The 115,343-nt window shown below is 71.9% G+C and carries 94 protein-coding genes, 3 pseudogenes and 1 riboswitch (2 of these 98 cut by a window edge); of the genes and pseudogenes, 68 read left to right on the forward strand and 29 right to left on the reverse strand.

Annotation, left to right across the window (positions count from 1 at the left end; genetic code table 11):
• Nucleotides 1–651 carry the 3' portion of an ArsR/SmtB family transcription factor gene (locus tag ACTMTJ_RS20665; protein WP_441218950.1) on the forward strand. The gene continues 372 nt to the left of window position 1, outside the view, so the window shows 651 of its 1,023 coding nt (coding positions 373–1,023); its start codon lies off the left edge, out of view; the stop codon is at nt 649–651.
• 77 nt (nt 652–728) lie between these two features.
• Here the strand turns inward: ACTMTJ_RS20665 and ACTMTJ_RS20670 are convergent, their stop codons facing one another.
• Nucleotides 729–1,433: a peptidoglycan-binding domain-containing protein gene (locus tag ACTMTJ_RS20670; protein ID WP_441218952.1), complete on the reverse strand. Its 705-nt coding sequence runs from the start codon at nt 1,431–1,433 to the stop codon at nt 729–731.
• Nucleotide 1,434: 1 nt separating this feature from the next.
• Nucleotides 1,435–1,722, reverse strand: coding sequence for a hypothetical protein (locus tag ACTMTJ_RS20675; protein ID WP_441218954.1), 288 nt, complete (start codon nt 1,720–1,722; stop codon nt 1,435–1,437).
• Between the two features lie 242 nt (nt 1,723–1,964).
• On the opposite strand from ACTMTJ_RS20675, the gene ACTMTJ_RS20680 reads away from it, so the two are divergent.
• Nucleotides 1,965–2,381 (forward strand): DUF1801 domain-containing protein, encoded by a 417-nt coding sequence (locus ACTMTJ_RS20680; protein WP_441218956.1) that lies wholly within the window; start codon nt 1,965–1,967, stop codon nt 2,379–2,381.
• Between the two features lie 91 nt (nt 2,382–2,472).
• Nucleotides 2,473–3,276 carry an alpha/beta hydrolase gene (locus ACTMTJ_RS20685; protein WP_441218958.1) on the forward strand — a complete coding sequence of 268 codons (804 nt, stop codon included), beginning with the start codon at nt 2,473–2,475 and terminating at the stop codon, nt 3,274–3,276.
• Between the two features lie 56 nt (nt 3,277–3,332).
• Here the strand turns inward: ACTMTJ_RS20685 and ACTMTJ_RS20690 are convergent, their stop codons facing one another.
• The 3 genes from ACTMTJ_RS20690 to ACTMTJ_RS20700 form a co-directional block, all read right to left on the reverse strand.
• On the reverse strand, nt 3,333–4,424 hold the full coding sequence (locus tag ACTMTJ_RS20690) for a ScyD/ScyE family protein (RefSeq protein ID WP_441218960.1): 1,092 nt from the start codon (nt 4,422–4,424) through the stop codon (nt 3,333–3,335).
• Between the two features lie 190 nt (nt 4,425–4,614).
• On the reverse strand, nt 4,615–6,057 hold the full coding sequence (locus ACTMTJ_RS20695; protein ID WP_441218962.1) for a WD40 repeat domain-containing protein: 1,443 nt from the start codon (nt 6,055–6,057) through the stop codon (nt 4,615–4,617).
• On the reverse strand, nt 6,054–6,602 hold the full coding sequence (locus ACTMTJ_RS20700) for a SigE family RNA polymerase sigma factor (RefSeq protein WP_441218964.1): 549 nt from the start codon (nt 6,600–6,602) through the stop codon (nt 6,054–6,056). Before ACTMTJ_RS20700 ends, ACTMTJ_RS20695 begins: the two co-directional genes overlap by 4 nt.
• 181 nt (nt 6,603–6,783) lie before the next feature.
• Here ACTMTJ_RS20700 and ACTMTJ_RS20705 point away from each other — a divergent pair, with 181 nt between their 5' ends.
• Nucleotides 6,784–9,951 (forward strand): FG-GAP repeat domain-containing protein, encoded by a 3,168-nt coding sequence (locus ACTMTJ_RS20705; RefSeq protein ID WP_441218966.1) that lies wholly within the window; start codon nt 6,784–6,786, stop codon nt 9,949–9,951.
• A 57-nt stretch (nt 9,952–10,008) separates the two neighbouring features.
• Here the strand turns inward: ACTMTJ_RS20705 and ACTMTJ_RS20710 are convergent, their stop codons facing one another.
• Together ACTMTJ_RS20710 and ACTMTJ_RS20715 are read right to left on the reverse strand one after the other, a co-directional pair.
• Nucleotides 10,009–10,557, reverse strand: a complete 549-nt coding sequence (locus ACTMTJ_RS20710; protein WP_441218968.1) for a hypothetical protein — start codon at nt 10,555–10,557, stop codon at nt 10,009–10,011.
• A 9-nt stretch (nt 10,558–10,566) separates the two neighbouring features.
• Nucleotides 10,567–11,571, reverse strand: a complete 1,005-nt coding sequence (locus ACTMTJ_RS20715; protein WP_441218970.1) for a LuxR C-terminal-related transcriptional regulator — start codon at nt 11,569–11,571, stop codon at nt 10,567–10,569.
• A gap of 288 nt (nt 11,572–11,859) precedes the next feature.
• Between ACTMTJ_RS20715 and ACTMTJ_RS20720 the strand changes: the two genes are divergently transcribed.
• The 6 genes from ACTMTJ_RS20720 to ACTMTJ_RS20745 all read left to right on the forward strand — a co-directional run bounded on the left by ACTMTJ_RS20720 (nt 11,860) and on the right by ACTMTJ_RS20745 (nt 25,261).
• A complete protein-coding gene (locus ACTMTJ_RS20720; protein ID WP_441218972.1) occupies nt 11,860–16,311 on the forward strand; it encodes a LamG domain-containing protein in 4,452 nt (1,483 codons plus the stop codon).
• A 14-nt stretch (nt 16,312–16,325) separates the two neighbouring features.
• Nucleotides 16,326–22,493 (forward strand): RHS repeat-associated core domain-containing protein, encoded by a 6,168-nt coding sequence (locus ACTMTJ_RS20725; protein WP_441218974.1) that lies wholly within the window; start codon nt 16,326–16,328, stop codon nt 22,491–22,493.
• A gap of 137 nt (nt 22,494–22,630) precedes the next feature.
• Nucleotides 22,631–23,263, forward strand: coding sequence for a hypothetical protein (locus tag ACTMTJ_RS20730; RefSeq protein WP_441218975.1), 633 nt, complete (start codon nt 22,631–22,633; stop codon nt 23,261–23,263).
• 19 nt (nt 23,264–23,282) lie between these two features.
• Nucleotides 23,283–23,846 carry an SdpA family antimicrobial peptide system protein gene (locus ACTMTJ_RS20735; RefSeq protein ID WP_441218977.1) on the forward strand — a complete coding sequence of 188 codons (564 nt, stop codon included), beginning with the start codon at nt 23,283–23,285 and terminating at the stop codon, nt 23,844–23,846.
• A complete protein-coding gene (locus tag ACTMTJ_RS20740) occupies nt 23,786–24,760 on the forward strand; it encodes a sporulation-delaying protein SdpB family protein (protein ID WP_441218979.1) in 975 nt (324 codons plus the stop codon). The genes ACTMTJ_RS20735 and ACTMTJ_RS20740 overlap by 61 nt, the downstream gene beginning before the upstream one ends.
• Nucleotides 24,761–24,784: 24 nt before the next feature.
• The gene (locus tag ACTMTJ_RS20745) at nt 24,785–25,261 is read left to right on the forward strand and encodes a Calx-beta domain-containing protein (RefSeq protein WP_441218981.1); all 477 of its coding nucleotides are present in this window, start codon (nt 24,785–24,787) and stop codon (nt 25,259–25,261) included.
• On the opposite strand, the gene ACTMTJ_RS20750 is transcribed toward ACTMTJ_RS20745, so the two are convergent.
• Nucleotides 25,227–28,292 carry a BTAD domain-containing putative transcriptional regulator gene (locus ACTMTJ_RS20750; protein WP_441218983.1) on the reverse strand — a complete coding sequence of 1,022 codons (3,066 nt, stop codon included), beginning with the start codon at nt 28,290–28,292 and terminating at the stop codon, nt 25,227–25,229. The genes ACTMTJ_RS20745 and ACTMTJ_RS20750 overlap by 35 nt on opposite strands.
• Before the next feature lie 73 nt (nt 28,293–28,365).
• Between ACTMTJ_RS20750 and ACTMTJ_RS20755 the strand changes: the two genes are divergently transcribed.
• Nucleotides 28,366–29,727 carry a PLP-dependent aminotransferase family protein gene (locus ACTMTJ_RS20755; protein WP_441218985.1) on the forward strand — a complete coding sequence of 454 codons (1,362 nt, stop codon included), beginning with the start codon at nt 28,366–28,368 and terminating at the stop codon, nt 29,725–29,727.
• 6 nt (nt 29,728–29,733) lie between these two features.
• Here ACTMTJ_RS20755 and ACTMTJ_RS20760 read toward each other — a convergent pair whose 3' ends face one another.
• The gene (locus ACTMTJ_RS20760) at nt 29,734–31,722 is read right to left on the reverse strand and encodes a LuxR C-terminal-related transcriptional regulator (protein WP_441218987.1); all 1,989 of its coding nucleotides are present in this window, start codon (nt 31,720–31,722) and stop codon (nt 29,734–29,736) included.
• A gap of 133 nt (nt 31,723–31,855) precedes the next feature.
• Here ACTMTJ_RS20760 and ACTMTJ_RS20765 point away from each other — a divergent pair, with 133 nt between their 5' ends.
• Nucleotides 31,856–33,577, forward strand: coding sequence for a hypothetical protein (locus ACTMTJ_RS20765; protein WP_441218989.1), 1,722 nt, complete (start codon nt 31,856–31,858; stop codon nt 33,575–33,577).
• A 145-nt stretch (nt 33,578–33,722) separates the two neighbouring features.
• A complete protein-coding gene (locus ACTMTJ_RS20770) occupies nt 33,723–36,020 on the forward strand; it encodes a hypothetical protein (RefSeq protein WP_441218990.1) in 2,298 nt (765 codons plus the stop codon).
• A 25-nt stretch (nt 36,021–36,045) separates the two neighbouring features.
• Here the strand turns inward: ACTMTJ_RS20770 and ACTMTJ_RS20775 are convergent, their stop codons facing one another.
• From ACTMTJ_RS20775 to ACTMTJ_RS20785, 3 genes are all read right to left on the reverse strand, one after another.
• On the reverse strand, nt 36,046–36,828 hold the full coding sequence (locus ACTMTJ_RS20775; protein ID WP_441218992.1) for an ATP-binding cassette domain-containing protein: 783 nt from the start codon (nt 36,826–36,828) through the stop codon (nt 36,046–36,048).
• Nucleotides 36,825–37,856 carry an ABC transporter permease gene (locus tag ACTMTJ_RS20780; protein ID WP_441218994.1) on the reverse strand — a complete coding sequence of 344 codons (1,032 nt, stop codon included), beginning with the start codon at nt 37,854–37,856 and terminating at the stop codon, nt 36,825–36,827. The genes ACTMTJ_RS20775 and ACTMTJ_RS20780 overlap by 4 nt, the downstream gene beginning before the upstream one ends.
• Before the next feature lie 106 nt (nt 37,857–37,962).
• Complete coding sequence (locus ACTMTJ_RS20785; protein WP_441218996.1) at nt 37,963–39,033, reverse strand: substrate-binding domain-containing protein; 1,071 nt, start codon at nt 39,031–39,033, stop codon at nt 37,963–37,965.
• A 197-nt stretch (nt 39,034–39,230) separates the two neighbouring features.
• On the opposite strand from ACTMTJ_RS20785, the gene ACTMTJ_RS20790 reads away from it, so the two are divergent.
• Both ACTMTJ_RS20790 and ACTMTJ_RS20795 read left to right on the forward strand, forming a co-directional pair.
• Entirely contained in the window at nt 39,231–40,313 is a 1,083-nt protein-coding gene (locus ACTMTJ_RS20790; RefSeq protein WP_441218998.1) for a LacI family DNA-binding transcriptional regulator, read from the forward strand.
• Between the two features lie 66 nt (nt 40,314–40,379).
• Complete coding sequence (locus ACTMTJ_RS20795; protein ID WP_441219000.1) at nt 40,380–41,141, forward strand: PIG-L deacetylase family protein; 762 nt, start codon at nt 40,380–40,382, stop codon at nt 41,139–41,141.
• Between the two features lie 36 nt (nt 41,142–41,177).
• Here ACTMTJ_RS20795 and ACTMTJ_RS20800 read toward each other — a convergent pair whose 3' ends face one another.
• Nucleotides 41,178–41,639: a DUF6098 family protein gene (locus ACTMTJ_RS20800; protein WP_441219002.1), complete on the reverse strand. Its 462-nt coding sequence runs from the start codon at nt 41,637–41,639 to the stop codon at nt 41,178–41,180.
• Between the two features lie 186 nt (nt 41,640–41,825).
• Here ACTMTJ_RS20800 and ACTMTJ_RS20805 point away from each other — a divergent pair, with 186 nt between their 5' ends.
• On the forward strand, nt 41,826–42,350 hold the full coding sequence (locus ACTMTJ_RS20805) for a response regulator (RefSeq protein WP_441219003.1): 525 nt from the start codon (nt 41,826–41,828) through the stop codon (nt 42,348–42,350).
• Nucleotides 42,351–42,370: 20 nt separating this feature from the next.
• Here ACTMTJ_RS20805 and ACTMTJ_RS20810 read toward each other — a convergent pair whose 3' ends face one another.
• On the reverse strand, nt 42,371–43,264 hold the full coding sequence (locus ACTMTJ_RS20810) for a YihY/virulence factor BrkB family protein (protein WP_441219005.1): 894 nt from the start codon (nt 43,262–43,264) through the stop codon (nt 42,371–42,373).
• A gap of 294 nt (nt 43,265–43,558) precedes the next feature.
• Between ACTMTJ_RS20810 and ACTMTJ_RS20815 the strand changes: the two genes are divergently transcribed.
• Together ACTMTJ_RS20815 and ACTMTJ_RS20820 are read left to right on the forward strand one after the other, a co-directional pair.
• Entirely contained in the window at nt 43,559–43,942 is a 384-nt protein-coding gene (locus tag ACTMTJ_RS20815) for a MerR family transcriptional regulator (protein WP_441219007.1), read from the forward strand.
• Nucleotides 43,943–43,977: 35 nt separating this feature from the next.
• A complete protein-coding gene (locus tag ACTMTJ_RS20820) occupies nt 43,978–44,970 on the forward strand; it encodes an NADPH:quinone oxidoreductase family protein (RefSeq protein ID WP_441219009.1) in 993 nt (330 codons plus the stop codon).
• Nucleotides 44,971–44,984: 14 nt separating this feature from the next.
• On the opposite strand, the gene ACTMTJ_RS20825 is transcribed toward ACTMTJ_RS20820, so the two are convergent.
• The 3 genes from ACTMTJ_RS20825 to ACTMTJ_RS20835 all read right to left on the reverse strand — a co-directional run bounded on the left by ACTMTJ_RS20825 (nt 44,985) and on the right by ACTMTJ_RS20835 (nt 47,860).
• Nucleotides 44,985–45,182 (reverse strand): hypothetical protein, encoded by a 198-nt coding sequence (locus ACTMTJ_RS20825; protein ID WP_441219011.1) that lies wholly within the window; start codon nt 45,180–45,182, stop codon nt 44,985–44,987.
• Between the two features lie 844 nt (nt 45,183–46,026).
• Entirely contained in the window at nt 46,027–47,313 is a 1,287-nt protein-coding gene (locus ACTMTJ_RS20830; RefSeq protein WP_441219013.1) for a right-handed parallel beta-helix repeat-containing protein, read from the reverse strand.
• A 97-nt stretch (nt 47,314–47,410) separates the two neighbouring features.
• Nucleotides 47,411–47,860 (reverse strand): hypothetical protein, encoded by a 450-nt coding sequence (locus ACTMTJ_RS20835; RefSeq protein WP_441219015.1) that lies wholly within the window; start codon nt 47,858–47,860, stop codon nt 47,411–47,413.
• Between the two features lie 153 nt (nt 47,861–48,013).
• Here ACTMTJ_RS20835 and ACTMTJ_RS20840 point away from each other — a divergent pair, with 153 nt between their 5' ends.
• From ACTMTJ_RS20840 to ACTMTJ_RS20960, 25 genes and pseudogenes are all read left to right on the forward strand, one after another.
• Entirely contained in the window at nt 48,014–48,514 is a 501-nt protein-coding gene (locus ACTMTJ_RS20840; protein WP_441219017.1) for a SigE family RNA polymerase sigma factor, read from the forward strand.
• Nucleotides 48,504–49,409, forward strand: coding sequence for a hypothetical protein (locus ACTMTJ_RS20845; protein ID WP_441219019.1), 906 nt, complete (start codon nt 48,504–48,506; stop codon nt 49,407–49,409). The genes ACTMTJ_RS20840 and ACTMTJ_RS20845 overlap by 11 nt, the downstream gene beginning before the upstream one ends.
• A gap of 215 nt (nt 49,410–49,624) precedes the next feature.
• Nucleotides 49,625–49,849, forward strand: coding sequence for a hypothetical protein (locus ACTMTJ_RS20850; protein ID WP_441219021.1), 225 nt, complete (start codon nt 49,625–49,627; stop codon nt 49,847–49,849).
• A 3-nt stretch (nt 49,850–49,852) separates the two neighbouring features.
• Nucleotides 49,853–51,046 carry a cytochrome P450 gene (locus tag ACTMTJ_RS20855; RefSeq protein WP_441219023.1) on the forward strand — a complete coding sequence of 398 codons (1,194 nt, stop codon included), beginning with the start codon at nt 49,853–49,855 and terminating at the stop codon, nt 51,044–51,046.
• Complete coding sequence (locus ACTMTJ_RS20860) at nt 51,043–51,735, forward strand: biotin/lipoyl-containing protein (RefSeq protein WP_441219025.1); 693 nt, start codon at nt 51,043–51,045, stop codon at nt 51,733–51,735. The genes ACTMTJ_RS20855 and ACTMTJ_RS20860 overlap by 4 nt, the downstream gene beginning before the upstream one ends.
• Nucleotides 51,736–51,839: 104 nt before the next feature.
• Nucleotides 51,840–52,202: pseudogene (locus ACTMTJ_RS20865) on the forward strand (cysteine peptidase family C39 domain-containing protein); the annotation flags it as partial.
• Nucleotides 52,203–52,259: 57 nt separating this feature from the next.
• A pseudogene (locus ACTMTJ_RS20870) lies at nt 52,260–53,090 on the forward strand (ABC transporter transmembrane domain-containing protein); the annotation flags it as partial.
• A 234-nt stretch (nt 53,091–53,324) separates the two neighbouring features.
• A pseudogene (locus tag ACTMTJ_RS20875) lies at nt 53,325–53,975 on the forward strand (ATP-binding cassette domain-containing protein); the annotation flags it as partial.
• Nucleotides 53,972–56,041 carry an ATP-binding cassette domain-containing protein gene (locus ACTMTJ_RS20880; RefSeq protein WP_441219027.1) on the forward strand — a complete coding sequence of 690 codons (2,070 nt, stop codon included), beginning with the start codon at nt 53,972–53,974 and terminating at the stop codon, nt 56,039–56,041. The pseudogene ACTMTJ_RS20875 and the gene ACTMTJ_RS20880, both read left to right, overlap by 4 nt.
• Nucleotides 56,041–59,202 (forward strand): type 2 lanthipeptide synthetase LanM, encoded by a 3,162-nt coding sequence (gene lanM / locus ACTMTJ_RS20885; RefSeq protein WP_441219029.1) that lies wholly within the window; start codon nt 56,041–56,043, stop codon nt 59,200–59,202. Before ACTMTJ_RS20880 ends, lanM begins: the two co-directional genes overlap by 1 nt.
• Nucleotides 59,203–59,213: 11 nt before the next feature.
• Nucleotides 59,214–61,454, forward strand: a complete 2,241-nt coding sequence (locus ACTMTJ_RS20890; protein WP_441219031.1) for a TOMM precursor leader peptide-binding protein — start codon at nt 59,214–59,216, stop codon at nt 61,452–61,454.
• Between the two features lie 8 nt (nt 61,455–61,462).
• Nucleotides 61,463–62,998: a SagB family peptide dehydrogenase gene (locus tag ACTMTJ_RS20895; protein WP_441219033.1), complete on the forward strand. Its 1,536-nt coding sequence runs from the start codon at nt 61,463–61,465 to the stop codon at nt 62,996–62,998.
• Nucleotides 62,999–63,038: 40 nt separating this feature from the next.
• Nucleotides 63,039–64,199 carry a sensor histidine kinase gene (locus ACTMTJ_RS20900; RefSeq protein ID WP_441219035.1) on the forward strand — a complete coding sequence of 387 codons (1,161 nt, stop codon included), beginning with the start codon at nt 63,039–63,041 and terminating at the stop codon, nt 64,197–64,199.
• Nucleotides 64,196–64,807, forward strand: a complete 612-nt coding sequence (locus ACTMTJ_RS20905) for a response regulator transcription factor (RefSeq protein WP_441219037.1) — start codon at nt 64,196–64,198, stop codon at nt 64,805–64,807. Before ACTMTJ_RS20900 ends, ACTMTJ_RS20905 begins: the two co-directional genes overlap by 4 nt.
• Nucleotides 64,808–65,026: 219 nt before the next feature.
• Complete coding sequence (locus tag ACTMTJ_RS20910) at nt 65,027–65,362, forward strand: thiocillin family RiPP (protein ID WP_441219039.1); 336 nt, start codon at nt 65,027–65,029, stop codon at nt 65,360–65,362.
• Between the two features lie 76 nt (nt 65,363–65,438).
• Complete coding sequence (locus ACTMTJ_RS20915) at nt 65,439–65,708, forward strand: TIGR04351 family putative TOMM peptide (protein WP_441219041.1); 270 nt, start codon at nt 65,439–65,441, stop codon at nt 65,706–65,708.
• 2 nt (nt 65,709–65,710) lie between these two features.
• The gene (locus tag ACTMTJ_RS20920) at nt 65,711–66,907 is read left to right on the forward strand and encodes a sensor histidine kinase (RefSeq protein WP_441219043.1); all 1,197 of its coding nucleotides are present in this window, start codon (nt 65,711–65,713) and stop codon (nt 66,905–66,907) included.
• Nucleotides 66,904–67,536, forward strand: coding sequence for a response regulator (locus tag ACTMTJ_RS20925; protein WP_441219045.1), 633 nt, complete (start codon nt 66,904–66,906; stop codon nt 67,534–67,536). The genes ACTMTJ_RS20920 and ACTMTJ_RS20925 overlap by 4 nt, the downstream gene beginning before the upstream one ends.
• 289 nt (nt 67,537–67,825) lie before the next feature.
• On the forward strand, nt 67,826–72,025 hold the full coding sequence (locus tag ACTMTJ_RS20930) for a hypothetical protein (RefSeq protein WP_441219047.1): 4,200 nt from the start codon (nt 67,826–67,828) through the stop codon (nt 72,023–72,025).
• A gap of 5 nt (nt 72,026–72,030) precedes the next feature.
• Entirely contained in the window at nt 72,031–72,843 is an 813-nt protein-coding gene (locus ACTMTJ_RS20935; protein WP_441219049.1) for a hypothetical protein, read from the forward strand.
• A gap of 147 nt (nt 72,844–72,990) precedes the next feature.
• Nucleotides 72,991–74,067, forward strand: a complete 1,077-nt coding sequence (locus ACTMTJ_RS20940; RefSeq protein ID WP_441219051.1) for a cellulose binding domain-containing protein — start codon at nt 72,991–72,993, stop codon at nt 74,065–74,067.
• A 101-nt stretch (nt 74,068–74,168) separates the two neighbouring features.
• Nucleotides 74,169–74,759 carry a matrixin family metalloprotease gene (locus ACTMTJ_RS20945; RefSeq protein WP_441219053.1) on the forward strand — a complete coding sequence of 197 codons (591 nt, stop codon included), beginning with the start codon at nt 74,169–74,171 and terminating at the stop codon, nt 74,757–74,759.
• Between the two features lie 15 nt (nt 74,760–74,774).
• Nucleotides 74,775–75,446, forward strand: a complete 672-nt coding sequence (locus tag ACTMTJ_RS20950; RefSeq protein ID WP_441219055.1) for a hypothetical protein — start codon at nt 74,775–74,777, stop codon at nt 75,444–75,446.
• Nucleotides 75,447–75,524: 78 nt separating this feature from the next.
• Complete coding sequence (locus ACTMTJ_RS20955) at nt 75,525–76,385, forward strand: SDR family NAD(P)-dependent oxidoreductase (protein WP_441219057.1); 861 nt, start codon at nt 75,525–75,527, stop codon at nt 76,383–76,385.
• A gap of 10 nt (nt 76,386–76,395) precedes the next feature.
• Nucleotides 76,396–76,590, forward strand: coding sequence for a hypothetical protein (locus tag ACTMTJ_RS20960; protein ID WP_441219059.1), 195 nt, complete (start codon nt 76,396–76,398; stop codon nt 76,588–76,590).
• Nucleotides 76,591–77,246: 656 nt separating this feature from the next.
• Here ACTMTJ_RS20960 and ACTMTJ_RS20965 read toward each other — a convergent pair.
• Nucleotides 77,247–78,701: an alkaline phosphatase PhoX gene (locus ACTMTJ_RS20965; RefSeq protein ID WP_441219061.1), complete on the reverse strand. Its 1,455-nt coding sequence runs from the start codon at nt 78,699–78,701 to the stop codon at nt 77,247–77,249.
• A gap of 114 nt (nt 78,702–78,815) precedes the next feature.
• Here ACTMTJ_RS20965 and ACTMTJ_RS20970 point away from each other — a divergent pair, with 114 nt between their 5' ends.
• Complete coding sequence (locus ACTMTJ_RS20970; RefSeq protein ID WP_441219063.1) at nt 78,816–79,412, forward strand: GNAT family N-acetyltransferase; 597 nt, start codon at nt 78,816–78,818, stop codon at nt 79,410–79,412.
• A 4-nt stretch (nt 79,413–79,416) separates the two neighbouring features.
• On the opposite strand, the gene ACTMTJ_RS20975 is transcribed toward ACTMTJ_RS20970, so the two are convergent.
• A complete protein-coding gene (locus ACTMTJ_RS20975) occupies nt 79,417–80,349 on the reverse strand; it encodes a M15 family metallopeptidase (protein WP_441219065.1) in 933 nt (310 codons plus the stop codon).
• A gap of 41 nt (nt 80,350–80,390) precedes the next feature.
• A riboswitch (SAM riboswitch) is annotated at nt 80,391–80,509 on the forward strand.
• Between the two features lie 15 nt (nt 80,510–80,524).
• Here ACTMTJ_RS20975 and ACTMTJ_RS20980 point away from each other — a divergent pair.
• Nucleotides 80,525–81,781, forward strand: a complete 1,257-nt coding sequence (locus tag ACTMTJ_RS20980) for an aminotransferase class V-fold PLP-dependent enzyme (RefSeq protein WP_441219066.1) — start codon at nt 80,525–80,527, stop codon at nt 81,779–81,781.
• Here ACTMTJ_RS20980 and ACTMTJ_RS20985 read toward each other — a convergent pair.
• Together ACTMTJ_RS20985 and ACTMTJ_RS20990 are read right to left on the reverse strand one after the other, a co-directional pair.
• Entirely contained in the window at nt 81,774–82,412 is a 639-nt protein-coding gene (locus ACTMTJ_RS20985; RefSeq protein ID WP_441219068.1) for a hypothetical protein, read from the reverse strand. The genes ACTMTJ_RS20980 and ACTMTJ_RS20985 overlap by 8 nt on opposite strands.
• A 64-nt stretch (nt 82,413–82,476) precedes the next feature.
• Nucleotides 82,477–83,085: a hypothetical protein gene (locus ACTMTJ_RS20990; protein ID WP_441219070.1), complete on the reverse strand. Its 609-nt coding sequence runs from the start codon at nt 83,083–83,085 to the stop codon at nt 82,477–82,479.
• A 379-nt stretch (nt 83,086–83,464) separates the two neighbouring features.
• On the opposite strand from ACTMTJ_RS20990, the gene ACTMTJ_RS20995 reads away from it, so the two are divergent.
• The 19 genes from ACTMTJ_RS20995 to ACTMTJ_RS21085 all read left to right on the forward strand — a co-directional run bounded on the left by ACTMTJ_RS20995 (nt 83,465) and on the right by ACTMTJ_RS21085 (nt 104,002).
• The gene (locus ACTMTJ_RS20995; RefSeq protein WP_441219072.1) at nt 83,465–84,964 is read left to right on the forward strand and encodes a non-reducing end alpha-L-arabinofuranosidase family hydrolase; all 1,500 of its coding nucleotides are present in this window, start codon (nt 83,465–83,467) and stop codon (nt 84,962–84,964) included.
• A gap of 206 nt (nt 84,965–85,170) precedes the next feature.
• Nucleotides 85,171–86,715 (forward strand): L-piperidine-6-carboxylate dehydrogenase, encoded by a 1,545-nt coding sequence (amaB, locus tag ACTMTJ_RS21000; RefSeq protein ID WP_441219074.1) that lies wholly within the window; start codon nt 85,171–85,173, stop codon nt 86,713–86,715.
• Between the two features lie 66 nt (nt 86,716–86,781).
• The gene (locus tag ACTMTJ_RS21005; RefSeq protein ID WP_441219076.1) at nt 86,782–87,540 is read left to right on the forward strand and encodes an ABC transporter permease; all 759 of its coding nucleotides are present in this window, start codon (nt 86,782–86,784) and stop codon (nt 87,538–87,540) included.
• A gap of 22 nt (nt 87,541–87,562) precedes the next feature.
• A complete protein-coding gene (locus ACTMTJ_RS21010; RefSeq protein ID WP_441219078.1) occupies nt 87,563–87,901 on the forward strand; it encodes a hypothetical protein in 339 nt (112 codons plus the stop codon).
• Between the two features lie 155 nt (nt 87,902–88,056).
• Nucleotides 88,057–89,844, forward strand: coding sequence for a BTAD domain-containing putative transcriptional regulator (locus tag ACTMTJ_RS21015; protein WP_441219080.1), 1,788 nt, complete (start codon nt 88,057–88,059; stop codon nt 89,842–89,844).
• Nucleotides 89,845–89,891: 47 nt separating this feature from the next.
• Complete coding sequence (locus tag ACTMTJ_RS21020) at nt 89,892–90,734, forward strand: enoyl-CoA hydratase-related protein (RefSeq protein WP_441219082.1); 843 nt, start codon at nt 89,892–89,894, stop codon at nt 90,732–90,734.
• A gap of 7 nt (nt 90,735–90,741) precedes the next feature.
• Entirely contained in the window at nt 90,742–91,722 is a 981-nt protein-coding gene (locus ACTMTJ_RS21025) for a hypothetical protein (RefSeq protein WP_441219084.1), read from the forward strand.
• Nucleotides 91,719–93,221 carry an amino acid adenylation domain-containing protein gene (locus ACTMTJ_RS21030; protein WP_441219086.1) on the forward strand — a complete coding sequence of 501 codons (1,503 nt, stop codon included), beginning with the start codon at nt 91,719–91,721 and terminating at the stop codon, nt 93,219–93,221. Before ACTMTJ_RS21025 ends, ACTMTJ_RS21030 begins: the two co-directional genes overlap by 4 nt.
• Nucleotides 93,218–93,502: a phosphopantetheine-binding protein gene (locus tag ACTMTJ_RS21035; protein ID WP_441219088.1), complete on the forward strand. Its 285-nt coding sequence runs from the start codon at nt 93,218–93,220 to the stop codon at nt 93,500–93,502. Before ACTMTJ_RS21030 ends, ACTMTJ_RS21035 begins: the two co-directional genes overlap by 4 nt.
• A 2-nt stretch (nt 93,503–93,504) precedes the next feature.
• The gene (locus ACTMTJ_RS21040; RefSeq protein WP_441219089.1) at nt 93,505–94,995 is read left to right on the forward strand and encodes a class I adenylate-forming enzyme family protein; all 1,491 of its coding nucleotides are present in this window, start codon (nt 93,505–93,507) and stop codon (nt 94,993–94,995) included.
• On the forward strand, nt 94,995–96,212 hold the full coding sequence (locus tag ACTMTJ_RS21045; protein ID WP_441219091.1) for a type III PLP-dependent enzyme: 1,218 nt from the start codon (nt 94,995–94,997) through the stop codon (nt 96,210–96,212). Before ACTMTJ_RS21040 ends, ACTMTJ_RS21045 begins: the two co-directional genes overlap by 1 nt.
• Nucleotides 96,209–96,472, forward strand: a complete 264-nt coding sequence (locus tag ACTMTJ_RS21050) for a phosphopantetheine-binding protein (RefSeq protein WP_441219093.1) — start codon at nt 96,209–96,211, stop codon at nt 96,470–96,472. Before ACTMTJ_RS21045 ends, ACTMTJ_RS21050 begins: the two co-directional genes overlap by 4 nt.
• Complete coding sequence (locus tag ACTMTJ_RS21055; protein WP_441219095.1) at nt 96,469–97,674, forward strand: acyl-CoA dehydrogenase family protein; 1,206 nt, start codon at nt 96,469–96,471, stop codon at nt 97,672–97,674. The genes ACTMTJ_RS21050 and ACTMTJ_RS21055 overlap by 4 nt, the downstream gene beginning before the upstream one ends.
• Entirely contained in the window at nt 97,671–98,390 is a 720-nt protein-coding gene (locus ACTMTJ_RS21060; protein ID WP_441219097.1) for a 4'-phosphopantetheinyl transferase family protein, read from the forward strand. The genes ACTMTJ_RS21055 and ACTMTJ_RS21060 overlap by 4 nt, the downstream gene beginning before the upstream one ends.
• Nucleotides 98,371–98,850, forward strand: coding sequence for a flavin reductase family protein (locus ACTMTJ_RS21065; RefSeq protein WP_441219098.1), 480 nt, complete (start codon nt 98,371–98,373; stop codon nt 98,848–98,850). The genes ACTMTJ_RS21060 and ACTMTJ_RS21065 overlap by 20 nt, the downstream gene beginning before the upstream one ends.
• A gap of 42 nt (nt 98,851–98,892) precedes the next feature.
• Nucleotides 98,893–99,906, forward strand: coding sequence for an NAD-dependent epimerase/dehydratase family protein (locus tag ACTMTJ_RS21070; protein WP_441219100.1), 1,014 nt, complete (start codon nt 98,893–98,895; stop codon nt 99,904–99,906).
• A gap of 33 nt (nt 99,907–99,939) precedes the next feature.
• On the forward strand, nt 99,940–101,214 hold the full coding sequence (locus ACTMTJ_RS21075) for a DegT/DnrJ/EryC1/StrS family aminotransferase (RefSeq protein ID WP_441219102.1): 1,275 nt from the start codon (nt 99,940–99,942) through the stop codon (nt 101,212–101,214).
• Nucleotides 101,211–102,632, forward strand: a complete 1,422-nt coding sequence (locus ACTMTJ_RS21080; protein WP_441219104.1) for a serine hydrolase domain-containing protein — start codon at nt 101,211–101,213, stop codon at nt 102,630–102,632. Before ACTMTJ_RS21075 ends, ACTMTJ_RS21080 begins: the two co-directional genes overlap by 4 nt.
• Complete coding sequence (locus ACTMTJ_RS21085; RefSeq protein ID WP_441219106.1) at nt 102,629–104,002, forward strand: MFS transporter; 1,374 nt, start codon at nt 102,629–102,631, stop codon at nt 104,000–104,002. Before ACTMTJ_RS21080 ends, ACTMTJ_RS21085 begins: the two co-directional genes overlap by 4 nt.
• Nucleotide 104,003: 1 nt before the next feature.
• Here ACTMTJ_RS21085 and ACTMTJ_RS21090 read toward each other — a convergent pair whose 3' ends face one another.
• Nucleotides 104,004–104,576: a helix-turn-helix domain-containing protein gene (locus ACTMTJ_RS21090; RefSeq protein WP_441219108.1), complete on the reverse strand. Its 573-nt coding sequence runs from the start codon at nt 104,574–104,576 to the stop codon at nt 104,004–104,006.
• Nucleotides 104,577–104,625: 49 nt separating this feature from the next.
• Here ACTMTJ_RS21090 and ACTMTJ_RS21095 point away from each other — a divergent pair, with 49 nt between their 5' ends.
• The gene (locus ACTMTJ_RS21095; RefSeq protein ID WP_441219110.1) at nt 104,626–105,132 is read left to right on the forward strand and encodes an N-acetyltransferase family protein; all 507 of its coding nucleotides are present in this window, start codon (nt 104,626–104,628) and stop codon (nt 105,130–105,132) included.
• Between the two features lie 74 nt (nt 105,133–105,206).
• On the forward strand, nt 105,207–105,812 hold the full coding sequence (locus tag ACTMTJ_RS21100; protein WP_441219112.1) for a hypothetical protein: 606 nt from the start codon (nt 105,207–105,209) through the stop codon (nt 105,810–105,812).
• Nucleotides 105,813–105,820: 8 nt separating this feature from the next.
• Here ACTMTJ_RS21100 and ACTMTJ_RS21105 read toward each other — a convergent pair whose 3' ends face one another.
• The 5 genes from ACTMTJ_RS21105 to vanH form a co-directional block, all read right to left on the reverse strand.
• Nucleotides 105,821–107,746, reverse strand: a complete 1,926-nt coding sequence (locus ACTMTJ_RS21105) for a S9 family peptidase (protein WP_441219114.1) — start codon at nt 107,744–107,746, stop codon at nt 105,821–105,823.
• A gap of 16 nt (nt 107,747–107,762) precedes the next feature.
• Nucleotides 107,763–108,236, reverse strand: coding sequence for a M15 family metallopeptidase (locus tag ACTMTJ_RS21110; protein ID WP_441219116.1), 474 nt, complete (start codon nt 108,234–108,236; stop codon nt 107,763–107,765).
• Between the two features lie 75 nt (nt 108,237–108,311).
• Complete coding sequence (gene vanX, locus ACTMTJ_RS21115) at nt 108,312–108,920, reverse strand: D-Ala-D-Ala dipeptidase VanX (RefSeq protein ID WP_441219118.1); 609 nt, start codon at nt 108,918–108,920, stop codon at nt 108,312–108,314.
• Entirely contained in the window at nt 108,917–109,957 is a 1,041-nt protein-coding gene (gene vanA-Sc, locus ACTMTJ_RS21120) for a D-alanine--(R)-lactate ligase VanA-Sc (RefSeq protein ID WP_441219120.1), read from the reverse strand. Before vanA-Sc ends, vanX begins: the two co-directional genes overlap by 4 nt.
• A complete protein-coding gene (gene vanH / locus ACTMTJ_RS21125; protein WP_441219121.1) occupies nt 109,950–110,990 on the reverse strand; it encodes a D-lactate dehydrogenase VanH in 1,041 nt (346 codons plus the stop codon). The genes vanA-Sc and vanH overlap by 8 nt, the downstream gene beginning before the upstream one ends.
• A 192-nt stretch (nt 110,991–111,182) precedes the next feature.
• Here vanH and ACTMTJ_RS21130 point away from each other — a divergent pair, with 192 nt between their 5' ends.
• Together ACTMTJ_RS21130 and ACTMTJ_RS21135 are read left to right on the forward strand one after the other, a co-directional pair.
• Complete coding sequence (locus ACTMTJ_RS21130) at nt 111,183–111,761, forward strand: RNA polymerase sigma factor (RefSeq protein WP_441219123.1); 579 nt, start codon at nt 111,183–111,185, stop codon at nt 111,759–111,761.
• A complete protein-coding gene (locus tag ACTMTJ_RS21135) occupies nt 111,758–112,300 on the forward strand; it encodes a hypothetical protein (protein WP_441219125.1) in 543 nt (180 codons plus the stop codon). Before ACTMTJ_RS21130 ends, ACTMTJ_RS21135 begins: the two co-directional genes overlap by 4 nt.
• On the opposite strand, the gene ACTMTJ_RS21140 is transcribed toward ACTMTJ_RS21135, so the two are convergent.
• Together ACTMTJ_RS21140 and ACTMTJ_RS21145 are read right to left on the reverse strand one after the other, a co-directional pair.
• Entirely contained in the window at nt 112,288–114,858 is a 2,571-nt protein-coding gene (locus ACTMTJ_RS21140) for an exo-rhamnogalacturonan lyase family protein (RefSeq protein WP_441219127.1), read from the reverse strand. The two genes, ACTMTJ_RS21135 and ACTMTJ_RS21140, sit on opposite strands and share 13 nt — an antisense overlap.
• A protein-coding gene (locus tag ACTMTJ_RS21145) for a carbohydrate ABC transporter permease (protein ID WP_441219129.1) crosses the window boundary here: on the reverse strand, nt 114,855–115,343 show its 3' portion. It continues 435 nt past the right edge of the window; 489 of the gene's 924 nt are visible here — the last part of the coding sequence; its start codon lies beyond the right edge, outside the window; it ends in the stop codon at nt 114,855–114,857. Before ACTMTJ_RS21145 ends, ACTMTJ_RS21140 begins: the two co-directional genes overlap by 4 nt.

Below are 115,343 nucleotides of genomic sequence, written 5' to 3' on the forward strand. Positions count from 1 at the left end.
CACCTCGCTGCGGTGCTCCGCGCGGGTCACCAGGTGGCGATCAAACCGTTCTGGCGAGAGCTGGAATCCGCGCTGGAGATCGAGCGGACCCGATGTGCGCGGCTGCTCCTGGAGGGTGGCGTCGACATGTTGATGGCCGGTCTCCATCCATCGATCCGATGGCGGGACGGCGTTCTGGAGCTTACCGAGTATCGGCCGCATGTCGATTCGGCCATCCACCTATCCGGTCGCGGTGTGATTCTCGCGCCGTCGTTCTTCTGCCAGCCCGGGCCGATGGTATTCACTTCGTGCGCCGACGCCGGCGACTCCCCGACACTGATTTATCCCATCGATCGGGACCTCCGGAGAGTCGCGAGAATCTGGGCGCCGACTGGCCAAGGCGGCCAAAGGGCTCTGCGAGCGCTGCTGGGCCGCGCCAGAGCGACGGTACTGGAGGTGATCGCGTCGGGCTCGGTCACCACCACGGAAATCGCCCGTCGGGCGGGAATCTCGCCTTCCAGCGCCAGCGAGCATGCCACGGTCCTCCGCGACGCCGGCCTCGTCGCCAGCCGCCGAGACCAAAACCGAGTCCTACATACGATCACGTCGGCTGGAGCCGCCATCCTGAACGGCACAAGCAAGTCTGTGGCCGCAGACCCGCAGAGGCGTTGAGGGCGGCCTGATGACTTCTGCCTCCGCCACCCTCGTCTGCTACCGCCGAATCGGGAAGGTCCAACTAAGACGCTCTCTTAGTGGACGGCGAGGAGCTTGCGCCAGGTGAGCCTGCCGACTCTGCCGTCGTCGTCGAGCGAGTGCCGCCGCTGGAAGCCCTTGACCGCCTTCAGCGTGTCGTTGCCGAACAGGCCGTCCTCGTCGAGGCGGCGGCCGCCCAGCTCCGGGTGCTTGTTGCGGACAGCGCAGTTCAGCCGTGCCTGTACCCAGCGGACGTTGTCGCTGCGGCGGCTCTCGTCCTTCACCAGATCCCGGCCGGGGAACGGCCGGTCGGGCCGCCCGATCGCGCTGATCGGTGCCACGGCGACCCCGCCACCCAGGCCCTTGCGGAAGCCGATGTCCCCGTCGTCGAACCGTCTCAACCACGTCGCGGTGCTGAACAGCCGCTTGATCGGCTTGCCCCGCGCCGCGCAGATGATGCCCGAGACGTAGCCCGAGCAGTCCCCGCCCCTGTTTCTCGACGGGACTCCGCCCAGCACGTAACGCTGGCCCACGCAGGCGTCCGCGTACCGCTTGGCCTCCGCCGCGGCGGCATCGGACAGCACGAGGTGGAACGTGTGCCGGAACAGCCGGTGCGTCGCACCCCGCGCGGCCGACCCGCGCAGGCACCCCTTGCCACCCCGCGACTCGTAGTTGACGCCGCCGAGCGTGCAGGCGATGTGCCCGAACCTGTGGTCGAGCTCGTCGGCCGTGCTCATGCCGACCTGAAGCAGCTTGGTCATCTCAGCTCACATCCTCGGGCGCGGTCGACACCTGCTCGCCGGCTCCCCGGCCGCGGTTGGCAGTCTCGATCTCCTGGACCTGGGCGGCGATGTCCGCGACCTCCTCGCCGGACAACCTCTCGCCCTCCGACGCCCGCGCCTCCGGCGTCACGCCCTCTTCCACGTCGACGTCCTCGAACGGCGTCACGTCGGCATCCGCCGCTGGCGGCTGCCCGCCCGTCTGCGCGTCACCCGGAACGGCGGCGGCCGGATCTTCTGGTTCACCCATCGCTTGCATCTCCTCGCTCATCGATGCCTGCGGCGTGGACGCGACCCCGGCTCCGGCGGATCACGCCGACACAGCCCAGGACCACTGCTGCGACCCAGTATCGGCCCGTCCGAGCCGGACGAATGTCGGCCACCCACCCACGCGACTGTCCACATGACGACACCGGGTCGCCCGAGGCAAAGCACTACAACGGCAGGTCTGAACTGGTCGGCGGGGCGGGTTGGCTGAAGGCGCCACCTTGCGGGCGGCCTAGGATGTGGGGTATGACCGCGCCGACCGGGCAGCCGGTGGAGGAGTTTCTCGCCGCCGTGCCGAGTGAGAGCCGGCGGGCCGACGCCGGTCAGCTCATCGCGCTCATGCGCGAGATCACCGGCGAGGAGCCGGTGATGTGGGGGCCGAGCATCGTCGGCTTCGGCCGGTATCACTACCGGTACGACAGCGGCCGTGAGGGTGACAGCGCGTTGGCCGGGTTCTCGCCACGCAAGCAGCACCTCGTGGTCTACCTCGTCGGCGGGTTCGAGGATCGGCACGCCTCGACGCTCGCGCGGCTCGGGCCACACAAGACCGGCAAGGGCTGCCTCTACCTGAAGAGCCTCGACGGCGTCGACCTGGGCGTGTTGCGCGAGCTGGTCGACCGCTCGGTGCGGGTGCACAAAGGTGTCGACCGCGCGAGTTCCTGACCGGGCGGCGGGCCGCGACTTCATCCCCGCGGGGTGAGGCGCTCCTGTCCGAGGGTTGCGACGATCGTTGCAGCCCATCGGAAGGAGCACCATGAGTGAGCCGATCGTGCTGATCCACGGGCTCTGGATGACCGCCCGCAGCTGGGATCGCTGGGTGGAGTACTACCGGGCGAAGGGGCACGAGGTCATCGCGCCGACGTACCCGGGATTCGAGATCGAGGTCGAGGCGCTGCGGGAAAAGCCCGACGTCATCGCCGAGGCGTCCGTCGCCGCGACGGTCGACCACCTCAGCGAGGTGATCGAGAGCCTGGACCGTCCGCCGATCATCATGGGCCACTCCTTCGGCGGCACCTTCACCCAGATCCTGGTGAACCGGGGGCTTGGCGCCGCCGCGGTGGTCATCGACTCGGCGCCGCCCGAGGGTGTGCGGGTCAACCCGCCGTCGCAGATCAAATCCCTGTTTCCGGTCCTCAAGAACCCGGCCAACCGCCACCGCGCGGTGGGTTTCACCAAGGAGCAGTTCCACTACGCCTTCGCGAACACGGTCAGCCGGGAGGAGTCCGACGCGGCGTACGACCTCCTCCACATCCCGGCGCCCGGCAGCTGGGTGTGGGCCTACGGTCTGATAGCCAACTGGAAGCCGGGCCACCAGGAGACCTGGGTCGACTACGACCTGGACGACCGTGCCCCGCTGCTGTTCATCATCGGGGGCAAGGACCACCTGATGCCGCCGTCGGTGATCCGGTCGAACGCGAAGAAGTACCGCAACTCCACGGCGACAACCGACACCCACGAGTTTCCGGACCGCTCACACTTCACCGGTGTCGAGCCTGGCTGGGAGCAGGTGGCCGACTACGCGCTCGATTGGGCGACTCGCCACGTGCGAGCCGCCTGACCGGTCGGGCAGGCCAGCCGCGCCTGGGGGTGAACCCGTCACCCCCAGGCGGTTCGCTAGCGGAACGCGCGGGGATTCACCTGTACGAGCTGCCCGGCGTGCGGTATGCCGAGGAACGCGGCGATGCTCCACGACGTGGCGTAGAGGCGTCCACCGATGTACTCCAGGCCGGTCGGCATCGTGACCTGGGCGTGAGTGATCCTGCCACGCTCGATCCTGGTGATCCGGCCCACTGTGGACGGATCGAATCCGGGCGGCGGCTCACCCGGCGGGGCTCCATGGAGCACCTCGGAGGCGTAGACGGTGCCGGTCGGCGCCACCGCGATGCCGGTCAGCGACGTGAATCCGTGCCAGACCTTGAGCACCTTGCCGGTCCGGCCGTCGAGCTTCCAGATGGCCGCGGCACCGGGTTGTTCCGCGCCCAGCGTCGATACGTACACGTATTTGCCATGCACCGCGACGCCGGTCGGTACCGAGTCGCAGCCGATCGTGCCGGGGTTGGCCTGCGCGCCGGGCGCGAGGCATTCCGGTGTCTTGGCGTTCGGCGGGACGAAGTAGGTGGAGATCTTGCCGGTGCGCGGATCCACCCGCAGGACGTCGTTGGCTCCACCGTCGGCGATCAGCAGACCCCATCGGGTGTACGTCATGCTGAACGGGTTGGACAGGGCGTCGTAGGGCTGACCTGACGGATCGAACTGGACCTGTCCATCCGGGTTGTGCTTCAGCTCGTAGGCCATCAGGTCGGCCAGGACGCGGACACCCGTTCCATCCTTGTTGGCCACCAGCAGCGACGCCGGCGGGTACCCGGTCGGTGGCGGAGGACCTTCCGGACCCCCGCCGCCCAACACGACGAAGATCTTGTTGGCGTACGTCGCCACGCCTGACGGGCTCGGCAGTCCCGAAATGACGGTGCGCTGCGCGCCTGTCTTGAGGTTGACCGCCGTGATCTCGCCGGTGTCCGACTCGGCGACGACCGCACGCGTGGACGACACGATGTCCAAGCCGTACGGTCCGTCCAGTCCACTCGTGATGGTCTTGACCGGCGGTCCAGGACGCCCGGTCGACGCGGCCGCCGGGGACGCCGCCAGCACGCTCAGCGCGCTCGCGCCGATCGCGGCGAACGCTCTCAGCGCATAGGAACTTTTCATCCTCTCCCTTTCCCTGGGGGTAGGGGCTCGGCGGGCGATGGATAGGTGAGTCGCCGCCATTCAGCGCGGCAGCGTGTCCGTCGCGCTCCAGTGCGTAGTGTGCGTCGTGCCGCGGATCCCACGAGCCGATACCGCTGAACACGTTTGTCGGATAGCCGACCACCGCGCGCGCCTGAAGGGGTAGGTGAAGTCAGCGAAGGTTTTGTTCGGTGGTGGGCGGTGTAGATCGCCGGTGGCGGCGTACCACGAGCACGATGGTGACCAGGACCGCGGCGAGTGTGGCTTGGAGCCCTAGCCAGGCCGCTTGCCAGCCGGTCCGGATGGGGCGTATTGGCGGGTTCGCGCCGGGTCGGACGGCTCCGCTGGCGATGCTTTCGTCCGCGATGTCGAGGGATCCGACGTCGCCCTTCGGTGTCAAGAGCGTGCGGGTGCGGCCGTCGGGACTCAGCGCCAGCACGGCGTTCCTGACGACGGCGAAGTATTGGTTCGGGTAGCCCCACGCGTCGTTGTTCGGGTCAGCCTTGGCCGGGTCCCAGTCGGATGACATGCGGGAGCCCGGGTAGTTCACGACGACGATCGCGTCGCCGGATGGCCACCAGCCCAGCAGGCGTACCGCGCCCACGTTGGTGATCTGCGGGAAGGTAAGGCCGCGCTGTTCCGCACCGGACATGGGGTCCAGGACCCGCAGGCTCCACCGGCTGGTGAACCCGCGCCGGCCCGGATCGTCCGCGCAGCAGGCCGCCCGGCTGACCACGACAAGGCCGTTGCCGTCGGGGGTGTAGGCGCCCTTGCCGGCCAGCTGGCTGTCGTGCCGCAGCGTGAATCCGCCGAGTCTGGTTGCCTGCCGGTCGAACACCGTCACCTGGTCACCCACCTGTACCGCCAGGCGGGAGCCGTCCGGGGTGAACGCCACCATGTGCCCCGGCATGGTGCCTACCGCCTTCGCGCTGACGTCGACAAGGCGGGCGAACCGTCCCGTCTCCAGGTCGAGCAGGCCGGCGGTCGCCGCGTCGGCGATGAAGGCGCCCCCCTCCTGGTGCCCGGTTTGCCGGATCACCGCGAGGGTGTCGCCGTCCGGTGCCCAGCCGAGCGGCCGGTACTGAGTGGTCGAGTCGGTACCGGGCAGGTCGTCCGAGCGGCCGGTCACCAGGTCGTACAGCGCCGACCATACGACGAACCGGGTGCCGTCCGGCGACAGCATGGCGTCCAAACCGGCCGGAGCATCGCCGTCGTAGTCCCATGTCCGGTACGTGTTGTCGGTGGCGCCGACCGCCACCATCGTCGTTTCTGGAAACGCCAGGCTCGGCGGCGGGCTTGTCTTCCCCGACAGCAGCAGCGCCGCCGGGCCCGCGGGCGCCTGCTTCGCGGTGGCCGTCCAGGCGTGGGCCATGCTCACCCGGTCGGGCAGCGACGCCGGCTTGGCGACGGCGCCCGGCGCGGGCGGGTCGCCCGTTTCGGTAAGCAGGACCGGCGTCGCTATCACCAATGCCGCGACGGCCGCCAAGGCCGAGGTGATGCGCAAGCGCCGGTTTCTGCGCAGGCGCCGGCCTCGGGCCAGCGCCGCCTCGTACACGTCGAAGGGGGGCACCGTGCTGCCGGCGTCGCTCAGGGCCTGCCGGAGGCGTTCACTCACCGCGTCACATCCTTGCTCAGCGTCGGCGCGTCATCGTCCACCAGCTGAGGGGCGATGGCGCGCAGCCGTTGGAGGGCGTCGTGCTTGGCCCGCTTGACGGTGCCGACGGTCACCTGGAGTACATCGGCCACCTGCGTTTCGGTCAGGTCCTCGTAGAACCGGAGCACGATGACGGCGCGTTGCCGCGGCGGCAGCTGCGCCAGTGCGCGCAACACGGTTATCCGCAGCGCCGTATCCGCCGTGGTGTCCACTCCCGACCAGTGCGGCGGCTCCTCGGCGAGGGCCTCGTCGACCCGCTTGCGCCGCCAGCGCGACACCTGCTCGTTGTAGAGCACCCGGCGTACGTACGCGTCCGGGTCGCCGTCGCGGACGCGCGGCCAGTGTGCGGCGGTCTTGGCCAGCGCCGACTGCACCAGATCCTCCGCCAGGTGGTAGTCGCCGGTCAGCAGGAACGCCGCGCGCGACAGCGCCCCCGACCGGCTCACCACGAACTCCCGGAAACCCGCGTAGCGGTCCACCGCACCTCCGTCGTGATCGTCACCCATATTCAAACGCGAGATACCACACGGACGGTTGAGCCCGTGGCGCGCGAGCTTCCCACGTCAGCGTCGCGCAAGTGGGGTGTAAGCGTGCGTCCTTACGCTGCTGGCAAATCGAGCGACGATTAGGGATGTAACAATGACGGGGCTTTTCCGCTATGTGCACACACGCGGGCGACCATTGTTCGTGTTGGTGCTCATGGCCGTGCTGTTGTCGGCGGTGGGAGTGGTGGTCCGGCCCGCGCCGGCGGCGGCCGACGACTGGTATCGGGATCCGTGTTTCAACGCCCGGCAGGAAAACACTGTGCTGTCGTGGGCCGAGACCGAGCTGGAGGCGGCGCCTGATGCGGTCTGGCGGCGGTACGGTAACCGCGACAGGGCTACTGAGCAGACATACGCCGTGGCCTGGTCGACGACGAGATCGGCCTCGATCACGGTTGAGGGTTCGCTGGACCTGGCGAAGATCCTGGAGCTGAGTGGGACCTATCAGTCGCAGATTAGCGTGCAGCAGTCGGTGACGGACACCGAGGTCGTGCGGACCGTGCCGGGTGAGTTCGTGACGATGAAACCGTACATTCTGTACCGGTTCATTAAGGTGATCACGGCGTGGATCAAGGCCGATGGCAGCGGCCATTGCGGGCTTTCGGCGTCGGTGGCGCGGGTGCCCACGTCCTGGGGCCGATGCCTGGTGCGCGACAACGTGACGTTAGAGGAGCAATGCGGGGCTGGTGTCATCCGTTCGGGTCAGGGGCCGGGTACCGGTGGGACGGCACCGCCGACGCCGCCGGTGCCGCAGCCGGTGACGGACGTGCGGCACGTGGCCGACGGCACGGTGCTGGCAACGACGGATACCAAGCGGATTTACAAGATGGTGGGTGGGGCGCCGGTGTGGCAGGCGACCTGCGACAACGGGATTTGTGAGCCGCAGTCCCGGCCGACGACGCAGGCGGTGATCAACGCTGGTCCGGCCACGCCGCGTAATGGTTCGTCGGCGATCGACCAGCGCGGCCGGGTATACATCTTCGTGGGTGGTTCCCCGTTGTGGCAGGACTCGTGCGCCGCCCCGGTCAACTGCGGTACGCCGGTGAAGGTGTCCGACTGGTCGATCGATGCCCGCGATCACATGAACCGGCTGCCCGCGGACGGCAACCTGGTGCAGGCGGTGTCGAACGGCACTGATCTGCCGGTGGCCGCGACGTTGGGTGGGGCGCTGGTGCCGTTCGCGAACCAGCAGGAGGTCATCGAGACCGGTCACGGCACGGACTGGGCTCGGAAGGTGACCGCGATCAGTGGGAACAGCTATCACGCGTTGGGGTTGGACCCGGCCAACGGCACCCTGGTCCAGGGGGTGGCCGGTGGGGTTTCCACCGCGGTGGCCGCGATCGCCGGTAAGGCGGTCATCCCGTTCGCCAGCCCGCAGGAGGTCATCGATTCCGGGCACGGCACCAACTGGGCCAGCAAGGTCCGGGCTGTCCCGGCCCGGTTCTTCCACTCAAGGGCCCGGGTGCCTACCGACAACACGCTGATCCAGGGTGCTGGTGGGGGTGTGTCCACGCCGGTGGCGACCATGGTCGGTGGGGCGCGGATCAACTTCGGCAGCCCGCAGGAGGTCATCGACGCCGGGTACGGCACGGACTGGCCGAGCAAGGTCCAGATCATCCCGATCCGGGCGTTCAACGAACTCCGCGCCGACGTGCCGGCCGACGGCACCCTGATCCAGGGCATCAACGGCAGCACCCCGGTCGCCAAAATCGTCGGCGGCGCCGTAGTCCCCTTCGCCAACCCACAGGAAGTCGTCGACCTCGGCTACGGCGCCGAATGGGCCCTGCACGTACGCGCGGTACCACCACGCGCATACCACGCACTGCCGACCACGCCGCCGACGAAGACCCTGGTGCAGGGGAAGTCGGGCGACACGTTGACGGCGGTCGCGCAGGTCGTCGGCGGCGCACGCATCCCGTTCAGCAGCGGCGCCGACGCCACCGCGGTGTTCGGCCCGGAGTGGTCCGAGCGCGTCCAGCGGATCCCGACCCGCGCCTACACCGCCATGCCACTCACGCCGGCGGACGGCACCCTCATGGTCAACGAGGGCAGCGTCCTCTACCACGCGCTTCAAGGCAACGTCGAACGGGCGGCGAGCTGTCCGGAGTCGCCAGCGTGTTCGTCCAGCCTGCCGATGGTGCTGGACAAGCAGTTGGCGGGGATACGCGAGTACGGGCCGGCGGGCTTGGCCTGGGCCGACGTCGACGGCGACGGCAAGGCCGACTACTGCCGCCGCCTCGGCACGGTCAACCACCAGGACAGCAAGGTCTCCTGCACGCTGTCGACCGGCACCGGCTACGGCGCGACGGTCACGTCGGGCGTCACCGACTGGGGATGGCTCATCGGTCGGCAGTGGACAGACGTCAACGGGGACAAGAAGGCCGACTACTGCCGGATCGGCGGTGCCGACAACCGCGCCAACGCCAACGCGGTCTGCACGCCGTCGACCGGCACCGGCTTCGGCCCCACCTTCGTCTCCGCGAAGCTCGACGCCGGGCACTCCGTCGGCCGGGCCTGGGCGGACGTCAACGGAGACGGCCGGGCGGACTACTGCCGGGTGCGCGGGACCACCAACCACACCAACGCGTTCGTGTCCTGTACCCCCTCGACCGGGACCGGTTTCGGGGCCGACATCAACTCGTCCAGTTTGGACTGGGGCTTCCCCGCCGGGCGGGCGTTCACCGACTTCAACGGCGACGGCAAGGCCGACTACTGCCGGGTCGTCGGCACAGCCAACCACACGGCGGCGCACGTGGCCTGCACCGTCTCCAACGGAGGTGACTTCGGGGCCACGTACGTGTCTCCGGCGACCGACTGGGGATTCAGCTCCGACCGGGTGTGGGCGGACGTCAACGGTGACAAGAAGTCCGACTACTGCCGCCGTGTCGGCTCGATGGCCGAGCCGCGGATGGCGTGCACGCCCTCGACCGGCACCGGTTTCGGCCCGACCTTCGTCTCCGGCCTGGCCGACTGGGGCCAGCCCGGCAGCCGCACCTGGAACGACGTGAACGGTGACGGCAAGGCGGACTTCTGCCGGGTCCGCGGCACGGCCAACCACACCGACTCGTTGGTGTCCTGCCTGCTGTCGACCGGCACCGGCTTCGGCGCCGAGGTCAACTCGGCGACGACCCTCGACTGGGGCTTCCACACCGGTCGCGGCTGGGCGGACGTCAACGGCGACGGTCGGACCGACTACTGCCGGCGGGTCGGCGGCAGTGTCAACGACACCCGGGTGTCCTGCTCCGCCTCCACCGGCGGCGGGTTCGCCAGCAGTGTCGTGTCCGGCGTCCTGGAGTGGGGACTCGCAGACTAACCACCCCCGAGGGTCGACCGCGCGCGCCGTACCTGTGCGGCGCGCGCGGTCGGCTGACTACTGTGGCTTTTCCAAGCAGCTGCCGCAGAACCCGCCGGGCCCTGGCGGGCAGTCCGGATCGTCCTCGTACCAGACGGTCGCCGCGACCAGGGGGTCGGTGGTCGCGATCGGCTCGAGCGTGGCCGGGCCGTCCGGCGGCCACGTCACCCGCGCGCAGGCGATCCGGTCGGTGAGGGTCCGCATGGCGCAGACTCCGACCTGCTGTGCCGTCGGTATCGTGCCGGCGAATGGGGTCGGCCCGCTGGGTTGGTAGCGCACCAGCGATTCCGGATACACGAACGCGACCGCGAACGGGTCGCCCGTCTTGAAGACAGCCACGGCGAAGGCTGAGTTGGCCCGGTACGGCTCGCAACCGGTGACCTGGCCGTGCAGAGCCGTGTATCCGGCGCGGGCGGCGCCGACCGCGGTGAACTGACCGGAGGCGCAGGATGCCGGGCTCCACGTGCCGGCCGCCTGGGCCTGCGCGGCGGTGCCGAGCGTGAGCGCCAGCGCGCTCGCCAGTACAGCGGCGGCGCGGGCGACCGGCCGCGCGAGCGGGTGTGACAAGGGGTCTCCTCAGGTGGTGGTGGAGCCTGGGCTGCCGTAGCGCGGTGGCCGGGGTGCGGCGCCGGCGGCGCCGAGCAGCAGCGCGAGCTGGAAGCGGTTTTCCACGCCCAGGCGGTCCATCAGGTGCCGCATGGTGTAGGCGACGGTGCGGACGCTGAGCCGCAGCTCCAGTGCCGCGGCCTGGTCGGTGTATCCCATGGCGAGCAGGCGCACCAGTGCCTGCTCGCGTTTGCTCAGCTCGATGGGCGGTACCCCCTGCTCCCGTGGGTCGGTGCCGTCGTCCCACAGCCGGTCGAACATGCTCGCCAGGGCCTGGACGACCGCGGGGTCGGCGACCTCGATGTAGCCCTTTTCAAGGTCCACCGGGTCGCTCGGCACCATCGCGGCGCGCCGGTCGAAGATCATCACCTTGAGCGGCAGGGCCGACAGCTCGCGGTACATCCCGCCGGCGTGGCCGAGGGCGGTGGCGTAGGCGCTGTACCGGTCGCCGTCGCCGGGCGGCAGGCCGAGCACCCGAAGCCGGATGCCACGCGCCAGGATGCTGCGGTCCAGCGGCAGGGCGGCCGTGGTCGCCTCGGCGTCGAAGACCTCTTCGGTGTTGATGGCCAGGTGCTCGTGACGTTCGGCGGCGATGAGGCCGGCCGCCCGCTGCCGGGCGGCGGCGCGGGTGGGCCAGCGGCGCACCGAGGCGCGCGCGAGTGCGGCCAGGCCCACCTCGGTGGTGGTCGTGACGTGCCGGCGCCACCGGTCGAGCGCCGAGGCGGGCACACGGTGGTGCCGCAGCGTGTCGAGCACCCGCTCCACCTCCACCGCCTCCCACACGAGGGCGTCCGGAGACCGGTACCCGGCATCGGTGGCCGAAGGAACGGGGCGTACCGCCGCCGCGGCCACCAGCTCGTCGAGCGCCCGACTCACCCGGCTCTGGGACATGCCCAGCTCCCGGGCGAGCCGCGCGACCGTGCGGGGGCCGAGCATCAGCAACGCCCGATAGCCGAGATCGGCATCGGGCGTCACCCCCCACCTGGTCAGCCTGGGAACGACCTCGGTTGACAACGCCAACGGAACCCCCCGTCTCGAACCCAGTACAGCTCCCGCGGGGACAGGAGATCACCTCTGGGTACCGCTGTGAAGACCGGGTCTCGAGGCTTGCAGGATCATGCAAATGGCCTCGTTGCAGGGGCCTGCAAAGAATTCGGGACATTTGCCGCCCCGGGCGTTGTGCGTCTTGTGGCCTCGATGAATTGACGGCTATACGTTCCCAGCCCAGCCAGACCCCTGGCTCCGCGATGGAGAAGGTGCGCCGTGACCCTCTTTTCGAAACGCCGACTGGGATCGGCGCTGTGCGCGATCCTGGCCGGCGGGTTCCTTTTCGCCGCACCGGCCTCGGCGCGCGAGCCGGCCGCGACCGCCTGCACCGTTCCCGGCGGCGGTCTCGTCGCCGAGACCGAGGACGTGGCCCTCGCGCTGGCCGCCGAATGCGGTGCCGAGGTGCGGATCGCCGCGTACCAGGACTACGCGGTGCGGTGGTTCGCCGAGCCCGACGGGCGGGTGCGGACCGAGGCGTACGCGGCGGCGCAGTGGGCGCGGGACGCGTCGGGGCAGTGGGTGGACGCCGACCCGACGCTCGTACCGGCCGGCGACGGCGGGTTCCGCACCGCCGCGACCGTCTCGACGCTGCGGATCGCCGGTGGCGACGGCGCGTTCGTCACCGCGACCGCGCCGACCGGTCAACAGGTGGGCCTGGACTGGCCGGGCACGCTGCCGCAGCCGCGGGTCAGCGGCAGCACCGCCGTCTTCGACGACGTGATGCCCGACGTGGACCTCGAGGTCTACGCCGACGTCGACGGGTTCTCGTACGCGCTTGTGGTGTACACCGCCGCGGCGGCCGCCAACCCGGCCCTCAAGCGCATCGAGCTGGGCCTGCGAGCGGCCGGCCTCACCGTGGCCGCGGACACCGACTCCGACACGGCCGAGCTGACCGACGCCGGCGGCGAGATGGTGTACGCGGTGGAGACGCCGTGGATGTGGGACTCCTCGACGCCGGCGGCCGCCACCGCGACCGCCACGGCGGACGGGAACGCCGCCACCACCGAGACTGGCCTTGCCGCCGCGATGGACCTGGAGGTGGACGGTGACACGCTGGCCGTGCTGCCGGACGCCGCGCTGCTGAACAACCCGGACCTGCGGTATCCGCTCTACATCGACCCGAAGTTCACCGGGAAGATCAGCCAGTGGGCCAACCTCCACTATGGAACGAACGGCCAGTACGTCAACAAGACCACCTGGTCCGGCGACTCGTACCTGCGGGTCGGCTTCCAGGGTTGGCAGAACGACAACGCCGTGGGCCTGTGGCGGTCGGCCATCCAGTTCAACGGGCTGGACGACCTGAAAAACCGCGTGGTCGCGGACGCGCAGATCTGGATGACCCAGGACCACACCGGCGGCTGCGGCACGAGCTACAAGGTGCGGCTCGGCGCGATGGACTACTTCAAACGCTCCACCGCGACGTTCGCCAACACGTATCCGGACAAGTACATCGGCCTGGTGGCCACGACGACGGTGCCGACGTCCAATGAGGACCAGTGCGGCGACGAAGGCGACCAGCGGTTCAAATGGCAGGACTCGCACCTGACGAACCGGTTGAAGTACATCGTGGACCGTGGCTGGAGCACCGCCTCGTTCACCGTCTTCTCCGACAACGAGGGCAACCGGGACCAGTGGCGAAAGCTCTCGCCCAGCAGCGGGCGGCTCGTCATCTGGCACACCGCGAACAAGCCGGTCGAGCTGTCCACCAACGGTCAGCAATGCTCGACGTCCGCGCCGGGGTACCGGCTCAACACGTTGGTGCCGTCGCTGAAGGCCACCGCGCCGAGCAACCTCGCCTCGACGGCCGAGCTGCGGTTCGAGCTGACCAAGGCCGGCTCCAGTACGGTGCTCAAGCAGATCAACGTGGCCGTGACGTCGAACGGGACGAAGACGGTCGCCGTGCCGACCGGCGTCCTGGCCGAGGGCACCGGGTACCGGTGGCGGGTCCGGGTCTGGGACAGCGACGGCGACAGCGCCCGCCACGGGCCGTACTCCGCGTACTGCTACTTCCGGGTCAACGCCCAGCCGCAGGCGCCCAACGCGATGTCCACCGAGAAGCTGGGCTGCGGCGCCCAGTCCAGCCCGACCATGGTCACCACGACGACCCCGAGGCTGATCGCGACCCCGCGTGACCCCGACGGCGGCAAGGTGCGGCTGCGGTTCGAGCTGTCCCAGCCGACCGGCGCCGTGCTGAGCCAGAAGACGCCGGACGGCCAGGCCGGCACCGCGCTGTCGAGCCGGGTAGACAAGTCGCTCGCGCTCACCGAGGGTGTGTACCGCTGGCGGGCGCAGACGCTCGACGAGTTCGGCGCCGGACCCTGGTCCGCGTACTGCTGGTTCCAGATAGACACCACACCGCCGGAGCCGGCCGACGTGGCACAGGTGACGGTGGATCCGGCTCCCGGCGACGCGGTGCGCTTCAACCTCGTCGGCGGCGGTGACGTCGCGAAGTTCAAGTACATCCTCGCGCCCGAGGCCGCTGGCGGCACTGTGTCGCCCAAGTCGTGCAACAACTACTCGTGCCACATGACGACGAACGCGACCAACGGCAAAGCCACGATCAACGTCCTGCCGTCGAGCACGACCATCGACCACGTCCTTCAGGTGTGGGCGATCGACGCGGCCGGCAACGAGTCGTCCCGCACCGACACCTGGTTCGCCAACGCGCCCACCGAGCCGGTGCAGCCGGTCGGGGCCTGGCGGTTCGACGGCGACACCGCCGACGACCTCAGCGGGGCCGCGCTGGCCGTGACGGCCGGGCCGCGCTACGGCACCGACCGCTTCGGCCGGGCCGGTGGCGCGCTGGAGGTCGCCGGCGACAACACGCGGTGCGCGGTGACCGGCGGCCCGCCGGTGGACACCGCCGACTCGTTCACGCTCGCCGCCTGGGTGCGCATCGACAAGTACGGGGCCGGCGCCGGTCAGACGGTCTTCGGCATGCCCGGCTCCGGCGGCAGCAACGTCAAGCTGCTGCTGAACGGCGACGGCACCGTGTGGTACTTCTCCCGGCATTCCCAGGGGACGGGTGCGCAGGCGTACTGGAACCAGGCGACGGCACCGGTGTCCGGGGTCAGCGCCGGCGGCTGGGTGCACCTGGCCGGTGTGTACGACGCGCCGGCCGAGCGGCTCCGCCTCTATGTCAACGGCGCGCTGGCCGGCTCCGGACCGGTCACCTTCGACCCGCCGACGGGCACCGGCCGGATGGGCGTCGGCTGCGGGTTCGGCAGCGGCCCGTTCGAGGCGATCCACGGCGCGGTCGACGACGCGGTGGCGGTCCAGCAGGTGCTGACCAGCGGCCAGATCGCGGCGCTCGCCGCGACGAACGAAGGGCTGCCCGCCGGTACCCGGGCGTGGTGGCCGCTGCGCCAGAAGTACGCCACGGAACAGTCCGGGCACGGCCCACAGCTGTCCACTCTCGACTCCGCGAGCTGGGTGGCCGACCAGCACGGCCGGGCAGCCAGCGCGCTGGCCTTCGACGGCAGCACCTGCCCGACCGCCGAGCGGGTGCCGGTACGCACCGACGGCTCGTTCACGGCCTCGGCCTGGGTGTACCTGGACCCGGCGCACACCACCGGCCACTCCCGGGTGTTCAGCCTGCACGGCGGCCGGCACTTCGCGGCGATGCTGAAGTACAACCCGACCACCGCGCGCTGGGACTTCTCCGTCACCAACGCGGACGACACGGCCGCCACGGGCGCTTCCGTGGGTGGCGCCGCGACGCCGGGGAAGTGGACCCACCTGGCGGTGACCGTGAACGCCGACACGCGACACATCGCGCTGTACGTGAACGGCGCGCTGGCGGCCGGCAAGACGATCGGCTTCGCGCTGTGGCGGGCCGGCGAGATGGTGGTCGGCTGCGGCGGCACCGCCGACGGTACGCGGTCGTCGAAGTGGAAGGGCGCGATGTCCGACGTGCGGGTGTGGCGGGGCGTGGCCACGCCGGACGCCATCCAGGGGCTGCGCACCGAGCAGGTCGCGTACTGGGAGCTGGGCCAGGAGGAGCTCGGCACCGACGGCTGGGGCGCGGACCACAACCTCGCCTTCAGCGGCAGCCACCGGTGGGTGGAGGACCGGTACAACTGGTGCCAGGCGGCCTACGGCCTCGGCTTCGACGGTGCCGGCTACGCCAGCACGGCCGGCCCGGTGGTGACCACCGACCAGTCGTTCACGGTCGCGGCCTGGACCCAGCTGAACAGCACCGACGGCTACCGCACCGTCGCCTCGCAGACCGGGGCCAACCGGATGGCTTTCAACGTGGCCTTCCACCCCACGATCGGAGAGGGCGGCCGCTTCCAGCTGTCGATGCCGTCGTCCGACGGGACGAGCAGCGGCGCCTGGCACCGGGTGGTCGGCGCGCAGGCCCCCGAGCTGGGCCGGTGGTATCACGTGGCTGGGGTCTTCGACTTCGGCACCGGCACGATGCGCCTCTACGTCAACGGAGCCTTGCAGGGCGAGCAACGGATGATCGCGTCGCCGTGGCAGGCCACCGGCCCGTTCGTCGTCGGTGCCGCCTACGAGAACGGCGCGATGGTCAACCACATGGACGGCGTCATCGACCAGGTGCGGGTGTGGTCGGGCGCGGTGGACCCGCTGGTCATCCGCGACCTGGCCCGGCGCCCACCCGATCCCGACGGCGGCTTCTGCGACGGCGACGAGCAAACCCAGTGAAAGGTCACCTCACGATGACATCTCGGCTGCATCTGCTCGTCCGCCTGACCGCGGTCGTCGCGTTGCTCGTCGGTGCGGCGATCGTCGCCTACCAACTGCCGGAGCGCCTCAGGTCCGGCGCCCTCGACCCCGACCTCGGCACGCCGGTGGAGGCCCAGGCCGTCACCGGCGCCTCGGTCGACCCGAAGGCCGAAGGCGTGCACGTGCCGGACCAGCGCTGGTCGGGCGCGAAAGCGGCGGACTGGCCGGCGGCCGGCGTGACGGAGGTGCCGCTGCGGGCGCGGGGCGTCGACGCGGCGCGCACCGGCACCCTCGCCGCCACCGCGGCGCTGCGCGTCTTCGGCCAGGACGTGTCGGCGAAGCTGGGCATCGACGGCGTGGTGTACCAGGTCTCGTCCGACCGGAGCGGCCAGGCCGACGTCAAGATCGACTACAGCCGCTTCGCCGGCGCGTTCGGCGGCGGCTGGGCGTCGCGGCTGCGGCTGCTGGCGTTGCCCGGCTGCGCGCTGAGCGAACCCGCCAAGCCGGGCTGCCTGACCGGCAAGAAGGTGGAGAGCGTCAACGACATCCGGGCGCGGAGCGTGACCGCCACCGTGGACCTCGCCGGTGACGCGGTGGTCTTCGCGCTGGCCGCCGAGGACAGCGGCGCGACGGGCGACTGGTCCGCGACCGACCTGTCGCACGCCGGCTCCTGGTCGCAGGGGGGTTCGTCGGGCGGCTTCGGCTACTCTTACGCGCTGCGGGTGCCGCCCGGCGCCGGGCGGGTGCCGGAGCTGTCGCTGTCGTACTCCTCGCAGGCGGTCGACGGCCACACGTCCTCCTCCAACAACCAGGCCGGCCTCATCGGCGACGGCTGGGGCTACAACCCGGGGCTCATCGAACGCACCTACACCGGCTGCTTCCGCGACAAGGGCGGCAACACACCGACCGCCACCGGGGACTGGTGCTGGGACGGTGCCTCCGACGCCGTCACCGTGTCGCTGGGCGGCGTCAACGCGGCGCTGGTCAAGGACGACACCACCGGGCAGTGGCACGTGGCCACCGACTCCGGCTGGAAGGTGGAACGGCTCGGTGCGGCCGCCACCGCCTCGACCGCGACCTCGGAGCAGTGGCGGATCACCGCCACCGACGGCACCCGGTACATGTTCGCGTCCCGCGCCGGCTCGCGGCTGACGGCGCCCGTGTTCGGCAACCACTCCGGCGAGCCCTGCCACCGCTCGGGTGACTTCAAGGGCTCGGCGTGCGCGCAGGCGTACCGGTGGCTGCTGGACCAGGTCGTCGACGTGCACGGCAACGTCACCAGGTACGAGTGGAGCACGGAGACCGGCCACTACGGCGCCGCCGCCGACGAGGACAACCGCAAGGGCTTCCACCGGGCCGCCCGGCTGACCCGGATCGAGTACGGGCTCCGCGCCGACGACGCATCGGTCGCCGCGACCGGCCGGGTCGTGTTCTCCTACGCCGACCGCTGCGAGTCCGACTGCCGCGAGTCCGGCGGCGACCCCCGCCCGGACAACTGGCCCGAGACGCCGTGGGACCTCGACTGTGCCGCCGCACCGTGCACCGGCAAGCTCAGCATGGCGTTCTTCGCCTCCCAGCGGATGACCTCGATCGCCACCTACGTGCGCAAGGGCGCCACCTACTCCAAAGTGGACTCGTGGGCGCTCGAGCACGACTTCCTGCACTACGGCGACGAGGAGGACACGGTGCTGTGGCTGGCTTCCGTCCAGCACACCGGCCACGTCGGCGGCACCGAGTCCACCCCGCCGGTCAGGTTCGCCGGCACCCCGATGGCCAACCGGCTGGAGCACTCCGAAGGCGAACCGTCGCTGTGGCGCACCCGGCTGTCACGGATCGTCACGGAGACCGGCTCGGAGGTGCTCGTCTGGTACTCCGCCGAAGACTGCGCCTGGGACGACCGGCCCAGCCCGCGGGACAACGGCCGCCGCTGCTATCCGATGTTCGCCGACAAGGGCCCCGACGAGGAGCCGGCCGAGGAGTGGTTCCACAAGTACGTGGTCACCCAGGTCGCGGAGTTCGACACCACGGCCGGGCAGCTGCCGTTGCGCACCTACTACGAGTACGCCACCACCACCGGCGGCACGTCCCGGCTGTGGGCGTGGAACGACAGCGAGCTGGTCGACGACGACCTGCGCAGCTACTCGCAGTGGCGCGGCTACGCCCAGGTGACCACGAAGGTCGGCGACCCGGCGCAGGACACCCCGCTCACCTCCGTGGCCCGGTACTACCGCGGACTCGACGGGCAGCCCGACACCGCGACGGGCACCGGGTCGCGCGCTGTCAAGGTCACCGACAGCGAGGGCAACCAGGTGACCGACCACGAGGCGCTCGCCGGATCGGTGTTCGAGAGCGTCGAGTACGAGGGCGCGGCCGTCATCGACGCCACGGTCAACCGCTACTGGACCAAGAGGACCGCCACGCGCGAGCACGACGGCGGGACCACCGAGGCGTGGCTGACCGGCACGTCGCGTACCGACACCCGCCGGCTGCTCGACGCCGCCACGGCCACCTGGCAGCGCACCCTCCACACCGCCGAGTTCGACGGCCGGGGCCGCCCGGTGGCCGGCTCCGACTCCGGCGACCTCGCGGCGTCGGGCGACGAGCGCTGCACCCGCACCACCTACCTCGACGACACCGCCAAGCACCTGTACGAGCGGCCGCACCGGGTCCAGGTCTTCGCGGTGCCCTGCGCGACGACCCCGTCGCTGCCCGGCGACCTTGTGACCGACCAGCGGATCTCCTACGACGGCGCGACAAGTGCGGTGGCGGCCGTCGAGGAGGTGTCGGCGCACGACGGCTCCGCCGCCACCTGGCTCAGGACGGCGGCGTACACATACGACAAGTTCGGCCGGCAGACCGCCGAGACGGACGCGCTCGGCGAGACCACCACCACGGCGTACACCCCGGCGGGCTCCGGCGTGACGGAGTCGGCCGTCACCACCAACCCGCTCGGACACGCCACGACCGTCCACAATGAACCGGCCTGGGGTGTGCCGGCCCGGACCGTCGACCCCAACGGGCGGGTCACCGAGCTGGCCTACGACCCGCTCGGCCGCACCGTCGCCGCGTGGGGACCGGGCTGGAAACGCGCCGACCACCCCGACACCCCGACGGCGGAGTACCGGTACCGGATGAAGAACGACGGCCCGTCGGCGGTCATGTCCTTCGGGCTGAACGCGGACGGCGAGCAACGCCTGGACGGCATCGCCCTCTTCGACGCGCTGCTGCGGCCGGTGCAGGAGCAGGCACCCACGGCGCAGGGCGGGCGGCTGGTCACCAGCACCCGCTACGACACCCGCGGCCTGACCGAGTGGAGCTCCGGCCCCAACTGGGTCGACGGCGCCGGGCCGGGCGTCGAGCTCGTCGCGGTCTCGCAGGGCCAGGACCACGCCCGCACGCTCTACACGTACGACGCGGCCGGGCGGGTCGCCACCGAGTCCTTCATGTCCCACCAGCAGATCCGGTGGACCACCCGGACCCGGTACGGCGGCTCCACCAAGGGCTGGATGGAGCGCGTCGACCCGCCCCGGGGCGGTACCCCGTCGGCGACCGTCGTCAACCTCCAGGGCGAGGTGGTCGAAAAGCGCGACTACCACGGTGCGACCGCCGACGGCGCGTACGACACGACGGTCTACGACTACGACCGGCGCGGCCGGCTCGAGACGGTGACCGACCCGGCGCGCAACCAGTGGTCGTACGAGTACGACCTGCGCGGCCGGCGGGTGGCCGCGCACGACCCGGACACCGGCACCACGAGGGCCGTCTACGACGACGCGAACCGGATCGTGGCCACCACCGACGCCCGCGGCCAGACGGTCAGCACCGAATACGACGCGCTCGGCCGGATGACCGCCCGCTGGTCCGGCGCCCCGCGAACCGGTGTGCGGCTGGCCGCGTGGGCCTACGACAAGGTGGCCGGCGGGATCGGCCTGCCCTACACCTCGACGTCCTATGTGGACGGCAAGCCGCTGACCACCCAGGTGTCCGGGTACGACGCCGCCGGCCGGCCGGCGACCACCGTCGAGTCGATCCCCGCCATCGCCGGGCTGGAGTCGCTCGCCGGCTCGTACCGTACGTCCCAGTACTACAACCCGGACGGCTCGGTGTCGCACACGAACGTGCCCGCGGTCGGCGGCCTGGCCCGCGAGAGCGTGGTGTTCGAGTACAACGACCTCGGCCAGGCCACCCGCGTGTGGGGCGAGTACTTCGACGGCAGCGGCACGGTCGTCGACTATGTGGACGGTGCCGCCTACACCGCCTGGGGCGAGCTGGGTCAGCGCGTGCTCGGCGGCGCCGGCGGCAAGCGGGTCTACCAGACCTGGACCTACGAGGACGGCACCCGGCGGGCGGCCGAGTACCGGCTCTCCCGGGACGCGGTCGGCACGACGAACGTCGCGCACCTGTCGTACCGGTACGACCCCTCGGGCAACATCCTCTCCATCGCCGACGCGGTCACCGACGCGCCCGGCGCGCCGGAGCGGCAGTGCTTCGTCTACGACTACCTGCGCCGCCTGACCGACGCGTGGGCGCAGGCCGGCACCGGCGACTGCGTGGCACAGGGCGACCTGGGCGGCGACGACCTCGGCGGCCCGGCGCCCTACTGGACCTCGTACACGTACGACGTGACCGGCAACCGCACCTCGGTGACCGGCCGCCGTGCGGACGGCACCAGCCGCGAGGACGGCTACGCCTACGTCGAGGGCCGGGCGCACCTCGTCGAGAAGGCCGGCGCCGACACTTTCACCTGGGACGGCGCCGGCAACCTCACCAAGCGGGTGGTCGGCGGCCGCACCGAGACGCTCGGCTGGAACGCGCAGGGCAAGCTCACGACCATCACCGGTGGCGAGGGCACCACCCGGATGGTGTACGACGCGGGAAACAAGCGCGTGGCCCGCGTCGACCCGGACGGCTCGGCGACCGTGTTCGTGGCCGGACACGAGATCACCGCGAGCCCGACAGGTGTGACGAGCGCGGTCCGCGGCTACCGCCACAACGGGACGGTGGTCGCCACGCGGTCCGCCTCCGGGGGAGTGGTCTGGATCGGCAACGACCACCAGAACACCTCCACGTGGGCGGTGTCGGCGACGACCGCGACGGTCACCCACCGGCGCCAGGACCCGTTCGGCAACGACCGCGGCTCGAACCGGCCGTGGACGGCCAACCAGCAGGGCTACCACGCCGGCACCGAGGACCTCGGCGGCCTCGTCTCGATGGGCGCGCGGTTCTACGACCCGGTGACCGGGCGGTTCATCTCCCGCGACCCGATCGTGGTGTTCGAGGATGTGCAGCAGGTCAACGGCTACTCGTACGCCTCGAACAACCCCGTGACGACGTCCGACCCCAGTGGACTGCGCGAGCTGGAATGCAGCCCGGGTGCGGAGGGATGCGACAGCAACGGCAGGGCCGAGCCCAAGCCGTGTGGAACGACGGGAAAGTGCAGCAAATCAGATCCGGGCTGGACGCGGACCGTCCATCTGCCGGGAGACAACGAGCTCGTCCTGACGAACAACGGCAGCTACCTCAACGGAGTGCCTATCACCGGGGCCTGGAGCGATCCCCTCGAGCTCGCGCTCGACGTGCTCGAGACGATGGATGAGCACGGCCTCTCCAACAGCACGGCGGACACGATCAAAGCGCTGTACCTGCTGTGCGAGAGTTCGGAGAAGTACGCGGGGTGCAACGGGTACAGCAGGGCGCTGTCGGACCTCTATGACATCGCCATGTGTGCCACCGAGGGGGCCTGCGTCGAGATCGAGCTCTGCGCCAACAACACCTGCCAATACGTGAACGCCGAGGACATTCTCGAAGCGATGGTGACGTACGAGGAGGAGCACTACATCGGCACCGGTGACGGGTTCACCGTCCTGCTCTCCATGGCGTACTCCGACTACGCCGCCGCCGCGGGTGACGCCTGCGCGGTGCACGGCAGGTTGGCGGCCACGGGCTGTGCGGCCGGCGGCAACCTGTCGACCGCGCTTCAGGTCCACTATGGCTGCGTCGACAACGCGGACGCGAACGAGAGGGCCTGCCTGGGAGCGCTCATCGGGCTGGTGACGACGGCGATGAACTCCTACATGACCAGCCGAGCCCTCACCGGCGACTACACGAGAAGTCCCATCAACGGCACGCTCCGGCCGGGCAGTCCATGGGGCGGCAAGTGACCCCGCCCGGCACAGGGCCACATCCTGTCCGGTGCGGACGAGTAGTGGACCTGTCGCCCGCTCGGTAGGTGCCACAGATTGGTCGGTACGCGGGGGAGAGCCCTCCTCCGTGTGCCGATCCACTGTGGAGGAACGACGTGAGCGTGACAGGCATCATCCGAAGTACCCGGGGAGTGGCGGTGCTCCTCGCCCTCGCCCTGGCCGCGGGAGGGGTCTACCTGTGGCAGGGGCGGGCGGACGCGGCCGCGCAGGCGCCGAAGTTCAGTCCGGTCCAGCTGTCCGACGCGGTGCTGTTCAACGAGGGCCCCGCCGCCCCATACCTGGAGTCGCTGGGCCGCGGGCGGATCCCGTGGACGCAGACGCTGCGCGAAGGTCAGAAGGCGATCCACGAGAGCATCGCCAAGGACAACGAGTTCGCCGCCAACCTCCAGAGCGGCGACCCGGTGAAGGTGCGCGGCGCGCTGCGCGACCTGTCGGCGACGGCCCGCGACGCGCTCAACCAGCGGTGGGGCGCGGGCGTGGTGGACGAGGCCGTCAAGCGCCTCTTCGGCATCTACGACGAGCGGTTCGTCGACACCCTCCGGCAGAACAAGCTGCGCTTCAACTTCCAGAAGCCGTGCTGCCTGGAGAACTACGTGGACATCATCTCGTCGAGCGTGCTGACCGCGTTCCTCCAGGAGGTGTGGCAGCCCTCCGGCCTCGCGCTGGAGGCGGCGCAGCTGGTCCAGGACACGATGATCCGCGACGTGACCATGGACCTGCGGGCCTGAGCCGGAGGAGGTGAACCAGGTGGACACCGGCAACGCGGCGTGGGTCGCCGATCGCCGCCTCGGCCGCCGGGTGCTCGCGGTGGCCGCTGTGGCCGTGGTGTTCGTGGTGTACGTCGCGCACGGCGCGTTGCCGGTGACGCCGTTCTCGTTGCCGTTCACCGGCGAGCGTCACTACGCCAAGGCGTTCGCCCCGCAGAGCTGGGCGTTCTTCACCCGCAGCCCGCGTACTCCCGAGTTGGTGGCCGTCGGCCGCGGCGCGGACGGCTCGTGGCGCCGGCTCTCGCCGGGGCACCTCGCGGTGCCGGCCGACCTGATGGGCCTGGACCGGGTCCGCCAGGCCGAGGAGATGCACGTCCGGAACCTGCGCGTACAGGTGCCGGACTCGGCCTGGTCGGCGTGTGACGGCGCGCCGGCCGACTGCCTTTCCCGGCTGCCCGCCGGGGCCACCGTCGTCAACTACTCGACGCGCCGCGAGCTGTGCGGCGACGTCGGACTGATTCTCCAGGAGGTACTGCCATGGGCGTGGCGGGATCTGCCGACGGTCATGCCGTCCCAGGTGGCGCGGGTGACGGTGACCTGCTGAGCCGGTTCGTGGCGGCCGCCGGGCGGTGGGCCCGGCCGCGCCTGGCCGTACCGCCGTGGTCGTCGGGGCTGGGCCTGGCCCGCACGGCGCTGGCGCTGGGCAGCGCCGCGACGCTGGCCGCTACCGGTCCGGCGGTGCTGTTCGACCCGACCAACGCCGGCGGGACGTGCGGTGACGTCCGCGCCGCCGGCCTGTTCTGCGCCGTCCCGGCCGGCGGCGGCCAGCTGGCCCGCTGGTGCGGCGTGCTGGTCCTGCTGGTGGTGGCCAGCGGCTGGCGCCCGCGCGTCACCGCGATCCCGCACTGGTACGTATCGTGGAGCCTGCTCTCGAACGCCGTCGTGCCGGACGGCGGTGACCAGCTCACCGCGATCCTGACGCTCCTGCTGGTGCCGATCGGGCTGACCGACGGGCGCCGGTGGCACTGGCAGCGGCCGCCCGACCCGGGGCCGGACATCGGCACCGGGCGGGTCGTCGCGGGTACGGCGCTGATGCTGATCCAGGTCCAGGTGGCGGTCGTCTACTTCCAGTCGTCCGTCGCGAAGCTCGGTGTCCGCGAGTGGGCGGACGGAACGGCGATGTTCTACTTCCTCCGGCACCCGCTCTTCGGCTCGCCGCCGTGGCTGCGCCCGCTCACCGACGCGCTGAGCGGGTCACCGGTGGGCGTGGCCCTGCTCACCTGGTCTCCGCTGGCGATCGAGCTGGCGTTGGCGCTGGCCATCCTGACGGGGCCGCGGAGCAAGCGGGCGCTGCTGGTCACCGGGATCGCCTTCCACGGCGCCATCGCGCTCACCATGGGGCTGGTCAGCTTCGCCGTGGCGATGACCGGCGCGCTGCTGCTGTACCTGCTGCCGGTCGGCACGCACCTCGATGTCGCCAAGCTGATAGACAGGGCCGAGCCGCAACCCGCACGATAGAGATCCCTATCGACGGAGGTAGATGTGCGATCGCGCTTGCGGTTTCCTGTCGTGCTCGCGCTCGTCGCGGCCCTGGTCGGCGTCCCGGCCACGGCCGCGGGCGCGGACGTAAATCTGCCTGAGGTCGGGTTCTCCACGCAGTACATCTGCTGGGAGACCATGCCCAAGGTGCGGCCCACCTTCGGCACCAACGCAGTGGAGACAGAGAAGTGCGAGGTGCGGGTCGGGCTCTCCAAGCCGACCATGCGGGAGGTCGTCTTCACCTACCGGACCGAGGCCGGCAGCGCGAAGCCACAGGCGGACTACGTGGACGTACGCGAGGGCAAGGGCGCCATCGTGCCGGGCGCGGTCGAGGCCTACATCACCTTCGAGATCGTGGCGGACCGGATCCCGGAGCTGGAGGAGTTCTTCACGGTGATGCTGCTCCAGGTCAGCGGGGCGAACATCGGGCGCAAGTCCGGCACGGTCACGATCCAGGACTCCGATCAGTCCAAAGAATAGGACTGGGGCGGGCAGGGGCGGACCGGGCGGCCAGCGCGTCGGCTTCGGCCGGCGCGTTGGCTTTCTGGTACAGGTCCAGCGCCGTGTCCCAGGCGCCTTTCGCGGCGGACCGGTCGCCGCCGGCGTACGCGAGGTCGCCGAGCGCCGCGAACACCCGCGCCTCCTCGTACACGTCCGGCACCCGCTGCCGCAGCCGGAGAGCCGCCTCGAGACCGCGCCTGGCGGCATCGCGCCGACCCGCCGCCGCGCGGGCGAGGGCGAGGCGGTACAGGGCCACCGCGGCCACGTGCTGGTCGTCGATCTGCCGGCTGAGCGCCAGCGCGGCCCGCGCGCTCTCCGCGGCCGCCGCCGGATCGCCGGCGTCCAGGTGTGCCGCGGCGAGGTCGTTCCAGGTGTGCGCCGCGTACCTGTTGTCGCCGGCCTGCTCGCGCAGGGCGAGCGCCTGCCGCAGGTGGTCGAGCGCGGCGCCGGGCTTGCCCTCGGCGAGCCGGGCCAGACCGAGCCCGTTGCGGGCGGCCGCCTCCAGCCGCTGTACGCCCAGCGCCACGCTCGCCGTGAGCGCCTCGGTGAGGTACTCGACGGCCCGCGCGGTCTGTCCCATGTGTACGCACGCTTCGCCCATGTTGACCAGCACCACCGCCTTGCCCAGCTGCTGGCCGCCGGCAGCGTGTGTCTCCAGCGCCCGCTGGTACGCCTCGACGGCCTCGTCGAACCGCCGCTGCTGGCTCAGCGCGACCGCGATGTTGTTGTACGCGTGCCCCTCGCCGCGCCGGTCACCACCGCGCCGCATCAGCGCGAGAGCGTGGTCGAGGTGGGTGCGCGCCTCGTCGAACTGCCTTGTCATGATGCAGGCCACGCCGAGGGCGCTGCGCATCAAACCCTCGACGGCCGGGTCCGCTCCGGCGGCACTGGCCGCGGTCACCGCCCACTGGCACATGCCGACCCGGTCCTGCCAGTGACCGCGCGAGTCGTAGAAGCCGGTCAGCAGGTACGTCAGCTGCCAGGCCGCGGCCGCGGGGCCGTGCTCGGCGGCGTGCCGGACGACCGGCACGAGGTTGTCCCGCTCCTGGTCGAGGAAGGCCAGCGCGCCGGACCGCTCGGGCGGAAACGGCAGCTCGGCCGGGGGCCACGTGACGGTGGCGGTGACCCGGTCCCGTCCCGGGTCGACGAGCTTGTTGGCCGCGGCGGCGACGGCGAGGTACCAGTCGACCGCTCGCGCGGCCACCTCCTCGCGCGCCTGCGGCGTATCTTCGCCGGCCGCTTGCTCGCGGGCGAAGAGCTGGATCAGATCGTGGTAGCGGTACCTGTCGCGGCCGGTCTCCGTGAGCAGGTGCGCGGTGACCAGCTCGTCGAGCGCGGCCCCCACTTCGGCCGGGCGCTGGCCGGTCACCGCGGCGGCGAGGTGCCCGCTCACGGTGCCGCCCGGCAGCAGGCTCAACGCGCGGAACAAGCGTGCCGCCGGCGCGCTCAATGCCTGGTACGCGCTGGTGAACGCGGCACGCACGCTCCGCTCGTCACCGGGAAGCGCGAGCGCGCTCAGCCGGTCGGTGGCGGCCAGCTCGCCGGCCAGGTCTTCGATCCGCTGGCGCGGGCGGGCGGCGAGCCGCGCCGCGGCGATGCGCAGCGCGAGCGGCATCCCGCCGCACAGTGCCACGAGGCGGCTGGCCGCCGCCGGCTCCCGCGCCACCCGGTCGGCACCGAGCGCCCGCCCCAGCAGCTCTTCAGCCTCGTCCGCACGCAGCACGTCGAGCGTGACGGCGCGTACCGCGTGGTGGGCGCCGAGCCCGGCCAGCCGGGACCGGCTGGTGACCAGCAGCCGGCTCCCGGCGCCCGCGGGCACCAGCGGGAGCACGTCGGCGACCTCGCCGGCGTTGTCGAGCACCACGAGGATCCGCCGGCCGTCCAAAAGGGAGCGGTACAGGGCGGACCGTTCCGCCTCGCCGGCGGGCATCCGGTCGGCCGCGACGCCGAGGCCGCGCAGCAGATGTGCCAGCGCCGCCGCCGGCGGCAGGGCCACCTCGCGGTCGTGCCCGCGCAGGTCGAGGAAGAGCTGCCCGTCGGGGAAGCGGTCCCGGGCGCGGTGCGCCCACTCGACGGCCAGCGCCGTCTTGCCCATCCCGGCCGCGCCGGAGACGACCGCGATGTGGCCGTCGCCGTCGAGGGCGTTCATTTCATCGGTACGGCCGGTGAAGTGCCCGGCCGGTGCCGGCAGCTGGGCAGGGCGCGGCGCCGGGGCTTCCGGCGGCACGTCCACAGTGGTCTCGTCGATCTGTAGCGCGGGGTCGCGGCGCAGGATCGCCGCGTACAGCTCGCGCAGCTCCGGCCCGGTGTCCAGGCCGAGCTCGTCGGCGAGCGCGGTGCGGAGCCGCTGGTAGGCGTCGAGCGCGGCGGTGTGCCGCCCGGCGCGGTAGCGCGCCAGCATCAGCAGGCCGACCAGGCGTTCCTGGGTCGGGTGGGCGACCAGCAGCCGCTCCAGCTCGGCGGCGGCGAGGTCGTGGTGTCCACACCGGAGCTCGGCGTCCCACAGGTCGGCGGCGGCCGCCAGGCGCGCCTCGTGCAGCCGGTCGGCCTCCGCACCGCCCCAGCCGGCCAACTCGACGCCCTCGGCCACGTCGCCGTGCCACAGGGCCAGGCCGTCGCGCAGGCTCGCCGCCGCCGCGACCGGCTCGCCACCCGCGAGCTGCGCCCGGCCGCGCTCGGCGCACGCCTCGAACCGGGCCGCGTCCACCATGTCCTCGGCCACGACCAGCGCGTACGAGTGGTCACGCGTCACCAGCGCCCCGGGGAGCCCGCACGCGGCTAGCGCCTGGCGCACCCGGGTGATGTGGCTGTGCAGGGTTTTCACCGCGGTACGTGGCGCGTCCCGGCCCCACAGCGCGTCGACCAGGCGCGACTGGGTGACCGCCGCACCGGGGCGCAGGGCCAGCACCGCCACCACCGCGCGCTGGCGGGCGCTGGGCAGGACGGCCACTCCCGCCGGCCCGGTGACTTGGACCGGTCCAAGCACGCGTACCGCAACAGTCGTCTCCACGAACCCTCCCCAGGGGATCATCGACAACCGACACGCAACCGCCCCACAGCCACGTCGCTCTATATCTAAGACCATGCGATCCAGGGAACCGCTAACCATACCGATCCAGCTGGACCCGGAGGGCGAACCGCGGCGCTCGTTGCACGCGCAGATCACCGATCAGATGATCGTCGCCGTCGACCAGGGCCGGCTGCCCGGCGGGATGCGCATGCCGTCCACCCGTACGCTCGCCACCGAGCTGGGCATCTCCCGCGGTGTCGCCTCGGCCGCGTACACCGAGCTGCTGACCCGCGGCTACCTGGAAGCGCGCCGCGGATCCGGCACCTACGTGGCCGCGCGCACCCGCGGGACGCCGCGCCGCACGGCCCTCGGCCCGCCGCCCACCGTGGATCTCACACCCGGCCGCCTCGCCGGCGAGCTGTTTCCCACCGCCGCCTGGACCACCGCGTGGCGCCGTGCGGCGTCCGCCCCGCCACCGGCCCGGGTACCCGTGCTCGGGCTGCCGGAGCTGCGCAACGCCCTGGTCCGGCAGGTGCTGTGGCCCACGGGCGTGTCGCTGGACCGCCACCTCGTCGTGATCACCAACAGCGCCGCCCACGCCCTGCGGCTCGCCCTCGCCGCGCTCGGCCGCGGCCCGGTCGGCCTGGAGCTCCCGGCCCCACCCGCCATCCACGCCGTGGCCGGCACGCCCATCCCACTGCCGGTCGACGGGCAGGGCGCCACGCTGGACGGCGTACCGCCGGACTGCCGGGTACTCGTCGTCGCGCCGGACGGCCAGCTGCCGCTGGGCCAGCCGATGCCGCTGGAGCGCAGGCGAGCCCTGGTGGCGTGGGCGGAACGCACCGGCGGCCATACCGTCGTGCTCACGCCGGCCGGGACGCCGTCCTCGGGCCCGACCTCGTTGCCCGGCCTCCTGGCCGCCGCCGGCGTCGACCGCACGGTACTGGCCGGGACGATCGGCGAACACCTTACGCCAGCCCTCCAGCTCGGCTACGCGGTCGTCCCCGCCGCGCTGGCGGCACCGGTCACCCGGCTGCTGCGCGACAGCGGCGAGACGCCGCCGTACGTACTCCAGCTGGCCGCGGCCAAGCTGCTGCGGGACGGCACGATCCAGGCACACAGCCGCGGGGTCGCCCGTCTGTACGCGTACAAGCGCCAGTTTCTGGAGTCGACGCTCGCACCCTTCGGCGACCGGATCCGGCTCGGTCCGCCGGAGACGACGGGCGCCACACCGCTGTACCTGCCTCCCGGCGCGGACGCGGACGAGGTCGCCGAGATGCTCGCCGCCAAGGCGGTACGGGTGCGGACGCTGGCCCGGTACTACTGGGGCGGGTCGCCGGCCCCGCACGCGCTGGTGATCGCGTACGGCCACCCGACCGGCGCCGCCCTGCGCCACGCCTTGGCGGCGCTCACCGAGGTGCTCGAAACGATCTGAACATCGCTACGGCGAGGCGGCGAGGCGGCGGGCGAGCGCGGCGCGGGTGTGTACGTCGAGCTTGCTGAAGACCCGCGTGAGGTGCGCCTCGACGGTCTTACGGCTGACGTGCAGGCGTTGGGCGACCTCGCGGTTGGTCAGGCCTTGGCCGACCAGCTCGGCGACCTGCCGCTCCCGGGCGGTGAGCGGGCCGGTGCGGGTCCGGGGGAGTCGGGCCGCCAGCCGTACTTCGAGCCGGGCCAGCCGGCCGGCGAGCCAGTCGGCACCCGCCGCGTGGAAGGCCGCCTTGGCCTGCCCGAGCTCGGCGCGCATGGCGTCGACCTCGCCCGTGGCGGCGTGGATCTCGGCGAGGAGCTGGCGGGCGAGGCCGCGGTCGAGCGGCGTGCCAGCGGCGGCGAAGTGGTCGATCGCGGACCGCGCCGAGGTTTCCGCGCCCGCGGGGTCGTCGTGGCGAAGCAGGACCCGGGCGTATGCCTCGTGCGCGGTGCCGAGCAGGTGGGCCAGCCCTGTCGCCCGAGCCTTGGCCAGCGCCCGCTCCGCGGCGTCCCGGTCGCCGCTCGCGGTGGCGGCCAGCGCCAGCCCGTATCCGTCGGTGTCCGTTGTGGACAGCTCGTCCCGGCAGGCGTCGAGGTCGCCGGTGGACAGGTGCAGCCGGGCCAGGTACAGCCGGGTCAGGCCGGCCCACCACGGCGAGTCCGGGCGGTGGGCGGACACCTCGGCCGCCAGGCCGCGCGCCGCGGCGACACCGTGCCGCCAGAGGGTCGGCAGCAGCAGCACCGCCCGGGCCATGGCCAGCGTCTCGGCGCTGCCGATCCGCCGTGACACCTCGGCCGCCCGCGCGGCGCTGTCGACCGCGTCGGCGAGCCGGCCCGACCGGGTCGCCAGGTGCGCCCGCGCGATGAACAGGTACGGCAGGGCGTGGGTGCGCCCGGCCCGGCTGGCCACCTCGATGCCGCGGGCCAGATGGCGGGACGTGCGGCGCCGGTGCCCGAGGTCGGTCTCCACCCAGGACAGCGGCCCGACCAGCTCGACGTGTTCGAGCAGGACCGTGTCCGGCGCGCTGTCCATCAGCCAACCTGCCCGCTCCATGTGGGTACGGGCCTCCTGGACCTCGTCGCGCAGCAGATGCGCCAATGCCAGCACCGCGTGGCCGGCGGACTCCAGCGCGGGATCCGCTGTGCCCGCCACCAGCGCGATCGCCCGCAGCGCCGGCTGGCGTGCCTGGTCCGGGCGGCCCTGGAGTACCGCGACGGCGGCGACCTCGGTCAGCAGCTGGGCGCGCACGCGACCCTGGCCGGCCCCGTCACGCATCTCGGTGGTGAGCTGCGCGTCCGCCTCGTCGAGGTGGCCGAGCAGCCGGGACACCACCGAGGAGAACGCCACCGCCGACGCCCGTGTCTGGTCGGGCGCCCGCATCGTCTCGTGCAGCAGCCGCCGGCTCTCGGTCAGCTCGCCCATGACGCCGGTCGCGCGGGCCAGCGCGACCCGCAGCGTGGACCGGTAGGCCGCGAGGTCCGTCCGCTCCGGCAACACCCGGAGGGCCGCCCGCAGCAGCCGGGCCGCCGCTTCCGGCGAGGTCTCCAGCATGTCCGTGCCGGCGCCGCCGAGCGTCCGGGCGGCACGCTCGTCACCGTACTGCGCGGACCGCTCGGTGTGGTGGGCCAGCGACGCGACCGGTCCGCCGCGCTGCCGCAGGTAGTCCGCCGCCCTGGCGTGCGCCGTGATCCGCCAGCCCGGCCCGGTGGCCGCGTAGACGGCGGCGCGCGACGACGGGCTCGGGAAGACGAAGTCGGTGCCCACGATCGAGCCGATACCGGCGCGGCACAGCACGTCCAGCCCCGCGGCCGCGGCCGCGGTGGTGACCTGGGCGATGTACGCGACGAGCCCGAGTGGGGCGTGGTCGCCGGCGACCGACGCCGCGTCGGCCAAGCGGCGAACCGTCTCCGGCAGGGCCTCGAACTCCCGCGGCGGCACCGGATCGGCGTCCACGTCCATAGACCGCACGGTATTGACCACCGCGCGCGGCAACGACCGCCGTTCGGCCGGCTTGGGGTGTCCATTGGGGAGTTACCCGATGCTCACCGGCTGATCTTCACGCCATACTCACGGCAACTTTGGGGAGGCAGACGTGGAGCAGCCCAGCATCCGACCGCATCGACCGGACGCCGTCCCGTACCCGCCAAAAGGCCCGGAGCGCCGGCCACGACGCGCGTTCGTCGCGGCGCTGGCCGCCATGGTCGTCACGGCCGCCGGCGTGCTCGCGTTCGCCGGCCAGGCCGGGGCCGACCTGGTCCGGCCGCCCGTCCCGTCTCCCTCACTCAGCCGGCCGCCGGTCATCTCCACCACCCTGCACTTCAACCCGCCGCCGCTCACCTCGGCGATCGCCGGCGACAGCTACATATCCGGCGAGGGAACGGGCGGCAACGTCTACCCCACGAAGCCCAACGGGGAGCAGGACTGGCGGCATCAGTCCGGGTACTCGCAGGCGCACCTGGCCTGGCTCTACCTGTCCGCGAAGCGCTGGCCCCGCGCGCCGTACACGGTCGCCTCGAACCGGGTCGAGAGCGCCTGGGGCGGCGACCGCCTGAGCTTCGTGGCGTCCTCCGGCGCCACCACCGCCCACCTCACCACCAGCCAGATCGACCCGGACACCAACCTGCCGCGCTCCGGGCCGCAGCTGGACGGCATCGACCCGCTCAGCAACCTCGTCTTCTTCGGCTTCGGCGGCAACGACGCCCGTTACGCCGAGCTCTTCGAGGCGGCCATCGGCTGGCTCATCGCGGCGAAGCTGGAACAGCGGCTGCACCCGATCCCCGTCCCCAACATCGACCGCCTTGTGCAGACCGCGGCCGTGGCCCGCAAGGCGCAGCAGCTGCTCGCCCTGATGCCGCAGGTCAAGCTCAACATCGAGAACGCGCTCACCCGCACCTGGCAGCGGGCACCGAACGCCCAGATCGTGGTGATGCTCTATCCGCTGGGGCTCAAACCAAGCGGCAACCCGGACATCCCGTTCATCTTCGGCAGCGCGCTGGACAAGATGTACCCCTTCGGCGCCGCGCTCAACAACGCCATCCGGCAGGCGGTCGCCTCGTTCCAGCAGAGGTACCCGTCCGCGCCGCAGCCGCGCATCTTCGACCCCAACGCCGGCGGCCTCATCGCCGGCCACGAGCTCGGCCAGCCAAGCTCCTACTTCAACGGACTGCACATCAACCTCGACGAACTGTGGAAGCGGCACAAGCTGCACGCCACCCAGGAGAGCTTCCACTACAACCAGTTCGGCACGGTCGCGGTCGGCAAGGCGCTGGCCACCTGGACCGCCCAGCAATTTCCCGCGATGTTTCCGGAAGGGCCCAACTTCACCGGCGTGATCACCGATCCGCACCGGTACGGCCCCAACGACACGCTGGTCAAGACCGACCTGGACAGTTGGCTCGACAGCCACACCGACGAGCTGTGCACCATCGCGCAGGGCGCGCAGACCTGCAACACCGCGGTCGCCGACGCGAACGGCACGCTCACCTACCCGGGCACCGTACCGCCCACCGGCGGCGCGACCGGGACGCCGGGCGGGTACATCACCGACTACATGTTCGGCGCCTACTTCGGACTGGCCCAGGCCAACGCCGGCAACCCGCCGCCGGACAACGGCCCCGCCTTCAGCTACTACATGCAGGACCCGTCCGGCAAGTGGCTCAAGATGGAAACGAACGCGCAGGGCGAGGTCGAATGGACGCCGATGCCTCCCGGCTGGACCCCACCGCCCAACTCCTGCACCCCCGGCGGCAGCGGCGGCGGTCCCCTCGGACCCCTGCCCACCGCGACCCCATGTCCCTTCACACAGGGCGGCTGACCGCCCGAAAGCCACGGCCCGGGTCCGACTCGCTCAACTGATCGCGGATAGACGCAACCCGGCCGCGCCGCCGAGCGTCTAGGGAGGAAGGGACACCGTTCACGGGGGAGGAACGATGGTGCGTGCCCGAAGAATCCTGGTATCGGTGACAACGGTGGTGTGTCTGCTCCTCGGAGCGGCGGGTGTGGCGCTCGGGCAGGCGCCACCGCCGGACTCCGGCGGCGCGGTCCCACCGGGATGGACGATCGTCCACATCGGAGACGGTGTACGGCTGGTGTGGCGGTCGCCGCGGCCAGTGCCGATGGGCGACGCGGCGGTCGAGTTCCGGGTCGGCGACCGGCCGCTCGGACGGCCGATGGCGGAGCGCGACGGGCGCACGTTCCGGCTCGACCTGGATGCCAGCCCCGCCGACCTGACCCGGCTGGAGGCACACGCCGGCGGGCGCCGGCTCGACGCCGCCGCCCCCAAGAGCCAAGCGGGCGCGGCGGCCGCGGTGACGCTGCCGGCGCCGCTCCCCGTCTATCCGGATCCGGGTAAGCCCGGGGCGTACCAGACGGTCACCGGCGAGTACAACCTGGCGGGCGTCAAGCTGCCGGGCTTCCCGGCGGCGGCGGAGATGACCGGCGTCGTGGTCGCGCCGCGCGGTGCGCCGGGTGCCCGGCCGCTCGTGCTGTTTCTGCACGGCCGGCACAGCACCTGCTATCTCGGCAAGGAATCCTCCGGTGACTGGCCGTGCCCCCGGGGCTGGCGCCCCATCCCCAGCTACCGCGGCTACCTCCAGGCACAGCAGCTGCTCGCCTCGCAGGGATACGTGACGGTCTCCATCAGCGCGAACGGGATCAACGGCCAGGACTGGGCGATCGACGACGGCGGCGCGCACGCCCGGTCCTCGCTGGTACGCCACCACCTGGGCCGCTGGGCGAGCTGGGCGGGTGCCGCCCGGTCCGGCGCCCCGGCCGTCGTGCGGCAGTCGCCGCCGGTCGACATGTCGCGGGTGCTCCTGGTCGGCCACTCCCGCGGCGGTGAGGGAGTCAACCGCGCCGTCATCGACAGCCTCAGCCCGCGCTCGACCGCGGGCTACCCGGGGGCGGTGCGCTGGACCATCCGCGGCACCGTCCTCATCGGACCGACTGTCTTCGGGCACAACCCGGCGCCGGACGTGCCGTCGGTGACGTTTCTGCCCGGGTGTGACGGTGACGTCTCCGACCTGCAAGGACAGATCTATGTGGACGGCACGCGCGGGGTGAGCGGCGGCACCGGCCTGCACAGCGCGGTATACATGGTCGGCGCCAACCACAACTTCTACAACACGGAGTGGACGCCGGGGCAGGCCGTGGCGCCCGCATGGGACGACTTCTGGGAAGCGGACGACGACCAGGTCTGCTCGCCGGGCAAGGGGATCCGGCTCACCGCGCGGCAGCAGCAGACCGTCGGCGCGACGTACGTCGCCGCCGCGGCGCGCCTGTTCGTCCACCGCGACGACCGGGTGCGGCCGCTGCTGGACGGCACGCCCGTCCGCGCCGCCTCGGCCGGATCGGCTCGCGTGTACACCCACGCGGTCGGCGGCGTCCGTAGCCCGCTGGTCACGCCGGACGCGTCCACTCGGACGAGCGGCGCGGCCCGGCTCTGCACGCAGGTCGACACCGACCGCGCGGCCGCGTGCCTCGACCCGGGGCGGTCGCAGGGCCAGTCGCCGCACTTCGTGCCGTTCGGCTGGTTCTCGTCCGAGCCCGGCCGGTACTCGGTCGCGCTGACCGGGACGGGGCCGGCTACGATCCGACCCGCCGCCCCGGCCTCGCTGGTCGGCGCGAGCGCGGTCGCCCTGCGGCTGATCCTGCCGCCCAACACCGCCGGCGCCCGGTTCGACGTGGCCGTCACCGACACCGCCGGCCGCCGCGCCGTGCTCGGCCAGGTGCGGGTCGACGGGCTACCGGCCACGCAGCGCACGACGGCCCACTGGGCGCGGGAGGTGCGGGTGCCGATCCCGCGAGGCACCACGGTCGACCTCGGCCAGATCGCCGCCCTGGAGCTGGCGCCGGCGGCCCCGTCCGCACAGGCGTGGCTGGTGGACGCGTGGGGCTGGCGAGCGGGCACACCCGATCCGCGGCCGGTGCGCCTGCCCCGGATCGACATTGGACAGTTCGCTGTGGACGAAGGCGACTCGGGCACGGTCACCTATCAGGTGCCGCTCACCGTCTCCGGCAGCGGCCACGGCGAGGTCCGCCTGCTGATCGTCGACTCGTCCGGCAAGGGCGAGGTGACCGAGCGGCTGGTCACGGTACGGCCCGGCGTCACCCGGATCGACGTGCCGATCCAGGTCACCGGCAACACCACCTTCGACGGAGACCAGCAGATCATCGTGGCGGCGAAGGCGCTTCGCGGCACGGTGATCGGTGACTACGACGGCGGCATATACATCCGGGACGACGACCCCATGCCGTGAGTCACCGCCGCGCCTGACGACGCGGTCAGGAGCGGCCGGGCGTCTCGGCGAGGGTCGTCGCGCCTGTCATGATGGCGACGGCCTCCGACATCGTGTGGGAGGCCGGCGTGACGACGGCGGCGCAGCGGCCCAGGCGCTGGATGTGGATGCGGTCGGCGACCTCGAAGACGTGCGGCATGTTGTGGCTGATCAGGATGACCGGCAGCCCTCGGGACCGGACCTCACGGATCATCTTGAGGACCTGGTTGGACTCTTTGACGCCGAGCGCCGCGGTGGGCTCGTCGAGCACGATCATCTTGCTGCCGAACGCCGCCGCGCGCGCCACCGACACCGCCTGGCGCTGCCCGCCGGAGAGGGTCTCCACGGGCTGGGCCATGTTTTGCAGCGTGCCGATGCCAAGGTCGGCCATGGCCTTGGCGGCATCGCGGCGCATGCCCTTCTTGTCGGTCATCCGCAGCACGCTGCCGAGGAACCCGGGCCGGCGGCGTTCCCGGCCGAGGTACAGGTTGCTGGCGATGTCGAGTGCCGGCGCGACGGCGAGGGTCTGGTACACGGTCTCGATGCCGGCGTCCCGGGCGTCCTGCGGCCGTTTGAAGTGCACCGGCTGCCCGTCGATGAATATCTGGCCGGTGTCCGGGACGAGGGCGCCGGTGAGGCACTTGACGAGCGTCGACTTGCCGGCGCCGTTGTCGCCGATGATGCCGAGGACCTCGCCGGGGTACAGGTCGAGGTCGACGCCGTCGAGCCCGACGACGTGGCCGAAGGTCTTGACCATGCCGCGTGCCGACAGTACGGGGGAGGCGGTCATGCTTTCACCTTCCTGATCCACTGGTCGACGGCCACCGCGAGGATGACCAGCAGTCCGACCGCGAGCACGCGGTACTGGTCGTCCACGCCGGCCAGCGACAGTCCGCTGCGGAAGAAGCCGACGATCAGCGCGCCGAGCAGCGTGCCCAGCACGGCGCCCCGGCCGCCGAAGAGGCTGGTGCCGCCGATGACGACGGCCGTGATGCTCTCCAGGTTGGCGTCGGTGATGGCGTTCGGGCTGGCGGCGCCGGCCCGGCCGATCAGGATCCACGCGGTCAGTCCGTAGATGGCTCCGGCGACCGTGTACACGCTGAGCAGCACGCGATCGACCCGGATGCCGGCCAGCCGCGCCGCTTCCTTGTCGTCGCCGACCGCGTACACGTGCCTGCCCCACGCCGTGTTGGCCAGCGCGAACCCGACCACCACGTAGAGCACGGCGACCAGTACGACGCCGGTGGTGATCCGGAAGTCGCCGATCCGGAAGGACTCACCGGTCCAGCTCAGCAGGTCCGGCATGTCGACCGCCTGCACGCTCTGGCCGCGCGAGTAGAGCAGGCCGATGGCGGTGAAGACGCTCAGCGTGCCGAGGGTGACGATGAACGGCGGCAGTTTGATCCGGGTGACCAGGGCGCCGTTCACCAGGCCGGCCGCGACGCCGAGCAGGACGCCGACGCCGATGGCCAGCACGCCGGGCAGGCCGGCGCCCTCGGCGAGCTTCGCCGTGACCATCATGGACAGGATCGTGATCGCGCCGACGGACAGGTCGATCCCGGCGGTCAGGATGATCAGCGTCTGCCCGACGGCCAGCGCCCCGATCACCGCCACCTGCTGTAGGACGAGCGACAGCGAGTTGGCCGAGGAGAACCGAGGGTTGATCGCCGAGAAGACGATGAACGAGATGACCAGCACCAGGAACGGGCTGATCGCCGGATGCGAGTGCAGCAGGTGCTGGATCCGTTGCGCCGGTGCTCGCCGGCGCAGTGCGAACTGCTCGCTGGCGGTGCTGGCCGGTGTGGTTGTGGTGGACACGCCAACTCCCTTCGGGGGCTCTGCTGGGTCTCGCTCGCGTCGCTCGGTGGCCGCCCGGGGCGGCCGGCCGCGACGCCCGGACGGCGCCGCGGCCGGATGAGCAACGTCAGGCCGTGCCCCAGCAGATCTTCGCGCCCTCGGTGCTGTCGATGCTCTCGACGCCGGTGGCCGGCTTGTCGGTCACCAGCGCGACACCCGTGTCGTAGAAGTCGAGCCCGCTGGTGACGGCGGGCTTGGCTCCGCCGGTCGCGATCTGCTTGATCGCCTTGACGCCGAGCTCGGCCATCTTCACCGGGTACTGCTGTGACGTGGCGTTGATCAGGCCGCTCTTGACCTGCTGCACGCCCTGGCAACCGCCGTCCACGGAGACGACGAGCACGTCCTTGGTACCGGCGGCCTGCATGGCCTTCTGCGCGCCGACCGCGGCCGGCTCGTTGATGGTGTAGACGACGTTGATGTTCGGGTTCTTGGCCAGGCAGCGCTCCATGGCGGTGCGCCCGCCGTCCTCGGCGCCCTCGGTCGGCTCGTTGCAGACGATCGTGTAGGTCCCGCCGGAGTAGCTGCCGGTCGGCGCCTCGTCGCCGTTCTTGGCCTTGTCGCCGGTGTCGATGCCCATGCCGGTGAGGAAGCCCTGGTCGCGGTTGTAGTCGACCGAGACGATCTTGTCGTTGAACAGGTCGAGCAGTGCGATCGTCGCGGGCTTGCCGGCGAGCTGGGCCGCCGTCCACTTGCCGATCAGCTCACCGGCCTTGAAGTTGTCGGTAGCGAACGTGATGTCCACTGTGTCCGCCGGGTCGGGCGGCGTGTCCAGAGCGATGACGTACAGCCCGGCCTCCCGCGCCTTCTTGATCGCGGGATTGACGCCGGGGCCGTTCGGCGTGATCAGGATGCCCTCGTCGCCGCGGGCGATCGCGTCCTCGATCGCCTGCACCTGGCCGGCCTCGTCACCGTCCTCCTTGCCGGCGGCGACGGTGAGCTTGACGCCATCGGCCTCGGCGGCCTTCTTGGCGCCGTCCTGCATGGTGACGAAGAACGGGTTCGTGGAGTTTTTGGTGATCAGCGAGACCGCCACACCGTCGTCGCCCGCGTCGTCGCCGCCGCATGCGGTGGCCAGCAGGCTCAGGGCGGCTACGGCGGCGAACAGACGCGCGGCCCGACGGCCGGTGCGCTTTCTCATGTCCGCTCCTTCATTCGGGGGTGAGCCGTCGCCGAACCCAGCCAAACCAGCTCGACAACGATGTCGAGGAGGTTAACCCTCGCGCTGTGCTGTGTGTCAATAGGTTACTTGACATCGTTGTCGAATGGGTTCACGCTTCGGCGGGGCGACGCCTCGCCCGCATGGGATGCGAAACTGTCCGGTGAAGGGGGACGGAAATGACGCAGGAGACACCCGCGGAGCCCTCGCCCGCCCCCTCCGAGATGTCCGTGCCCAAGGGCCGCCCGACGCTGCGTGACGTGGCGCTGCTGGCCGGTGTCAGCACCAAGACCGCGTCCCGGGTCGTCAACGGCGAGGGCGGCGTGACCGCCGCGAAGGTCGCGGCCGTCCAGCAGGCGGTGGCCAAGCTCGACTATCGGCCCAACTTCACGGCGAGCAGCCTGCGCCGCGCCAACGGCCGCACCGCCGCGATCGCCGCCGTGCTGGAGGACGTCTCCAACCCGTTCTCGTCGGCTCTGCACCGCGCGCTCGAAGACGTGGCACACGGCCGCGACGTCATGATCTTCGCGGGCAGCGTCGACGAGGATCCCCAGCGGGAGCGGTCGCTGATCCACGCGTTCACCACGCGGCAGGCCGACGCCCTGGTCGTCGTGCCCGCCAGCGACAGCCAGCGCTACCTCGCCAGCGAGGTCAACGCCGGCACCCCGATCGTCTTCGTCGACCGCCCGCCGGTCGGCATCGACGTCGACGCGGTCCTGGTCGACAACCACGCGGGCGCCGCCGAGGCGGTCCGCCACCTGGTCGCCCACGGCCACCGCGACATCGGATTCCTCGGCGACCTGACGTCGATCGCCACCGCGCGGCAACGCCTGCTGGGCTACAAAGAATCCCTCAGCGACCACGGCATCCGGCCCGCACCGGAGCACATCGTGCTCGACCTGCACACCGAGGAGGCCGCCCAGCGGGCCACGCACGACCTGCTCACCGGCGAGTCCCCGCCGACCGCGCTCTTCACCGCGCAAAACCTCGTCACCATCGGCGCGGTGCGCGCGCTGCGCCAGCTCGACCTGCACCACCGGGTGGCGCTCGTCGGCTACGACGACTTCCCCCTCGCAGACCTGCTCCAGCCGCCGGTCACCGTGGTCGCGCAAGATCCCGCGGCGATGGGACGGCTCGCCGCGTCACTCATCTTCCGCCGCCTCGACGGCGAGCGCTGGGAGCCGACCGTCCACTTCGTACCGACCCGGCTCGTCCCGCGCGGCTCGGGTGAGATCCTCGGCCCCCATGCGGCCAAGCCGTAGGACGGCGTCGCCTTCGCGCGTGGGGTGGTTGTCGGTTCGCGACGGAGTCAAGGCAGGATTGGCGGCATGACTGGTGACGCGCCCATCGTGCCCAAGCCGCTGGAGCCCCTGGACGAGGATTGGCAGCGCGGGCTTGCCATCGTGGCCCACCCCGACGACCTGGAGTTCGGCGCGGCGGCGGCCATCGCCCGCTGGACGAGGCAGGGCAAGCAGATCGCCTACGCGCTGCTCACCAGCGGCGAGGCCGGCATCGACGGCATGGACCCGGCGGAGGCCGGCCCGGCACGCGAGGCGGAGCAGCGCGCGTCCGCCGAGATCGTCGGCGTGACCCAGGTGGACTTCCTCGGGCTGCCCGACGGCGTCCTGGAGTACGGCGTCGCGTTGCGCCGCGACCTGTGCCGGGTGATCCGCACGTACAAACCGGACATCGTGATCACCAACAACTTCCGGGACAGCTGGGACGAGGCCGGCGACGCGCTGAACATGTCCGACCACATCGTCACCGGCCGGGCCGTGCTCGACGCCGCCCGCGACGCCGGCAACCGGTGGGTCTTCCGCGAGCAGATCGACGAGGGCCTGGAGAAGTGGGGCGGCGTCCGGCAGGTCTGGGCCGCCGCCTCACCGCTGTCGAAGCACGCGGTCGACACCACCGACACGTTCGACCTGGGCGTCCAGTCGCTCAAGGCGCATGACGCCTACCTGCGCGGCCTGGGCTCCGGCGGCTTCGACCCCGAGGAGTTCCTGGAAGGCTTCTCCCGGCAGACCGGCAACCGCCTCGGCGTCAAGTACGCGGCTGCCTTCGAGGTGTTCAAGCTCAGCCTTTTCTGAGGCCCATCGCGTCCGGTATGCGACGTTCAGACCCGCTCAGTCGACCCGGTGCAGCGGGCCCCACTCGGGAGAGTGCTGCGCTTGCACGGCCTCCTCGCACTGGCGAAGCGCCCGCTCCGACACCCACGCGATCGGGCGGCGGCAGCGCACCAGCGGCTCGTTGTCCGGCCCCCGACCACGCTCATCTCCGGCCAGGACCCACGGGCGTACGCCGGGACCGCGGAGGTCACGCAGGTGGCGGTAGTCGTAGAGGCGGCGGGCCACCCACAGCCGAATCGGGCGGTCCTCCCACCATTGCTCGACATCGAGGGGGTTGGCGGAGAGGCCCGGCAATGTCACGCCGGTGAGCGAGTCGCGGCTGGACTGGTCACCGCCGCCATCGCCGCTCAGGTCGGCGTCCGGCCCCTCTGACCACCGGACGTAAAGGTGCTCCCGACCGCGTACCTGCTCGACCAGATCGGCCAGCTCGTCAAGGTCGTGAATGGTCGGCAGCTCCATACGGGGTAAATGCCCGCCTTCGGGCCATCAAATCGTGTTTACCGTCGCCGCGCGGGTGGACGACAGGCCGGCGGGTCGGGGTGCCGGTAGGCGGCCCGGCGGGTCGTAGAGTGTGCCCATGCGGGTTGATCAGGCTGCCGCCGTCCACCATCCAGCTCGACTCCCCGCCGCGCGGGGCTGCCGGTCGTGAAGGGACGGTCCGAGGCCGAGCCGGCGCCGTTGCAGGTCCTCGTCGTCGAGGACGACGCGGGTGACTTCGCGCTGGTGGAGACCGCGTTCGCCGACCATCTGGTCCAGACCGTCCTGCATCACGCGGTAAACGGCGCCGAGGCGTTGGAGTTCCTGCGCCGGGAAGGCGGCTACGCCGAGGCGCCGCGTCCGGATCTGATCCTGCTCGACCTCAACATGCCCGGTGTCGACGGCCGACAGGTTCTCACGCGGATCAAGGCCGACCCGGATCTGAAGGCGATCCCGGTGGTCGTGTTCACCACCTCGGCGACCCCCGACGACGTCGCCGACAGCTACATCGGGCACGCCAACGCCTACGTCACCAAGCCCATCGATCTGATCGACTTCGAACGGGTGGTGGCCGAGATCCGCAACTTCTACGGCAACACCGTCACGCTGCCCCAGCGGATCTCCGACTCGACCCGGCACGACGGTGGCACCGGCGGCCCGGCGGCACCCGCGCCCGCCGACCCCGCTAGCTGAACCCGCCCCGCTCGACCGGGTCAGGCCAGGTCGTCCTCGTCCTTGAGGCGCCTGGTGTCGCGCAGTTCCACGTACGGCTCGCGGTCGGCGGGGTGGCCGGCGGCGATCGCGCGGGCACGGTGCAGCTCGGCGTCGAACTCCGCGCCCAGCAGGACGGCGATGTTGGATATCCAGAGCCAGACGAAGAAGATGATGACGCCGCCGAGCACACCGTAGGTCTTGTTGTACGAGGCGAAGTTGGCGACGTAGAGCGCGAAGCCGGCGGAGGCGACCAGCCACAGCAGCACCGCCAGCAGACCGCCCGGACTGATCCACCGGAAGCCGCCCTGCCGAGCGTTGGGTGAGGCCCAGTAGAGCAGGGCGAACATCTGGCTGACGATCACCACCAGGATCGGCCACTTGACGATGCCCCAGGCGGTGACCAGCACGGACCCCACGTTGAACGCGTCGCCGACACGCTGCGCCAGGTCGCCGGTCAGGACGACCATGATGGCGCTGACCGCCAGCAGAGCGCCGACCACGACCGTGACGCCGAGCCGGATCGGCACGGTCTTCCAGAACGGTCGGCCCTCGGGTACGTCGTAGATCGCGTTGGCGGCGCGCATGAACGCCGCGATGTACCCGGATGCCGACCAGAGGGCGCCGGCGGCACCCACGATGGCCAGCAGTCCCGCGGCGCCCTGAGCCTCGGTGAGGCTCTGCGCTCCGTCGGCGAGGATGTCGCCCACCGGTCCCGGAGCGATGGTGCCCATGTTGTCGATCAGTGGCTGGAGGGCAGGGGTGCCGACCAGGCCGAGGATCGAGACGAGCAGGAGCAGCCCGGGAAAGATCGACAGCACGGCGTAGTAGGTCAGCGCCGCCGCCCAGTCGGTCAGCTTGTCCTCACCGAACTCCCGCACGGTCCGCCTCAGCACGCCCCACCAGGATCGGCCGGTCAGCTTGCTCGGCCGGTCCGGTACCCGTCGCGTGCGTACCGCTGGTTCACCTGACTCGTCGCTCATCGCGGTGCCTTTCCTCGCCCGTTCGACGGTGCCGAGCGCACGATGCGATCGACGTGGAGATCGGACACCACCGGTCACCGCTCGCAACGGGTGACGCCAGTGATGCCCGGGGCGGTTCGCCTCAAACAGGCCGTCCACCTCCGCCCTGGCCGCGGCGCTACCGTTGAGCCCGCGTCGAGGACGGGCGAGTGTGGCGGAGATGGTGGCATGAAGATCGGTGAGCTGTCGCGCCGGACCGGCGTCAGCGTCCGCGCGCTGCGGCACTACGAGGCCGAGGGGCTGATCCGACCGGCCCGGAGCGCCAACGGCTACCGTGCCTTCGACGAGGGCGCGGTCCAGGCCGTCGACCAGATCCGTGGGCTGATCGAGAGCGGCTTGCCGACCCGGATCATCCGCGAGATCCTGCCCTACCTCGACGGCCCCGCGGCGCTGATGCCCGAGGTGCCGTGCGCGTACATGCTCGGCGAAGTGGCCCGGCAGCGAGACCTGCTCGACCGCCGCATCCAGGCGCTGACGGGAAACCGCGACGCGCTCGAGGCCTACCTGCGCGCGGCCCGGTCGGCGGCTGAGACGGCGGACACCGCGGCTTGACCCTCCCGTAGGCGTGAGGGTTCTAGCGTCCGGGCATGGAGATCCCCACCAGCATGCGGGCGCTGGAGCAGCCCACCTGGAACGGCCCCGCGGACATGCGCCTGGTGACCGGCGCGCCCGTCCCGTCTCCGGGCCGGCACGACGTGCTGATCCGGGTCGGCGCCGCCGGCGTCAACTTCGCCGACGTCATGCGCGCCCGCGGCGCCTACCACGACGGACCACGGCCGCCGTACATCGCCGGCTTCGAGGCCGCCGGCGAGATCGTCGCCGTGGGCCAGGCGGTCACCGGCCACGCGGTCGGTGACCACGTCATCGGCACCGGATACGGAGCGTTCGCCGACTACATGGTGCTGCCCGCCGCCGGTCTGGCGCCGGTGCCACCCGGCTGGGCCGACGAACAGGCGCTCGGCATGGTGCTCAACTGGGCGACCGCGCTGGCCGCGCTCCGCCCGCTCGGCCGCCTGACCGCCGGCGAGACCGTGCTGGTACACGCCGCGGCGGGCGGGGTCGGGCAGGCGGCCGTACGCCTGGGCAAGCACTACGGCGCCACGGTCATCGGCACCGCCTCGGCGGGCAAGCACGACGCGGTACGCGCGCTCGGCGCCGACCACACTGTCGACCACCGCACGGCCGACCTCGCCGCCGAGGTGCTCGACCTGACCGGCGGCCGAGGAGCCGACCTGGTGCTGGAGTCGGTCGGTGGCGCCGTGTTTCGGTCGAGCCTGACCGCCGCCCGGCGGGTGACCGGCCGGATCGTCGTGTACGGCATGGCCGGCGGCGAGGCGACCGTCACCAACCGCGAGCTCAACTTCGTCTACCCCGTCCAGCTGACCGGTCTTCACATCGGCAGCCTCGCCACGCACGCGCCGGCACTCTTCGCGCGGCTGGTGGCCGAGCTGGCCGCGCTGCGCGTCGCCGGCGTCTACCCGCCCGGCCAGCCCACCGTCTACGCCCTGCCCGACGGGCCGCGGGCCCTCACCGCGCTGGCCGCGGGCACCACGGTGGGCAAGCTCGCCCTGCGCCCCTGAGCGCGGGGAGGCCGTCACGACACCTGGACGAGCTGCCACTGCTGTTCGGCGGCGTCGCGTACGTGTCGCCGCCGCTGACCACCGTCCGCCAACCGTTCGACGCCGTCGCGCGGGAGGGCCTGATGCTCCTCGTCCAGGCCATCGAGAAACCCCAACGCCGACCCACCGCCGGCGACCGACCCACCGGTCGAGCTGGTCGTCCGCGCGTCCACCGCGCCGCAACCCCGCGACGATCCGCCTAACGCGCTTTGCGAGTCGAGGTCGCCGCCCGTCGTGGCGTCACTTCGAGGCAGATTTTCCCACGTCCGCGTCAGTGGCGGACCGTATGCTCCCGCGGGCACCGCTCCCGGCCGGCGGCTCGCCAGGGCGAGCCGAATTCCCCGGCCGTCCACTGCCAGGTCCGCGCGACAAGCCCTCCGGGTATGTTCGCGGACAGCCGCGTGCGCCTACCTGCGACATCCTGACGCGGCGTTACCAGCGCCGGGGGTCGGGCTTTGAGATCTAGGAGACTTAGGGCTGCTATGGCGCCCTAACTCTCCAAGATCTGGCATCGGACGCGGTTCACGGCCCTGTGGCGGTTACTCGCGGTGATGGCGCCTCTGTCGGGTCTGGTGCCCGTCGCCCTCGGCAATGGACATCGTGGACAAAGGAACCGTGCGTCCCTGGGTGAGCGTGGCCAGCGGCGGACGGGTGAGGCGCCGCCCACATGCTGCGCCGCATCCCCAACCAGTGAGAAGGTGGGCCCCGGCCGGAGCCCGAGGCCCCGCCGGAGGCGCACCAACCGCAACCACAAACAAACCCGGAAGGAGCGGAGAAGCGATTCAAATCCGAAAGTCGAGGGGCCAATGGATACCAAGATCTGGGGGCGGGCATGGTCTTGCCCGTGGGCTTGGACTGCGGGGCTGGCAGTGGACGGCCGGGGGTTTCGGCGAGCGCTGCGAGCCGCCGGCCGGGAGCGGTGCCCGCGGGAGCATACGGTCTACAGCTGACGCGGGCGTGGGCAAATCTGTCTTGAGAAGGTCACGAAGGACAGGCGCCCCGACCCCGGAAACGTCTCTAGTGGAACTCGTAGGCGCCGCGGTCGGGGGCGGCTACGCCGTCTCCGTTGCCGTCCTGGGGGATGGCGACGCCGTCGAGGTCGGTCGGGTAGCTGGCGTCGGTGGCGGTGTCGACCATCGGGCTGCCGGCGGTGGGACGCAGGTCTCCGGCGGCCGCGTCGCGAAACAGTGGGTCGGCCCATGTGTCGTCCGCGGCGGGGACACCGTCGAATGTGGCGCCGTGGTAGATGTTGTTGCCGCCGGCGTAGGCGCCGTCGGTGTATCCGGAGCGGTATCCCGCCACCAGTACGTTGTCGCGGGCCTCGAGGATCGTGGCGTCGCAACCGCCGTAGCAGGCCAGGCCGTAGCTCTGCGTGCCGGTCAGGTAGACCGTGTTGTGGCGGAACACCGTGCCGGTGACCGGGCCGAACGGATCCCTCGAGCCGCGCGTGACAAGGCCCGCCGCGATGTCCAGAGTGGAGCGTACGACGTTGTAGGCGTAGACGTTGCCGTGCGAGCCGGCGCTGCCGAGCTCGGCGAAAGCGACGTTGTCGACGGCGATGTTGTGGTGGATGACGTTTTCCCGGCCGCCGTACACCTCGACCGCGCCACCGTCGCGGCCGTAGTCGTGGGAGAACGCGTCGCTGCCGGAGATCCGGTTTCCGGCGACCTCGGTCCGCAGCCCGTGGAGCAGGATGCCGAAGGCGCCGTAGTCGTCGTCCCCGCCGGGCGTGTTCACGACCATGCGGTTGTTGTCGACGATGTCGTTGTCCAGGATGCGGGCGTCGGCGGAGCCCTGGTCGACCTCGATGCCCGTGGTGTTGTTGCTGACGATGTTGTGGCTCACCACCACCGCGTCGCCCCGGATCAGCACGCCGCCCGACCCGGCGCAGTTGTGGATGTCGAGGTAGGTCATCGTCACGTAGGACCCGTCGAGGGTGACGCAGTGGCCGCCGGTGCCCACGGACTCGATGACCGGGGTGTTTCCGGTGGCGCCGTACGCGCTGACGACGATCGGAGCATCCGGGGTGCCGCTGGCGCTGACCACGAGCTGGTCCGGAAAGCGGCTTCCGCGGGCGAGCAGGAGCTGGTCGCCAGGGGTGAGGCCGGCGGCGCTCGCTCGGGACAGCGTGCGCCACGCCCGGTCCGGAGACGCGCCGTCGCGGGCGTCGTCGCCGTTGACACTGTCCACGTAGTACATGGTGGCGGCCGCGGCCGCCGGTCGGGCGCCGGCGACGGCCCCGGCCGGCGCGAGCACGAGAGTAGCGGTGATCAGTGTGGCCAGCCGGTGGTCGTGGCTCAGCATGGTTCTCCCCTGGACGTGAGGCCCGCACCGTCCTGCGGCATTCACCGCTGCCTATACCCTGCCGGATGTAGCGGCACACGCACGAACCGCGGGACGGTCAGCCGGTCGGCTGTTCCAGCTTTCGCAGGACCTGCTCGGTGGCCTGGCGGAGCACGCGGCGCCCGCCGAGTACGAGCAGGACCGCTATCAGCCTTCCCTTCAGGCTCGCCGGCCGGCGGTCGACGGTGACGTGGATGTGGCTGCCGGTGCCGTCCGGCGTCACCCGGTACAGCCAGGAGCTGCCGGGACGCCACGTATTCGACTCGGTGGTCTCCACCCGTACCGTGCCCGGGGTGGACCAGTCGTAGCGGTTGCGCTCCCACACGCCGCCGGCCAGCGACGAGCCCTCGGTGACGTCGGCCGAGTCCGCGGCGACCTCGTGGACCTTGAGGTGCTGGGCGTCGATGTTCGGCCAGACGTCGGCGCGGGCAGCGGAGAAGTCGGTCAGCGCACCGATGAACCGCTCGGGCGAAACCCCACTTTTGATGTCGAACTCGACTCGCGGCATCGCAGGCCTCCATCTGCGTCAGGCCCCTCTGTGGTTTGGGGGCCCCGACACGTCAGCTTCTCACCAGTGGCCGATCCGTGGATGGCCGTCGCGCGAACCTGGTGCAACCGTGCCGCCGCACCGGTCGTGTCTGATGTACATGCGGGAGGGCAGATGCGCGACGCGGACGGCTTCGACGAGTTCTACCGGGCGACATCGGCCCGGATGCTGCGCTACGGGTTTGCCCTGACCGGCGACCTGCCCGAAGCGCAGGATCTGGTGCAGGAGGCGTACGTGCGCGCCTGGCAACGGTGGCGCCGGCTGGCCGGGTACGACCACGTCGAGGGGTGGGTGCGGCTGGTGCTGACCCGGCTCGCCACCGACAGTTGGCGGCGCCTGCGCAACAGGCGGTTGGCCGCGCGCCGCGCCGGTCCACCGGGCGACATCCCTCCACCGAGCGAAGACACCGTGTTGCTCGTCGCCGCGATGCGCCGGTTGCCCACCGCCCAGCGCCGGGCCGTCGCGCTGCACTACCTGTGTGACATGTCGGTGGCCGAGATCGCCGTCGAGACCGGATCTTCTCCCGGAACGGTCAAGTCCTGGCTGTCCCGCGGGCGGGCGGGGCTGGCCGCCGTACTCGACGACCTGATGCGGGAGGCGAACGATGTCGCCTGACCTGGACCGGATGTTCTCCGCGCTGCGGGCGGACGTGGACCGCGCGGGCCTGTCCGCGCCGGATGGGCTGCGCGAGCGTGTCGACAGGCGCACCCGGCGGCGCGCCATCGCGGGCCTGGTCGCGATCGCGGTGCTTGTCGGCGGCGTGTCGATCGGCGCACGGGAGCTGCTCGCCGGCCCGGTCGCGCCGGCGCCACAGCCCGGTGAAACCGCCACGCCGACGCCGGCGCCGTCACCCCCGGCCGCGCCGGTTTCCGAGGAGCCCTATCCCGTCGGCTCGCCGCTGTCGATGCCGGCCGGCTGTGACGAGATCCTGGTGTTCCCGTACGACGGACCGGCGCCCGCCGGCCAGGCGTTGCCCGCCTCGGTGATGCTGCGCGCGAGCGACTGGGGCAGGTGCTACGCGATGGTCGGCGACCACGCCGGCTACCCGGCCTGGGAGCGGGGCAAGCTGCCCAGGCCGCAGCCGGACCTGTGCCTCGACGAAGAGCCGTACCGCGCGGACTCGGACCGGGTCGCCGGCCGCTTCCGGCGGTTCGCGGGCGGCCCGGAGGTGTTCGGCTACGAGTCCGTCACCCGCTACCGGGCCGGCGGCGCCGGGGCGTTCCTGGACGAGGTGCGGGACCGGGTCGCCCGGTGTGCCACGTTCTCACCCGATCAGAGCGGGGATGTGACGTGGCGGGCGCAGATCGCCGAGCGCGACTTCACCGGCGACGAGAGCCTGCTCGTCTACGTCGGAGTCGGCACCGCCGCCGAGCCGAGCTACCCCGGTTGGTGGGTGGGTGTCGCCCGGGTCGGCGACCTCGTGGTCGTCGTCGAACCCGGGTCCGACCTGGGCGGGAGCCGCGCCTTCGCGAAGACCATGACCCGCAAGGCCGTGCAGCGGGCGGGCTAGCCGAAGATTCGCTGAGGATGACGAACGTCATGGGTGCACACGTGTGCCCGCGCACTTCCGCAGCGGGAGCCGAGGTCGCAGACTGATGACCACCGATTGAACGGATCACCAGACAAAGATCGCTGCGGGCAGTCCAGATGCCCGCAGCGCTCATCCGATGGTACCCCGAGTATCAGAGGTCACGCATGCCTCCGGTCGAACAAGGGAGAGTCGCCATGTCCGACGCGCCGACCGTAACCTCCCCGCCGCACACCGACACCCGGTCCGAGGACAGGGCGCGCGCGCAGCGACTTGTCGCCGCCTGGCTCGCCGGCACCGCCACCCCGCCCGAGGACCACCTGCGGATCGAGCCGCTGCGGGGTGACGCCGGCAGCGAGCTGTGCTTCTGCGCCGGCACGTTCTGCTGGCCGCCCCTCCCGCCCCGCACCCACCGGGAGTAGTCCGTGGCCGCCCCACCTGCCGCACCGGCCCTGGAGCCCGCGGCACGATCCTTCCTGCGCGGAAAACATCCACGGGACGCCGATCGGCTGCCGGCCGAGGCGCCGGTCCTGCACACGGTGGACGGCTGGGTGATCTCCGGCCACCCGGAGATCTGCCGCCTCGCCGGTGACCGCCGGCTCGTCATCGATCCCCGCGCTGGCGACCCGCCGGTGCCGTTGACCCAGTCCGAGCGGTTGGAGGGTGTCTTCGGACGGATGCTCAACTTCCGCGACGGGGCCGACCACGCCCGGCTGCGGCGCCTGGTGACCGTCGCGTTCAGCGCCCGCCGGGCCAACGCCGTAGCGCACACGGTCGCGACGGTGGCGGCCGAGCTTGCCGACGCCGCCGTGGCGCGCGGCGAGTTCGACGCGGTCGCCGACGTCGGCGTCCCGTTGCCCGTGCACACCACGTGCGCCCTGCTAGACATCCCGTCCTCGGACCGGCCGCGGGTTGCCGGCTGGGCGACGGTGATGAGCGCCCAGCTGTTCACGTTCGGGCAGCCGCCGGGCGCGGTCGAAGCGGTGGAGCGCCAGCTCGACGAGCTGGTCGCCTACATCGACGACCTGGCCCGCAGGCGCCGCGACGGGGACCTCGTCGCGGACCTGCGGGCGGCGCTCGACCACGACGAGTTCGTGGCGTTCGTCGTGCTGCTGTTCATGAACGGCCTGGAGACGGTCACCGCCGGCATCGCCCGCGCGATCGGCGCCCTGGCCTGGCAACCCGCTCTCGCCGACGGGATCCGGCGCGAACCGGGAACGGCCGGCGATGTCTTCGCCGAGCTGATGCGGCTGCACAGCCCGGTCCGGCTGGGCGCGCGCCGGACGGTGGAGGCCATCGACGCGATCCCGGCAGGGGCACCGGTGTTCTTCGCCTGGTCGCTGGCGAACCGGGACCCGCGGGTCTTCACCGATCCGGACACGTTCCGCCCCGGACGCCCGGGGCGGAGCCTCGCGTTCGGCGCCGGTCCGCACCACTGCCTCGGCGCGGCGCTGGCGGGGCAACAGGGCGCGGCGGTCCTGCGGGCGTTCGTGACCCGGGCCCGGCTCACCAGCCGCACCGACGAGGCCGGCACACCCCGGCTGCCCGGTGCGGCCATTGCGGGATTCTCGGCACTGCGCGTCGTCGCGGAGCCACTGATGGCGGGAGTGACCCGATGACGCGAAACGTGGCGGAGCTCGACGAGGTCGTCCACCTGACGACCCGTCGAGTGTGGACGATGCTCGTGGCGGTGCTGGTCCTGTTCGGCGCGCTGGCCACGTGGGGACTGCTGGCCCGCGTGGAGTCCACTGTGGCGCTCGACGGCGTGCTCGTCGCCGGTGCCGGCCCGACGCTCGTGACCGCCCCGGCCGCGGCGACGGTGGTGTCGTCGCCCCAGGCCGGTTCGGCGGTCCGGGCCGGCGCCGACCTGATCGTCCTCGACGTCGACGGCGAGCGCCGCGCGATCACCAGCCCGGTCGCCGGTGCGGTGTCGTCCGTCGCGGTGCGGCCGGGCAACGCGGTATCCGGCGGTGACGTCCTCGCGACCGTCGAACCCGCCGGCGCGCGCCTCGGCGCGCTGCTTCTCCTGGACGCCGGGCAGCCGGCCGTACCCGCCGGCACGAAGGTGCGGGGCAGCGGACTGACCGGCCGGGTCACCGGCGTCGAACCGTACCCGGTGCGCGCCGACGACCTCGCCGCCCGGTTCGGCCAGCGGTCCCTGACCGGCGACGGGCAGCGGCTGGTCCGTGCCGTACACGTCGACCTCGGTGTGCCGGCCCGCGCCGGCGCGACGTTGACGCCGGTACGCCTCGACCTGGTGCTGGGCGAGCGGCGCCCGGCCGACCTGCTGTGGCACGGGGGTGCGTGATGGTCATCGCGGAACGGGCAAAGCCGGCGGTCGAGCCCCCGGCGGCGAAAAGCGAGCCGAAACCGCCGCGCCAGAAGGCCCGCCGCACCGTCGAGGCGCCGCAGATGGAGGACGCCGACTGCGGCGCGGCGTGCCTGAGCATCATCCTGACCCGGCACGGGCGCCGCGCGCCGCTGCCCGAGCTGCGCGAGCTGTGCGGCGCCGGACGCAACGGCACCACCGCGGTCGGGTTCGGCCGGGCCGCCGCCGCGTTCGGGTTGCAGGTGAAGGGACGCAACGTCGTACCGTCCGATCTGGACAGTGTGGCGCGGGTGCCGGTCCCGTCCGTGGTGCTCCTCGACGGGCGGCACTACGCGGTGCTGGAGGGCGTGCGCGGCAACCGGGTCTGGATCAACGACCCGGCCGTGGGCCGGATCCGGTTGACCGCCGAGGAGTTCGCCGCGCGGTCCAGCGGGCTCGTGCTGGTGGCCACGCGGACACCGGACTTTCGGCCGGGCGGGCCGCGGCTGCCGTTCGTGCGGGCCGTGGTCGCCAGGGTGCGGCCGTACCTGCCGATCGTCGCGGTGGCCGCGCTGCTCGGCGCGCTCGCCGCGGTGCCCACCGTGCTCGCGGCGCTCAGCATGCGGGCGTTGCTCAACCGCGTGCTCATGATGGGCGACCAGGCGTGGCGCCCGGCGCTGCTGGCGATCCTCGTCGTCGGGGCGGTGCTGGCCGGCGTGACCGGCTGGGCGCAGCAACGGGTCCTGTCCCGCGCGCTGTCGGTGATGGCCACCCGCTTCAGCAGCTCGTACCTGACGGCGTTGCTGCGCCTGCCCGGCGAGTTCTTCCACCGGCGGCAGCTGTCGGGCCTGGTCAAACGGGCGCAGATGAACGACGGGCTGGCGATCATGCTGTCGGATCGGCTCGCGGTGCCGGTGACCGCGAGCGTGACGATCCTCGGGTACGCGTGCCTGCTCGGCGTGCTGGCGCCGGCGCTGCTGGCCGTGATGGCGGTCGCGGCGACCGCGCAGCTGCTGCTGCTCCGCGCGGTGGTGCGGGTCGCCGGCCCACACCAGCAACGGCTGCTGTTCGAACAGGTGCGCCGCGACGCCACCGCACACAGTGGACTGACGATGATCGAGGCGATCAAGGCCGACGGAGCCGAGCAGTGGCTGTTCGGCTCGTGGGTGCGGTCGGCGACCCGCGCCCTGCGGACCGGCAACGCGCTCGGCTCGGCCACGCTGAGCCTGCTGGCGGTCAGCTCGGCGGTGGCACCGGCGGCGCTCGCGGCGTTCGTCATCGTCGGCGCGCACCAGGTCGCGTCCGGCGAGCTGGCCCTCGGCACGCTGCTCACCGCGCAGCTCGTCGCCGGCGGGCTGCTCAGCCCGCTGGGCGTGCTCGTGGGGCTCGGCTCCGAGGTCCAGGTCACCCGCGTCCAGATGTCGATCATCGACGACGCCCTCCAGGCCAAGCCGCACCCGGCGCGCGCCCACGTCCTCGACCGCGCACCGGTCCCGCCGGCCGACCCGACGCGGCTCTCCGGCGCCATCGAGTTCGACGACGTAACCTTCGGCTACGACCGGTACGGGAAGCCGCTGCTGCGAAACCTGTCGTTCGCGGCGAAGCCGGGGGAGTGGGTCGCGCTCGTCGGCGCGACCGGCAGCGGCAAGTCGACGATCGCCCGGCTCGCCGTCGGCGCGGTCGACCCCTGGACCGGGCGGATCCTGCTGGACGGCCAACCGCGCGACACCTACACCCGCGAGCGGCTCGCCACGTCGATCGGGTACGTCGAGCAGACACTGCGCCTGTTCGAGGGCAGCCTGCGCGACAACCTGACGCTCTGGGACGACACCGTGCCCGAGCAGCGGCTGCGGGCCGCCCTGCTCGACGCGAGCCTCGACCGGCTCGTCGACCAGCGCGGCGGCCTCGACGGCGGCCAGGTCACCGAGCACGCCCGCAACCTGTCCGGCGGTGAGCAGCAACGGATGGAGCTGGCCCGCGCACTGGCCGGCGACCCACCGCTGCTGGTGCTCGACGAGGCCACCAGCGCGCTCGACAGCTCCACCGAGCACGCGGTACTGGAGGCGTTGCGCCGCCGTGGCGTCACCTGCCTGTTCATCGCACACCGGATCTCCACCGTGCGCGACGCGGACCTGATCCTGGTGCTGGACAAGGGAACGGTCGCCCAGCGCGGCAGCCACGAGGAGCTCATCGCGACGCCGGGCCTATACCGGCGGCTGGCGACCGGGGGTGCGGCATGACCGCCGTCGACAGTGCCTGGCGGACGCTGGCGCGCGCCGCGGCCGAGCGCCGTGACGCACCGGTACCGACCGCGGTGGCGGCCCTGGCGGAACACTTCGGGATCCCGGCGCCGACCGAGCCGACGCTGAGCCGTGCGCTGCGCGCGGCCGGCGTGCACTGGGTCGAGGTGCGGCTCGCCGACGGCTGGCACCGCACCGGCGTCGCGCCGCTGGTCGCCTTCCGCGACGGTGTTCCGGAGACGCTGCTGCCCGGTCCGCGCGGCTACCGGCACGCCGGTGGCGCCCGGGTCACCGACGGCGAGGCGGCCGGCTTCGACGAGGTCGCCTGGCAGGTGTACCCGCCGCTGGCCGAACGCGACCGCACGGCGCGCGGCCTGCTGCGGTTCGCCGCCCGCGGCGCCGGCCCGGACATCCGGTTCCTGCTGCTGGCCGGGCTGCTCGCCGCGACGCTCGCCGGCGCGATGCCGCTGCTGTCCGGATGGCTGCTGACCCGGACCGTGGGTGGCGCCGCCGGCAACGGGCTGGTCTGGTGGACCGCGGCCTTGCTGGCCGGGTTGGTGATCGGCAACGTGTTGCTGCTGTCGGTCCGCAACGCCGCGCTGGTGCGGCTACAGGGCCGGCTCCAACTGCGGCTGGAGCCGGCTGTGTGGGGGCACCTGCTCGGGCGCGACGTCCGGTTCCTGGAGGAGCTCGGCACGGCCGGCCTGACCCAGCGCGCGAACGCCGTCTCGGAGCTGCGCCGGTCGTTGAGCGACAGCGCCGCGTCGGCGGTGCTCGGCAGCGCGTTCGGTCTGGTCAGCCTCGGTGTGCTGCTCGTCGTCGACCCGCTGGTGGGCGGCACGGTGCTCACCACGACCCTGGTGCTGCTCGGCGCCGCCAGCTGGGCCGCCCGCCACCTTCAGCGGCACGAGATGGCCAACCGCGAGGCGTTCAGCCGCGTCGCGTCCTTCCTCCACGCGGCGCTGCTGGCGATCGAAAAGCTCCAGGTCGCCGCGCGCGAGGAGCGGGTGTTCGCCGGCTGGGCCGACCGCTACGCCCACCAGCGGCGCACCGACGCCGCCGCGCTGCGCTGGCGGGCGGTCGTCGCCGGGCTCGCGCTGGCGATGCAGCCGGCCGCGCTCGCGGCGCTGGGCGTGTCGGTCGCGCTGCTCCGGCCCGGCGTGGAGCTGGGCACGTTCGTCGCCGCGAGTGTCGCGGTTGGACAGTTCGCCGCGTCGGCCGGGCTGCTGCACGGCGCGGTGATGTCGTCGTTCTCGATCGTGTCGGCGCACCGGCAGCTGCGCCCACTGCTCGACGCGGCGCCGGACGTCGCACCGGGCGCCGCCGACCCCGGCCCGCTGCACGGCCGCGTCGAACTGCACGAGGTGACGTTCACCTACCCGGGCAGCGGCCGGCCCGTGCTCGACCAGGTGAGCATCTCGGCGGAGCCGGGTGAGTTCGTCGCCGTGGTCGGTCCGTCCGGCGCGGGCAAGTCGACGCTGATCCGGCTGCTGCTCGGGCTCGTCCCGCCGAGCAGTGGCGCGGTCCGCTACGACGGCCGCGACCTCACCGAGCTCGACCTCCGCGCGGTGCGCGCACAGCTCGGCGTCGTCCTCCAGCTGGCGCGCGCGGTTCGAGGATCCATAGTGGACAACGTGGTCGCCGGCGCCGAGGACGTGCCGGACGACCGCGTCTGGGAGGCGCTGGAGCTGGCCGGTCTCGGTGACGAGGTGCGCGCGATGCCGATGGGCCTGCACACGATGGTCAGCGAGGACAACGCGTCGTTCTCCGGCGGCCAGATCCAGCGCCTCATGCTGGCGCGGGCGCTCGTCAAGCGGCCGCCCGTGCTGGTGCTCGACGAGGCGACCAGCGCCCTGGACAACATCACCCAGCGCGCGGTGTCGGACCGGATCGCCGCGCTGAGCGTCACCCGGATCGTCGTGGCCCACCGGCTCAGCACGATCCGCGCCGCGGACCGGATCTACGTCCTCGACGGAGGCACGATCGCCGCCCGCGGCAGCTACGCGGAACTGGCCGCCACGAGCCCGCTGTTCGCCCGTCTCGTCGCCCGGCAGGAGGTCAACTGATGACCACGACCACGCCACTCGGCCTCAGCCAGCCGGCTGCCGCGCCGGACACGCTGCTCGGCCTCGCCGGGGCCGACGACCGACTGCTGGCCGTGATCGCCGCCGCCGCGCCGTTCGACGAACGCGAGTCCGGCGTGCACTTCGTGCCGGTGCGCGCCGGCGGCCGGCGCAAGCTCGCCGATCGCGCGCAACGGTGGCTGCGGGCGGCCGTCGCCGACGACGACGTGTCGCGGCGGGCCCTGCTGCTGCACCGCCAGCAGACCGGCCGGGACCTCGGCGCCGGACTTGTCGACGTCAAGGTGCGCAACCCGGGCCGGCTGCCGGACTGGGCGTACGCGCTGGTCGACTTCCTGCTCGCCCAGCCGCCCACACCGGCCGACGACCGGGCCACCGAGCTCGTCGGCGGCGTGCTGGTCGCGTTCCAGCGGGCGGCGGTGCGGCTCACCGGCGTGCGGCGGGTGAACGACGGCGCCGAGCTGCGCGGCGTGCGGATGACCCAGGACGCCGCCGAGGACGTGGCCGGGCAGCTGGTGCAGCGCCTGCTCCAGGTCACCGACTCCGCGATCGCGTTCGAGATCCAGATCGCCGACGGGGCCTCGGCGCCGGCGGAGTGGTACGGGCGGGCCGGCATCGACGTGAGCCGGCTGGGGTGGCTTTCCCGGCTGGAGAGTCTGCCCGGCCTCGCCTACGTCATCGGCGTCACCTGCCTCAACTACAAGCGCAACGTCGCCGAGGTGTTCGACCGGCTGCACGCCGACCTGCCGACGCTGCGCCGGGAGCTGTGGGCGTGGGCCGACCCCGGCCCGCTGGCCTCGTACTCCGGCGACTCCGGCGACCTGCACGACAGCGGCCGCACGGTCAGCCTGCTCACGTTCGCGGGCGGCCAGCGGGTCGTGTACAAGCCGAAGGACCTTCGCAGCGTCGCCGGCTTCATGGACGTCCTCACGTACCTGAACTCGCACGGCCTCCCGCTGCCGCTGGCGACCCGCCGCGTGCTGCTGCGCGACGGCTACGGCTGGGAGGAGTTCGTGGTCGCCCGGCCGTGCCAGCCGGGCGAGGAGCCGTCCCGGTTCTACCGCCGGCTGGGCATGCTGGCCCGCCTCGCCGAGCTGCTGGAGTGCCGGGACCTGTGGCTCGACAACCTGATCGCGATCGGCGACGCGCCGATGTTCATCGACCTGGAGAACGTGCTTCAGGGCCGGATGCGCAAGCCGGCGCTGCTCGGCGAGCGGGCCGAGGCACTGTGGCACGAGATCGAGGAGAGCGTCGCGAAGACCGCGATGATCTCGTTCCCGCGGGTCGGTACCCCGGGCCGGCGCGCGCACGACATCGGTTGTGTCGCGCCGATCCAGGAACAGCTCGCCGTCGACCCGGAGGGTTTCCCGTTCGGCTGGGAGGCGCCGCCGTACCGCCCCGTCGTGGACGGCCGGCCGGTGGATCCGGCCGCGCACACCGACGACGTGGTCACCGGCTACCGCGAGATGGACGCCTGCCTGGTCGCCAACGTGGCCGGCCTCGGCGACGAGCGCGGCCCGCTGCACCTGCTCGCCGGCGCCCGCGTGCGCTACATCTTCCGCAGCACGTGGGACTACATCGCGGTGCAGCGGGTATCGACGAGCCCGCTCGCACTCACCGACGGGGTGGCCCGGGAGCTCGTGCTGGCGCGGCTGTTCCGCGGCACCCGAGAGGTGCTGCGCACCGACCCCGAGCGGGCCGACTGCCTGGAGATGATCGAGCGCGAGATCGAGATGCTGCGCCGCCTCGACATCCCGCTGTTCCAGTCGGTGACGAACACCAGCGACGTCCGGACACCCGAGGGCGCCACGGTGGAAAACCACTTCAGCGGAACGGCGTGGGGGCGGCTCACCCAGCGGCTCGCCGACCTGGCCGAGCGGGGCGAGACCGGCGCGCCGCCGGCCGAGGACATCCTGCGAACCTGCCTCGACTTCGCCGCCCGCGACCATCCCCTGTGGACCGAGCCGCCGGGCGACACCGGCGAGCCACCCGACCCACGCAAGCTCGGCGTCTACGTCTACGACCCGAAGGCGCTGCGGCCGGAGGTGGACCACGCGCAGCTGCTCGCCACCGCGTGCGCGGCCGCGGACGACATCATCTCGGCGGCGGTGTCGGTCGGGTCGGGCCGGTACGGGTGGCTCGGCGTCGTCCACTACCCGGTCTTCGGGCTCGACCAGGTCGAGCCGCTCCAGGGAGACCTGCTCACCGGCACCGCGGGGATCGCCGTGTTCCTGGCCGAGCTGTACCAGACCACGGGCAAGCCGGCCTACTGGGCGTTCGCGCAGGACGCGCTCGCCGCCACGACCGAGTTCGTCTCGGTGTCCGGCCGGTCCAGCGCGTACGCGCGGCTCAGCGGCGGGCGGCCGGCGGTGGGCGGCTTCGTCGGGATCGGCGCCGCCATCTACGCGCTGGCCCGGTGTGGCCAGGTGATCGGCGACCCCTACCTGCTGGAGCAAGCCGACGACCTGGTGCCGGTCGCGGCGGCGCTGGTGGCCGGGGGCCGCAGCCCGGCCGACCCGATCGTCGGGCGGGCCGGCCTGTTGCTCGCGCTGCTGAAGCTGATCGACGCGCGGCCGTCGCCGGCGGCGGAGCAGCTGGCGGCCCGGCTCTACGACCAGCTGACCGCCGAGCTCGACGCCGGGATCGCCCCGGCGTACCCGAAGGGCGTGCGGATCGTCGAGGCGCTGCCGTCCGGCGCGGCCGGGGTGGCGCTGGCGCTGGCCCGGTACGCGGCGGCGCACCGCCCGGCGGAACTGAGCCGGATCGCCGGCTCGGTACCGGCCCCGGAGACACCGGGCCAGCGGCTCGCCGCGATCGCGCTGGCCGAGGTGCTCGACGCGCCGCCGCCGGGCGGGGCACCGTTCGCCGGCGCGGGCAGCACCGCGGACCTGCTCGACCGGGTGGAGCTGGCGCTGGCCGCCGCGCGGGCCACCGGCGACCGCGAGGCGGGCGAGGCCCACCGGGTCGCCGCGCACACCGCGATGCGGCTGCTGCTCAACCGGCGCGCGAGCCACGGCCGGTGGCTGCCCGACCGGCGCCGCACCGACCAGATGCAACTGTCCGCCGTGGACGGTGTGGCCGCGGTCGGCCTGGCCTGCCTCGCGCTCGCCGAAGACGACGTGACCCCGCTGCGAACGATGGCCTGAGGAGGACCACCATGGACACGCGCCGCCCACGGATCCGGCGGGGACACCGCGTCGAGACGGTGCCCGGCGAGGCCGTGTACCTCGTCTCGGAGCGCGAGCACCATGTCGTCGAGGGTGCGCTGGTCGAGCGCGTCCTGCCGCTGCTCGACGGCAAGCACGACGTGGACGACCTGCTCGACCAGCTCGACGACGTGCCGCCCGAGCAGGTGCTCTACCTCATCGAGCGGCTCGTCGCGATGAAGGCCGTCGTGTGGGCCGACCCCGACCTGCCGGAGCGGGAGGCCGGCTTCTGGGACGTCGCCGGTGTCACCGCCGAGGACGCGCGGTCACGGCTGGCGGCGACGACCGTGGCGCTCGCGGTGGCCGGCGAGGTCGACGCCGCGCCGGTGCTCGACGCGCTCGCGAGCGCCGGGGTTCGAACAGGCGAAGGCGGCTTCCGCGTGGTCGTCACCGACAACTACCTCAACCCCGACCTGGCCCGGCACAACGAAGCGGCCCTGCACAGTGGACAGCCGTGGCTGCTGGCCAAGCCGATCGGCTCGACGCTGTGGGTCGGCCCGGTGTTCAAGCCCGGCGGCGGATGCTGGGCGTGCCTGGCGTACCGGCTGAGCGGGCACCGCCAGGTCGACGAGTACCTGCGCGACCGCGCCGACCACCAGGGGCCGCTGCGGGTGCCGCTGGCCGACCTCGCCGTCACCCGCGACATGGGCGCCCGGCTGGTCGCCCTCGAAACCGCCAAGTATCTGGCCGGGCTCGGCACGGCCGAGGAGAACGGCGTGCTGACGCTCGACACCGTCCACCTCAGCTCCCAGCGGCACCCCCTGCACCGCCGTCCACAGTGTCCACAGTGTGGGGACGAGGCGCTGACCGCGCGGCGGATGTCGGCACCGGTGGTGCTCGCCTCGCGCCCGAAGGTGTACACCGGAGACGGCGGCCACCGGGCCAAGAATCCTGACCAGGTGCTCGAGACGTACGGGCCGCAGGTGAGCCCGGTTACCGGCGTCGTGCGGGAGCTGCGTCCATATGAGACCGGCATCCCGTTCGTCAAGGGCTACTCCGCTGGCCACAACTTCGCCCGCCGCGTCGAGCGCCTGAGCCAGCTGCGCAAGGGCCTGCGCAGCATGGCGGCCGGCAAGGGCACCACCGACACGCAGGCCCGCGCCAGCGCGATCTGCGAGGCGATCGAGCGGTACTCCGGGCTGTTCGGCGGCGACGAGCCACGGCGCACGGCCACGCTCGCCGAGCTGGGCGAGCAGGCCGTGGCGCCGAACGCCATCCAGCTCTACAGCGAGCGCCAGTACGCGAACCGCGCCGCCTGGAACAGCGCCCAGCGCGGGTCGTTCCAGACCGTCTGCGACCCGCTGCCGGCCGACGAGCCGATCGAGTGGAGTCCGGTGTGGTCGCTCACCGGCGAGCGCACCCGGTACGTGGCCACGGCGCAGCTCTTCTTCTGCTACCCGACGCTGCCGCCCGGACAGCTCTGGGCGTGGGCCTGCTCCAACGGCAACGCCGCCGGCGCCAGCCTCGAAGACGCGATCCTGCAAGGGTTCCTGGAGCTCGTCGAGCGCGACTCGGTGGCGCTGTGGTGGTACAACCGGGTCCAGCGGCCCGCCTACGACCTGGCCAGCTTCGGCGAGCCGTGGTTCGACGAGTTCGTGGAGGTCTACAGAGGACTGCACCGCGAGGTGCGGGTCCTGGACATCACCGCCGACCTGGGCATCCCGGCCGCCGCCGCGATCAGCTGGCGGGTCGACAAGCCGGCCGAGGACATCCTGATCGGTCTCGGCGCGCACTTCGACGCCAAGCTCGCCGTGCAGCGGGCGCTGGCCGAGCAGAACCAGTTTCTGCCGGCCGTCATCGACGTCAAGGCCGACGGCACCGGCTACGCCTTCCCGGACGCGGTGCAGCAGGAGTGGTGGCGCCGCGCCCGGATCGCCGACCACCCGTACCTGTCACCGGCGCGGCTGCCGGCGACCCGCGCCGGCGACCACCCGAACCTGTCCTCGTCGGACCTTCGCGACGACGTGCTGACCGCGCGCCGGCTCGTGGAGTCGCGTGGCATGGAGTTTCTGGTGCTCGACCAGACCCGGCCGGACATCGGGCTGCCCGTGGTCAAGGTGATCGTGCCCGGCATGCGCCACTTCTGGGCCCGTTTCGGCCCCGGCCGCCTCTACGACGCGCCGGTCGCGCTCGGCTGGCGGGACACCCCGATCGACGAGGCCGACCTCAACCCGATCCCGATGTTCCTGTAGGAGTTGGCGTGCTCACTTCCGTCGTAGCCGACCAGGTCGGCCTCGCCGACGACGTGTCCGTCGCACGGACCGACGACAAGTGCGTGGTCGTGTTCCGCCACGGGCGGGTCGCGTTCGGGGCGCGCGACATGGCGCTCGGTGCCGTGCTGGTCGCCCTCGAGGCGGGGTCGGTGACGCGCGCCGATCTGGAGGAGGCGGCGCTGGCGTCCGGCGGCGACGCCGTGCCGGTGCTGGCACGGCTGGACTGGTTGCTGGCCAAGCTGCGCGGCGCCCTCGTCCACTCGGTGGCCGTCGACGGACGCGAGGTGGCCCGGGTGGTACCGCTGACCGGCGACGGCGGGTACCGGCCCGCGCCGCCACCGCCCGGCCCGGTCGCGCTGTCGCGGCTGGCGTTCCTGCGCCGGCGCGGCGCCGACGCGGTGCTGGAGTCCGGACGGGCGGCCTACCGGGTGGAGCTGTGCGCTCCCGAGGCGGTGGCCGTCGCCGCGGCGTTGACGCGTGTCACCGACGTCTCCTCGCTCGCGGTGGCGCTCAAACTCGACGTGCACCTCGTCGCTCACCTGGTCGCGGCCTTCACCGCCGCGGACATGACCGACGCCGGCGACGCCGGCACCGATCAGTGGAACTTCCACGAGCTGCTGTTTCACGCGCGGAGCCGGCTCGGCCGGCACGACGAACCGTTCGGGGCCACGTTCCCGTTTCTCGGCGAGCGCGACCCGCTGCCGGCCGAGTACCCCGCGCGCGAGGGCCCGGCGGTGGCTCTGCCCCGGGTGGCCCTCGACGAGGTGGCGAGGCGCGATCCGCCGCTGGTGATGGTGCAGGAGGCGCGCCGCTCGGTGCGCCACTATGGACCCGACCCGCTCACGCTCGACCAGCTGGGGGAGTTCCTGTACCGGGTGGGCCGGGTGCGGGCGGTGTACGGCCCGGCCGTGGGGATGCCGTACGAAGCGCTCGACCGGCCCTACCCGACCGGCGGCGCGTCGGGTGACATCGAGATATACGTGACGGCGCACCGCGTGGCCGGACTCGACCGGGCGGCCTACCACTACGACGCCGTGGCGCACCGGCTGGTGCGGGTGTGCGCCGACACCGTGCTGCTGGACGCGTTGCTGCGCGGCGCCGCCGTCTCGACGGGTGGGACGCCCACTCCGGACGTGCTGCTGACCTTCACGTCGCGGTTCGGCCGGATGACGTGGAAGTACGACGGTATGGCCTATGCCGCGACGCTCAAGCACGCCGGTGTGCTGTACCAGACGTGTTATCTCGTGGCGACCGCGATGCGGCTGGCGCCGTGCGGCCTGGGCAGTGGCGACGCTCAGCTGTCGGCCCGGGTGCTCGGGCTCGACTGGGCGCGCGAGTCGTCGGTGGGCGAGTTCCAGCTCGGCAGCATGCCGCCGCCGTCGCCCGGTGGTGCGGAGGCGGCCGGTGTCGGGCGGCCGCACTGGCGCGCGCACAACAACCCGGACTGGGCGGCCAGGGCTTCCGCCGCGCTCGAACGGGAGGCTGGACAGGTTGGCCGTTCGGACGGTTATTCAGGTGAATAGGCGCATGTAAGGATGGGCCGCGGTAAGGGGGTCGTCGCATATGGTCACTGTCGACGAGTCGCCCGACCGGGCGCCGGTCACCCCGGACCTGGCGGTCCGCATCGCGCAGTGGGCGGTCCTGCTGCTCACGGTGGCGTACTTCAGCTTTCCGGCCGCGCGGGTGCTCAGCCACGAGCCACCGCTGCGTGCGGCCGGTGCGTTGGCGGCGCTGGCGTTGCTGGCCGCGTTGCAGTTCCGGCACACATGGCACGGGTTGCGGGCCGAGCCGAAGGTCGCGTGGTCGCACACGCTGCTGTGGCAGGCGCTGCTGTCGTACCTGCCGGCGTACCTGGCCGGTGACGCGTGGCTCGGCGTCCCCTCGTTTCTGGCCGCCTCCGCGCTCGTGGTGCTGCGGCCGCCTCGTGGTTACCTCGTGTTCGCCGCCGTGGTGGTCGCCGAGGTGCCGTTCGCCGCGCTGTTCTACCGGGGCGTCGGCGACATCGCGTACGCGTTCCTCACCACGACCGTCACCGGGCTCGTCGTGTACGGGTTCATCCGCATGGCCGCGCTCGTGCTCGAGGTGCACCGGCTGCGCGCGTCGCTGGCTCAGCGTGCCGTCGACACCGAGCGGCTGCGCTTCGCCCGCGACCTGCACGACGTTCTCGGTCACACGCTCGCGGCGATCGTCCTCAAGGGAGAGTTGGCGGGCGCCATGATGCCCACCCGCACCGACGACGCCGAGCGGGAGCTGGCCGAGATCGTGGGCCTGGCCCGGGCAGCTCATCGCGAGGTGCGGGAGGTGGTCAGCGGCTACCGCACCGCCACCCTGAGCGCGGAGCTCACCGGGGTCACCACCGTGCTCACCGCCGCCGGCATCGACTGCGTGGTCGACGCCGCACCGCTCGACGCGTTGCCGGTCGAGGTGTCCGCGCCGCTGGCGTACGCGCTGCGGGAGAGCGCGACAAACGTGCTGCGACACAGCCGTGCCAGCCGGTGTGACATCACGCTGCGCGCCGCCGACGGCGGGGTCGACCTGACGGTCGTCAACGACGGCGTGCCGTCCGAGGCGGAGGGGCCGCCGGGCAGCGGGCTCCACGGGTTGCGCGAGCGGGTGGCCGGCGGCCAGGGCCGGTTGCGGGCCGGACCGTTGCCCAGCGGCCGGTTCGAGCTCGCCATCCACATGCCGTTGCGAAGTGGCTCGCACCTGGTGGAGGCTCAATGATCCGCATCCTCGTGGCCGAGGACATGCACATGGTGCGCGGGGCACTGGTGGCCCTGCTGTCGCTCGAAGACGAGTTCGAGGTCGTCGCCGACGTCGCCACCGGCACCGCCGTGCTGCCGGCCGCCCTGCGGGAAAAGCCCGACGTGGCGGTCCTCGACATCAACATGCCCGGTGCCGACGGGGTGAGCGCCGCCCTCCAGCTGCGCCAACGGATGCCGTCGTGCCGCACCATCATCCTGACCAGCCACGCCGAGGCGGGAAACCTCGCCCGCGCGATGCTGGCCCAGGTGTCGGCGTTCCTGCCCAAGGACGCGCCGCCGGCCCGGCTCGCCGACGCCGTCCGGCGCGTACATCGGGGCGAGCGGGTGCTCGACAGCGAGGCCGTCGTCGCGGCGTTCCAGCAGGGCGCCAACCCGTTGACCGACCGCGAGCGCGACGTGCTCTCCTGCGTGGCCGAAGGGTCCGACGTCAGCGACGTGGCCGCGCGCCTCTACCTGGCCAAGGGCACGGTGCGCAACTACCTCTCCTCGATCATGTCCAAGATGGGCGCCCGCAACCGCGTCGACGCCGTGCGGATCGCCCGCGACCGCGGCTGGCTCGGCGCCTGACCCTCTCCCGACGGTCCACAGCGGACAGTTCTCGTACCTGAGCATGACACTCGTCATGTGCGGGTCGTTGCGCGCGTGACTGTCGGCGGCGGTAGGGGACTCGGCACGATGAACGTGTTCGGCGAGACGTCGAACACCGGTGTAGCGGACAGTCCAGATGCCCGCTCCCCGCACCGTCACGAGTCGGCTCCCTGCCGGCACTGTAGGAGGAGGTTGGCCATGGCCGAGGGTTACTACGTTCTGTCAGAGGACGAGCGCCGCAAGTTCGCGGGCATCGTGTCGAAGATCTGGTCGGACGAGACGTTCGCCGAGCGTTGGCAGAACGAGCCGTTCGCCGTACTGGCCGAGCACGACATCGAGTACCCGGAGGGCTTCCCCCCGCCGCTGGTGCCCGAGAAGCCGTCCGGCGACCTGAGCCTGGAGAGCCTCGAGGCGATCGCCGCCGGCTCCGAGGCCGAGGGCACCGCGGGCACCCTGGGCAGCGCGAGCTCGGTCAGCTGCCCCGCCGGCACCGCCGCCTGCTTCGGCAGCTACGGCTCGGCCGCCCAGGCCTGACGCACTCCGGATCGGGGCGCCGGCCGCGCCAGCGCCCCGTTCCGGACACCCACCCCAGCACTCCGAGGAGGGTCAGATGGCTTCCATCCCGGCCGAGCACCGGCCCCGGTTCGCCCGGCTCATCGCAGACGCGTGGTCCGACCCCGAGGTCGCGGCCCGCTACGAACGGGAGCCGGCGGCTGTGCTGGCCGAGTACGGCATCGTTCTCGACGGCGACAGCGACGCACCCGAGCTGCCGCCGGCTCCCGGCGACGTCGCCGTGGAGGACCTCGGCGTGTCGGCCGGCGCGGCGATGGCCACGATCGGCACGGTCAGCTGCCCCGGCTCCTGCATCGGGCTGAGCTGACCATGGCCGGCGACGGAGCGGCCGCGCTGCCCACGGTGGTCGCCGCGCCGGTCGCCGCCGGCGCCCCCGCCGAGGGGCAGGTGCGCCGGGCCCGGGCCGTCGTCGTGACACGCACGATCGCATACGTCTTCGCCGTCGGGATGCTCGGTTTCGGCCTGCTCCCGATCGTCAACGCCGTGGTGCGGGACCGTCCGCTGTGGACGCTCGTCGTGGGTTCGGTGATGTTCGCGATCGCCGCCCTCGCCTTCGTCCGCGTCGTGACGGTCGCGATGAAGCACCCGTGGCGCAACCGCACCTTCCGCCAGACAGCCGTCGTGGTCGGCATCGTGATCGCGCTGCCGGTCCTTGTCGACCCCGACTGGCAGGTCATCGGGTTTCTGCCGGTGGCCGCGGTGACGGTGTCGCTGCGGCCACGCTACGGCCTGCTGGCGGCGCTCGCGGTGCTGGCGGTACTCACCGTCGAACGTGGACTGCTCGGCGTCAGCGGCGCCGCCTTCCTCACCTTGCAGGATCTGCTCACCGGGATGACGCTCGCCGGCATCATCGTGCTCGTCGCGTTCGTCGAGGAGCTGTTCGCGGCGCGCGCCGAGATCGCCCGGCTGGCCGTTACCGCAGAACGCAGCCGGTTCGCCCGCGACCTGCACGACACGCTCGGCCACAACCTGTCGGCGATCGCGCTCAAGTCCGAGCTCGCGCTGCGACTGCTCGACGCCGACCCGGTACGCACCCGCACCGAACTGCTCGACGTGCACGACATCGCCCGCGAGTCGCTGCGCGACGTACGCACCGTCGTCAAGGGCTACCGGCGAGACTCGCTGGAACGCGAGCTGACCGGCGTCCAGTCGGTGCTGGTGTCGGCCGGCGTGCGGTGCGAGATCTCGCCGCTGGTCGCCAGCCTGCCCGCCCCGGTCGAGGAGGCACTGGCGTGGGCGGTCCGCGAGGCGGCCACCAACCTGCTGCGGCACAGCCGCGCCAGCCGCTGCGACATCACGGTCGAGGCCACCGACACCGCGGCGCGGCTGACCGTCGTCAACGACGGCGCCGGCCAGGCCGAGCCGGACACGCACGGCGGCAGCGGCCTGGCCGGGCTCGCCGAGCGCCTGAACCCGTTGGGCGGCCGGCTCGCCGCCGCAGCCCAACCCAACGGCGAATTCATGTTCACTGTGGACATTCCCATCATCCAGGGGAGGAATCCGTGATCCGCGTACTCGTCGCCGAGGACCAGAATCTCATCCGTGGCGCCCTGGTGGCCCTGCTGTCGCTCGAGCCAGACATCACGGTCGTCGCGGAGACCGCCCGCGGCGACACCATCCTGGCCGAGATCGAGCGCAGCCGCCCGAACGTCGCCGTGGTCGACATCGACCTGCCCGGCATGGACGGCATCGTGGCCGCGCAGCGGCTGAAGGACGCCGGCTCCCCGGTGCGGATCCTCGTGCTCACGAGCGTCGGCACGCCCGGAAACTTCGACCGCGCCATGCAGGCCGGCGTCGCCGGCTTCCTCGTCAAGGACGCACCCAGCGACCGCCTCTCCCGCGCGATCCGCGACGTGCACGCCGGCCGCCGCGTCATCGACGTCGAACTGGCCGACGCCGCGGGCGGTCCGGCCCCGGTCGCCGCCGTCGCCGGAGTCTCCGCCGGGCCGCTGTCGTCACGCGAGCGCGGCATCCTCGCCGCGCTTCGGGAAGGCGCCTCGCTGCCGTCGCTGCGGTCGGTGTTCGGCCTGTCGAGCGCCACCCTTCAGGCGCACCTGGCGGCCGCACAGAGCAAGACAGGCAGCCGCTCGTCCGCCGACGCCGCCCGCGTCGCCTACGACAACGGCTGGCTCTGACCCAGAGATCCACAATGGAGATTGGAGCTACCGCGACGCCCGTCGTGGTACAGACCGCCGCGCGGGGCCCCCGGGGAAACGTGGAGCGCAGCGGAGCGTTTTCTTGGGGTGCATTTCCCGCGGCCTGCCCGTCCGCTGCTGGTCACGCGGTCGGGTCTTGGACCGCGGACATGGCAGCGGAGGCCGGGGATCTCGGCTCGCTCCGCGAGCCGCCGGCCTGCGCAGTCTCCGGCGGGAGCGACGGTCTACAAGTGACGCGGACCCGGGACCATTGGTAGAGTCGCGCGGCGTGGGTGGGAGGGCGTTGCTGCTGGGTGTGCGCCGGTTCGCGGATCGGGTGTCCGCCGAGTCGGAATCGCCGCTGGAGCACCAAAACCGAGAACCTCTCCCGTTCGTCGACGAGGTAGTGGCGCGGGTGCACGCCGCGCTGAAAAGGCTGGGCCTGCACATCGACGTGCGCCTCGACCCCGATCGCGGCCAGATGGTCAACTCCGTGCGGGCGGCGCTGGACGATGACCGGGAAGGCCTGATCTTGCATGTGCTGTCGCATGGCGAGGTCGGCGGCGACGGCACCCGGCTCGATGTCGTACCCGCGTGCGGGCGTACCGGACTGGGCACCAACGTGGGCGAGTGGGTGTCCGCCGCGCAGCGGCGCGAGCGGCCCGTGCTGCTGTTACTCGACCTGTGCCGGTCGGGCCGGATCACTCGGCTGCCATGGCTGCTCGAGCGCACCGGGCCGGACATCCGGACGTGGGTGATCGCGGCGGCGGGCCCCGACGAGGACGCCTTCGACGGACGGTTCAGCCGGGCGGTCGCCGACGTGCTGGACCGGCTCGCCGTCGACGGTCTGGGCACCGACCCCAGCGTGCCTTTTGTGCCGTTGGAGGTGGTCGCCCGGCGGATCGCGGAGCGGGTCGCCAGCTACCCCGGCCTGCCGCAGCGGGTGTTCGCCACGCCGGTCGACCCGGCGCAGCCGGCCGACGAGCCGCCGTTCTTCCCCAATCCGCGCTACGCGCCCGACCAGGTCGCCGGCCGTTCGCTCGACCCGCCGCTGCGCGAGTTCCTCGATCACGCCCACTTCCTCGACCGCGCGGGCACGCACTTCACCGGTCGGCACCGCGAGCTGCGCCGGCTGTCGCTGTGGCTGGACGGCGCGGCCGGCGAAAGGCCCACCGTCGTCACGGGAAGCCCCGGTGCCGGCAAGTCCGCGCTGCTGGGGGTGCTCGTGTGCGCGGCACACCCCCGCCTCGTCGAGGAGGCACCCGGTGTCCGGGCGCGTCTGGACACCCGGTCGCGTCCCTCGCGCAACGACAAGCTCGCGGCGGTACACGCCCGGGGACGCGACACGCTCCAACTCGTCCACTCCATCGCCGACCAGCTCGACCTGCCCGCGCCCTGGCGCGGTGGCATGCCCGAGCTGTCCGACCTGCTCGATGAAACACGCGACGGGGCGTGGACGGTCGAGGACATCCTCGCCGCCGCGCAGCAGCCGGGCAGGGCGGGCTGGAGCGCCGCCACACTCGTCGACGTCGTCGCCGAGCTGCCCGAGGCGCCGGTGATCGTCGTCGACGCGCTCGACGAGGCACTGGACCCCATCGGCTTGCTCAACGAACTGCTTCTGCCGCTGGCCCGTACCGAGGCCTGCCGGCTGCTGGTGGCCATGCGCCCGGAGGCGAGGTTCGACGGGATGTTGGCCGAGGCGGACGTGGTCGACCTCGACGGCGTCGAGGCCGACGAGCTGCGTACCGACCTGGAGCACCACCTCACCGGCCGGCTCGCCGACGCGCCGGGCTACCGCGAGGGGGCGGCACGGCTGGTGCGCGAAGCGCTAGCGCGGGCGGTCGCGGACCGGCTGGCCAGCGCGTCCCGGAGCTGGGGCGCCTTCCTGCTCGCCGAGATCTTCCTGCGGTACCTCGCCGCGGTCCCGGTACCGCCCGACACCGCGGCCGCCGAGCGGCTCGGCGCGTCGGTGCCCACCGGGTTGCCCGAGGTCTTCGAGCTGCATCTGGACGCGCTCGGCCGCGACCGGACGCTGCGCTGGGCACTGGCCGCGATCGCGTTCGGCAAGGGCGACGGCATGCCCGCGGAGGTGGTCGCGAAGCTGGTCGGCACCGACGTGACCGCCGCGCTGCGGCAGGGGGAGCCGTACCTGCGCACGAGCGTCGACGCCGACGGGACGACGCTGCACCGGCTGTTTCACGAGAGCCTCGGCGAATACCTCCGCTCGCAGCACGACGCCGGCCGCCTCTACAAACGGCTCGTCGCGGGCGTGCGCAGCTGGCGTGCCGCACCGCCCTACCTGTCGCGGCACGCGATCGAGCACGCCGCCGACACGGATCGGGTCGACGACCTGCTCGTCGATCCGGACTTCCTGGTCGCGGCCGACCCGAGCACGCTGGTCGAGCACCTGGGGCTGGCCCGGTCGGCCGCGGCGCGCGAGGCGGCGATGATCTACCGGACCTCGGCGAGTCGGCACCGCTCGGCCACGCCCGACGAACGCCGCCAGATCCTGGCGATCGACGCGTGGCGCGGCGGCAGCAGTGCGCTCTCGCGGGTGTTCGCCGGCGCCGGCCTGGTGCCGCGCTGGGCGACCGGTGCCCTCGTCCACCCCGCGCTGCGGGACGTCCTGACCGGGCACGTCGCGGGCGCGCGGTCGGTCGACTGCCTGCGCATCGGAGACGAACCCGTCGCGGTCACCTCGGACGGCCGCACGGTCCGCCTGTGGGACCTGCGCCGCGGCCGCCCCTGGCAGCCGGCGCGGATCGTCCTCGACCAGCGGCGTGCGGAGGTCGCCGCGTTCGTCGCGGCCGGCCGGCCGGTGGCGGCCGCGCTGGACGTCGAAGACGGGATCTCGCTGATCGACCTGATCACCGGCGAGCCGATCGGCGAGGAGATCTTCGCACCAGAAGACCTGTCGTACTTCTCGGTCACGGGCGGTGACGACCACGGCCGCGCGGTCGTCGTCGCAGGCGGCTTCGAGGGCGCGGTGCACGCGTGGCCGGTGCCGTCCGACGAGGACACCGAGCCGAGCACGATCTGCTACCACGGCGAGCGGATCCGCTTCGTGAACTCGTTCACGGCGAACGGAGGCACGGTCGTCGTCACCGGCGACCGGGACGGCGATATCGAGGTGCGATCCCTGTCCGGCCACTCGGTCGCCGCAAGCCTCGTCGGGCACGAGGGCACCGTGCACGGTGTCGGCGGTGTGGCGCACGGCCGTGAGCTGTACGTCGTGAGCACCGCCGACGACCAGACGGTACGGCTGTGGAAGCTGAAGAAGTCAGAACGACCACGCGGCAAGGTCCTCGCCCGCACCGAGGGGATTCTCCGAGCGGTCGCGTGCGCCGTCGTCGACGACCGGCCGATCGCGCTGGTCGGGCACGGCGACGACATCCTCGTGTGGGACCTGCGCACCCGCGAGCGAGTCGGCGACCCGCTGCCCCATCCCGACAACGTCACCGACATCGAGTGCACCGACATCGACGGGCGGGCCGTCGCGGTGAGCACCTCGATGGACGGAAACGTGCGCGTGTGGAACCTGGACGCGGTCGTCGCCGGCGGGTTGGCTGGGCGGCCGGGCCATGCCGAGCCGATCAACGCGGCGGCCTGCGCGGTCGTGGGCGGCCGCACGGTGGTCGTCGCGGGGGGCGGAGAGTGGGGCGGCTGGCAGGTCGGCGCCGGCGTGTGGGATCTCGCGGACGGCAAACCGGTGGGCGGGCGGCTCGGCGGCGGGACCGGCTGGGTGTCGGCGGTGGCGACGGTGACGGTCGGCGACACGGCGGTGGCGGTGCTGGCGACCGGGGAGACCAACTCGCTGGACGTGCGAGACATCGCGACCGGAGAGCCGTTCGGCGCCCCGCTGGAGGGGCACAAGGATCACGTGCACGACGTCGCGGCGGCCACCGTCGGCGGGCGACCGCTGGTGATCTCCGGCGGGACCGAAGGCGTACCGCGGGTGTGGGACCTGAGCGACCGACGCTGCGTCACCCTGGCGGAGGACGACCCGAGCGACGCCATCGACAGCGTGGCGATCGGTGACGACGGCGGCACCCCGTACGCCGCGACATGCTGGGAGAACGACAACGGGTTCTCGGTGTGGGACCTCGCGGCGGGCGTGGAGCGGTGCCGGATCGAGCCCGAGTTCGACGTGCGGCGGGTGGCCTGCGCGACGCTGGCCGGTCGCCCGGTCGTCGTCGCGGCCGGTGTGGGTGTCGGTGTCTTCGACGCGCGGACCGGCGAATGCCTGCGTCTCGCCGCCTCGGCGGCGAACTGGGTCGCACGCGACCTGTCGTGCGGAGTGAGCCGGGGCCGGGCGGTGGCCGCGGCCGCCTGCTCCGACGACGTCGTGCGGCTGTGGGACCTGGCCACGGGTGAGTGCCTGGAAACACACGCGCTGCCCGACAAGGTCGAAGCGGTGGTGATTGCGCCCGACGGCGGGATCGTGGTGTGCTACGAACGCGAGATCGTCGTACTGGACCGGGCGGAGTGACGCGGATGCTGCGAGTCGTCGGCGTGCACGGTGTCGGCAACCACCGCCCCTCCGCGACCTCGGCGGAGGCGGTCGAGCAGCTGTCGGCGATCTGGCGGCGCGCGCTGGCCCGCGGCTTTCCGGCACCGGTCGACCTGACCGTCGCCTACTACGCCGACCAGCTCGGCCCGCGCGGCCGCCAGGGCACGGCGGACAGCCTGCCGCCGGAAGCGCACGAGATGCTCGTGGCGTGGCTGAGGCAGCTCGACCTGCCGCCCGCCCTGGCCCAGGGCCGGGTCACCCAACCGGTCCGCCAGGCCCTCGCGTGGATCGCCGAGCGCCGCCGGCTGGCGCCACGCCTCGTGGAGCTGTTCGTAGCGACCTTCTTCCGCGAAGTCGCCCGCTACATGTGCGCCGGCGAAGTCCGGACCGCCAGCCGCGACACGGTGGCCGCGATGATCCGCACCCACCAGCCGTCGGTGGTGCTGGCCCACTCCCTGGGCAGCGTCGTGGCGTACGAGGCCCTGTGGCACAACGAAGACCTGAAACTCGACCTCTTCGTCACGCTCGGCTCGCCGCTGGCCCTCCTCCACGCGGTGTTTCCACGACTGGACCCCGCCCCGGTCGACGGCCTCGGATCCTGCCCACCCAACGTGAGACGCTGGGTGAATATCGCCGACGTGGGCGACCTTGTCGCGATCCCGCCCGGCGGCATCCCGCGAAGGTTCACCGGCGTCTCGGCCGATCACACGTCGGCGATCCACGCGTTCGACTTCCACCTGGTCACGAACTACCTCGCCTGCCCGCCGGTGGCGGCGGAGCTTTCGGCACACCGCTGATCCACGCCCGCGCGTCCACGGGCCCTTCCGCATCGAGGTGCTTCGCGGCATCGCGCGGTGACCCGGTGCCTTGACAGGAAGCCCGCACCACGGGGACCGTTGTCCTAGTCATCGGCAATGGTCAATGTCGTTTTGAGTGGGTGCGTGATGAGAAAGTCGCTCAAGGCCGTGGTGGCCGCTGTTGTCGCCGCGGGTGCGGCGGTCGTCGGGATCGCGCATGCCGGCACCGCGAGCGCGGCCGCCGGCTGTCGGGTGAGCTACGTCGTCAACAGCCAGTGGGCCGGCGGCTTCAGCGCCGACATCACGATCACCAACCTTGGCGACACCGTCGACGGGTGGACGCTGCGGTTCGCGTTCCCCGCCCTCGACCAGCAGCTCGCGCAGACCTGGAACGCCCGCTGGACCCAGTCGGGCCAGCAGGTCAGCGCGGCCAGCCTCGACTGGAACACCACCCTGGACACCGACCGGTCCGTGCGCGTCGGTTTCATCGGCCGTTGGTCGGGCAGCAACCCGGCGCCCACGTCGTTCACGCTCAACGGTGTGCCGTGCACCGGCGGCATCCTGCCGAGCGTCACGCCGAGCCGCACGACGTCGACGCCGGTCGCCGACTGGCCGCCGATCGTCACGTTGCTGAGCCCGGCCGCCGGAGCCGTGTACACCACGCCCGACAGCATCCCGCTCGCGGCCACGGCGACCGTCGGCGGCGGCCACTCCATCACCTCGGTGACCTTCCGCGTGGACGGCGTCACGGTGGCCCAGGGCGTCCGGACGACCGGCGACCGCTACGAGGCACAGTGGACACCCCCGGCCGTCGCGCCGGGGACCAGCCGCACCTTCGTGGTGTCGGTCTCGGCCGGCACCAGCCAGTCGCTGCCCGGTGGCGCGCCGCCCGTCCTGATCACGGTAGCCACGCCGGCACCCGGGAGCGCCAACCACCCGCCCGCGGTCGCGCTGCGCAACCCGACCGGACAGACGTTCTTCCTCGAACCGGCGACGGTCACCCTGGCGGCCGACGCCACCGACGCCGACGCCGGCGACGTCATCAACCGCGCCGAGCTCTACCTCGGCACGACCCGGATCGCCACGACGGCGACCAACAGCGGCCTGCACTACCTGTTTCCGGTAAGCCTGGCCGCCGCCACCTCCTACACCTTCACCGTGCGCGTCTACGACTCCAACGGCGGCGTCGGCATCTCCAACCCACTCAGCCTCAGCGTCCGGTAGGGCGTAGCGGAATCGGAGCGTTTTCGGAGCGGGTCCTCCTACTCTCGTCACGGCCTCCGGAGCCACTCCTACCCAACGAGGCGAGTACGGAGCAAACGACCATGGCCAAACGGCCCTTCCGGTTTCTGCGACACGTCTTCGCGGTCGCGGTCATCACGCTCGGCGGCGTGCTGGTCGCACCGTCGGCGGCGCACGCGACGCCGTTTCCCGAAACCTATCTGGCGGACAGCGCCGGCCACGCGTACTGCCTGCTGTCCAATTTCGACAACTATCCCGAGCACCGGTCCAGGGTGCACTGGGGGATGGACCGCCTGGACGCACAGACGCAGATGACCGCCATCTTCGAGGGCTGCGCGGGCGGCACCGACATCTGGTTCTCCCGGGTCGACCTGCCCGCCGGCACCCGCGGGCGGGCCTCGTGCCAGCAGTGGCTCAGCGGCAACAGGTGCGACTCCAATGTGGTCTGGCTCGACTTCGCCGAAATCAACGTCGGCGCCAACGACGTGTACGACCAGCAGGCGGTGGTCGTACACGAGATCGGGCACACGATCGGCCTGGGCCACCACTCGGTCGGCGGCGACTACGCCCACGACTGCGCGATGTTCAACTACGTCACCGACGTGCCGAGCACCGACATCAAGTGGCGCTCGTACCACAGCCACGACGTCAGCCACATCAACGCGGCGTACTGAGCGGAGACGACCGAGATGAACAAGACCATCCTGGTGGCCGCGGCGGCCGTCGCGCTGGCGGGTCTGGCCACCGGCTGCGCCCGCGCGAACGCCTCCGCGAGCAAGCCCACCGGCTCGGTGCACGAGCTGGTGGCGGTGGCCGGCCACGGCGCGCACAACAACTACACCCCACTCACCTCGCCGCGGGACGCCGTCGGGCAGGGCGACCTGATCGTCGAGGGCACCCTCGTCGAGGTGGGCGACGGGATCCAGGTCACGTACCCGGCCAACGCGGCGCTGACCGAGCGGGAGGCCGACGACTACGCCACGTTCGTGGTCGCGGTCGAGAAGGTGCTCGACGGCGACGCCGGCCGGGTCGTCGACGGCAAGGTCTACATCGCCGTGCCGGTGGGCGGCGGGGCCACCACGGAACGGCTCACCGCTCTCAACCCGCAGGCCACCATCGTCGCCGTACTGGACGACATCAGCACATGGCGGCCGGTCCCCGAGGCGACCGTCGTCCGGCCGGCCAACATCCCGGCGGGGGTGCCGCTGTACTACGCCTACACCGACGGGATGTGGCTTCAGGGCACGCAGGACAACCAGATGTACGCCATCGACGCCGAGCACGACGAGCTGGCCCCCGCGTGGGGCGGCGTGAGCGACGTCGAAGGGTACTCCGGCAAGATCGAAGAAGCGGCCAGCTGATCCGAGGCGCGGCTCCCCGGGTCCCCGGGGAGCCGCGTACTTGCGTTGGAGCGCGCTCAAACCCATAGCGTCGCCGCCATGACGGCACAGACCTGGATCATCACCGGCGCTTCCCGCGGCTTCGGCCGCGCCCTGGCCGAGTCGGCCCTCGCGGCGGGCGACCGCGTCGTGACGGCGGTACGCCGCCCGGACAGCGTGGCCGACCTGGCGGCGAAATACCCCGAGACGTGCCTTGTCGCGAGGTTCGACGCCCGAGACGTCACCGCCGCCGCGGGCCTGGTGCGAGCCACCCTCGACCGGTTCGGTCAGCTCGACGTGCTCGTCAACAACGCCGGGCGCGCGGTGGTCGGCGCCGTCGAGGAGGTCAGCGACGCGCAGCTACGGGAGCTGATGGACCTGCACCTGTTCGGCCCGGCCGCGCTCGTACGGGCGGCGCTGCCGGCGATGCGCGCGCGGGGCGCCGGGACGATCGTGCAGATGAGCAGCCAGGGCGGGCGGATGTCCTTCCCCGGCGTGTCGACCTACTCGGCGTCGAAGTTCGCCCTGGAAGGCTGGTCGGAGGCGCTCGCGGGAGAGGTCGCCCCGTTCGGGATCCGGGTGATGATCGTCGAGCCGAGCCGGTTCCGTACCGACTTCAACGCCGGCGACGTGCTGGAGTTCACCGAAGCCTCGGAGACCTACCGCGACCTGCTCGCCGCCGTCCGCGCCGACATGGCCGGCGCCGACGGGAGGCAGGAAGGCGACCCGGCCCGAGCCGCCGAGATCATCGTGTCGTTGGTGCACGGCGACGAGGTGCCCCTGCGGCTCCCGCTCGGCCGGGAGGCGACCGAGCGCATCTCGGGCGTGTACCGGCGCGGCCTGGCCGAGGTCGAACGGTGGTCCGAGACGGCCGCCGCCGCCGACTTCCCGAACGCCCCGGCCTCGAGCCGGCCGATCTAGGCTGGTCGGCATGGCTACCGAGGATCTGATGACCAGGGCGCTCGACGCGCTCGGCGAAGACGATCCGCTGTCCGTGGAGGCGATCCACCGCCTCACCGACCTCGCCGACGTGCCCGACTCGATCGCCGCGACCGAGTACAAGATCGCCACCTACGGCGGCTCCACCGCCCCGGACGTCGCGGCCCTCGACACCTCCACCGGCTGAGAGGCTTGAAGTATGTGGGCCGCTTCAGCGGTGGACCGTATGCCCCCACGGGCATCGCTCCGGCCGGCGGCTCGGTGGGGCGAGCCGAAATCCCCGGCCGGAGTCGGGGTGGCTTCGAGCCCTGAAACCACCTATTCAGACAGAGATTTGAGCTACCGCGACGTCCGTCGTGGTCCAGACCGCTGCTCCCGCGGCCTCACCCGTCCGCCGCTGGTCGCGCCGGCGGTCGACGTTTGTCCACAATGTCTGGTCCCGGATCGGCGATCCGGGAATGCAAGTCCCGACCTCTGGGCTGGTGACGCTGCGTCAGGATGGCGGAGGTAGGGGCCGCGAAGACCGCCTTCGGGGCTTGTCTCGCGGACCTGGCAGTGGACGGCCGGGGATCTCGGCGAGCGCTGCGAGCCGCCGGCCGGGAGCGGTGCCCGCGGGAGCATACGGTCCGCAGCTGACGCGGACGCGGGCAAATCTGCCTCGAAGTAACGCACGACGAGCGGCGACCCCGACCGCGAAAGGTCTCGAGACCGTGGGCCGAATCGTGCGCCGTTCGCACGGTCGCGGCGGTTGCTCACGGCGTGGACCGCGCCGTGCGACAGGGGCCGCGCCGTGAAGACAAGGGGGCCAAGCGATGCGCTTGGCCCCACCGGAGATGCCTGCTTTCAGCCGAGGTACTTCTCCCACGGGCCGGTGATGGCCAGGGTGAGGCCCGGGTCCTGCATGTTGACGAAGAGCACCTTGCCGTCGTCGGTGAAGGTGGGGCCGCAGAACTCCGAGTCGTTGAGCTGGTTTCGGGCGATGGCGTAGGTCGGGCCGCCCGGGATCGCGCTGAGCACGTGGGAGGCGCCGGCGCCGTCCTCGGCGAGCACCAGGCTGCCCCACGGGGTGACGGTCACGTTGTCCGGGCCGTCGAAGGTGAGGTCGGTGTACTTGGCCGGCTCACCCTCCTCCGCCGTGGTCTGGTGCGGGAAGTAGGTGACCAGCTGGATGGTCTGCGCCCGGTAGTCGTAGAACCAGACCATGCCGTCGTGCGGCGCGGCGTCCACGGGGAGCTCGCCCTCGTCCCAGGCGTAGGAGTTGACGACGTACACGCCCTCGTCGGTGCCCCACACGCCCTCGAACTTGCGGCCGCGGGTGACCTGGCCGTCGGCGAACTGCTCGCGCACCGGCTTGGTCTGCGCGTCGCGCTCGGGCACCTCCACCCACCGCACGGGGAACGGGCGGCCCAGCTGTGCGGAGGTCAGGTAGGCGACGTCGGGCAGCACCGAGCCGTCGTCCATGATGATGGCCATCGCGGCGAGGGTGCCGGCGTCCGGGGCGAGCCGGGTGAGCACGCGTGGGCCGAGCTTGACGCCACGGGGCGCGGTCCACCGGAAGAAGAGGCCGTTGGGCTCGTCGGCGTCCTCGGAGAGGTAGATCTTCGTGCGGTCCTTGTCGACCGCGAGGGCCTCGTGGGCGTAGCGGCCCAGGCACTTGATCGGCCGCGGGTCGGCGCTGCCGTCGGCCCAGACCTCGAAGACGTAGCCGTGGTCCTTCTGGAAGACGCCGGACTGGTCGCCCTCCTCCCAGTCGTCGCCGGCGCGGTCCTCGGTCTCCTCGCAGGTGAGCCACGTGCCCCAGGGGGTGGGCCCGCCCGCGCAGTTGCTGACCGTGCCGGAGATGGCGACGAACTCGCCCAGGTTGCGGCCCGCGCGGTCCGTCTTGATCACGGTGCATCCGCCGGCGCCGACCGCACCGGGGTCGTAGACCGTGCCCTTGACGTGCGGCACGCCGAACTCGGCGCCGGGGTCGACCTCGTGGTTCTGGATCAGGGTGTACCGGCCGTGACCGGCGTCGTAGACGGCCATGCCGTCGTGGTCGGACGGGGTCAGCCCCTGACCCTTGTCGAGCTTCGTGACACCGGTCCGGGTGACGATCGCGTAGCTGAAGCCCTCAGGAAGGGCCAAAATCCCATCAGGGTCGTCGACGAGCGGCGGAAACGGCTTGTGACCCCGCCCCGCCGGCGGCCGAGGCCGGCTGGGGTGGGCCTGTGCCAGGGACGGAAAGCCCCCGGCGACGGCAATGCCTACTCCGGCGGCCGCGCCGCCGGCGAGGAAGTTACGACGAGAGGCAGGCACGAGGTTGAGCTCCTGTTCAAGTGGGGTGCTACCACGAGCAGCCAACCCCTGCGGACGGAACTCCGAGGCGCCTTTCGCGTGACGGAACGGCAACATCGAAGTAAAGGTTGAGGCGTGAGGATTACCCGTTCGACGCCGCCCGCCATCCCGGCCGGCGCCCTCGGCCCCGGTCCGCAACCCGTGCTTCCCGCTTCCGGCGGTCTGCTGTTGCGCCCTTGGGAGGCTCCCGACGCGCCGGCGTTCTTCGGCGCCTACCGGGATCCCGCCATCCAGCATTGGCACACCCGCCAGCCCTTGTCCGTGGAGCAGGTGCTCGAATGGTTCGACGGCTATCGCCAGGCTTGGGCGGGGGAGACGGCCGCGTCCTGGGCGGTGACCCGCGGCGGCGGTGAGGTGTGGGGACGTGTCGCCCTGAGCCAGATGGACCTTGATGACGGTGTCGCGGCGTGCGCCTACTGGGTGCTACCGGCCGCTCGTGGCGCGGGTGTCGCCACCCGCGCGCTGACCGCCCTGAGCGAATGGGCGCTGGGCGAGGCCGGCTTCCACCGGCTGTACCTGGATCATTCGACGCGCAACAATGCCTCCTGCCGGGTGGCGGTCAAGTCCGGTTTCGTTCTCGAGGGCACCCAGCGCAGTGCCGCCGTCCATTCCGACGGCCGGCACGACATGCACCTGCACGCCCGCGTCCGGGGTGACGACTCGCCTGTCTGACGGGTCAGCCGCCGCTGGCGGAGAAGTGCATGTAGTCCTTCAGCGATCGGTAGTCGCCGCCCCACGGCCAGCCGATCGCGGCGAAGGCCTGCACGGCCGGCCCGCCGGGCCGCACCATCCCGGGCCGTGTCTTGGCCCGGTCGAGGTACGCTGTGGCCAGCTCCGGCAGCACCACTTTGCCTTTGTGATAAGGGTTTTGGAACGGGTTGAGGTCTACGGCCAGCCCGTAGGCGTGCTGGGACCACGCGGTCTGACCTCGCACCGGCCGGCAGGCGAACGCCTCGGTCGTGTTGCCGTCACCGGTCGGCGGTGCCTTCATGTCGGCGGCGCTGGAGATCCGCATCCGCTCGATCGGGAAGTCGGCGGCGAACAGCCGGCGGAACACGGTGACGAGGTCGTCGGCCGCCCGCCTGTTGACCAGCAGCTCGCCGGTGTGGGCGCGCCCGTCGAAGCCGCGGAAGCCGACCGTGACGTAGCGCAGGTCCGCCGCGGCCACCGGGCAGCCCTTGCTCCAGCTGGACCTGGCCAGCACGCTGGCGGGCACCGCCTGCACGGTCGCGTGGAAGCGGCCGTCGGGCGGCGGTGGCAGGTCGTCGACCGTGATGATGGACCGGTTGCGCAGCTCTGGCGGGGTGTCCTGGGCCGCGGCGGACCCGTTCGGCCCCACCGGGAGGACCCGCTTTCCCAGCCACTGTGGTGCGGCGGTGGCGGCGCCGACGCGGGTGGGCGTCGGGCTGGGGGACGTGCCGCGCGCCGTCGGCGAGGCCGTAGGAGCCGGCGGCGGTGTTGCTGCCGGCCTGCTCGCCGCCGGGCCGGCCGGGTCGCCGGAGCAGCCGCCCAGGGCGTAGCCGAGGCAGACGACCACGACCAGCAGGCCCGCCACTCGGGCGGCGCCGCGGAGCACTGTCATCAGTGGCGAGTCTTGCAGCCAGGTCACCGACCGTCCACCGCGGTGGCGGTCTTGTATAGTCCGGGGAAGGTCAAGAGCGCCAGCGTCAAGCCCCGGCTCGCTGGCCGGCAACCCTCGTGTTCACGGTGGGGTGCCCCGGGTGACGACCAGACCCGTGGCCGAGCCGCGCCGCGGGTAAGCGTGAGCCTCGGAGGCCTGCCCCATGACGCTGGACATCGTCGGTGCCGATCTGCCCGTGCGGCTGCGGTCGGGGGCGACCGTCCGCTTCGCCCATCTCGACTACGCCGCATCGGCGCCGTGCGCCCGCCCCGCCGCCGCGGCGGTGGAAAGGCTGCTGCCCTGGTACGGCAGCGTGCATCGCGGCGCCGGCGTACGGTCCAGCAGGTCCACATTGGAGTACGAGCGGGCCCGTCAGGCGGTCGGCGACTTCGTCGGCGCGCGTGCCGGTGACGCGGTCGTCTTCACCCGAAACACGACCGACGCGCTCAACCTGTTGGCCCACGCCCTGCCCGCCGGCACCACCACGGTCGTGTTCGACGGTGAGCACCACGCCAACCTGCTGCCGTGGCCCAACCCGGTGCGCCTGCCCGCACCGCCCGACCCGGACGCGGCCGCCAACCTGCTCGACCGGGCGCTGGACCGGATCGAGGGGCCGGCGATCTTCGCGGTGACCGGCGCCAGCAACGTCACCGGCGAGGTGTGGCCGGTACGCCGCCTCGCCGACGTCGCGCGCGCACACCACGCCCGGACCGTCGTCGACGCGGCTCAGCTCGCGCCGCACCGGGCGGTCGACATGGCCGAACTGGGCGCCGATTACCTGGCGTTCTCCGGACACAAGCTGTACGCACCGTTCGGCGCCGGCGTGCTCGTCGGCCGATCCGACTGGCTGGACGGCGGCGAGCCGTACCTGCGCGGTGGCGGCGCGAGCGCGGCCGTCGGCGACCACCCCGGCGAGGTGACCTGGACGACCGGGCCGGCGCGCCACGAGGGCGGCACCCCGAACCTGCTCGGCGCGGTCTCGCTCGCGGCCGTGTGCGACGCCCTCACCGGCACCGACCGGGACGCGATCCACGAGCGCGAGCAGGAGCTGCTGCGGCGGCTGCGGGCCGGCCTGGCGGCAGTGCGGGGCGCGGTGCCGGTGAGCCTGTTCGACGATGCCCATCCGCGGGTGGGCATCGTCTCCCTCGCGCTGCCCGGCTACGACGTCGCGGCGGTCGCGGAGCGGCTCGGCGCCGACCACGGCATCGGCGTGCGGGCCGGGCAGTTCTGCGCGCACCCGCTCGCCCGCCGCCTGACCGGCACCACGGCGGCGGGCGGCGCCGACTGCGCCGCCGATCCCGCGGCGTTGCTGCGGATCAGCTTCGGCCTGGGTACCACCGACGACGACATCGACCGCGTCGTCGCCGCCCTCGCCGCCGAGGTAGCCGCCGACAGGGAAGGCGTGCCTGGGCTTACGTGAGCGTGAACCGTTCCGTGCCAGGTCGCCCGAGCCGGATGCCCGTAGTGCTGACCATCGTCAGAGCCGCGTGACCGATCCGGTAACCGGTCAGCGGCTTGCCGAATTGATTCTTGATACGTGCCGGTCGGGTCGCGGCGACCAGGACCGACCGGATCGCTCGGGCCTGCTGGAGAAGGAGCTGGTGCGTATCGGCGCCGACCTCGTCCTCGAACCAGCGGACGTCCAGCCAGCCGACGTCGAAGTACGCGCCGCCCGCGGCGTGCCGATAGCCAGGATCGTGGTCGCAGTAGGTGTTGTCGAGCTCATGTCGACGACAAGAACGCCACAATTCAAAGGCCGCGGCGACCGGAGGACCGTCCGGCACGGTGACCCCGTCTGCGAGGGTGACGCCGTCCGGCGGGCGCGCGCCGATTGGCAGGTGCAGGAAAGCTTGAACGCCGCGGCTGCCACACCTCATCGCGGTCGCCAGCGACTCGTGCAGGTGGATCGGGTGCAGCCCCGGCGCCCCGGGCTGCCCGCATTGCCACGCGGTCGCCGGAAACGCCATGCGCAACGCCAGATCGAACGCGTCTTCGTCGTCCGGCAGCAGCCACATGCCGACGTTTACGGTGCGGGAGCCCGCGTAGGCCATCGGCCAACGGTACGCCACTCGACGCGTGCTGGGAGGCATCGACGGGCAGGGCTTCGCTATCGGGTCAGATCGGTCGGACCGCGAAGGCGACCTCCACGTGCGGCAGTGCGTCGCGGGGGATCGCCGCCGTGACTACCGTGTGGGCGCCTAGCTCAACGCCGACGCCGTACACGTCCGGGTCGGTGTCGATGCGCGAGCCGTCCAGGACGGCGCCGTCGACCAAGACCGGGATGCCGTGGTCGACGCAGCGCTCGTACACCGGGCTGTCCAATTCGGACGGTGGATGGCTGCTCACCACGCGGGTCTGGCGGAACTGGTTGACGAGGACGTGGTTTACGTGTGCGGCCAGCACGCTCTCGATCGTGTCGAACGCGCCCGGCCGCCGGCTCCACCGGGTGCGCACACACTCCCACAGAATGGGGTAGCGCATCCGCCGGACCTGCTCCACCAGCCATTGGGGTCGGGGCCAGCGCGGCTCCGCCTCCAGCGCGTGGCGTTGCTCCGGATCCAACTCGGCGAGGTTGGCCGGATCGTCGGGCTCGTCCGGATTGCGCCACAGCGTGTAGCTGATGCTCACCTCGCACCAATCCAGCGCGCCGCCGGTGCTCACCCCGATCGCGCCCCAATCCTCCAGATGAGGCTGGGACGTGATGCCGACAACCGGCACCGGCATGTCTCGCGCCTGCTCCCGCCATCGCACGCGCGGGTCTGGCTCATCCTCACCGATGACGCCCGCAAACCTCACACCACCCAGTCTCCGGACATCGGCCATGACGTCAACCGCGACCGACGTGAGTGCGTCGTGAGTCTTGCGAATCGGTTTAGCGTGACGGTCACCGCGCGCCAAGACTTCTTTCGAAACATTTCCGAAACATCTTGACGTGGGTCACTGTCTTCGTTCACAGTCCCATGAGGGCGGTGCGCTCACTCGCACCGCCCGGGTTGGCTACCTATCGCCGTACAGCCCTACATGTTTCTGCCCGGATGCCGCCCGGAGATGTTAACGCTAACAACGGACGGTGTCGATACTGTTGTCGGAAAGGAGTGACGCTATGTCGGTCGGGTCGGCGCGTGCTGTGAGGTGGCGTCGTGGGGTGGCCGCGGCGGCGGCCGCGGTGGTCGTGGGTGGCGCGCTCGTCACGGTGGCCGCGACGTCGGCGTCGGCGGCCACTGTGGACACCACCGCCTGGTATGTACTTGTGAACCGGAACAGTGGCAAGGCTTTGGACCTGTACAACCTCGCCACCAACGACGGCGCGCGGATCACGCAGTGGACGCGTAACGACGGCGCCCAGCAGCAGTGGCAGTTCGTCGACTCCGGGGGCGGGTACTACCGGCTCAAGTCCCGCCACTCGGGCAAGGTGCTCGACGTCTACAACTGGTCCACAGCGGACGGTGGCGCGATCGTGCAATGGTCCGACCACAACGGGGCGAACCAGCAGTTCCGGCTGGCCGACTCGGACGGCGGCCACGTCCGGTTGATCAACCGGAACAGCAACAAGGCGGTCGAGATCCAGGGTGCCGCGACCAACGACGGCGGCAACGTGGTGCAGTACACGGACTGGGGCGGCAGCAACCAGCAGTGGCAACTCGTCCGCATCGGCGGGACGACGCCGACTAATCCGACGACGCCACCGCCCAGCGGGTGTGCTCTGCCGTCGACGTACCGCTGGACCTCGACCGGCTCGCTGGCGAACCCGCGGTCGGGATGGGTGTCGCTCAAGGACTTCACCTACGCCCCGTACAACGGGCGGCATCTGGTCTACGCCACCACCCACGACACCGGAACCACCTGGGGCTCGATGAACTTCGGCCTCTTCTCCAACTGGTCCGAGATGGCCTCGGCCAGCCAGAATGCGATGTCGTCGGGCACGGTGGCGCCGTCGTTGTTCTACTTCGCTCCCAGAAACATTTGGGTGCTGGCCTACCAGTGGGGTGGGACCGCGTTCTCCTACCGCACCTCCAGCGATCCGACCAATCCGAATGGCTGGTCGTCTCAGCAGGTGCTGTCCACCGCCACCATCTCCAACTCCAGCACCGGTCCGATCGACCAGGCGCTGATCGGTGACAGCAGCAACATGTACCTGTTCTTCGCCGGCGACAACGGCCGCATCTACCGGGCCAGCATGCCGATCGGGAACTTCCCGGGCAGCTTCGGCAACCAGGCCACCGTCATCATGACCGACACCACGAACAACCTGTTCGAAGCGGTCCAGGTCTACAAACTCCAGGGCCGAACCCAATACCTCATGATCGTCGAAGCCATCGGCGCGCAGGGCCGCTACTTCCGCTCGTTCACGGCCACCAGCCTGGGTGGCACCTGGACGCCGCAGGCCACCAGCGAGAGCAATCCCTTCGCCGGCAAGGCCAACAGCGGCGCCACCTGGACCAACGACATCAGCCACGGCGAACTCATCCGCAGCAACGCCGACCAGACCATGACCGTCGACCCCTGCAACCTCCAACTGCTCTACCAAGGCCGCGCCCCCAACTCCGGCGGCGACTACGGCCTCCTCCCATACCGACCGGGCCTCCTGACCCTGCAACGCTGAACACCTACGACGGCGGGCCCGGCACACCACCGGGCCCGCCGTCGCGTCAGTTGATCGCGACACCGGAGCTCCGGAGCTGGGACGAAGACTTCCTACCCCGGTCGGCGGCGGGTATCTTCTCGTCCAACCCTGACCCGCCGCGACGCTCGGCGCGGGGTCTGGCTGGGCCAGGGCGCGCTCGCGGCACCGACCAGAGGACAGAGACGATGATCACCAGCACCGCCGATCTGCGTGAGCGTGCCCGCGAGGTGCTCCTGCGGTGCGGCGTCCCGCCAGGCGCGACGTGGACGCCGGGCGCCGGCCCCGCGGGCGCGTCGACCGCCCGGACCCCGATCACCGGTGGCGACCTGTGCGATGTCGCCACCGCCAGTCCGACCGACGCCGACGCCGCGATCGCCGCCGCTCACGAAGCGTTCCGCACCTGGCGCGGCGTGCCGGCGCCCGTGCGCGGCGCGCTGGTCCGCCGCCTCGGCGAGCTTCTCCGCGAGCACCGTGAGGATCTGGCCGACCTCGTGACGCTGGAGGCCGGGAAGATCCGCTCGGAGGCGCTCGGCGAGGTGCAGGAGATGGTCGACGTCTGTGACTTCGCGGTCGGTCTGTCCCGCCAGCTGTACGGGCGCACCATGCCCTCCGAGCGACCCGGCCACCGCATGATGGAGACCTGGCATCCACTCGGTGTCGTCGGCCTGATCACCGCGTTCAACTTCCCGGTCGCGGTCTGGGCCTGGAACACCGCGGTCGCGCTGGTCTGCGGCGACACCGTGGTGTGGAAGCCCTCCGAGCTCACCCCGCTCACCGCTCTGGCCTGCACCGCGTTGCTGGAACGGGCGGCGGCCGACAGCGGTGCGCCGCGTGACGTACACCGGCTGCTGCTGGGCGACCGCGGTATGGGCGAGCACATCGTCGACGCGCCCCCGGTCGCGCTGGTCAGCGCCACCGGGTCGACCCGGATGGGCCGGTCGGTCGGTCCGCGCGTCGCGGCCCGGTTCGGCCGGAGCATCCTGGAGCTCGGTGGCAACAACGCGGCCGTGGTCACCGGTTCCGCCGACCTCGATCTCGCCGCCCAGTCGATCGTCTTCGCCGCGGCCGGCACGGCCGGTCAGCGATGCACGACCCTGCGGCGCCTGATCGTGCACGCGGACGTCGCGGACGCGCTGCTCGACAAGCTGTGCGCCGCCTACCGCGCGCTACCCATCGGCGACCCGTTCGCGGCGGACACGCTGGTCGGCCCGCTGATCAGCGCCACCTCCTACGAACGGCAGCGTGAAGCCCTCGACCAGGCGCGCCGAGACGGTGGCGAGGTGCTCGTCGGTGGCGGCCGCAGGCTCGCCGAAGCGGCCGCGGACGCCTACTACGTCGAGCCCGCCATCGTGCGCATGCCGGCACAGACCGATCTGGTACGCGGTGAGACGTTCGCACCGATCCTGTACGTGCTCACGTATCGCGAGCTGGACGAGGCCATCCGGACGCACAACGCCGTCCCGCAGGGCCTGTCCTCCTCGATCTTCACCCGCGACCACGCCGAGGCCGAGCGTTTCCTGGCCTCGGACGGGTCCGACTGCGGCATCGCCAACGTCAACATCGGCACCTCGGGTGCCGAGATCGGCGGCGCGTTCGGCGGCGAGAAGGAAACCGGCGGCGGCCGCGAGTCCGGCTCCGACGCGTGGCGCGCGTACATGCGCCGTGCCACCAACACCGTCAACTACTCCAGCGAGCTACGCCTCGCCCAAAACGTCGACTTCACCACCTGACCCGCCGGCCGGCGTACGACGTGGTCCTGGTGGGTTCGCGAGAAGGAGGAAAACGGTGCGGCAGCGGTGACCGCCTCCTACAGTGCGCAGAGCACGATCACGCCCGGCCCGCGTTACGTGGTCGTCCTGCTGGCTCTTGTCGCGGTCGCCTCGGCCGTCGCTGTCGTGGCCAGGCTTCGGGTAAGCCGCCAGCTGGTCGTCGCCAGTGTCCGGGCCACGGTCCAACTGGCTGCCGTGTCGGCGGTCATCGTCGTCGTGCTGCGGTCGTGGGGGCTGACCGCCGCGTTCGTCGTCGTGATGCTCGCCATCGCCTCCGCGACCTCGGCCCGCCGGATCGGTGGGCGCGCCCTGCTGGCCTGCCTCGCGGTGACCGCCGGGGCGACCCCGGTGCTGGCTCTGCTGCTGCTGTCCGGTGCGGTGCCGCTCGAGCCGATCTCGGTGGTACCCATCGCCGGCATCCTGATCGGTGGTGCCATGACCGCGACCTCGCTGGCCGGGCGCCGGACGATCGACATCCTCCGCACCCGCTTCGGCGAGGTCGAGGCCGCGATGGCGATCGGCTTCACCGACCGTGAGGCGGTCCTGCTGCTGTGCCGCCAGGCCGCCGCCGAAGCGCTGCTGCCGGCCCTCGACCAGACCAGGACGGTGGGGCTGGTGACCCTGCCCGGCGCGTTCGTCGGCGTCCTGCTCGGTGGTGCGTCCCCGGTCGAGGCCGGCGCGGCGCAGCTGCTGGTGCTGATCGGTCTGCTGGCCGCCGAGACGCTCGCCGTGGTCCTCGTCGTCGAGCTGATCGCCCGCCGCCTCATCAGCTGGCCATCGCGCTGAGACCAGCCGGTACGGTGCAGCCATGATCCCTTCGCTGGACGGACGTAAGTTTCGGGCCGTGGCTGACGTCGCCGGTGGCGAGGTCGGCACCGGCACCGTCTTCACCTACCACGAACGCGACGGCGAGATCTGGGCCGACTATTCCGGTGGTGCGATCCGTCGCGGTCACCTCGTCGGCACCCGTGACGGTGACCGGCTGGATTTTCGCTATGTCCAGCTCAACACCGATGGACAGACTTCGACCGGGCACTGCGTTTCCGCGGTGAGCGCTATCGCCGACGGCCGCCTGCGGCTGGACGAGACGTGGCAGTGGGAGTCTCGGCCGGGCAGTGGCACCAGCGCCGTCGTCGAGCTGCAATGACGTTGCGAGGCGTACATTGTCCGTTTGTGTCCTATGGGCACACTGCGTAGCGCATTCGGTCGGTGACATCGAGATATGTGATCTCGTCATCCGGGTAACGCTCGCCCATCGCGCCTTGTAAAGCCAGACCAGCGTGGAACCGTCGGGGGTGGAGCGTGAAGTTCGGCGTGCTCGGGCCGTATCTGATCTTTCCAGAGCATCCGCACCGGATTGGCACCGCGAAACATCGGCGTCTGCTCGCCATCCTGACCGTCAACGCCAACCATTTCGTCACGGTGGAGAGACTCGCCGACGAATTGTGGCTCGGCGAGCCGCCGGTATCGGCCGCCAATCTCATCCGCCAGTACGTCGGCGCCATCCGCCGGCGACTTCCGGGATCATCCGGGACGGAAATGATCCGCACCATGCCGGGCGGCTATCGCCTGCTACTCGAGGAGGGCGATCTCGACCGGGACGAGTTCGACCGCCTCTTTCGGGTCGGCCAGGTGGAGCTTTCGGCCGGTCGTCCGGAGCGGGGAGCCGAGGCGTTGTCCGACGCGTTGGCGAAGTGGCGCGGCGACCCGCTGGCGGACCTGGAGCGGTCGCCGTCCATCGCCGCCGAGGCGCGCCGGCTGGAAGAACGCCGCCTGGCGGCGACCGAGCTGCGGATCGAGGCCGAGCTGCGGCGCGGCCGGCACACGGAGGTCGTCGACGAGCTGGCGGCGCTGGTGACGCTCTACCCGGAGCGGGAGCGGCTGCGTGCCCACCAGATGCAGGCGCTCTACGCCACCGGGCGGCGCGCGGACGCGCTCACGGCCTACCGGGAGGGGCGCGAGGCGCTCATCGACACCGCGGGCATCGAGCCGGGTCCCGAGCTCCAGCGCGTCCATCGGCAGGTGCTCACCGACGACCTACCCGTCGAGCCGCGCGCCGTGCACGCCGTCACGCCGTCCCGGCGCCGGCGTCTCGCGCCGCTGCCGGTGGACGTTCCCGATCTGGTGGCCCGGGAGCGGGAGGTGGCCTTCCTCCAGTCCGCCGTCACCCAGCCGGTCGCGCCGGAGACGACGGCGGCCGCCCCGGTCGTGGTCATCTCCGGGAAGGCGGGCATCGGCAAGAGCGTCCTGGCCGTGCGGGTGGGGCATCTGCTCGGCGGCCGGTTTCCCGACGGCCAACTGTTCCTGCCGCTCAGCGAGCTCACCACCGAGCAGGCGCTGCGCCAGGCGCTCCAGGCGCTCGGCCTACCGGCGGTGGGCGCCGACCTGACCAGGGACGAGGTGCGCGACCTCTACCGGGTCTCCACCCACGGCCGGCGGGTGCTGGTCCTGCTGGACGACGCGGCGTCCGAGAACCAGGTGCGCGACCTCATCCCGTCGGGTCCGCGGAGTGCCGTGATCGTCACCAGCCGGTCCACGCTGGCCGGCATCGAAGGCGCCAAGCACCTGTTGTGCACGCCGTTGAGCCAGGCCGCCGCGGTGCGGATGCTGGCCGGCATCATCGGCGAGGAGCGCGCCAGCGCCGACGCCGCCGCGGTACGGGACCTTGTCGACCGGTTGGGTCGGCTCCCCTTGGCACTGCGCATCGCCGGGGCCATCCTCGTGCTGCACGAGCACCGGCCGGTCGACTTCCTGCTCGACCGGCTCGCCAAACGAAACCCGATCGACGAGCTCAGCCACGGTGACCTCACCTTGCGCGCGCGGCTGGCACCCAGCTACGAGCGGCTGGGCGTGGCGGCCAGAAAGTTGTTTCGTCGCCTGAGCCTGGTGCCCGGCGACCGCTTCGACCTACACGCCGCGTCCACGGTGTCCGAACTCGACACCGACGTCGCGGAGAAGGTCCTGGACCATCTCGTGGACGTACACCTCGTCGAGCCGGCCGGCATGTCCGACGACGGGCGCGTGTGGTTCGCGATGGACGAGCTGGCACGCGCCTACGCCCGCGAACGCCTCCAACTAAACCCGGAGTAAACCGCGTCTCTGCGCGCCGCTAAACGAGCGCCGGGGATGTTGGTGGCATGGAGCAGACGGCCACAGCACTCCCGACCGCCGCGGTGCGAACGGACCGCCTGGGCCCGGTAGCGACAGTGACGCTGTGCGGAACGCGCGCCGGCAACGCGATCGGCGGTGCGGTGTTCACCCGCCTGCCCGCCGTCCTGGCCGAGCTGGGCGAGGAGGAGTCGGTCAAGGCGATCGTGCTGCGCGGCCCGTCCGACGTGTTCAGCGTCGGTCTCGACCTGCGCTGGTACCTGCCGCTGTACCGGCGCACCATGCGCCGCGGCGACGACGGCGCGGCCGCGCGGCGCGCCCTGATGGCGCAGACCCGGTCCATACAGGACGCGGTGAGCGCCGTCGAGTCGTGCCCTGTACCGGTGGTCGCCGCCGTCGCCGGCCCTTGCGTCGGGGCGGCCCTGGAGCTCGTCTCGGCCTGCGACGTACGGCTGGCGTCCGCGGACGCGACGTTCGCCGCGCGCGAGGTCGAAATCGACGTCGTGCCGGATCTCGGTCTGCTACAGCGGCTGCCGCGGATCGTCGGCGAGGGTGCCACGGCCTACCTCGCCCTGACCGGAGCCAGCATCAGCGCCGCCGAGGCGTTCCACATTGGACTCGTCTGGTCGGTCGCCGATGACGCGGACGGCGTGTACCGGGCGGCGGCCACCGTAGCCGCCGGCATCGCCGCGCACGAGCGGCACGTCCTGCACGGGATCAAGCACGTGCTACACGCCAGCCGCGACATCCCGGTCGGCCGGGGTCTCGACCTCAGCGCGGTATGGACCGCCGCGTTCATGCCCACCACCGAGCTGCCGGACCGGCTGCGGCGGCAGCTCGCCGGACCAGAGCCCGACGCCAACCCTCAGTGAGGTAGTCGTGAAGACAACGCAAGGTACCGCCACACCGATCCCGGTCGACCTCGCCGGACTCGACGCGGACCGGCTCGACTGCTACGACGACAACCTGCAGGCGCTCGCGCGGCACGCGGGTGCGGCGGACACGTTCACGCCGTTCGCCCGGGACTGGGCGTTCCGGCTCACCGCGGACGGCGAGCCACCCGAGTTCGCCCGCGAGCCGGTCGAGCGGCGGCTGCGCGACGACACCGGCCTCGTGGTGACCTGGCACGAGACCGAGCCCGGCCGGCACCCCGCCGACACCTGCGCCGACCTTGTCGCGCACGGCAGACCTGTGTTCGCCGTCGGCGACGCCTATCTGATGCACTGGCTGCCGTACGCCGGCAATGTCCACATGGCACACTCGTTCGTCGTCACCGGCGTCGAAGGCGGACATCCCGGCCGGATCTGGGTGTCGGACGCGTACCACAACGACACCGCGTGGGGGCCGGCCCGGCCGACCACCGCCACCATCGACACGGACGCCCTCGCCGGCATTCTCGGCGAGCGGCCCCGACTGGCCACTGTGGAGCCGGACGCGGTGCCCACGCCGCCGGACCACCTGGCCGTCATCCGGACCAACGCGGCCGGCATCGCCGACGGTGGCGCCCTGCGCCGCTACGCCGAACGGAGCCGGCGGGAGCCGCACGCGGCACAGATCGCCCTGACGTGCTGGCTCGGCCTGCGCAGCCGCACCCGGTACGGGCAATGGCTCGACCGGGTCGCGGCGGCGCGGCACGACGCACGGCTGGCGGACAGCGCGGCGCGGTTCCAGGCCGAGGTGACCGCGCGGTGGCGGCGCGCCAGCGAGCTGGCGTACCTGGCCGAGCAGCGCGCCCGCCGTGGCCGGCCGGTCCCGCTCGCGCCGATCGACCAGCTGCACGGCCCTGTCGCGGACGCGGAGGCGACGGCCGCCGAGGAGCACCTGCACCTGTGCCCGCCCGAGGAGGAGACGCGAGCATGAGACTGTACGAGAGGTTCGCCGCCGCCGCGCGCGCCTGGCCCGACCGAAACGCCTTCGAGTTCGGCTCCCGCGCGATCACCTACCGACAGGCGAAAGACCATGTCGATGCCGTCGCCGCGGCACTGCGCGCGCGGTTGGACGAGGGGGAGCGGGTCGCGTTCAGCGCCGCCAAGTCGCCCGAAGCGATCATGCTGATGCTCGCCTGCCTGCGCGCCGGCCTGAGCTACGTGCCGATCGACCCGTCCGCACCCGCCAGCCGGCGGGCGTTCGTCCTGGCCGACAGCGGCGCCCGCGCCCTCGTCGTGGACGAGCGCGCCGCACGGGATCCGGTGCACGCGCCCGGCGTCGAGGTGCTCGACCTCGCCGCCCTGTTCGCCGGCGACGGCGGACCGGTCCCGCCGCCCGCGATCGACGACGGCACCACCGCGTACGTGCTCTACACGTCGGGCTCGACCGGCGAGCCGAAAGGCGTCGTGATCACCCACGGCAACGCCGAGGCGTTCGTCGACTGGGCGGTCGGGTACGCCGGCCTCCGCCCCGGCGACCGGGTGGCGGTGCACGCGCCGCTCCACTTCGACCTGCCGGTCTTCGACATCTACGCCGGGCTCGGCAGCGGCGCCACGGTTTGCCCCGTGGACGAGCGGACCGTGCTCTTCCCCCAGGCGTTGCTGCGGTTTCTGCGGGAGCGGCGGATCACCGTCCTGTACGCGGTGCCGTCCGCCCTCGTCGCGTTGCTGCACCGCACCGACCTTGCCGAAGGGGGCCTGCCGGACCTGAGGCTGCTGCTCTACGCCGGCGAGGAGTTCCACCCGGAGCCGCTGCGCCGGCTGATGAGCCGCATCCCCGGGGCCGAGGTGCACAACCTGTACGGGCCGATCGAAACCAACGTCGTCACCGCGCTGCGCGTCCGGCCGGAGCACCTGGACCTGCCGCGCATCCCGCTGGGCCACCCGGTGGCCGGCTCCCGGATCTTCCTGCTCGACGGTGCGGCCCTGGTCACCGAGCCGGACCGCGCCGGCGAGCTGCTGGTCGCCGGACCGAGCCGCACCCCCGGCTACCTCGACCGCCCGGACCTCACGGCGGCGTCGCGCGCCACGGTCGAGGCCGGCGGCTCCTCCTGGACCTGCCACCGCACCGGCGACTTCGGTACCTGGGCACCGGACGGCACGCTGCGGTTCCTCGGCCGGCGTGACGGCCTGGTCAAGACCCGCGGCTTCCGGGTGGAGCTGGGCGACGTCGAGGCGGCGCTGCTGCGCCACCCGGCGGTGCGGGAAGCCGCCGTGGTCGCGCTGCCCCATCCGGAGCACGGCAACCTGCTGTACGCCTTCGCCGTCAGCGACGGCGCGACCGGCGACGAACTGCGCCAGTGGTGCCTGGGGGAGCTGCCCGCCTACATGGCGCCGGCACAGGTGAGCGTCGCCGACGACTTCCCACGCACCAGCACCGGCAAGATCGCGCGCCGGGAACTCGCCGGCCAGCTCACCGGGAGGATGTCATGAACCGCGGCCGACCCGACGACGTGGCGGCCTACGTCGCCGCCGTGGTGAGCGGACGGCTGGGCCGCCCGGTGAGCGCCGACGAGCCGCTGCTCGACCAGCCCGGCTTCGACTCGCTCGCCATCGTCGCCGTCGTGGACCGGATCGAGCGGGAGCTCGACCTCGAACTCGAACCCGAACTGCTCGTCCCGGAAACGTTCACCACCGCCGGCACCCTCGCCGCCGCGGTCGAGCACAGCCTGACGGCCTCGCCCGCGGCCGCCGGTACCCGTGAAGGAGGGTGACCATGGAGGCACCGCAACAGTCGCTGCACGCGCTCCTGGACGCGGCGACCGCCAGCACCCCGGACCGGCTGGCTCTGGTCAGCGACCGGGACCGGCTGACGTACCGGCAGCTCGCCGCGCGTACGCACACCGCCGCCGCGTGGCTGCGCGAGCGAGGCGTGCGGCGGGGCGACCGGGTGCTGCTGGTGGCGGCCAACAGCGCGGACCTCGTCTGCGCCGTCTACGCCACATCCCGCCTCGGCGCCGCGTTCGTCGTCGTCAACAACGAGACCAAGCCGTTCCACCTGAGCCACATCCTGCGCGACGCCGAGCCGGCGCTGGTGCTCACCGACGACCCGGCCCGGATACCGGCCGAACCGGCCGTCCCGGTGGCGGAGCTGGCGGCCCTTCCGGCCGCGGAACCGGCCGCCGAGCCGGTGCGCTGGCCCGGCATCAGCACCGACGTGGCCTGCCTGATCTACACCTCGGGCAGCACGGCCGCACCGAAGGGCGTGGTGTCGCCGCACCGGACCATGCGCTTCGCCGTCGACGCCATCGCCGGCCGGCTCGACCTGCGCGGCGACGACGTGATCGGCACGTACCTGCCGCTCTCCTTCGACTACGCCCTGTACCAGATCTTCCTCGCCGCCCGCGCGGGCGCCACCCTGGCGCTCGGCGATCCCGGCCAGGTCGGCCCCGGCCTGCTGTCCCGGCTGGAGCGGTGGCGGGTCACCGTGCTGCCGCTGGTGCCTTCGCTCGCCGGCGCGCTGCTGCGGCTGGCCCGCCGCGACGGCGCCACCCGGCTGTCCGCGCTGCGTTCCGTCACCAACACCGGTGCGCGGCTGGCGCCGGAGACGATCGACGCGCTGCGCGACCAGTTCCCCGGCGTCGCCGTGTACGCGATGTTCGGGCTCACCGAGTGCAAGCGCGTGGCGATCCTCGACCCGGCGGAGCTGGACACCCGGCGTGGCTCGGTGGGCCGGCCGCTGCCGGACACGGAGTGCCTCGTCGTCGACGGGGACGGCCGGGTCCTGCCGCCCGGCGAGACCGGCGAGCTCGTCGTCCGCGGCCCGCACGTCATGGCGGGGTACTGGCGGGCGCCGGAGCAGACCGCGCGCCGGTTCCGGCCGTTCGGTTCCGGCACCGAACGCGCCCTGTTCACCGGCGACATGTGCGCGCTGGACGAGGACGGCTACCTCTACTTCCGGGGCCGGTTCGACGACGTGTACAAGAGCCGCGGACACCGGGTGAGCACGCTGGAGGTCGAGGCCGCCGCCCTGCATGTGCCGGGCGTGGCGGAGGCGGCCGTGGTGCCGCCCGCCGACGACGCCGAGGGTGCCCGGCTGTTCGTCACCGGCACCGCCGACTCCGGCGCCGTGCTCGCCGGGCTGCGCGAACGGCTCGAGCCGGCCAAGGTGCCGGACTCGGTGCGGGTGCTGGACCGGTTGCCGTTGAGCACCAACCGCAAGGTCGACCGCGACCGGCTCCGCGAGATCGCCGTGGAGGTGCCGTGATGCGCGCCCGGACCCTGCTGGAGCGCTTCGGCAGCCCGCTCTACCACTACGACCTGGCCGTGCTGCGCTCGGCACACGCCGACCTCGTCGCGCAGCTGCCCGCGCGGGCCTCCCTGCTGTACTCGGTGAAGGCCAACCCGCATCCCCGGCTGATCGCCGAGCTGCACCGGTTGGGTTGCGGCGTCGAGGTCAGCTCGACCGGCGAGCTGGACGCCGCACTCGCCGCCGGTGTCGCGCCGCGCCACATACTCCACAATGGACCAGCGAAGACCGTCGCCGAGCTGGAGTACTCGGTCGAGCGCGGCGTGCGTCTGTACTCAGTGGACTCGCCGGCCCAGCTGCACCGGCTCGGCGACGTGGCCGGCGGCCGCGGCACCCGGCTGGACGCGTTGCTGCGGGTCAACGGCGACAGCGGGCCGGCGGGCGCGGGCCTGACGATGACCGGCACCGCCTCGCAGTTCGGCGTCGACGCGACACAGGTGGAGGCGGATCCAGCCGCGTTCACGCACGGCGAGCTGCGGGTCCGCGGGCTGCACTTCTACCTGGGCACCAACGTCGAGGACGGCGCCGACCTCCTCGCCACGTTCCACGCCGCCCTGGCCGTCACCGCGCGGCTGCGGCGGGCGCTTCCCGGTCCGATCGAGATCCTCGACCTCGGCGGTGGGTTCGCCGCGCCGTACGCCCGAGCCGGCGACCGGCGCCGCTACCCGGGGCTGCGGGCCGCGCTCGACGACCTGCTCCGCCGCTTCGTACCGGAAGGGCCGCGGGTGCTGTTCGAGTCGGGCCGCTACCTCACCGCCGAATGCGGGCGGCTGGCCGCGACCGTCCAGGACGTCAAGTCCTCCAAGGGCCGCACCTTCGTCCTGCTCGACAGCGGGATCAACCATCTGGGCGGCATGGCCGGGCTGCGCCGGGTGCCGCCGCTCGTACCACAGCTGCACGCCGGCGACCGCGCGGCGGAGCCGGCGGTGACCTGCGACGTGGTCGGGCCGCTGTGCACACCGCTGGACGCCTGGAGCCGGCGCGTCGACCTACCGGCCCTGCGTCCCGGAGACGTCGTCGAGGTACCCAACGTCGGCGCGTACGGCCTGACCGGCAGCCTCATCGGGTTCCTCAGCCACGAACCACCCACCGAGGTGGTCGTGGACGGGAACGAGACCGTCGACGTGTCCCGGCTGTCCATCCGCCGCACCTACGAGAAAGGAGACCAACCATGACCACACTCGCCACCGAACGGTTCGACGAGGTGCTGCGCCGCCACCTGAAGTACCTGCCGGCCGGAGAGCCCCTCGCGCCGGACGCCGACCTTCGCTCCCTGGGCCTCGACTCGATGGCCGCCGTCGACCTGCTCTTCGACATCGAGGACAGCTTCGACATCGTGCTGCCCGACGAGGCCCTGGTCGAGCAGACGTTCACGACGCCGGCCGCCCTGCGCGGTGTGCTCGACGAACTGGGCCAGGACGGAGGCGCGTCATGAGCACCGCGGTCTCCGCCCCGGCCGGTCGCCGGCACGTCGAGCCGCTCGCCGCGGCGCGGGAGGTGCTGCCGGTCATCGCCGAGCACGCCACCGGCGTCGACGAGCGCGGCGAGTTTCCCGCCGCCGCCCTCGACGCCCTGCGCCAGACACCGTTGATGGGCCTGCTCGTGCCGCGCGAGTACGGCGGCATGGGCGGCGGCCTCGCCGACCTGGCCGCGGTCGCCCGCGAGATCGCCGGGGCCTGCACCGCGACGGCGGTCGTCTGGGCGATGCACTGCCAGCAGGTGGCCGCGGTCGCGCGGCACGGCGGCGACCGGCTACGCGCCCGGGTGCTGCCGCGCGTGGCGCGGGGCGAGGTGTACGTCGCCTCGGTGACGACCGAGCGGGGCAAGGGCGGCCACCTGCTGACCGCCCAGGCGCCGCTGGTGCCGGCCGGGGTCGGGCGGCTGCGGCTGCGCCGGGAGGCACCGATCTGTACCGGCGCGCTGCACGCCGACGCCTTCCTCGTCACCATGCGCGCCGGATCGGAAGCCAACGAGGGCGACGTCCGGCTGGTCTGGGCCGATCGATCCCAGCTCGACATCGAGACGCGCGGCGACTGGAACCCGATGGGCATGCGCGGCACCCACAGCGTCGCGGTGAGCCTCGACGGGGAGATCGGCCCGGAGGACGTCGTCGGCGACGACTTCCGCACCGTCGCGCTGGGTACGTTCGTGCCGGCCGGTCACATCGCCTGGGCGTCGTCGTGGCTGGGCGCCGCACAGGGCGCGCTGCGCCGCACCATCGGTCTGCTGCGTGACCCGCGCGGCCGCCGGCAGTTCGACCTCGGCTCCGATCTCCTCGTCACCCGCCTCGCCGGCGTCCGTGCCGACCTCGACTGCGTCGAGGCACTGCTGGAACGGGTGGTCGGCACCGTCGAGCGCGTCATGGCCCGCGGCGCGTCCCGGGCCGAGGTCGAGGACCCCGCGTACCAGATCCTCGTCAACGAGCTGAAGGTGGTCGCCGCGGAGCGTACCCACGCCGCCGTCGACCGCCTCGTCGAACTGGTCGGGCTGCGCCACGGGTACCTGAAGTCGTCCCCGATCGGCCTCGAACGGGTCCTGCGCGACCTGCGCTCGGCGAGCCTCATGTACGCCAACGACCGCCTGCTCGTCGCGAACGGCAAGCTCGCGCTCCTCGACCGCACCGCGAGGCTGCCGTGACCGCGCTGGGGGAGCGGACACGCCGGGACGAGGTCACCGTCTGGACCGTCCCGTGCGCGGAGCCGGGCCCGGTCCTGGACCGGCTCGCGCGGTCGCTCCCACCGGCCGAGCGGGCCCGGGCCGGTGCCCTGCACGGGCGGCGGCGTGCCGAGTACGTGACCGGCCGCGTGCTGCTGCGTGGCCGCCTCGCCGGTCAGCTGCGGTGCGCGCCCCACGATGTGCCGCTCACGGTGACCGCGAGCGGCAGGCCGGAGGTGCCCGGCACGGCGGGCGGTGGATCGGTCAACCTGTCCCACGCCGGCGGACTTGTCGCCGTCGCGTTCAGCCGGGACGGCGCCGTGGGCGTCGACATCGAACCGGACGGCCGCCCTCCTTCGGCACTGGCGTGGACCTGCTCGGCGGGCGAACGCGCCTGGCTGGCGAGCCTCCCCGAGCCGCGCCGGCGCCGCGCGTTCGCCCGGCTCTGGACCCGCAAGGAGGCCTGCGTCAAGGCCGGTGGCACCGGGATAAACACCCGACTCAACGGCATCCACTGTGGACCGGGCCGGGCCGGGCGGTGGGCGGACATCTGGTGGCGGCAGATACCTGTCGCGCCCGGCTTCGCCGCCGCGGTGGCTCTGCGCCCGCTGCGCCCGGCCGTTGCGGGCTACCGGTTCGGGACTCGGGTCGTACCCACACGAATCCCTGGAGTACCAGATGACGACCACCAGAAATGACTTGGAACGCGACCACCTGCGGCGGGTGCTCGGCGAGTTCGCCACCGGCGTGGCGATCGTCACCGCCCCGGTGCCGAGCGGGCCGGTCGGCATGACCGTCAACTCGTTCACGTCGGTGTCGCTCGAACCACCGCTCGTCCTGGTCTGCCTGGCCAGCGACTCCCGCACCACCGACGCGGTCACCCGGGCCGGCTGCTTCGCGATCAGCATCCTGCGCCAGGACCAGCGACGGATCTGCGACACCTTCGCGGCCCGCCACGTGGACAAGTTCGCAGAGGTCGGCGCGCGGGAAGCGGCGACCGGCGCGCCGATCATCCGGGGCGCCCTGGCGTACCTGGACTGCACCGTCCACCAGGTGCTGCCCGCCGGCGACCACCTGATCGTGATCGGTGCCGTGGCGGAGGCGGCGGCGACCTGTGACGGCAAGCCCCTCACGTTCTTTCGAGGCAGCCTGCGCTGAGCCGGCCGGCCCCGACCCCTACCAACGCGAAAGGCGACTCACATGACCACCAAGACGGTGCAACTTGGCGGCGGAACCCGCGCCGTCGTCACCGGCGGGCTCGGCTTCGTCGGCTCGCACCTCGTCCGCACCCTGGCCCGACGCGGGGTCAAGGTGACCGTCCTCGACATCGCCACCGGGACCGCCGGCGGCGCCCGACCACGTCCCAACGTCGAGCACCGCGCCGTCGACCTGCGCGACCCGCGTTCGGTGCGCACCGCGCTCCGGCCGGCCGACGTCGTGTTCCACCTCGCCGGCAACGCCAGCGGTACCCTCTCCGTCGACCGGCCCCGCTTCGACTTCGAGACCAACGCCGAAGGCACCTTTAACCTCTGCGAGGCGCTGCTGAACACGCCGGTCAAACGGCTGGTGTACCTGTCGTCGGCGATGGTCTACGGGCGTCCACAAGCGACACCGATCCCGGAGTCGCACGCGCTGCGCCCGTTCCTGCCGTACGGCGCCTCGAAGCTCGCCGGTGAGCACGTGGCGCACAGCATGCACGAGTCGTTCGGGCTGCCGACGGTCATCGGCCGCGCCTTCACCATCTACGGGCCGGGCGAGGACCCGCGCCGCGCGGGCGGCGAGGTGTCCCAGTTCGTGCGCTGGCACCTCAACGGGCGCGCGATCCCCAGCGTGGGGGACGCGGACCGCAAGACCCGCGACTTCTCGCACATCGACGACCTCGTCGCCGGCCTGCTGGTGATCGCCGAGCGCGGCACGTCCGGCGAGGTCTACAACCTGGGTACCGGCGCGGAGACCTCGTTGCGTGAGCTCGCCGACGTGATCGGGCGGGTTACCGGCCGCCCCGCCCGGCTGCGCAGCGACGACCGCGTGCTCGACGACAGCTACCGGCACGTCGCCGACATCGGCAAGCTGCGCGCCCTCGGCTACCGCCCGTCCGTGCCGCTCGCCGCCGGCGTCGCCGCGCTCGTCCGCGCCCTCGGCAGCCGGCCGGAACTGCCGAGCATGCCCACCGTCTTCCACCGTCCGACCACCGCTGAACTCTCCGCCGCCTGACCGGAGAACCCGTCACCGGGAGGAGTGCAGGCCGTGAACGATTTTGTCGTCCCGTACCAAGGCCAGGGGAGCATGTTCGACGAGCAGGACATCGCCGCGGTGACGGCACTGCTCCGCTCGGACAAGCATCTGTCGTCCGGTGTGGAGCGTGCCGCCTTCGAGGCGGAGTTCGCCCGGTACGTCGGCGCCCCGCACGCCGTCAGCGTCACAAGCTGCACGATGGCGCTTCAGCTGGCCACCCAGCTGCTCGACCTGCGTCCCGGAGACGAGGTGATAGCTTCGCCGCTGACCTTCCAGGCGACGGTGGCTCCCTTGCTCGGTCGCGAGGTGACCGTGCGGTTCGCCGACATCGACGCCGACTCGCTCGGGCTGTCGCCGGCGTCCGCCGCCGGGCTGATCGGCCCGCGCACCCGCGCCGTCTACGTGACCCACTACGGCGGCCTGGCCGCCGACCTCGGCGGGCTGAGAGAGCTGACCAGCGCCCACCGACTCGCGCTCGTCGAGGACTGCGCGCACGCCCTCGGCACCCGCTACCGTGGCCGGCACGCCGGCACGGTCGGCGACATCGGGTGCTGGAGCTTCCACAGCCTGAAGAACATGTCGACGCTGGGCCAGGGCGGCATGGTCACCACCGCCGACGGCGGGTGGGACAGCCGCCTGCGCCGGATCGGGGCGATCGAGCCCGACGCCGACTTCGCGCCCAGCGCCGCACAAGCGACGTTCGGCCCGTGCCAGCCACCGGGTGTGGACGATCCGGAACGGCACTGCAAGAACGCGTACACGCACGACTGCACCGCCGTACGCGCGGGCGGCAGCAACGCCATCATGAGCGAGCCGGCGGCCGCGGTGGGGCGTACACAGCTGCACAAGCTGCCCCGGTTCGTCGAGCGGCGCCGGGCGATCGCCGGATACCTCAACGAACGGCTGTCCCGCCTGCCCGGCGTGCGGGTGCACGAGGACCTGCCGGGCCGCGAGCACTCGTACCACCTCTACACGTTCCGCCTCGAGAACGCCCCGACGGGACAGCGGGACGAGCTGGTCCGGCGGCTGCACCACGAGTACGGAGTGGAGATCATCCTCAGGTACTTCCCGCTGCACCTGCTGCCCGAGTGGCGCTTTCACGGCGGCGCGTACGGGCAGGCGCCGGTCGCCGAGCGGGTGTGGTTCAACGAGCTCGTCAACCTGCCGATGTACCCGGCCATGCGGGACTGGCAGGTGGAGTACCTCGCCGACGCGGTCACCGCGGCCCTGCGCGACGTGACCGGCACGCACCGTGCGACGAAGGTGGCCGAGGAGGTGGCGTCGTGATCGACGAACGCGCACTCGCCGAGGTGGTCGACGACTTTCGGGCTCGGCACCGGGTGCCGGGTGTGGCGGTCGCGACTTTCGACCCGAGCGGTCCACTGGCGACAGTCGCGCGTGGACAGCGCAGCGTCGAGGAGCCGTCCGCGCCGATGCGTCCGGACACGCTGTTTCGCGTCTACTCGGTGACCAAGAGCCTGACCGCCACGCTGATCGTGCAGCTGGCCGGTGAGGGCGTGGTCGACCTGGACGAACCGGTCGTCGAGACGCTGCCACGGTTTCGGCTGCGTGGGGACGGCGGCACCGCGCGGGTGACCCTGCGGCACCTGCTCAGCCACCAGGCCGGGTTCATCCCCGACGCCGTCACGCATGACGGGTGCGGGCGAGACCCCGGGGCGATCGGCGAAGCGGCACACGCCGAGCCGGCGCGTACCCCGCTGGTCGGCGCTCCCGGGCAGGTCTACTCGTACAGCAACCTGGGGTTCACGGTGGCCGGCCACGTGGCCGAGGTCCGCGGGCAGCGGGCGTTCCACGACCTGTTCCGGGAACGCGTGGCGGAACCGCTCGGCATGACGCGCACTACGCACGATCCGGCGGTCGCGATGACCTACCCGCTGCTCCAGCACCACGTCGACCGCGACGGCGCCCTCCGGCTGGCGCACGCGCCGTGGGTGGCCGCCAAACACGCACCCTCCTCGCAGTGCTGGTCCACAGTGGAGGACATGGCCCGGTTCGGCGCCATGCACATCGCCGGCGGCCGGTGCGCCACGGGCAGCCTCGTCAGCCCGCGGCTGCTGGAAGAGGCGCACCGTCCACACGCGGACGTACGGCTCGACATCGACCTGCGGTACGGCCTCGGCTTCTACATCGGACCGCGCGACCCCGCCGCCGCCCGCTTCGGCCACGAGGGCTTCTACGACGGCATGTGGTGCAAGCTGATCTGCGTACCCGCCGCCGGCATCGGCCTGGTCTGGGCGGACAACCGCGGCGACGAGCTGCGCGACCCGCGCTACCGGGCCATCGACACGATCCTCGCCGCGCTCGGGGCCGGCGCGGCCGACTGGCGGCGCACCACCGGCTGGCCGGACGGCGCGGGACCGCCGGACGGCGTTTTCGAGCGGCCGGCGAGCGGGGCCGGGCTGCTCCTCCGGACGCGCGGCGACCGGCTCCTGGTCACCGCGACCGACCGCGAGCTGGCCCTCGAACCCGTCGCGGCGGACGTCTGGGCCACTCCCGCGGCGCCGGACGCGGCACCCCCGTGGCGCTCGCACGCCGGCAGCCGGCGGGTCAGCCTCGGCGCCGTCCGCGACCCCGGCGGCGACGTCTGCCACGTGCTGCTGAACGGCCTGCCATACCGGCGGCGCGCCCGCCAGACCGGTACCATCCGGACAGCGGGGCGGCACAGTGGCGCCGGGCTCAGATGAGCGGGATAAGTCTGATGGAGATGGTGGGCGGCCGCCGTGACAACGCGGTGCTGGCGCTGGTGTGCACCGCCCAGTTCGTCGACGTCGCGGGTGTCACGATCGTGATCGTGGCGCTGCCGGCCATCCAGCACGATCTGCGGCTGAGCGATGGCGACCTGTCCTGGGTGGCGTCGATCTACGCGTTGATCTTCGGTGCGTTCCTGGTCCTCGGCGGCCGCGCCGCGGACATGGTCGGCCGGCGGGCCATTTTCATGCTGGGCAGCGCCACGGTGGCGGGCGGGTCGCTGATATGCGCGGTCGCCGGCGACGCGGCGTGGCTCATCGCCGGGCGGGGCCTGCAAGGGCTGGGCGCGGCCGTCGCCGTCCCGGCCGCGCTCGCGCTGCTGCTGGCGACCCTGCCGCCCGGACGGCTGCGCAGCCGCGCGCTCGGACTGTGGACCATGGCCGGCGCGGTGGGCGGCGCCTCAGGGTTCGTCATCGGCGGCCTCGTCACCCAGCTGGCCGGCTGGCGCTGGCTCTTCGCGGCGATCGGGCCGCTCGCGCTCGCCGCCGTGCTGGCCGCGCCGGTGGCCCTCGCCGCGGTGCCGCCGCGCCGTGCCGAGCGCGGCTCGCTCAACATCACCGGTGCGCTGTTGTGCACCGCGGCCGTCCTGCTGCTCATCCTGGGGTTCAACCGGATGGAGGCACGTGGGCCGGCCAGCGTCTGGTCGTGGCTTCCCCTCGTGCTGGCACCCGCCGCCGGCCTGCTCTTCGTCGCCGCCGAAAGGCGGGCGCGCACACCGCTGGTGCCGCCGGCGCTCTGGTCGATGCGCTCTTTCCGGCTCGGTGCCTGGACCGCGATGGTGCTGACCGCCACGACCAGCGGGGCGAACGTCATCGGTTCGCTGTTCCTCCAGGACGACCTCGGCATGTCGGCCGGCGCGACCGGGGCGAGCTTCCTGCTGTTCAGCCTCAGCGTGGTGCTGGGATCGACCGCCGCGCCTTCCCTGCTGCGGCGCCTCACCGCGGTGCGGTCCCTCACGGTCGGCCTCGCCGTCGTCGTCGTGGCCATGCTCTGCGAGGTGGTCGCCGCGAGCGAGGAACACTTCGGCGCGTACCTGGCCGGGCTTGCCCTCTCCGGGCTCGGGCTCGGCGTCGCGTCGGTCGCCTCCACCGAGCACGGCACCGCGGACGCGGACGACGCCACGTCCGGGCTGATCGGCGGCTTGCTGAACGCCGCCGCGCAGATCGGCACCGCGATCGGCATCGCCGTCCTGGTCGTCACCGCGCGGTGGTCCGGCTTCGCGGCCGGCTTCCTACTCGCCGGCACGGTCGCCCTCGGCGCCGCGGCGGCCACCGCGCTCCGGACGACCGTGCGGGTTCGCCGCTGACTCAGGCCTGCCGCGGGCGGCGCGGCCGCATGACGAGCGCCGCGACGTAGTAGGTGCAGGCGACGGTGTCCGGGTTGGCGTAGCTGTGCGGGACGTCGGCGGCGAAGTAGACCGAGTCGCCCGGCGACAGTGTCAGCGACGTGTCGCCGACGGTCAGCCGCAAGGTGCCTGACTGCACGACGACGAACTCGTGCGACCCCGGTGCGTAGGCCGGAAACTCGCCCGCGTCGCGGCCAGGCGGCAGCGTGGAGCGGATCCACTCGAAGTTCACCCCCGGCACGACCGGCGTGAGGATCGTGCGCTGCCAGCCGCCTGGCTCGTCGACGACGTCCTGCTCGGCCGCGCGTCGCACGACTACGCGCGGCCCGTCGGCGGCGACGAGCTCGGTCAACGGCACGCCGAGCCCGTCGGCGATGCGGGCGAGCACGACGATCGTGGGTGCTTTCTGTCCACGTTCGACGGAGGAGAGCATGCTGACGCTGACCGAGGCCGCCTCCGCCAGCGCCTGAAGCGTCAACGCGCGATCGAGCCGGGCCGCCTGGATGCGGCGGCCGAGTTCGACAAGATCCGTCATTTCGCTATAATAGCCAGACGTTTCACGATAGCGAAATCGGATGGAAGCCATGCCCACGGACCTGACCGTCGCACCGGCGACGCCCGCCGACCTGGAGACCGTCACCACGATCTACGCCCACTACGTCACCGACACGGTCGCCACGTTCGAGCAGGTGCCGCCGACGGTCGAATACTGGCGGCAGCGGATGGCGGACCTGTCCGGGCAGGGCCTGCCGTTCCTCGTGGCGAGGATCGGCGGCGAAACCGTCGGGTACGCCTACGCCAGCCCCTGGCGGCCGAAGCCGGCCTACCGCTACACCGTCGAGGACACGATCTACCTCGCGCCGGGCTGGACCGGTCGCGGAGTGGGACGCGCCCTGCTGGAGCGGCTGCTTCAGGACTGCGCACACGCCGGCGTCCGGCAGGTCATCGCCGTCATAGCCGACACCGGCAGCGACGCCTCCGCCGCCCTGCACCGCCGCCTCGGCTTCGCCGACGTGGGCAGGCTGAGCGGCGTGGGCCACAAGCACGGCCGCTGGATCGACACAGCGCTCATGCAACGCACCCTGCGTTAGTGACCGGCAAGCTTTCACAAACACTCCACAATCGACTGGTACACCAAAGTGTGGCCGGGGGCGTCTTATGAAGCGTGAAGTGGCGAGGGGCGTCTCTGTGTGTCGCGGCGGCCGCGGTGTTGCCGGCCAGCCTGATGCTGTACGGCGTGTGCGTGCCCGGCGGCTACTACGACTTCGTCGTCGGAGCGCTGTGGTGCTGGACGATCGTCGGGGTCGCGTGGGCGGTGATCGGGGTCAGGTGGTGGCGTCGCGACCCTCCCGATTCGCGGTGGCGGCTGTGGCCGCTCGCGGTGTTTCCGTTCGTGCTCGTCGTGAGCTGGTGGACAGCCTCGGGTGACCTCGTCGGCAAGGCCACGTTCGCCCACTACCGGGCGGATCTGGAGCAGCTCGCCGATCGCGCCTCGACGAACGACGACACCCGCGTCGGGCCCTACCGGTTCCGCTCTCGGTTCTACATGGACGGTTGCACGCTCTACAGCGTGCGTGAACCGGCCATGGCGGTCGGATCCGGGCTGGCCTGGTGCCCTGGGGTATCGCCGACCGACCACATCTGGGACGAGGGCGAGATCTTCGAAAAGATCGAAGGCGACTGGTACACGTTCGTGATGCCGTTCGGCGACACCCCTGTCGACCCGTGGGGGCTTCAGGTCACCAGGATCGACTCAGTGGGCCACGTGTGAGGCGCGGTTCATCCGAGCCACCGGTCGAACCAGGCGCGGGTGCGGCGGAGCACGTCGAGTTGGTGGTTGCGTTCGCGGATCGAATGACCCTCCCGGGGATAGACGACGTAGGTGTGCTCGACACCGAAGCCGCGCAGCGCGCGGTAGAAGAACTCCGCCTGTGATACCGGGACGTTCGTGTCGTTCTCGCCGTGCAGGATCAGCACCGGTGTGCGGACCCTGGAGGCGTACGAGATCGGGCTGAGCCGGTCGTGGCGGTGCGGGCCGGTTCCTTCCCAGCCGCTGCTGCCGCCGAGAGCGGACTCGAAGCGCCCCTCCTCCCCGGTCGCGGCGAGCATGCCCCAGTCGCTGATCCCGGCGCCCATGACGGCGGCCTTGAACCGGTCGGTCTGCCCGACCGCCCACGCGGCCATGAAACCGCCGTGGCTCCAGCCGCCGATGCCCAGCCGGTCCGGGTCGGCGACGCCCGAGGCGACGAGCATGTCGATGCCGGCGCGGATGTCAGTCCACTCGTCCAGGCCGACCGCGCCGGCGACGCGCACCGCGAAGTCGTGACCGTGGCCCCGGCCGCCGCGCGGGTTGGGCAGAAACACGGCGTAGCCCGCGGTCGCCAGCCACTGGCCAGACGGGTGCCAATTGAGCATGAGCCGGTCGGCGTGCCGGTCGTACGGGCCGCCGTGGACGATGGTCACCAGTGGAAAGGGCCCGTCCGCGCGGGACCGGCCGGCGGGCAGGATCAGCAGGCCGTCGAGAGCCAGTCCGTCGAACGCCTTGTACGACAGGCGTTCCTGGACACCCCACCGCACGTCGCGCAGCTCGGGCCCGAGGTCGGTCAGCCTCGCCAGCGGCCCGCTCGTGGGGCCGGCGTGGACGTTTCCGGGCTCGTAGGACGTGCTCACCACCGCCGCGATGGCGGCACCGTCGCGGTTTGTGGTCAACGACGTCGCGAGGCCGTCCATCCGGGACACCTCGACGAGGTTGGGCCCGGCCGGATCGAGCCGGTGGATCGCCGTGTCGAGCCCGTCGGCGACCAGCACCAGCGGCGGGCCGGTGTCGACCTGCACCAGGTCGCTCGGGCAGGCGGTCATGCCGGCGGTCAGGTTGCGGTGGCCACCGGCCGGCCCGCTCGCCGGTACCGCGACGTCGAGCACCGCGTGTCCGCCTACCAGAGCGGGTGGGGTCTTCGCGAGATATGCCAGGTGCCAGCCGTCGCGGGCGGGCCACCAGACGAGCGACGACGCGCCCGCCGCGGCCGGCCCGAGGTCGCGCGTCACGCCGGTGTGCGAGTCGAGCAGGTGCAGAGCCGGCTCCACGAGGCCGGGATCCACGTCCGGGGTCGACCAGGTCAGTGCCGCCAGGATCCCGTCGCCGGGCCGCCGCACGACCTCGACGACATGGCGATCGCCGAACGCGTCCGGCGTCCGGACCTCGCCGCCGCGTACGTCGAGCAGTCGCAGCCGGTCCGGGCGGACGCGTTCACCCCACACCCGCGCGTCGTCACGCTCGCGCTCCCGACGCCTGTCCTCATCGGACGGTGGGTCGGGGGCGATCACCACGACAAGGTCCGGATCGGCGAGCGGGAGGTGTCCGGACACCCCGCCGGCCCAGGACGTGACCGCCCGCACGACGCCGTCGAACAGCCCGACCCGGTGCAGCTGCGCCGTGCCACGCTCGGCCCGGTCGGACAGGAAGTAGAGTGCCGTCGAATCCCCGGTCCACCGCGGCGCCGAATCGTATGCCTCGCCCGAGGTCAGTCGCCGCGGGGGAGCGGTCCCGTCGGCGGCGGCGGCCCAGAGCTCGCTGACCGGGTGAACACCCGCCTGCCCGACCGGGGCGACCACGTAGGCGACCCACTTGCCGTCCGGCGACAGCGCCAACGCCCGCGGGACACGACCGTCGACCACCATCTCGGCGGTGAGCTGTGCACGGTCCATTGGGGCACAGTATCGATCATCGCCGCATCCTCGGATCGTGTGTGGGGTCGGCGTACATGGGCGGGCAGCCGCGGTCGACCGCCTCGGGGCGCAGTTCGTAGTGCCAGGGCTCGTTGCGGTAGATCTGGCACAGCCCGTACCGGGCGCCGTGCCGCGACAGCCACGCCGCGGCGTCGGAGGGCCCGATGTCGATCGCGTCGCCGGACACGTGAGCCGACGTGTCCGCGGTGGCGACCCATCGGGCGGCCTCCTCCTCCGAGCCGTACTTCCAGACCGCCTCCCGGAGAAGCTCGTTCTGGTACTCCGGGGAACGCCAACCGCTGTTGACGTAGAACTCGATGCCGTCGGCGGCGGCGTCCGTGGCCGCCGCGCGCACGGCCCGGAGCAGCTCAGGGTGGAGATTGGCTACCCCGGGATACCAGTCGTCGAAGACGGTCACGCCGCCGCGGAGGGCGGCCCGAAGGCTTTGTGGTGATGTGGTTTCACTCATGCCACCAGTCAAGGCAACGCGGTGTTGCCAGCGCGTACGCCGTTTTCGATAGGCAGACGATATGTGAGCGGCGAACTACGCGATGGGAAAGTCGAAATACGTGTCCGGGTACGGCTCGTCTTTCAAGGTGTAGTGCCACCACTCGCATTCGTACGGGATGAAGCCGCACGTCTCCATGATGGAGCGGAGGTGTTGCCGGTTCGTCGCTTCGGCCTGGGCGATCCTTTCGGCGCCGTGATGTGAGATCAAATCCATCAGATCATGGTCGCCGCCCATGTGAGCGAGTTCGTCGGTCTCCAAGTGATAGAGGGTCAGGTCGACGGTGCTGCCCCGACTGTGGCCGGACTTGGCGGCCACGTACCCTCTTTCGAACATCTCGGGTCGGTCGATGTTCGGATAGTGTCGTAGCTTCGTCCGGCCATCCTCCGGCTGCTTTGACCAGCGCACAAAGCGATCCACGGCGCGTTGCGGTCGATACCCGTCCCAGAGCAGCAGGCCGAAGCCGAGAGACTCGGCCTTGTCCCGTGCCTTTTCCAGGGCGGTACACAGCGCCCTTGTGCCGACGATGCGATTTGCCAGGTATCCGTCCACCGGTTTGCCGGTGAAGTTGTCCCACGTGGCGTACTTGGCGTCCCAACGTATCCCGGGCACAAGCTCGTCCACGAAAGCGAAGTCATCCCTCATCGAAGTTTTCCTGTCAGTGTCAGCGACACCAACCGGTCGATCACGTCGGTGAGGGGCAGTCCGGCGGCCGCCATCATCCTCGGATAGCGGCTGTACGAGGTCATCCCGGGCATGGTGTTGACCTCGTTGAGGACGACCGTGCCATCCTCCTTGAGGAACATGTCCACCCGCGAGAGCCCCCTGCATCCCAGGGCGCGGTAGATGGCCTTCGCGGTCTCCTGGACGAGGAGGCGCGACTCCGCCGGAATGTCCGCGGGGACGATGGGCGTCGAGTTTTCGGAACCGGTCTCGGGCTCGCTCTCCTGATGGATCCTGAAGAAGCCATGGGACAGGGCGATTCGATCCACCTCGCCGGCGATCAGCTCCAGATCGTTCCCCAGGATGGCGCACCCGACCTCGCTGCCGACGACGGCTTCTTCGATCAGCACCTTCGAGTCGTACCGCCGCGCGGTTTCCAGCGCACTCGACAGCTCTTCCCGGCGAGTTACCTTGCTGACGCCGAAGGACGAACCCGAACGGGCCGGCTTTACGAAGACCGGATAGGTGAGCAGGTCGGGATCGATGCTCTCGTTCGCCGTGACGATCCAGAAGTTCGGCGTGGCGATTCCCGCGTTTCGCGCGACGACGTAGGCGAGGGACTTGTCCATGCACAGGACGGAGCCTTGGACGTCGCAGCCCACGTAGGGGATGCCGGAGAGCTCCAGCAAACCCTGCGTCGCGCCGTCCTCGCCGAGCTTGCCGTGCAGGACGGGCAGCACCAGGTCCAGACTGATCGTTTCGTATTTTCCGTCCTCCAGGACGAGCAGTCCTTGGACGCTTCTGTCCGGTGACAGCACGGCCGGACGGCAGTTGCCGCTCTCCCAATCTGGGCCAGGGCCGTCACAAAGGTTCCAGGCACCGTTCCTCGTAATCCCGATGTAGTACGGTTCGTACTTCTCGGTGTCGAGGCTGCTGGCGACCTCTTGCGCGGATTTGATGGAGATAGGGTGCTCTTCGGAACAGCCCCCGAACATGACCCCGATTTTCAACCTATCCATGCTGGCTTCTGCTCTCAAATCTCAGGCAATTGACGATGGAATTTTCGACGGTGTCGCGCAGGGCGTGGTCTGTGTAGTAGGCGGTGTGCGGACTGATGAGCACATTCGGCAGCTTTTGCAGGCGCAACAGCGCCTTGCTGTCGATGGGCTTGTCTCTACAGTCGGCGTAGAAGATCCCTTCCTCTCCCTCGAGGACGTCCAGCGCCGCACCGCCCAGCTTGCCGCTCTCCAACGCGGAGATGAGCGCCTCGGTGTCGAGAAGGGAACCGCGGCCGGTGTTGACGACGAACGCCCCGCGTTTCATCCGGTCGATCCGCCGGCGGTCCAGGAGATGGTGTGTATCCGCGCTGAGCGGTGTATGGAGCGTGACGATGTCGCTCTGCCGTAGCAGTTCGTCCAGGGAGACGTAGTCCACGGACGCCTTGGGTTGACTGTCGTACGCCAATATTCGGCAGCCGAAACCGCGCAGCCTGTCCATGACCGCGGTGCCGATGCGACCCGTTCCGACGACCCCGACCGTCAGGTCGCGCAGCTCCTTACCGCGCACCTCGTTGAGCCTGTAGTCGTGAACCTCGGCACGGAGCACGATGGACTTCGCGCTGCGCACCGCCATCAGCATCAGCATCAGCGTGTAGTCGGCCACGCTGTCGGGCGAGTAGGACACGTTCTCGACGAAAATGCCGACGCTCCGCGCGTACGTCACGTCGATGTGGTTGTACCCGATGCTTCTCGTGGAGATGTAGGCTACGCCGGCCCGGCTGAGCGCAAGGAGAGTGGAGTTGGTGATTTGAGTCTTGTGACCGACGCTGACGCACCGATTTCCTCGTGCCAGCTCGACGTTGGCCTCGGATACTGCCGCCTCGGTGATCGCCGGCATGATGCCGAAGCGAGGCGCCATCTCCCGAAACAAGACGGCCTCGTCCTGCCCGCATCCATAAATCGTGATCCCCGTTGTCGGGGCGACCGGGGTGGGCGAGGGCGCCAGCGTTCGGGTGCGGCGGACCGCTGTTCGCGCCGGTTCGCTGAAGGGCATGCCCTCCAGTCAAGGCAGCCGCGTGTTGCCGCTACGTATGTGGTTTTCGATATGCCGACGATATGCTACCGGCCGGTAACGGGCTGGCCGCGGTCACGGGCCGCAGTTTGGCGGGCCACCGCTGGGCGTCCTCTTGGCTGGCGAGATGGAGAACCGGTGTAACGGCGGGTGGGGTTGGTGGCAAGAGAAGGTGTGACCGATAACCGAGCCGCCAGTGACCTGGACGTGGAGCGGGTGCGCCACATCGGCAGTGACCGGGAGGCGCTGGAGGAGTTCTACCTGGCCCACTACGCGGATGTGGTCCGCTACTTCGCGCGTCGCCTGCGGGATCCGCACGACGTGGCGGACCTCGTCGCCGACACGTTCATCGCGGCCATGCAGTCCGCCGCGCGGTACGACCCAGGGCGTGGACGGCCGCTGGCGTGGCTGCTCGGCATCGGACACAACACATTGCGCCGCTTCCACCGTCAGCGCGCGGCCGATCGGCAGGCGGTGACCCGGTTCGCCGGACGCCGGCTGCTGGACGCCGAGGACATCGCGGTCCTGGAGGACCAGATCGCCGCCGAGCAGCGGGTACGGCCCGTTCGCGCGCTGTTGGGCGAGCTGTCCAAGACCGAGCGCGAGCTTGTCCAACTGGTCGACGTCACGGGACTGACCCCGAACGAGGCCGCGACCGCGATGGGGATGCTGCCCGGGTTGGCGAGGGTGCGGTTGTTCCGCGCCCGGGCACGGCTGCGCACCGCGTTGCGACTACAGGAGGAACCAGAATGACCAACTTCCAGCAGGCTCTGCTCGACGAACTGCGTTCCCGGGCGGTGGCACCGGCGGGGGAGCCGGCGCCGGTCCGGCGGGTCCGTCCGCGGCTGGCCCTGGGCGGCGTCGCGGTGGGCATGGCCGCCGTCACCGCGGCCGCCGTCAGCGTCGTCCACAAGGGACAGACTCCGGCGTACGCGGTCACCAACGAGCCGGACGGGAGCGTCTCGGTGACCGTGAACCGGGTGAGCAGTCCGGTGGAGGCGAACCGGAAGCTGCGTGACACGGGCAACCGGGTCGTCGTCATGCCGCCCTCGGCCCCCGAAGACTGCCCGGTTTCGGACCGGGGCACGGTGGCACCGGACGGGGTCACCTCGTACATCGTCATGCCGGAGCCGAACGACAACATCGCGCGGGTCTACCCGCACAAGCTGCCGCCGAACACCCTGGTCGTGGTCATCCCGAGCAAGCGTGAGCCGGGTCAGCCGCCCAACGCGGTGGCGATCCCGTACCTCGCACCCGGACCGAAATGTGTGGTGGACCCCTACGCCGGCTGAGCGTCGGCGGGACGGGTGTGGGGGATGAGGGCGAGCAGCTGGATCGCGGCGAGCCCGTACTGCGCCGCGTCGTTGGTGCGCACGAACGCGGCCTCGTCGACCGGCATCAGCACCTGGGCGCCGTCGATCCGGGTCAGCGTCCACTCCGGCTGGCGTTGCAGGGCGTTGCTGTTGAGCTGGTCGCCCTCGTCGAGGGCGAACTTTCGCCAGGCGAGTGCGGCCAGGTCGGCGTCGCCGGTGCGCGCCGCGGCGTACGCGGCGAGGCGGCTGTGTGCCTGGACGAGTGAGATGCCCGTGAGCGCCTGCCCCACCTCGGACTCCTGCCGCTCCGGCGGTGCCAGGTAGAGGCGGCAGTAGTCAAGCCAGGCCCGCTCGAACTCCGGCAGGTCGAGGTCGAGGTCGATGAGCTCGGCAATGACCTCCGGGAGGCCGAAGACGGCCGACAGGTGCGAGACGCTGACGCCGTCCAATGTGGTGTCGAAGCGGCCCGTCGCCAGGTCGAGCCGGGCCTGGCCGGTGAGGAAGCCGTGCCGCAGCTTGCCGATGTCGGCCATCGTGCCGAGCAGCCGGTCGCGTGCCCGGGTGTCGCCGTGCCGCTCCCACCGGGTGAGCCAGGCGGCGGCGAGGGATCCCCAGTCGGTGCCGAGGCTGACCGACAGGGCGCTCGGGTCGGGCACGTAGGCGTCCGTGCGGATCTTGCGATGTGGGTCGACGACCACGAACGTCTCTTCCGGTGAGGCGAGCTCGTCGAGCAGGTCACCGGTCCGCTCGTCGGCGGTCAGGTAGTAGTAGAACCGCCGGTAGACCGCGTTGGAGATGCGCAGCTGCTTGCAGCTGCACCCCCAGTGCTGCACGTTGTGCCGGGAGCCGAGGCCTTTCCAGCGGCCGAGGTGGTAGACGTCGACCTCGCCGGTGTGCCGGGTCATCGCCTCGGCGAAGCGGAAGACGTCGGCCCGGCCGGTGCGCAGGTACTGGTACCACAGCCACAGATCGGGGGAGAGCTCCGAGTTGTCCCAGGCGTATCCGCCGACGTCGTAGCGCCAGGTGTGCCGGTCGGGGTCGTACTCGTGCATGACGTCGCCGTAGTCCCAGAACCCGTACCAGCGGCGTTGTTCGCGTTGGCGTACGTAGTAATCGAACAGGAAGTCCAGGCGCTCCTCGACGTCCTTGTGGCGCGCGTCGGGCAGGCTCCAGCTGCCGAAGACGTTCGCGGCCCGCAGATGCTCGGGCGAGGCGGTCAGCAGCCCGGGGGAGCTGAGCATCGAGGCGTGCTCGGCGAGCTCCTCATTGGACGGTGTCGCGTCGTGGACCCGCAGGCTCAGCTCGTGTGTCCGCGCGATCCCGTGCGGGGTACCGTAGCCGGGCTCGTAGTCCTCGTAAGTTATCTCGAGGCCCTCGAGCTGCTTGGCGAAGGTGTCCTGGCCCATGCCGTCGTGCCAGTAGCGCAGATCCATGGCCGGGGCGGTCGGCGACCACATCCACACCGTCGCCGTCGCCAGGCCGGTCGCCGCCCCGCGGATGTCGAGCCGGGTCGGATGCAGCTTCCAGAAGTCGCGAAGGCCGAACCCGAGACCGCCTCCGGTCGCGCCACCGACGTATCCGTATCCCGCCGACCGGGTACCCGACGGGATGGTGACCCAGGCGTGGCCGGGCGCCGTCCGCTTGCGTAGCAGGAAGCCGTCGGCGCTGGTCTGGTCGAGGGTGTAGTCGTTCCACTGTGGAATCAGATGCAGCCGCCCGGAGACGGCGGGATCGGCGATGTCGCCGACCGCGTGGCCGGCGACCTGCCGGCGCCGCACGGCAGCGCCCGGGTCGCGGCGCAGACCGGTCAGGCCGCGGACCGCCTCGGTGAGGAATCCCTCCGGTCCGGCGAGCCGGACGTGCCGGTCGTGCGGGTCGTCGCGCATCACCACGTCGGCGCTCAGCCCGAGCCCGGCGAGGAAGTCCCGCTCGGGATCGCCGTCCCAGACGAAGGTGTGCACGACGCGTACGTCCGGGGCGCCGGCGTAGAAGTACAACCGGACGCTGAACGGCAACCAGCCGCCGTGGTGTCCTTCCAGCCGTACGACGGCACGCACCGGACCGTCCTGCTCGACCGTGATCCGCTCGACCTCGGCGGTGATCTGGTGGCGGTTGCGGGAACCGTCTTCGTCGGGCCGGTGCTGCCGCAGGCTCACCAGCCGCGCCGCCCGCACGACCTGCCGGCCGCCGTACTCGATCGACGCGATCAGGTGCGGGCGGCGCAGCGTCCACGTCACCGGCCCGGTGCCGACCCGGAGCTCGTCGTCCGACGCCACCACCGTGACCGGCTCGGCGGGTGGGTCCGGGGCGCGTCCGGCCACCACCTCGTACGACGCGGCGGGGTCCTGCTGCCGGCCGATCGCGTGCGCCGACCACTTGACCGAGCCGTCCGGCCAGGTGGCCGCGGTCCAGCTTTGCAGCGGCGTGCCGTCGGCCAGCGCGAACGGGGTATCCGCGGCGACCGTGCCGCGGAGCCAAGGCAGTCCCCAGGTGACGCCCTGCCGCCTGGGACCGTCGAGCCAACCCAGGCGGGTCACTCCTTCACCGATCCAATGAGGACACCCTTGGCGAAGTGCTTTTGCAGGAACGGGTACACCAGCAGGATCGGCACCGTCGCCAGCACGATGACGGCGAACTTCAGGCCCTGTAGCGGGAAGGCCGCGGAAGCCTGCTGGTTCAACACGTTCTCCGAGTCCGAGTTGGGCGCGGTGAGCTGGCGGACCAGCACCTGGAGCGTCCACTTGTTCTCGTCGTTGATGTAGAGCAGCGGCGACATGTAGTCGTTCCAGATCGCGACCGCGTAGAACAGCGAGAACGTCGCGATGACCGGCTTGGACAGCGGCAGCACGATCCGCCAGAAGACCTGGAGCTCGTTGCAGCCGTCGATCCGCGCCGCCTCCTCGAGCGCCTCCGGCAGCTCCTGGAAGAACGCCTTGACGATGAGGAGGTAGAACGGGTTGATGGCCAGCGGCAGGATCAGCGCCCAGTAGCTGTCGAGCAGCCCGACCTCGCGCACCACCAG

The sequence above is a fragment of the Phytohabitans sp. LJ34 genome, assembly GCF_052068095.1.
GTDB lineage: Bacteria > Actinomycetota > Actinomycetes > Mycobacteriales > Micromonosporaceae > Phytohabitans.

Bases quoted from the DNA above. Each gene is read 5' to 3' on its own strand.
- ACTMTJ_RS20830 (WP_441219013.1), bottom strand. From the start codon at position 47,313: ATGCTGAGCCACGACCACCGGCTGGCCACACTGATCACCGCTACTCTC.
- ACTMTJ_RS20935 (WP_441219049.1), top strand. From the start codon at position 72,031: ATGCTGCGAGTCGTCGGCGTGCACGGTGTCGGCAACCACCGCCCCTCC.
- ACTMTJ_RS20955 (WP_441219057.1), top strand. From the start codon at position 75,525: ATGACGGCACAGACCTGGATCATCACCGGCGCTTCCCGCGGCTTCGGC.
- ACTMTJ_RS20945 (WP_441219053.1), top strand. From the start codon at position 74,169: ATGGCCAAACGGCCCTTCCGGTTTCTGCGACACGTCTTCGCGGTCGCG.
- ACTMTJ_RS21050 (WP_441219093.1), top strand. From the start codon at position 96,209: ATGACCACACTCGCCACCGAACGGTTCGACGAGGTGCTGCGCCGCCAC.
- ACTMTJ_RS20790 (WP_441218998.1), top strand. From the start codon at position 39,231: ATGACGCAGGAGACACCCGCGGAGCCCTCGCCCGCCCCCTCCGAGATG.
- ACTMTJ_RS20880 (WP_441219027.1), top strand. From the start codon at position 53,972: ATGACCGCCGTCGACAGTGCCTGGCGGACGCTGGCGCGCGCCGCGGCC.
- ACTMTJ_RS20690 (WP_441218960.1), bottom strand. From the start codon at position 4,424: ATGAAAAGTTCCTATGCGCTGAGAGCGTTCGCCGCGATCGGCGCGAGC.
- ACTMTJ_RS20725 (WP_441218974.1), top strand. From the start codon at position 16,326: ATGACATCTCGGCTGCATCTGCTCGTCCGCCTGACCGCGGTCGTCGCG.
- ACTMTJ_RS21085 (WP_441219106.1), top strand. From the start codon at position 102,629: ATGAGCGGGATAAGTCTGATGGAGATGGTGGGCGGCCGCCGTGACAAC.
- ACTMTJ_RS20940 (WP_441219051.1), top strand. From the start codon at position 72,991: ATGAGAAAGTCGCTCAAGGCCGTGGTGGCCGCTGTTGTCGCCGCGGGT.
- ACTMTJ_RS21095 (WP_441219110.1), top strand. From the start codon at position 104,626: ATGCCCACGGACCTGACCGTCGCACCGGCGACGCCCGCCGACCTGGAG.
- ACTMTJ_RS20860 (WP_441219025.1), top strand. From the start codon at position 51,043: ATGACGCGAAACGTGGCGGAGCTCGACGAGGTCGTCCACCTGACGACC.
- ACTMTJ_RS20960 (WP_441219059.1), top strand. From the start codon at position 76,396: ATGGCTACCGAGGATCTGATGACCAGGGCGCTCGACGCGCTCGGCGAA.
- ACTMTJ_RS20850 (WP_441219021.1), top strand. From the start codon at position 49,625: ATGTCCGACGCGCCGACCGTAACCTCCCCGCCGCACACCGACACCCGG.
- ACTMTJ_RS20990 (WP_441219070.1), bottom strand. From the start codon at position 83,085: ATGCCGGTGCCGGTTGTCGGCATCACGTCCCAGCCTCATCTGGAGGAT.
- ACTMTJ_RS20985 (WP_441219068.1), bottom strand. From the start codon at position 82,412: ATGGCCTACGCGGGCTCCCGCACCGTAAACGTCGGCATGTGGCTGCTG.
- ACTMTJ_RS20950 (WP_441219055.1), top strand. From the start codon at position 74,775: ATGAACAAGACCATCCTGGTGGCCGCGGCGGCCGTCGCGCTGGCGGGT.
- ACTMTJ_RS21020 (WP_441219082.1), top strand. From the start codon at position 89,892: ATGGAGCAGACGGCCACAGCACTCCCGACCGCCGCGGTGCGAACGGAC.
- ACTMTJ_RS20785 (WP_441218996.1), bottom strand. From the start codon at position 39,033: ATGAGAAAGCGCACCGGCCGTCGGGCCGCGCGTCTGTTCGCCGCCGTA.
- ACTMTJ_RS20800 (WP_441219002.1), bottom strand. From the start codon at position 41,639: ATGGAGCTGCCGACCATTCACGACCTTGACGAGCTGGCCGATCTGGTC.
- ACTMTJ_RS20890 (WP_441219031.1), top strand. From the start codon at position 59,214: ATGGACACGCGCCGCCCACGGATCCGGCGGGGACACCGCGTCGAGACG.
- amaB (WP_441219074.1), top strand. From the start codon at position 85,171: ATGATCACCAGCACCGCCGATCTGCGTGAGCGTGCCCGCGAGGTGCTC.
- ACTMTJ_RS21055 (WP_441219095.1), top strand. From the start codon at position 96,469: ATGAGCACCGCGGTCTCCGCCCCGGCCGGTCGCCGGCACGTCGAGCCG.
- ACTMTJ_RS20840 (WP_441219017.1), top strand. From the start codon at position 48,014: ATGCGCGACGCGGACGGCTTCGACGAGTTCTACCGGGCGACATCGGCC.
- ACTMTJ_RS21070 (WP_441219100.1), top strand. From the start codon at position 98,893: ATGACCACCAAGACGGTGCAACTTGGCGGCGGAACCCGCGCCGTCGTC.
- ACTMTJ_RS20685 (WP_441218958.1), top strand. From the start codon at position 2,473: ATGAGTGAGCCGATCGTGCTGATCCACGGGCTCTGGATGACCGCCCGC.
- ACTMTJ_RS20905 (WP_441219037.1), top strand. From the start codon at position 64,196: ATGATCCGCATCCTCGTGGCCGAGGACATGCACATGGTGCGCGGGGCA.
- ACTMTJ_RS20820 (WP_441219009.1), top strand. From the start codon at position 43,978: ATGGAGATCCCCACCAGCATGCGGGCGCTGGAGCAGCCCACCTGGAAC.
- ACTMTJ_RS20915 (WP_441219041.1), top strand. From the start codon at position 65,439: ATGGCTTCCATCCCGGCCGAGCACCGGCCCCGGTTCGCCCGGCTCATC.
- ACTMTJ_RS20980 (WP_441219066.1), top strand. From the start codon at position 80,525: ATGACGCTGGACATCGTCGGTGCCGATCTGCCCGTGCGGCTGCGGTCG.
- ACTMTJ_RS21135 (WP_441219125.1), top strand. From the start codon at position 111,758: ATGACCAACTTCCAGCAGGCTCTGCTCGACGAACTGCGTTCCCGGGCG.
- ACTMTJ_RS20675 (WP_441218954.1), bottom strand. From the start codon at position 1,722: ATGAGCGAGGAGATGCAAGCGATGGGTGAACCAGAAGATCCGGCCGCC.
- ACTMTJ_RS20910 (WP_441219039.1), top strand. From the start codon at position 65,027: ATGGCCGAGGGTTACTACGTTCTGTCAGAGGACGAGCGCCGCAAGTTC.
- ACTMTJ_RS20755 (WP_441218985.1), top strand. From the start codon at position 28,366: ATGCGATCCAGGGAACCGCTAACCATACCGATCCAGCTGGACCCGGAG.
- ACTMTJ_RS20795 (WP_441219000.1), top strand. From the start codon at position 40,380: ATGACTGGTGACGCGCCCATCGTGCCCAAGCCGCTGGAGCCCCTGGAC.
- ACTMTJ_RS21035 (WP_441219088.1), top strand. From the start codon at position 93,218: ATGAACCGCGGCCGACCCGACGACGTGGCGGCCTACGTCGCCGCCGTG.
- ACTMTJ_RS21110 (WP_441219116.1), bottom strand. From the start codon at position 108,236: ATGAGTGAAACCACATCACCACAAAGCCTTCGGGCCGCCCTCCGCGGC.
- ACTMTJ_RS20920 (WP_441219043.1), top strand. From the start codon at position 65,711: ATGGCCGGCGACGGAGCGGCCGCGCTGCCCACGGTGGTCGCCGCGCCG.
- vanX (WP_441219118.1), bottom strand. From the start codon at position 108,920: ATGAGGGATGACTTCGCTTTCGTGGACGAGCTTGTGCCCGGGATACGT.
- ACTMTJ_RS20845 (WP_441219019.1), top strand. From the start codon at position 48,504: ATGTCGCCTGACCTGGACCGGATGTTCTCCGCGCTGCGGGCGGACGTG.
- ACTMTJ_RS21065 (WP_441219098.1), top strand. From the start codon at position 98,371: ATGACGACCACCAGAAATGACTTGGAACGCGACCACCTGCGGCGGGTG.
- vanA-Sc (WP_441219120.1), bottom strand. From the start codon at position 109,957: ATGGATAGGTTGAAAATCGGGGTCATGTTCGGGGGCTGTTCCGAAGAG.
- ACTMTJ_RS20775 (WP_441218992.1), bottom strand. From the start codon at position 36,828: ATGACCGCCTCCCCCGTACTGTCGGCACGCGGCATGGTCAAGACCTTC.
- ACTMTJ_RS21090 (WP_441219108.1), bottom strand. From the start codon at position 104,576: ATGACGGATCTTGTCGAACTCGGCCGCCGCATCCAGGCGGCCCGGCTC.
- ACTMTJ_RS21105 (WP_441219114.1), bottom strand. From the start codon at position 107,746: ATGGACCGTGCACAGCTCACCGCCGAGATGGTGGTCGACGGTCGTGTC.
- ACTMTJ_RS21010 (WP_441219078.1), top strand. From the start codon at position 87,563: ATGATCCCTTCGCTGGACGGACGTAAGTTTCGGGCCGTGGCTGACGTC.
- ACTMTJ_RS20670 (WP_441218952.1), bottom strand. From the start codon at position 1,433: ATGACCAAGCTGCTTCAGGTCGGCATGAGCACGGCCGACGAGCTCGAC.
- ACTMTJ_RS20835 (WP_441219015.1), bottom strand. From the start codon at position 47,860: ATGCCGCGAGTCGAGTTCGACATCAAAAGTGGGGTTTCGCCCGAGCGG.
- ACTMTJ_RS21040 (WP_441219089.1), top strand. From the start codon at position 93,505: ATGGAGGCACCGCAACAGTCGCTGCACGCGCTCCTGGACGCGGCGACC.
- lanM (WP_441219029.1), top strand. From the start codon at position 56,041: ATGACCACGACCACGCCACTCGGCCTCAGCCAGCCGGCTGCCGCGCCG.
- ACTMTJ_RS20995 (WP_441219072.1), top strand. From the start codon at position 83,465: ATGTCGGTCGGGTCGGCGCGTGCTGTGAGGTGGCGTCGTGGGGTGGCC.
- ACTMTJ_RS20700 (WP_441218964.1), bottom strand. From the start codon at position 6,602: ATGGGTGACGATCACGACGGAGGTGCGGTGGACCGCTACGCGGGTTTC.
- ACTMTJ_RS20900 (WP_441219035.1), top strand. From the start codon at position 63,039: ATGGTCACTGTCGACGAGTCGCCCGACCGGGCGCCGGTCACCCCGGAC.
- ACTMTJ_RS20815 (WP_441219007.1), top strand. From the start codon at position 43,559: ATGAAGATCGGTGAGCTGTCGCGCCGGACCGGCGTCAGCGTCCGCGCG.
- vanH (WP_441219121.1), bottom strand. From the start codon at position 110,990: ATGCCCTTCAGCGAACCGGCGCGAACAGCGGTCCGCCGCACCCGAACG.
- ACTMTJ_RS20760 (WP_441218987.1), bottom strand. From the start codon at position 31,722: ATGGACGTGGACGCCGATCCGGTGCCGCCGCGGGAGTTCGAGGCCCTG.
- ACTMTJ_RS21045 (WP_441219091.1), top strand. From the start codon at position 94,995: ATGCGCGCCCGGACCCTGCTGGAGCGCTTCGGCAGCCCGCTCTACCAC.
- ACTMTJ_RS20680 (WP_441218956.1), top strand. From the start codon at position 1,965: ATGACCGCGCCGACCGGGCAGCCGGTGGAGGAGTTTCTCGCCGCCGTG.
- ACTMTJ_RS21030 (WP_441219086.1), top strand. From the start codon at position 91,719: ATGAGACTGTACGAGAGGTTCGCCGCCGCCGCGCGCGCCTGGCCCGAC.